General features: G+C 70.7%; 74 protein-coding genes (2 of these 74 cut by a window edge). 32 read left to right on the forward strand and 42 right to left on the reverse strand.

The genetic code is table 11. The features are described 5' to 3' along the window. The 4 genes in view from G401_RS0121495 to G401_RS0121510 are tightly spaced (at most 13 nt apart) and all read left to right on the forward strand, a layout consistent with a single transcriptional unit that may run on beyond the window. Window positions 1–619, forward strand: partial view of a hypothetical protein gene (locus G401_RS0121495; RefSeq protein WP_027344126.1) — the 3' portion only. It extends 599 nt beyond the left edge of the window; 619 of the gene's 1,218 nt are visible here — the last part of the coding sequence; the start codon falls outside the window, past its left edge; its stop codon occupies window positions 617–619. Then, on the forward strand, window positions 616–3,015 hold the full coding sequence (locus tag G401_RS0121500) for a GTPase-associated protein 1-related protein (protein ID WP_027344127.1): 2,400 nt from the start codon (window positions 616–618) through the stop codon (window positions 3,013–3,015). The genes G401_RS0121495 and G401_RS0121500 overlap by 4 nt, the downstream gene beginning before the upstream one ends. A 13-nt stretch (window positions 3,016–3,028) precedes the next feature. Beyond that, window positions 3,029–4,531: a TRAFAC clade GTPase domain-containing protein gene (locus G401_RS0121505; RefSeq protein WP_027344128.1), complete on the forward strand. Its 1,503-nt coding sequence runs from the start codon at window positions 3,029–3,031 to the stop codon at window positions 4,529–4,531. Next, window positions 4,521–4,709 (forward strand): hypothetical protein, encoded by a 189-nt coding sequence (locus G401_RS0121510; protein ID WP_027344129.1) that lies wholly within the window; start codon window positions 4,521–4,523, stop codon window positions 4,707–4,709. The genes G401_RS0121505 and G401_RS0121510 overlap by 11 nt, the downstream gene beginning before the upstream one ends. Window positions 4,710–4,715: 6 nt before the next feature. Here the strand turns inward: G401_RS0121510 and G401_RS0121515 are convergent, their stop codons facing one another. The 5 genes from G401_RS0121515 to G401_RS47355 all read right to left on the reverse strand — a co-directional run bounded on the left by G401_RS0121515 (window position 4,716) and on the right by G401_RS47355 (window position 16,500). Next, the gene (locus G401_RS0121515) at window positions 4,716–9,209 is read right to left on the reverse strand and encodes an SAV_2336 N-terminal domain-related protein (protein WP_027344130.1); all 4,494 of its coding nucleotides are present in this window, start codon (window positions 9,207–9,209) and stop codon (window positions 4,716–4,718) included. After that, complete coding sequence (locus tag G401_RS0121520; protein WP_027344131.1) at window positions 9,199–10,197, reverse strand: AAA family ATPase; 999 nt, start codon at window positions 10,195–10,197, stop codon at window positions 9,199–9,201. Before G401_RS0121520 ends, G401_RS0121515 begins: the two co-directional genes overlap by 11 nt. Then, a complete protein-coding gene (locus G401_RS0121525) occupies window positions 10,187–12,022 on the reverse strand; it encodes a VMAP-C domain-containing protein (RefSeq protein ID WP_027344132.1) in 1,836 nt (611 codons plus the stop codon). The genes G401_RS0121520 and G401_RS0121525 overlap by 11 nt, the downstream gene beginning before the upstream one ends. A gap of 13 nt (window positions 12,023–12,035) precedes the next feature. Further along, window positions 12,036–12,341, reverse strand: a complete 306-nt coding sequence (locus G401_RS0121530) for a CU044_2847 family protein (RefSeq protein WP_211240797.1) — start codon at window positions 12,339–12,341, stop codon at window positions 12,036–12,038. Between the two features lie 313 nt (window positions 12,342–12,654). After that, window positions 12,655–16,500 carry a papain-like cysteine protease family protein gene (locus G401_RS47355; protein ID WP_051366954.1) on the reverse strand — a complete coding sequence of 1,282 codons (3,846 nt, stop codon included), beginning with the start codon at window positions 16,498–16,500 and terminating at the stop codon, window positions 12,655–12,657. Window positions 16,501–16,863: 363 nt separating this feature from the next. Here G401_RS47355 and G401_RS53095 point away from each other — a divergent pair, with 363 nt between their 5' ends. From G401_RS53095 to G401_RS0121550, 3 genes are all read left to right on the forward strand, one after another. After that, complete coding sequence (locus G401_RS53095) at window positions 16,864–19,626, forward strand: LamG-like jellyroll fold domain-containing protein (RefSeq protein ID WP_051366955.1); 2,763 nt, start codon at window positions 16,864–16,866, stop codon at window positions 19,624–19,626. A 186-nt stretch (window positions 19,627–19,812) separates the two neighbouring features. Beyond that, window positions 19,813–20,841 carry a helix-turn-helix transcriptional regulator gene (locus G401_RS53100; protein WP_051366956.1) on the forward strand — a complete coding sequence of 343 codons (1,029 nt, stop codon included), beginning with the start codon at window positions 19,813–19,815 and terminating at the stop codon, window positions 20,839–20,841. After that, complete coding sequence (locus G401_RS0121550) at window positions 20,838–21,332, forward strand: hypothetical protein (RefSeq protein ID WP_157546052.1); 495 nt, start codon at window positions 20,838–20,840, stop codon at window positions 21,330–21,332. The genes G401_RS53100 and G401_RS0121550 overlap by 4 nt, the downstream gene beginning before the upstream one ends. 51 nt (window positions 21,333–21,383) lie before the next feature. Here the strand turns inward: G401_RS0121550 and G401_RS47370 are convergent, their stop codons facing one another. After that, entirely contained in the window at window positions 21,384–22,871 is a 1,488-nt protein-coding gene (locus G401_RS47370) for a DUF4407 domain-containing protein (RefSeq protein WP_051366957.1), read from the reverse strand. Between the two features lie 243 nt (window positions 22,872–23,114). Here G401_RS47370 and G401_RS0121560 point away from each other — a divergent pair, with 243 nt between their 5' ends. Then, window positions 23,115–23,411 (forward strand): hypothetical protein, encoded by a 297-nt coding sequence (locus G401_RS0121560; protein ID WP_157546055.1) that lies wholly within the window; start codon window positions 23,115–23,117, stop codon window positions 23,409–23,411. Between the two features lie 134 nt (window positions 23,412–23,545). Here G401_RS0121560 and G401_RS58370 read toward each other — a convergent pair whose 3' ends face one another. Both G401_RS58370 and G401_RS0121570 read right to left on the reverse strand, forming a co-directional pair. After that, window positions 23,546–24,574 carry an IS701 family transposase gene (locus G401_RS58370; RefSeq protein WP_034592520.1) on the reverse strand — a complete coding sequence of 343 codons (1,029 nt, stop codon included), beginning with the start codon at window positions 24,572–24,574 and terminating at the stop codon, window positions 23,546–23,548. A gap of 242 nt (window positions 24,575–24,816) precedes the next feature. Next, the gene (locus G401_RS0121570; protein WP_157546058.1) at window positions 24,817–29,502 is read right to left on the reverse strand and encodes a ricin-type beta-trefoil lectin domain protein; all 4,686 of its coding nucleotides are present in this window, start codon (window positions 29,500–29,502) and stop codon (window positions 24,817–24,819) included. Window positions 29,503–29,753: 251 nt separating this feature from the next. On the opposite strand from G401_RS0121570, the gene G401_RS0121575 reads away from it, so the two are divergent. The 3 genes from G401_RS0121575 (at window position 29,754) to G401_RS0121585 (ending at window position 34,259) form a co-directional block, all read left to right on the forward strand. Next, complete coding sequence (locus tag G401_RS0121575; RefSeq protein WP_157546060.1) at window positions 29,754–30,170, forward strand: hypothetical protein; 417 nt, start codon at window positions 29,754–29,756, stop codon at window positions 30,168–30,170. 59 nt (window positions 30,171–30,229) lie between these two features. Next, window positions 30,230–31,321 carry a hypothetical protein gene (locus G401_RS0121580; protein ID WP_027344138.1) on the forward strand — a complete coding sequence of 364 codons (1,092 nt, stop codon included), beginning with the start codon at window positions 30,230–30,232 and terminating at the stop codon, window positions 31,319–31,321. A gap of 136 nt (window positions 31,322–31,457) precedes the next feature. Further along, a complete protein-coding gene (locus G401_RS0121585; protein ID WP_027344139.1) occupies window positions 31,458–34,259 on the forward strand; it encodes an AfsR/SARP family transcriptional regulator in 2,802 nt (933 codons plus the stop codon). A gap of 49 nt (window positions 34,260–34,308) precedes the next feature. Here G401_RS0121585 and G401_RS0121590 read toward each other — a convergent pair whose 3' ends face one another. Then, the gene (locus G401_RS0121590) at window positions 34,309–40,857 is read right to left on the reverse strand and encodes an RHS repeat-associated core domain-containing protein (RefSeq protein ID WP_157546063.1); all 6,549 of its coding nucleotides are present in this window, start codon (window positions 40,855–40,857) and stop codon (window positions 34,309–34,311) included. A 569-nt stretch (window positions 40,858–41,426) separates the two neighbouring features. On the opposite strand from G401_RS0121590, the gene G401_RS0121595 reads away from it, so the two are divergent. Beyond that, window positions 41,427–47,399 carry an RHS repeat domain-containing protein gene (locus G401_RS0121595; RefSeq protein ID WP_157546066.1) on the forward strand — a complete coding sequence of 1,991 codons (5,973 nt, stop codon included), beginning with the start codon at window positions 41,427–41,429 and terminating at the stop codon, window positions 47,397–47,399. 115 nt (window positions 47,400–47,514) lie between these two features. On the opposite strand, the gene G401_RS56015 is transcribed toward G401_RS0121595, so the two are convergent. From G401_RS56015 to G401_RS0121660, 13 genes are all read right to left on the reverse strand, one after another. Further along, the gene (locus G401_RS56015; RefSeq protein ID WP_157546069.1) at window positions 47,515–48,576 is read right to left on the reverse strand and encodes an NADase-type glycan-binding domain-containing protein; all 1,062 of its coding nucleotides are present in this window, start codon (window positions 48,574–48,576) and stop codon (window positions 47,515–47,517) included. After that, a complete protein-coding gene (locus tag G401_RS0121605) occupies window positions 48,573–49,130 on the reverse strand; it encodes a phage tail protein (protein WP_027344143.1) in 558 nt (185 codons plus the stop codon). The genes G401_RS56015 and G401_RS0121605 overlap by 4 nt, the downstream gene beginning before the upstream one ends. A 4-nt stretch (window positions 49,131–49,134) precedes the next feature. Next, window positions 49,135–51,090 (reverse strand): putative baseplate assembly protein, encoded by a 1,956-nt coding sequence (locus G401_RS0121610; protein WP_027344144.1) that lies wholly within the window; start codon window positions 51,088–51,090, stop codon window positions 49,135–49,137. A gap of 2 nt (window positions 51,091–51,092) precedes the next feature. Then, window positions 51,093–51,497 carry a GPW/gp25 family protein gene (locus G401_RS0121615; RefSeq protein ID WP_245601803.1) on the reverse strand — a complete coding sequence of 135 codons (405 nt, stop codon included), beginning with the start codon at window positions 51,495–51,497 and terminating at the stop codon, window positions 51,093–51,095. Then, window positions 51,494–51,886, reverse strand: a complete 393-nt coding sequence (locus G401_RS0121620; RefSeq protein ID WP_027344146.1) for a PAAR domain-containing protein — start codon at window positions 51,884–51,886, stop codon at window positions 51,494–51,496. Before G401_RS0121620 ends, G401_RS0121615 begins: the two co-directional genes overlap by 4 nt. Before the next feature lie 10 nt (window positions 51,887–51,896). Then, the gene (locus G401_RS0121625) at window positions 51,897–53,609 is read right to left on the reverse strand and encodes a VgrG-related protein (protein ID WP_027344147.1); all 1,713 of its coding nucleotides are present in this window, start codon (window positions 53,607–53,609) and stop codon (window positions 51,897–51,899) included. A 1-nt stretch (window position 53,610) separates the two neighbouring features. Then, the gene (locus G401_RS0121630) at window positions 53,611–54,318 is read right to left on the reverse strand and encodes a CIS tube protein (RefSeq protein WP_027344148.1); all 708 of its coding nucleotides are present in this window, start codon (window positions 54,316–54,318) and stop codon (window positions 53,611–53,613) included. Further along, a complete protein-coding gene (locus G401_RS47380) occupies window positions 54,315–54,779 on the reverse strand; it encodes a phage tail protein (protein WP_034592523.1) in 465 nt (154 codons plus the stop codon). The genes G401_RS0121630 and G401_RS47380 overlap by 4 nt, the downstream gene beginning before the upstream one ends. Before the next feature lie 56 nt (window positions 54,780–54,835). Beyond that, a complete protein-coding gene (locus tag G401_RS56020) occupies window positions 54,836–56,725 on the reverse strand; it encodes a hypothetical protein (protein WP_157546072.1) in 1,890 nt (629 codons plus the stop codon). Between the two features lie 143 nt (window positions 56,726–56,868). Then, complete coding sequence (locus G401_RS54905; protein ID WP_211240798.1) at window positions 56,869–57,015, reverse strand: DUF6760 family protein; 147 nt, start codon at window positions 57,013–57,015, stop codon at window positions 56,869–56,871. After that, window positions 57,012–57,455, reverse strand: coding sequence for a hypothetical protein (locus G401_RS0121650; RefSeq protein WP_027344150.1), 444 nt, complete (start codon window positions 57,453–57,455; stop codon window positions 57,012–57,014). Before G401_RS0121650 ends, G401_RS54905 begins: the two co-directional genes overlap by 4 nt. Next, window positions 57,455–57,898: a phage tail protein gene (locus G401_RS0121655; protein ID WP_027344151.1), complete on the reverse strand. Its 444-nt coding sequence runs from the start codon at window positions 57,896–57,898 to the stop codon at window positions 57,455–57,457. Before G401_RS0121655 ends, G401_RS0121650 begins: the two co-directional genes overlap by 1 nt. A gap of 33 nt (window positions 57,899–57,931) precedes the next feature. Then, window positions 57,932–59,533 carry a phage tail sheath family protein gene (locus G401_RS0121660; protein ID WP_027344152.1) on the reverse strand — a complete coding sequence of 534 codons (1,602 nt, stop codon included), beginning with the start codon at window positions 59,531–59,533 and terminating at the stop codon, window positions 57,932–57,934. 198 nt (window positions 59,534–59,731) lie between these two features. Between G401_RS0121660 and G401_RS47385 the strand changes: the two genes are divergently transcribed. Together G401_RS47385 and G401_RS0121670 are read left to right on the forward strand one after the other, a co-directional pair. Beyond that, window positions 59,732–60,334 (forward strand): eCIS core domain-containing protein, encoded by a 603-nt coding sequence (locus G401_RS47385; protein WP_211240799.1) that lies wholly within the window; start codon window positions 59,732–59,734, stop codon window positions 60,332–60,334. 10 nt (window positions 60,335–60,344) lie between these two features. Beyond that, entirely contained in the window at window positions 60,345–61,922 is a 1,578-nt protein-coding gene (locus G401_RS0121670; RefSeq protein WP_157546075.1) for a hypothetical protein, read from the forward strand. A 49-nt stretch (window positions 61,923–61,971) separates the two neighbouring features. Here the strand turns inward: G401_RS0121670 and G401_RS0121675 are convergent, their stop codons facing one another. Together G401_RS0121675 and G401_RS47390 are read right to left on the reverse strand one after the other, a co-directional pair. Continuing rightward, entirely contained in the window at window positions 61,972–63,960 is a 1,989-nt protein-coding gene (locus tag G401_RS0121675) for an ATP-binding protein (RefSeq protein ID WP_027344154.1), read from the reverse strand. Next, window positions 63,957–64,523, reverse strand: a complete 567-nt coding sequence (locus G401_RS47390) for a DUF4255 domain-containing protein (protein ID WP_034592526.1) — start codon at window positions 64,521–64,523, stop codon at window positions 63,957–63,959. Before G401_RS47390 ends, G401_RS0121675 begins: the two co-directional genes overlap by 4 nt. Window positions 64,524–64,591: 68 nt before the next feature. On the opposite strand from G401_RS47390, the gene G401_RS0121685 reads away from it, so the two are divergent. Then, window positions 64,592–66,052: a COG1470 family protein gene (locus G401_RS0121685; protein ID WP_027344155.1), complete on the forward strand. Its 1,461-nt coding sequence runs from the start codon at window positions 64,592–64,594 to the stop codon at window positions 66,050–66,052. A gap of 223 nt (window positions 66,053–66,275) precedes the next feature. Here the strand turns inward: G401_RS0121685 and G401_RS0121690 are convergent, their stop codons facing one another. The 7 genes from G401_RS0121690 to G401_RS0121720 all read right to left on the reverse strand — a co-directional run bounded on the left by G401_RS0121690 (window position 66,276) and on the right by G401_RS0121720 (window position 76,868). Beyond that, window positions 66,276–67,436 (reverse strand): ThuA domain-containing protein, encoded by a 1,161-nt coding sequence (locus G401_RS0121690; RefSeq protein ID WP_027344156.1) that lies wholly within the window; start codon window positions 67,434–67,436, stop codon window positions 66,276–66,278. Window positions 67,437–67,562: 126 nt separating this feature from the next. Then, window positions 67,563–70,379: a carbohydrate-binding protein gene (locus G401_RS47395; RefSeq protein ID WP_034592529.1), complete on the reverse strand. Its 2,817-nt coding sequence runs from the start codon at window positions 70,377–70,379 to the stop codon at window positions 67,563–67,565. A gap of 372 nt (window positions 70,380–70,751) precedes the next feature. Beyond that, window positions 70,752–71,759: a sugar phosphate isomerase/epimerase family protein gene (locus tag G401_RS0121700; RefSeq protein WP_027344157.1), complete on the reverse strand. Its 1,008-nt coding sequence runs from the start codon at window positions 71,757–71,759 to the stop codon at window positions 70,752–70,754. 181 nt (window positions 71,760–71,940) lie between these two features. Then, complete coding sequence (locus G401_RS0121705; protein WP_027344158.1) at window positions 71,941–73,155, reverse strand: Gfo/Idh/MocA family protein; 1,215 nt, start codon at window positions 73,153–73,155, stop codon at window positions 71,941–71,943. Between the two features lie 15 nt (window positions 73,156–73,170). Next, window positions 73,171–74,229 carry a substrate-binding domain-containing protein gene (locus tag G401_RS0121710; protein ID WP_034592531.1) on the reverse strand — a complete coding sequence of 353 codons (1,059 nt, stop codon included), beginning with the start codon at window positions 74,227–74,229 and terminating at the stop codon, window positions 73,171–73,173. Between the two features lie 93 nt (window positions 74,230–74,322). Beyond that, window positions 74,323–75,339, reverse strand: coding sequence for an ABC transporter permease (locus G401_RS0121715; protein ID WP_027344160.1), 1,017 nt, complete (start codon window positions 75,337–75,339; stop codon window positions 74,323–74,325). Further along, window positions 75,336–76,868: a sugar ABC transporter ATP-binding protein gene (locus G401_RS0121720; RefSeq protein ID WP_051366960.1), complete on the reverse strand. Its 1,533-nt coding sequence runs from the start codon at window positions 76,866–76,868 to the stop codon at window positions 75,336–75,338. The genes G401_RS0121715 and G401_RS0121720 overlap by 4 nt, the downstream gene beginning before the upstream one ends. A gap of 189 nt (window positions 76,869–77,057) precedes the next feature. On the opposite strand from G401_RS0121720, the gene G401_RS0121725 reads away from it, so the two are divergent. Beyond that, window positions 77,058–78,257 carry an ROK family transcriptional regulator gene (locus G401_RS0121725; RefSeq protein WP_027344162.1) on the forward strand — a complete coding sequence of 400 codons (1,200 nt, stop codon included), beginning with the start codon at window positions 77,058–77,060 and terminating at the stop codon, window positions 78,255–78,257. 45 nt (window positions 78,258–78,302) lie between these two features. Then, complete coding sequence (locus G401_RS0121730; RefSeq protein ID WP_027344163.1) at window positions 78,303–78,968, forward strand: ThuA domain-containing protein; 666 nt, start codon at window positions 78,303–78,305, stop codon at window positions 78,966–78,968. Between the two features lie 46 nt (window positions 78,969–79,014). Here the strand turns inward: G401_RS0121730 and G401_RS0121735 are convergent, their stop codons facing one another. Further along, on the reverse strand, window positions 79,015–79,902 hold the full coding sequence (locus G401_RS0121735) for a LysR family transcriptional regulator (RefSeq protein WP_027344164.1): 888 nt from the start codon (window positions 79,900–79,902) through the stop codon (window positions 79,015–79,017). Between the two features lie 205 nt (window positions 79,903–80,107). On the opposite strand from G401_RS0121735, the gene G401_RS53105 reads away from it, so the two are divergent. Further along, a complete protein-coding gene (locus G401_RS53105) occupies window positions 80,108–80,992 on the forward strand; it encodes a GNAT family N-acetyltransferase (RefSeq protein WP_169734229.1) in 885 nt (294 codons plus the stop codon). After that, window positions 80,989–83,262: a S9 family peptidase gene (locus tag G401_RS0121745; protein WP_027344166.1), complete on the forward strand. Its 2,274-nt coding sequence runs from the start codon at window positions 80,989–80,991 to the stop codon at window positions 83,260–83,262. Before G401_RS53105 ends, G401_RS0121745 begins: the two co-directional genes overlap by 4 nt. Before the next feature lie 96 nt (window positions 83,263–83,358). On the opposite strand, the gene G401_RS0121750 is transcribed toward G401_RS0121745, so the two are convergent. After that, window positions 83,359–83,793, reverse strand: coding sequence for a VOC family protein (locus G401_RS0121750; RefSeq protein ID WP_027344167.1), 435 nt, complete (start codon window positions 83,791–83,793; stop codon window positions 83,359–83,361). Between the two features lie 126 nt (window positions 83,794–83,919). Next, the gene (locus G401_RS0121755; RefSeq protein WP_027344168.1) at window positions 83,920–84,324 is read right to left on the reverse strand and encodes a VOC family protein; all 405 of its coding nucleotides are present in this window, start codon (window positions 84,322–84,324) and stop codon (window positions 83,920–83,922) included. Window positions 84,325–84,387: 63 nt separating this feature from the next. Between G401_RS0121755 and G401_RS47405 the strand changes: the two genes are divergently transcribed. Next, window positions 84,388–85,353 carry a helix-turn-helix transcriptional regulator gene (locus G401_RS47405; protein ID WP_034592535.1) on the forward strand — a complete coding sequence of 322 codons (966 nt, stop codon included), beginning with the start codon at window positions 84,388–84,390 and terminating at the stop codon, window positions 85,351–85,353. Window positions 85,354–85,441: 88 nt separating this feature from the next. On the opposite strand, the gene G401_RS0121765 is transcribed toward G401_RS47405, so the two are convergent. Further along, window positions 85,442–86,257 (reverse strand): enoyl-CoA hydratase/isomerase family protein, encoded by an 816-nt coding sequence (locus tag G401_RS0121765; RefSeq protein ID WP_027344169.1) that lies wholly within the window; start codon window positions 86,255–86,257, stop codon window positions 85,442–85,444. Window positions 86,258–86,352: 95 nt separating this feature from the next. Between G401_RS0121765 and G401_RS0121770 the strand changes: the two genes are divergently transcribed. Next, a complete protein-coding gene (locus tag G401_RS0121770) occupies window positions 86,353–86,919 on the forward strand; it encodes a TetR/AcrR family transcriptional regulator (RefSeq protein WP_211240800.1) in 567 nt (188 codons plus the stop codon). Between the two features lie 114 nt (window positions 86,920–87,033). On the opposite strand, the gene G401_RS0121775 is transcribed toward G401_RS0121770, so the two are convergent. The 3 genes from G401_RS0121775 to G401_RS47420 form a co-directional block, all read right to left on the reverse strand. Beyond that, window positions 87,034–88,287 (reverse strand): EAL domain-containing protein, encoded by a 1,254-nt coding sequence (locus tag G401_RS0121775; RefSeq protein WP_084557452.1) that lies wholly within the window; start codon window positions 88,285–88,287, stop codon window positions 87,034–87,036. 265 nt (window positions 88,288–88,552) lie between these two features. Next, complete coding sequence (locus tag G401_RS53110; RefSeq protein ID WP_051366962.1) at window positions 88,553–90,574, reverse strand: CBM35 domain-containing protein; 2,022 nt, start codon at window positions 90,572–90,574, stop codon at window positions 88,553–88,555. Between the two features lie 206 nt (window positions 90,575–90,780). After that, the gene (locus G401_RS47420; RefSeq protein ID WP_051366963.1) at window positions 90,781–93,906 is read right to left on the reverse strand and encodes a glycosyl hydrolase family 95 catalytic domain-containing protein; all 3,126 of its coding nucleotides are present in this window, start codon (window positions 93,904–93,906) and stop codon (window positions 90,781–90,783) included. A 215-nt stretch (window positions 93,907–94,121) separates the two neighbouring features. Here G401_RS47420 and G401_RS47425 point away from each other — a divergent pair, with 215 nt between their 5' ends. The 6 genes from G401_RS47425 (at window position 94,122) to G401_RS0121815 (ending at window position 102,051) form a co-directional block, all read left to right on the forward strand. Continuing rightward, window positions 94,122–95,504 (forward strand): BNR-4 repeat-containing protein, encoded by a 1,383-nt coding sequence (locus G401_RS47425; RefSeq protein WP_084557453.1) that lies wholly within the window; start codon window positions 94,122–94,124, stop codon window positions 95,502–95,504. Between the two features lie 186 nt (window positions 95,505–95,690). Continuing rightward, window positions 95,691–96,416: a cellulose binding domain-containing protein gene (locus tag G401_RS0121795; RefSeq protein ID WP_157546078.1), complete on the forward strand. Its 726-nt coding sequence runs from the start codon at window positions 95,691–95,693 to the stop codon at window positions 96,414–96,416. Between the two features lie 146 nt (window positions 96,417–96,562). Then, entirely contained in the window at window positions 96,563–98,041 is a 1,479-nt protein-coding gene (locus tag G401_RS47430) for a sialidase family protein (protein WP_051366964.1), read from the forward strand. Window positions 98,042–98,064: 23 nt separating this feature from the next. After that, window positions 98,065–98,313 (forward strand): hypothetical protein, encoded by a 249-nt coding sequence (locus tag G401_RS57150; RefSeq protein ID WP_157546081.1) that lies wholly within the window; start codon window positions 98,065–98,067, stop codon window positions 98,311–98,313. A gap of 101 nt (window positions 98,314–98,414) precedes the next feature. Continuing rightward, the gene (locus G401_RS0121810; RefSeq protein WP_027344173.1) at window positions 98,415–100,991 is read left to right on the forward strand and encodes a hypothetical protein; all 2,577 of its coding nucleotides are present in this window, start codon (window positions 98,415–98,417) and stop codon (window positions 100,989–100,991) included. A 67-nt stretch (window positions 100,992–101,058) separates the two neighbouring features. Next, on the forward strand, window positions 101,059–102,051 hold the full coding sequence (locus tag G401_RS0121815) for a hypothetical protein (protein ID WP_027344174.1): 993 nt from the start codon (window positions 101,059–101,061) through the stop codon (window positions 102,049–102,051). 57 nt (window positions 102,052–102,108) lie between these two features. Here G401_RS0121815 and G401_RS0121820 read toward each other — a convergent pair whose 3' ends face one another. Next, a complete protein-coding gene (locus tag G401_RS0121820; protein ID WP_027344175.1) occupies window positions 102,109–102,585 on the reverse strand; it encodes a hypothetical protein in 477 nt (158 codons plus the stop codon). Window positions 102,586–102,849: 264 nt separating this feature from the next. Here G401_RS0121820 and G401_RS0121825 point away from each other — a divergent pair, with 264 nt between their 5' ends. After that, window positions 102,850–105,360 carry a hypothetical protein gene (locus G401_RS0121825; protein WP_027344176.1) on the forward strand — a complete coding sequence of 837 codons (2,511 nt, stop codon included), beginning with the start codon at window positions 102,850–102,852 and terminating at the stop codon, window positions 105,358–105,360. A gap of 99 nt (window positions 105,361–105,459) precedes the next feature. Here the strand turns inward: G401_RS0121825 and G401_RS0121830 are convergent, their stop codons facing one another. The 3 genes from G401_RS0121830 to G401_RS0121840 form a co-directional block, all read right to left on the reverse strand. After that, entirely contained in the window at window positions 105,460–106,857 is a 1,398-nt protein-coding gene (locus G401_RS0121830; protein ID WP_027344177.1) for an alpha,alpha-trehalose-phosphate synthase (UDP-forming), read from the reverse strand. Window positions 106,858–107,215: 358 nt separating this feature from the next. Further along, window positions 107,216–107,938 carry an SDR family NAD(P)-dependent oxidoreductase gene (locus G401_RS0121835; RefSeq protein ID WP_027344178.1) on the reverse strand — a complete coding sequence of 241 codons (723 nt, stop codon included), beginning with the start codon at window positions 107,936–107,938 and terminating at the stop codon, window positions 107,216–107,218. Window positions 107,939–108,169: 231 nt separating this feature from the next. After that, complete coding sequence (locus G401_RS0121840) at window positions 108,170–111,091, reverse strand: M4 family metallopeptidase (RefSeq protein ID WP_157546084.1); 2,922 nt, start codon at window positions 111,089–111,091, stop codon at window positions 108,170–108,172. A gap of 278 nt (window positions 111,092–111,369) precedes the next feature. Here G401_RS0121840 and G401_RS0121845 point away from each other — a divergent pair, with 278 nt between their 5' ends. From G401_RS0121845 to G401_RS53115, 4 genes are all read left to right on the forward strand, one after another. Further along, on the forward strand, window positions 111,370–112,428 hold the full coding sequence (locus G401_RS0121845) for a helix-turn-helix transcriptional regulator (protein WP_051366966.1): 1,059 nt from the start codon (window positions 111,370–111,372) through the stop codon (window positions 112,426–112,428). Between the two features lie 391 nt (window positions 112,429–112,819). Continuing rightward, window positions 112,820–113,323 (forward strand): hypothetical protein, encoded by a 504-nt coding sequence (locus G401_RS0121850; RefSeq protein ID WP_157546087.1) that lies wholly within the window; start codon window positions 112,820–112,822, stop codon window positions 113,321–113,323. Window positions 113,324–113,653: 330 nt separating this feature from the next. Continuing rightward, a complete protein-coding gene (locus G401_RS0121855) occupies window positions 113,654–114,190 on the forward strand; it encodes an RICIN domain-containing protein (protein ID WP_027344182.1) in 537 nt (178 codons plus the stop codon). A 314-nt stretch (window positions 114,191–114,504) separates the two neighbouring features. Next, window positions 114,505–115,343, forward strand: partial view of a hypothetical protein gene (locus G401_RS53115; protein ID WP_157546090.1) — the 5' portion only. Its footprint extends 85 nt past the window's final position; only the first 839 of its 924 coding nucleotides appear in the window; it begins with the start codon at window positions 114,505–114,507; its stop codon lies off the right edge, out of view.

The following is a 115,343-nucleotide window of genomic DNA, read 5'->3' on the forward strand; positions in this document are numbered from 1 at the left end:
GGTCTTCGAGACGACCTTCCTGTCGTTCTACGACACGGCCGGCGAGGACCTGCTCACGCTGCAGAGCGTGCACGACCAGACCTATATCGGCTCGGCCGACGCCCTGATCCTGCTGATCGATCCGTTCACCCTGCCCAAGGCCCGGGACTTCATCTCGCTGCCGGACGAGGCCATCACCACGGAGGACTCGACCGACGACATCATCGGGCTGGTCACCGAGTCACTGCGGTCCAGCCATGGCAGCCGGACCGAGGGGCGCATCTCCATCCCGATCGCCGTCACCTTCACCAAGATGGACGCGGTGCTGGAGAGCCTTCCCGAGGACCACTTCCTGCGCCGTACGCCGCCGCAGGACGGACACTACGACGAGTCGTTCGGCCTGGAGACCCACGAGCAGATCCGTTCGCTGCTGCAGAAGTGGGGCGGCGAGAAGATCGACAACCACTTCGACAAGAACTACAAGACCTACCGGTACTTCGGTGTATCGGCGCTCGGCGCTAAGCCCGACTACACCCAGTCCAAGGTCAACCAGTCGGGTGTCCAGCCCTTCCGGGTGGAGGAACCGCTGATCTGGCTGCTCAGCAGGTTCAACGTGGTGAAGCGGCGGCCGCGGGCATGACCGGCCGCCTGGAGATGCTGATCTTCACCGACTGCCGCGCCGGCGAAGGCCTCGAAGGCGGCGCCGGCCTGCAGTTCCAGGCCCGGTCCCCGGCCGCGGACGAGCAGGCCATGGCGGTCGTCCGGGCCGACCTGCTCTACCAGCCGTCCGACGAGTTCATGCGGACCCGCCGGGCGGTCGCGGACTTCCCGCCATCGTTCGCGTACGTCTGCGACACGATCATGGCCGCCTCCGCCGGGGTCTACCTGGGCAAGGAGGCCAGCGGTCACCGCCAGGGCAACCAGCTGACCCATTGCGTCTTCAGCCCCGACGCTGCGGCGTACGCGAAGGTGCGCCCCGCCCAGCTGTTCGGCGCGAGGTTCTGGCGCGACCGGCCGGCCGACGGAACCGCCCTGCCGCCGCTGGAAGCGGGTTGGGTCCCCGGCCCGCTGACCGCCGAACTCGTACAGCAGGAGGTGCGGGCACTCCCCGGCGGCGAGGCCATGCTGCAGGCGCTGCTGACCGCCGTCGAAGCGGTCCTGCGCGAGCCGTCCAGCGCCCGCCGGGTCCTGCTGCTCGCCCGTGACCTGCGCGACGTGATGGTCTGGCTGGCCGCCGCCACCCTGCTGCTGCCGCAGGAGGTCGCGCTCACCGCGGGCTTCCGCGCCTTCGTGGCCAACCCGACCGTGATCCGCCAGCCGATCATGGCCGTGCACGCCGACGACAACCCGTCCGGCGTCACGGTGGACAACGATCTCGGCTACCACGTGTTCGACGTGGACACCGGACGGCATTCGCAGCCGGCCCCCTCGCCGTACGCGCAGACCTGGGCCCGGCTGTTCCTCACCGAGGACGCGTACGACGTCGTGGACGCGGTCGAATTGGCCGCGGTGTCCGGGCTCGGCTGGCAGGACGCCGCCCGGCTCGCGATGACGGTGGTGTCGCGGCGCCCGCCGGCACCGGCCGACGTTCCCCTGGTGGTGCAATGGCTGCGGACCGGCCCGCCGGACCTCATCGCGCTGCACGGGCCGCGACTCGCCCGCGGTCTGCGGGACGACAGCGGCACCTGGCCGCCCGCCGTGCTCGCGGAGCTCGACGATCTGGCCCGGCGCGGCGTCGTCGAGGTCGACGCGCCGGCCGTCCGGCTGGCGCTGCTGGCGGACGAGGTACGCCGGGCGGTCGCCGAGAACCGGGTCGACGCGACGGTACTGGCTCCGATCGGCCGCGCCTGGACCGCGGAGCATCAGCGGACCGTGGTCGCCACGCTCACGTCGGCCGCCGCCACCGCCTCCCCCCGGCAGTTCGAAGCGTTGCAGCGACTCGCCCGCCGGTTCGGAGTGGCGCCGCGGGTGGGCGAGATCACCGGGGCGATGGAGGCGTTCGCCCGCGACTGGATCGCGAACACGCACGCCGGATACCTGCCGGATCAGTGGCCGAACCGCGCGGCGATCGAGGAGCGCGTACGCGTACAGCTCGAACGGTCGGATCCTCTCGCCCACACGACGTTCCTGTGCGAGTGGTGGTGGCTGCTGCTCGACACGGATCTGAGCCCTTCCCTGCGGCAGGCCACGACACGAGCGGTCCTCGGCACGGGCGATCGCCTGTCGACGATCCAGCGGTTCATCCGGGCGGCGAAGAGCCGCCCGCAGGCGGTGTCGTCGCTGGCCCACCTCACCCGCGAGATCTGGGCCGGACAGCCGCTGACCCTCGGCGACGCCGTCCTGCTGACCGGTCCCCAGGGGCTGCCGCGCAACCTCCCGCTGCCGCCGGAGATGTTCGACGAGCTGGCCCACCGGCTGATGTTCGCCACCGAGCTGTCCGCCGACGATCTGAACATCGGCTACCGCTTCGCCGATCACGGCACGTGGCGGCCGAGTCAGGCGGTCATGCGGCTGTTCGACGAGGAGGCCAGGCTGCAGCTGGTCCTCACCGAGATCGAGAGCAACCAGCCCACCGAGGCGGTCATCAGCCAGACCGTCGCGGGCGTCGGCGACAGGGTCCTGCGCGCGCACATGAGCCGCGTCCTGCGGACCATGCTCTTCGCCCCGGCGGTGATCAGCACCACGACATTGCTGAAGGCCAAACCGTCCCTGGTCGTTCCGCTCATCGCCGACCTTGCTCCCCGGGTGGGCGGGGACACCGCGTCGCCCAACCGGATCGCGTTGGCGTTCGTCCTGTCGGCCCACAATCTGAGCGCCGAGGTCGGCCGGGCCGTCAGCGACGACGCCCGCCTGGTGCTCGCCAACGGGGTCAGAGTCTGGTTGCGCGCCGACAAGGCCATCCACGCGCAGCACGTCAACGCGGCCACCGATCAGATCTCGTTCTTCGGTCCACCTTGGACAGACACATGGCGGCGGACGGTCCGGGCGGAGCGCCCGCGCGGGCGAGGACTGCGCGGGCTCGGCGGATGGAGGTGATCCGTTGCCGGTCATGTTGATCATCCTCATCGCGATCGGCTTCGTCGTCGCCGTCGTCGCGGTCGTCTTCGCCGCCGTACGGCTCTACATCCCGTGGACACCCGCGCTGCTGGCGATGGGCGTCGCGTGCGGCTTCCTGCTCGCGGTCTGGCACGCGGTGCGGGTGCTCTCCGGCCTCGGCGGCGGCGACACGATCCGGCCGGACCGGCTCTACCTGCCGCCCGGCCGTGGCCGCGTACGCGACTTCGCGTGGCCCCACTACCTGGCCGGGCAGGTCATGCTGGACGGAACCGCCGTCGTCGACCGCACCATGGGAGACGTCCGGCTGCTGTGGCGGCTGCTGCTGAAGACCGCGCCCCGCAGGTTGACCAGGTGGTTCGACGAGGGCGCCGGCCGCATCACCGCGCAGGTGGCCGGGCTCCTGCTGGGCCTGCTCGTGGCGGCGGCGCTGGCCGGCGCGACCGTCGGCGCGGCGCTGGGGGCGACGTTCGTCCTCCTCGCGATGGGGGCCGTCGCCCTCGCCGGCTGGGCCGGGGGCATCCTGGTGGCGATCCCGCTCAACTGGCGCGACGTCCTGGTCCGCCGGGTTCGCCATGCGTCCGCGTTCTGCCCCGCCTGCCACTACTCGACCGACGTCCCGGCGTTCCGCTGCCCCGGGCCGGTTCATGTTCCGGCCGGGGCCGCGCTGCATCGGGATCTGCGCGCCGGATCCTCGGGGCTGTTCCGGCGTACCTGCGGCTGCGGCGCTCACCTGCCGACGACGCATCTGCGGGCCGCGGCGGTCCTCGACGCGGTGTGCCCGCTGTGCGAGACCCCGCTCGGCCGGGACGCGGGCATGCGGACGAGCGTACGCGTGGTGGTGGCCGGTGCGGCCGGCGCGGGCAAGAGCCGCTGGGCGGCAGACGCCTCCCGTGACGGTGGACAGTCCGTCCTGGACGGTCCGTGCCCGTTGATCCGGCTGGCGGGACGGCACCGGCACGGACCCGCGGACATCCTGCTGATCGACCCGCCCGGTGACGCCGTCACCGATCCGCGCCGCCACGACGAGGTACGGGCACTGCACGCGGCGCACGCCGTGGTGTTCGTCATCGACCCGTTCACCCTGCCGAAGATCGCCCGGACCCTCGCCGGCCCGCAGCGGGCGCAGGTCGACCCGGCACTGGGCGAAGGGCCGGCCCGCGACGGCTACGACGCGATCGTCCAGCTGCTCGACAGCCAGGCGGTCCCGCTGAGCCGGCTGCCGATGGCCGTGGTCGTGTCCAAAGCGGACCTGCTGCGCCGCCATCCGGTCGGGCGTACGCTCGGCGCGGACAGCGCGGGTATCCGGGACTGGCTCAGCGACGCGGGCCTCGCCCATCTGATCCTGGCCGCCGACCGGGAGTTCGGTCCCGTGCGCTACTTCGCCCCCGAGCCCGGTACGCAAGCCGACGGCGCCCTGCCGTGGCTGCTGTCCGAGTTCTCCGTGAGCCTCGCGCCCCGGTCCGCCCGTCCGCAGGAGGCGACCCGTGTCCGCTGAACGCGTACCGCCCGGCTATGTCAACGCCCGGATCGTGCTGCTCGTCCTGGTGATCGGGCTGACCGCGCTGCTGGTCGCGTTCCTCTCGACGAAGGGCCTGTTCTCCGCCGTCTGGCAGGGCCTGACCCATCTGCAGGACTGGTCCGCGCGGACGTGGGGAAGGATGTGGCCCGGATGAGCGGGCTCAGTAGAGGCGCACGGCGCTCGTGAGGCCGGCCAGCCGCGCCTGAACCCGCTCCAGCCGGTCGGCCGGTCCGGCCTCGCCCGGCGACGCGGCCGCCTCCTCCTGATAGAGGCGTACGGCCTCGGTCAGCGACCCGATCGCCGCGTCGTCGGCGCCCAGGGCCACCTGGAGCTCGGCCCGGTGCGCGAGCGTGAGGGCGAGGGCGGCCCGGTGGGTGCCGGGCGATCGGCGCGCGAGCGGCCGGTACAGCGTCGTCGCCGCCTCCAGCATGGCGAGCCCCTCGGCCTGGTCCCCGAGCGCGTCACAGACGACCGCCTGGAGGTAGCGGGTGGCGGCGAGCCCGGACAGAGCCGCCTCGTCCTGACCGACCGCGAGACTCTCCAGAATCTGCGCCGCGTTGACCAGGACGGCCAGGGCCCGCCGGTGGTCGGCGTTCGCCGTCAGCATGTACGCCTGCCGGACCAGCGCCTCGGCGAACCGTCCCCGATCGGCCGGCCGGCCGCTGCCGGCCAGCGCGCGGCGGATCGCGGCCGCCTCCCCCGCCGCGTTGACGGCAGCGGACAGGCCGCCCAGGTCGGCGAGGAGCAACGACTGACCCGCCAGCGCTTCGGCGAGCCCGGCATCGAAGCCGCTGCTCCGCTTCGACAGGAAACGCAACCTCGCGACGCCGTCGGCCAGCGCCTGGGCCGCCGCCTCGGTCCGGCCCTCGGACCGGTGCACCGCCGACAGCAACGACCAGCCGGCCGCGACCGCGGCCAGATAGTCGTCGGCGTCGCCGGTCCGCGCCGCGCCGGCGATGCCGAGTGCCTCGGTGAGCGGCTCGGCCGCGTCCGAACGTCCGCCGGCGTACCGCATCCGGCCGAGGCGCAGCAGGGCGAGGCACAGCGCCGCGGGCGGGACCCGGGCCGCGTCCGCCAGCCGGCGCGTCAAGGTGACCTGGTTGCCTGCGGTCGCCAGCGCGTCCGCCGGCCGCCCCGCCGCGAGCAGATCGGCGAAGCCGCCCAGGACCACCGCGAACGCCGGTTCCAGGTGGGGATGGGCGAGCGCTGCGCGACGCAGTCCGGAGACGAGCTCGACAAGCTCGGTCCCGGCCGTCCCCGCGATCAGCTCCACCGGATCGGCGAGGCTGTCGACGATCGCCGCCAGCACCGTCGTGGGGCTGGCCGCCCGACGCACCGTCGCGCGTACCTCGGCCAGCAGCGGATCCGCCAACGCGCCACCGCCGGCCACCGCCGTGAGGAACTCCGGGATCAACGCCACCCTCGTGGCCACCGTCCGCCAGGCGATCACCACCGCGTCCGGATGGCCCATGGCCTCGGCCACGACGGCGTACGCGTTCCTGCGCTGAACGTCGCCGGCCCGGTCCAGCGTCGCCCCGAAGAACGCGGGCCGGTTGGCCAGCACCCGCGCGAACAGGGCCGCGACGAGTTCGGGCGGTTCGATCGTGCTCCAGTACGCCGCGCCCCGCCCCGGCATGAGACCGCGCAGCCAGCCGAGGATCGTGTGCGGCGTCGGCCCGTGCGGCGCCACCACCCGCACCAGCGCGTCGGCTTCCCCGTGGCCCGCCGCGCCGTAGACGGCCGCCGCGGTCACGCACTCCTCAAGCTCGCGGGACGAGGCGAACGGGATCTGCGCGTACGCCGCCGCGCGCGTCCAGCGGTGCCGCTCGTCGGCGACCATCGCGGCCACGACCGACGCCTGGAAGTCCGCTCCCGCACCGGCGGGCTCGGTCGCCAGCAGCGCCGTCAACGCGAGTGTCTGCGCCGCCAGGGGGGTACGCCGGGCCGCGCCCGCGGCGAACGTCTCCGCCGGGATCTGCCGCTCGTCGACGTTCACGCCGATCGCCGTCAGGGCCGCGCCGAGGTCGCTCACGGCGACGCGGAACTCCGCCGTCCGGTCCGCCCCGGCCGCGGGCACCCCGACGGGATGGGAGGGCACCAGCCGGTCGGTGACGTCCACCTGCCACTCACCGGACTCTCGGGCGACCATCAGCAGGCGTACGCGACGGTTCGCCGCCGCCGCCGCGGCGATGTCGGTCCGCAGGTCGGCGTCGTCGACGACGAGGACCAGATCCTCGGTCAGACCCGACATGATCCCCGGGGAGGGCGCGGCGGTGGCGAACCCCGCGAGCAGGTCGCGCTCCCGCAGTCGCCGCACCAACTCGTACGCCAGCCGGGTCTTGCCGACACCGCTGGGCCCCGTGAGCAGCCGGATCGGCTCCTTTCCGGACAGTGCCCAGTCGAGAAGGGCGGACAGCTCCGGGCGGTCGGCGAAGCGTACCGCGGCGGCGCCGGGGTGCAGCAGCTCGAAGACGCCGGGCGCGGCGACCGCGCCGCTCTCGACGAACGGCAGGTCGACCGGGTCGGCACCCCGGTCGATGCCGGCCGCGGCGAGCGCCTGCGCGACGGCGGACTCGGCGAGGACGTCGCTCGACGGGACGATCCGCAGCTGCTCGCCGGGGCCGTCCAGAACCAGGCCCAGCAGGCGGTCGCCGGCCAGCACCGGCGACCCGGCGGGCACCGAGACCGCGGCCGGCGCGTCGGCGACGTACGCGCCGCCCCGCCGCCGGACGTGCAGCGGCATGTCGACCAGCCGGCCGTCCCCGCCGGGCGACCGGACCACGGCCGCGAACTCGACGGACTCCCGGGCCAGCAGACCCCAGCGGGCCGGTACGACGGCGTACGGCCACGCGGGCTCGGTCAGCTCCAGCAGCAGCACCGAACCCGCGCGAGCCACCTGGCGCGCAGGGAAGACGCGGTCGTCCACCTGGACGAGGTGATCGTCCTCCGTCGCGGCCACGGTGATCGCATGCCGGCCACCGACGAGGTAGCCCAGCCGGCCGCCGACGCGTACCGTGCGATCGGCCGGTGGGACGGCGGCCGCGGCAGGGACCGGATCAGGGCTGGAGAGCTCCGTCGGCGCGACCGTGCCCGGCTTGCCGGCCGGTGGCTCGCGCAGTCGCCGCAGACGTTCGCGGCCGGTAGCCGACAGCGCGCCCCGGGGCAGTTCGGCCATCGGCCGGCCACCCGCGGTCAGGGAGAGGTCGCCGGGGCCGCCGACCAGCACGGAGAACCGGCGGGCGGAGCGCGCCGTGTCGGCCATCATCTCGTCCGACACCGCCCGCGGCATCACCTCCAGTACGCGATCGGTCTCCGAACGGGTCAGCATGTCGGCGAGCAGTGCCGCGGCGCCCTCGATGAACTCGAACCGCCCCCCTTCGGCGTCGACGGCCGTCAGCAGCCCGCTCACCAGGAACTCCGCCAGCTGCGCCGGGCGGGCCGGGCGGAACATCGCACTGTGGATGTAGCGGATCATCGGCAGGATCGGCTCGCTCAGCGCCACGTACGCGCCCAGCCGGACCGCCTCCGCCGACGCTGTGGACCGGAACTGCCGGACGGCCCGCCGAGCGTCCGGCGCCTGCCGCTCGACCACCGCCTGCTCCTCGAAGGGGCCCGGTTCCATGAAGGCGACCGTCCCCGTGGCCGGCGGCCCGCCCGCGACCAGGCGCGACCATCGCCGCAGCCACGCGGCATTCAGCTCGACGACCGGCACGGGCCGGCCCGGCAGCGGTTCGAGACCGCCGTAAGGCCGGAACCTCAGCTCGACGTTGGGCGCCCCGATCCGGGGCGACGACAGGCGGCCGGCCAGCGTCGGCGCGGCCGTATGCGACCACATGCGCTCAGGCAGCGGCTGCACGACAGTCACCGGGCCGGCCCCGGCCCAGGCGTGCAGCATCGCCGGTGCCGCGCCACTGGCCCAGTGCGGCGCGATGCAGTCGCTCAGGACGAACACCGCGGTCCGGCCGGTCGGATCGACGAGCCGCGCGGGGGCGTGGTCGCGGCCGTCGTGTCCGCGCAGCACCGCGTGACCCCGGTCGTCGCCGATCAACGTGAAGTCCTGGTAGCGGCGGAAGATCCCCGACTGGCGGGCGACCGTGGCGAACTCCGCGGCCTGCGTACGCCAGATCGCCATCGAGTCGCTCTGGTCGACGATGAACACCGCGCTGAACCGCCGCTCGGTACGCGCCCGGCGGACCGGTAGCCACGCGGCGGCGGTCCGGGCGGATTCGGCGATCAACCGCGCGGTCGCCGCCTCGTCGATCTCGGTCGACGGCCCGCGCCGGAACCCGATCCGCAGCGGCCGCAGCGCGCGCTGGACACCCCGCCGGTCGGCCAGCGCGAACGGCTCCGGCAGCGGGACGCGCACCGCCTGCGGGCCGCTGGGCGACTGGAGGCGTTCGGCGTACACCGGGATCCGTTCCGGGGCCGGGGGTTCCTCCGGGGTGGGCGGCGCGGGACGGTCCTGCCGGGCCGGCGGCTCATCCGGGGGAGGCTGCGGAGCGGGAGCGTCCGTCGCCGGGGTCGGGGCGGGACGCGCCGGGCTGGGGCGCCCGGGCTCCAGGCGGGTGGCCAGCCACAGCAGTTCGGCCAGCTCGAGGGGCGAGGCTTCCCGCCCGAGCTCGGCCAGGATCTGGCGCAGCGACTCAACCGCCATAGGCGGATTTCAGGTTGTAGAGGCGCTGCGCGAGCTCCAGGCGCGACTGCTCGTCCAGGCCCACGTTGCCGGTCAGGAAGATGGCGTTGAGCAGCTGATCGGTGGCCAGCTCATGGGAGGAGCGGGCCGCCAGGAACTCGCGGATCAGCTCGCCGCTCTGGTCGGCGAGCCCGACGAGGTGCGCGTCGACGATCGCCCGCAGCTTGTCGACGTCGGGCTGCTGGATGGCGATCTGGATGCAGCGCCGCTTGAAGGCCGGCGGGAACTCGCGCTCGTCGTTGCTGGTCATCACGACGATCGGGAAATCGCGGCACTGGACGACGCCGCCGGCGACGCGCACGCGCTGCGCGCTCTCGGCGATCATCACCTCGGCGCCGCCGTCCTCACCGGGCTGCCGCAGCAGCTCGGGGATGTCGAAGGTGCCGTCCTCCAGGACGTTGAGCAGATCGTTCGGCAGATCCAGGTCGCTCTTGTCGATCTCGTCGATGAGCAGGACGTGCGGTCGTATGCGGGGCAGCAGCGCGGTGCCCAGCGGCCCGAGCCGGATGTAGTGGCCGACGTCCTCGGAGCCGCCACCACCGCCCTGCTGGGCGTCGTGCAGGCGGGCCAGGGGATCGTACTGGTAGAGGCCGTCCTGTTTGGTCGAGCGGCTGGAGATGTTCCACCGCAACACCTTCCCCAGACCCAGCTCGTACGCGATCGCGAACGCCAGCGTCGACTTGCCGGTGCCGGGCGCGCCGGTGACCAGCATCGGCCGCCGCAGCAGCAGGGCGGCGTTGACGCGCTCCACGACGTCCGTGTCGGGCCGGTACCGCCGGCCAATCTCCTCGTCCTTCGCCGGGGCCGCCACGAGCGGGGCGACGGCGGGCGCCTCCCGGCCGAAGGTACGCCACGACGGCGGGTCGATCAGCCCGTCGATTCCGTCGTGCGGAACCCCGGTTCCCCGATAGATCCACCAGGCGGGCGGCTGCCGGATGTCATCGGCCATGGCCTGTCCCTCTTCTCGGCAAGCTCCAGCGGAACCGCTCCGCGGTCCGCTCCTCCCACAGCAGCGAGACGCCGGCCGCGAACGCCATGTCCGGATCCTGCGCCGCCGCGGCCCGCAGCTCCCGCAGCGCCTCCGGAAGGTACGGGCTGGCGGCCATCTCCTCGCCGAGCCTGTCGCGCAGGCGAGCGCCGAGGCACTCGTTCCCGGAGATGCATCGCGGGCAGGACTCCCGCCGCCACAAGATCACGGGTACGCCGGCCGACACCGCGTCGGCCACCGGCTCCCGGGCCGCCGCCGGTCCGCTGAGCCCCAGTCCGCGGGCGACCCGCCGCTTCGAGGCCAGCCAGCCGACGTGCTCCTTGTGCGTACGCGGCTCGGCAGGGCACAGCAGCCACTCCAGGACGGCCAGCACCTCCTCGCGGGGCCGCGGTGCCGTCCGGATCACCTGCTGGTCCTCGTCGTCCCACTCGGGCTGGGGCGATCCGCCGCGCTCGAACCGGGCGAGCCCGCGGACCACGACCGCGCTGACCACGCCCAGTTCCGCCTCGCCTTCGCCGAACGGATTGGCGACTCCCCACGTCTCGACCGGGTCAGCCAGATCGTCCGGCGGGAGGACGAACTCCACGGTCACCGCCCCGCCGGCGTCCGGCAGGTAGCTGTCGATCGCCACATCGAGCTGCTGCTGGACGGTCTCGCGGAGGTCTGCGACGCGGACGTCCTCGTCGAAGACGACGGGATGGCCCTCCTCGGTCCGGTCCGTCTCGACCCACACCGTCACCCGGTTCCACCGCTCGGTGCTGGTGGCGTCCGGTCCCGACACCGGTTTGCTCCGGACCACGATCCACGCGCGTTCGGACTCCGCGGGTTCCTCATACGCCGGGGCCACCGGAACGGCCGCGGGCGTCGCACGGGCGTGGCGCTCGATCCAGCCGTCGAGATCGGGACGCAGGTCGTTCTCCTGATCGCCGATGTGGCGCAGCAGGGTCGACATGTACAGGTTGATCTTTTCCGGGTCCCCCAGCGGCTGGGTCGCGAGCCATTCCACGACCTCCATCGGCTGGTCCAGCATCCGCGGATCTGATAGCTCGGGGAGTCCGTGCACGCGGGACTTCAGCCAGGGGACGAGGTTGCCGCCGCGTACCCGCGTCGCCCGAAGGAGCAGGCCGCGCAGTTCGGCGTACGCGGTGGCGTCGTACTGGCCGAGCCGGAGCCGGTGACCGAGCGGAGCCCAGTCGCTCATCAGGACCTCGGTCGGCAGCATCCGGCCCAGGGCACCGTTGCCCAAGGGCATGGCCTGGGTCACCATCCCGATAACCTGCGCGGTCCGCACGTCATAGACGCCGGCTCCCGAGAAGCCCGATTCGAGGTGCACCAGTTCGGCCTCCCGCGAGCTGAGCAGCTGGACGCCGTTCGCGCGGGGGGCGGGGGAAAGGGTCAGCTCGGCGGGGACGCCGCTGTCGGCGTAGGGCGGATAGCCGAACGCGACGTACCTCGCCGTCGGTTCGATAGTCGGCCACGACAACGGGGCGAACCTGGCGGGTCGGCGGGACGTCGGCCGGCCGAGCCGGATGACCGCCACGTCGCCCCGGCTGTCGTCCTCCCCCTCCCGCCACGACCCCACGAACAGAACGGTCGCCCCGGGCTCGTCCTCGCCGCCCTTCAGGCGTACCTGGATCGGCGTGCCGAGCAGATCCGCCTCGTCCTCGCTGTCGAGCAGCCTCGTCACCACGTGAGCGCAGGTCAGGATGTGCTGACGATCGACCAGGATCCCGGCACCCACTTGCTCGCCGATGATCGCGTGCCATTCGTGGTTGTTGTCGTTCACGGCAGCGCGTCCCTCACCGGTCCCGCGGCGCCCACGTCAGCCGGACGACCAGGTGCCCCTCGGCCTGCGTACGCGCGATCACCACGCCGGCCTCGGCGTTGAAGCGCACGCCGAACTCCACCTCGATCCCGTCGGGTTTGAGGGTGCCGGAGTTCAGGACGTTCAGGGTCTTCTCGGCGGCGCTACGGATCTGCGTCAGCGCGTCCTCGAAGGTCTCCTTCGCCTCAATGACCAGCTTCGTCCGGCTGACGGGCTGGAACCCCTCGTCACGCTCGTCGACCTCGACCACGACGTCACCGTCAGCGGAGGAAAACTTCATCAGCCTCGACGACGGCATGCGGCACCTCTCAGCCAGATCCCCCCGGATACGTCCGCCTACTATCGATCAGTGTCGTCACGGCATGCTATCGGTCATCCGACCGATGAGCCGAGACGGCATCGCATGTGGACGACTGTCCGCATGCGACTGTCGAAAGGCTGACGCATTCGCCCGGGTCAGGTCCACCGGCGGAGCGACGCGGTGCCGAGCGGACCGTCCAAGGCAGTGGGCGAAACCTTCGAACCTCCACGCCGACCGCCGCCCCGGGAAGCCCCGCGTGTAGCGACGGTCGGCGTTGATGACGTGGAACGACTCAACGGGAGTGATAAATCGCGACTTTGAAGAACCATTCAAGGAGGAAGTCAGCCATCGCCATCCGGTATGAAGTGCCCTGAGCCGGATCGCGGATCATGACGAGCCCGGCGTCGTCCACGCCGTCGACGATGACGTAGTGGCCCAGCTTGGACGATGACCCCATTCGGGCGATCCACGGCCCGAAGAGTTCCGAGAGCGCGTCCACCAATTGTTCGTCCGTCAGGCCGGTGGCCTCCGGAACCCCAGCCACCCAGTCCGGGCCGAGAATCGCCTGGACCCTTTCCGGAGTCTTGGCGTTTTCCCCGTACTTGGCGATGAGGTCCGCCTGCTTCAGCCGGCCGTTGGTGATCATCTCAATGCAGGCCGCCCAGCAGCTCTCCTCACCCGTCTGCAGGGTGGCGCCGCCCGCTTGCTCATCGATGATGACGTATCTATTGCCGCCGATGGCTCCGCCCGGCCACTCGACGATCCGCCAACCCGCGCAGTCCGCGCAGGACTTCCATAGTTCGCTCAGGTCAGCGAGCACCGCGTCGTCGGCGAACGCGCCGACCCACGTGTCCTCCAGCAGACTGGAAACCTTCAAACCGCCGACGGTCAGGGCGGCGCCGGCGCCGAAACCGCCGAGCAGGAAGGTCAGCCCGCCGGTCTCCAGGAAGAGCATGAGGGATCCCGGAACGACGAACTCCCCCACGATCAGGCCGATCGCCGAGCAGAGGCCCGATACGGCGCAGCCGACGCCGGCGGCAGCCACGTTGGCGGTCGCCAGCACCGTCGCCAGCTCCACGACGGCGGCCATGGTGATGTCGTTGAGCAGGCTGTTCTCGAACGTGGGACTGAAGCTCAGGTTCAGGCAGTGGCGGTAGACCGGGGTGTCCGGCGGGTACATGAGCGCGCACATCTCGGCGTTGGCGGCCACTTGCAGGAGCTTCTGGTCGGCATGCTCATCGGCCTGGCTCATGCAGGTGGCGAAGTCCGCGCTGCCGGCCGGGAAGGTGCCTTCGCAGTACTGGCGGTTGAGTTCGGCCTGCTCGTTCAGGATGTCCCGGGTGGCGGTGTTGGCCGCCTGGTTGTAGGCGAGCGCCGCGGCCTGCGCGTCCTGGCCGGCCGCCCGGGCGGAGTCGGCCGCCTTCCGGGCGGAGCCGAATGCCGTGTCCGCCGAGGTGAACGCCTGCTTCGCCGAGTCCACCGCCCAGACTGCCGACCGGTTGGCCGCCTTCGCCGCGTCCTGGGCGGTGGCGGCGGCGTTGCGGGCGGCGAGCGCCGAGGCGACCGCCGCGTCCGCCGATGCCGCGGCCTGGTTCGCCGACTGGTTCGCCTGCTGCGCGTACTGTGCGGCCTGGGTCGCCGACTGCTGGGCCTGCTGCGCGTATCCGGCGGCGTCGGCGGCGGCTCCCCGTGCGGTCGCGGCTGTGGCCTGAGCTTCGTACGCGGCCTGCGTCGCCTTGGACGCGGCGTACCAGGACCGGGTCAGGAGGGCCGAGACCTCCGCGACGTGGGCGGCGTTGTCTTGATCTCGTTGGGCCGCCGAGTACCGGTCGACGGTCAGGAACCGGTGCACGTAGCCGCTCGGACCGTCCAGCGCGGCCTGCGCGGCGGCCTTCACCTCCGGGCCGCTGTCGGCGGCGGCCAGGATCTGGTTGACCTTCACCCGCTCGTCCACGGCCAGCCCGGTGAGCCGGGTGTGGTCGAGGAACTCGCGGTAGGCCGTCTCGTTTCCGGCGTCCAGCGCGATCTGGGCGCGGGCGACGACGGTGGTGTATCCGGCTGCCGCGGCGTCGGCCATCGCCTGGTTGACCTTCACCCGGTCCTCGGTCGCCCGCGCCGGGTAGTCGGGGTTGTGCAGGAAGGCGGCCACATCCGCGTCGGTTCCGGCGAGGGCCGCCGCGGCCGCGGTCCGCATGGCCGGCGTGCCGTCGGCGGCCAGCACGTTCAGCGTGGCGCGGTCATCCTGTCCGGCGGCGAACCCGACCGTGGTACGCGCGAAGTTGAGCACGAGGTCGTCGTCCGCGCTCAACGCGTTCAGCGCCGCGGCGCGCGTCCACTGTCCATTGCCGACTGCAAGCGCGAGGGCGGCCTTGCGGCCGGCCGCGACCGCAGCGGAGCGCGGCGTGGCCGGGTCGGCCGCTACGGCGAGAAGCTGGTTGGTGGCAGCGCCGCGCTGGGCGGACTGTTCGGCGGTCCACAGGACCTCGCCGGTCTGGGCCTGCTCGGTGGCGGCGGCGTCCAGCGCGGCCTGGTCGGTCTGCTCCGCGCTGATCGCCAGCCGGTCGGCGTCCGCCTGGCGGGCAGCGTCGAAGACCGCCTGGGCCTGGTTCGCCGCGGTGACCGAGGCCTGGGCCGCGAGGGTGGCGGCGTTCGCGTGCTGCGTGGCCGCTGCGGCGGCGTCGGCCGCGTGCCCGGCCGCGTCGGCGGCGGCGTCGGCCGCCTGCGCCGCCGCGTCGGCGTCGGCCGCGGACTTGCGGGCCGCGTCCCGGGCCAGGAATGCGGCGATGGTGGCCGCGACGGCGAAGTCCGACGCCTTCGCGGCCGCGCGGGCGGCGCGCTCGGCGTTGGCCCGGGCCTTGTTCGCGGCGGCGATGGCCGCGGTGGCGTCGACGCCGGCGTCGACGGCCGCGTTGAGCGCGTCGATCGCCGCCTGGTACGCGGTGAGAGCCTTGCTGGACGCGTCGGTGGCCGCGGTGGCGGCGTTCTTGGCCTCGGTGGCCGCCTTGCCCGCCTGGTCGGCCGCGTCACCCGCCTTGCGCGCTCCGGCGGCGGCGTCGCGTGCCGTCTGTGCGGCCTGCCGTGCGGCGGCCGCGCTCCCGGCGTCCCCTGCGGCCTTCGCGGCGGCGTCGTATGCCGTCGCGGCGGCCTGCCCGGCCTTCACGGCGGCGGCCGCCGCCTGGTTGGCCGCGCGGGCCGCCCGCTGGGCCGCGTCGATCGCGGCGTTCGACGCCTCCAGCGCCTCCCTGGCCGCCGCGGCGGCCTTCTCCGCTGCGGCGGCGGCCGCCTTGGCCGCGGCGGCGGCTCTGACGGCGTTGCCCTGCGCGCTCTGCGCGGCGGCGCGGGCCGCTTCGGCCTGCTGCTGGGCGACCGCTGCGGCCTCGACGGCCCGGGCGGACGCCTCCTTCGCGTCGGCGGTCTTCTCGACGGCGTCCGCCGAGGCCGCCTCGGCGACGGCCGCGAGCTGCGCCACCGTCGCCGTCTCCTGGTCCCGGGTCGCCTGCAGGGGCCACTGCACGTCGAGGAAGTCGGTGAAGGCCTGGTCGGTGTCGGCGTCCAACGCGGCCTGCGCCGCCTGGCGTACGCCGGGGCCGCCGCTCGCGTACACCTGGTTGACCTGGAGCCGCAGGTCGATGTGGAGCGGCGCGTCGATGCCGCCGTGCAGGAACTGGGTGTACGCCTGATCGGTCCCGGCGTCCAGCACGGCCTGGGCCGCCGCGCGTACGTTGGGGCCGCCCGCGTAGAGGATCTCGTCGACCTTGACGCGACGGTCGGCGGTGGCGGACTTCTGCCGGCCGCCGGCCAGGAACGCGTCGATCGCCGCCGCGTCGCCGGCCAGTGCCCGCTCGCCGGCCCGGCGTACGCTCGGACCGCTCAGTGCGATCATGTCCTCGACGGCCGACCGCTTGTCGGAGACCTTGGCGAGATCCCAGCCGCCGTGGACGAACGCCTGGATGTCGGCGTCGGTGCCGACCAGCGCCGCGGCTGCCGCGGCCCGGACCGCGGGGCCGCCCTCCCGCCACGCCCACACGGCCGCGAGGCGGTCGCGTTGCGGGTCGGGCACGGGGTCCTGCGCGTTCGCCACCCGCGCTCCGCCGAGCCCGATCGCCAACGCCAGGGTCGTGAAACCCGCCACGATCATGCGTGGTGTCGTCCCGCGCCGGCGGCCACCGGCTGCCGGACCGCGCGCTTCCCCGCCGCTCCCGGCGAACCATTTCTTGACTGTGGACAGTCCACAACGGCGCATCGCCGCACCCCTCTCCCATGGTCGCGACCCCCGGCGACGATCCGACGGCGCATCGGCCCCGGGAGTCGAACAGCTTCACCGGTCGCGCACAACGCGTTCGCACATCCGCGGGACGTCGGTCAGGAGGAATTGCCGAAACAGGCTGCCGATTCGCGCAGCGGCGCGGCCATCCCGTTGACGTACGCGCCCGGCGGGGCTTCGCTTGCCGCGCCGCCGCTGTCATCGGCGGTCCACAAGAGACCTTCGGGGAGTGAGTTCATGCGTCTCAAACGCGTGGCCGGTGCGGCCACGTCCCTGGCGATCGCCGCCGCACTCGTCGGCGGGGGCGCGACGCCGGCGGTGGCGGTGGGCGTCGCGCCGCCGTCCCTGGTCGACGACGGCGTCTACCCCTATCCGGATGCCGCCGCCATCCAGGCCGCGCAGCACGTCGAACTGATCTCGGGGGACGGCCACATCCTGCTCGCCGACTGCGCCACGCCCGCGGTCGACGGCGTCAGCGTGGTCGAGGTCCACAGCCTGGACCAGACGGTCGGTTCGGAAGGCGTCGGCCGGATCTGCTTCCGGGTGACCGCCACGTCGGGCGTACTCAACATGCTGATCAACGATGTCTACGAGATCCGCGGCGACGGACGGCGTACGGGTGCCGGGCATCAGATGACGGCCACGGTCCACGAGGACACCGGCGAGGACGCCACGGTCGACCTCGTCCCGGACGCGAGCAACCAGGTCGGCGTGGGCCGGGGCGAGGCCTCGCCGCATGCCGACCTGGTGCAGTTGCGCGCGGGTACGGGTCCGGCCCCGGTGACGGGATCCCAGGCGGCGGTCGGGAAGCTGGCTTCGGACGACCGTACCTGCACCGCCACCCTCGTCGATCCGCGCTGGGTGCTCACCGCGGCGGCCTGCTTCGCGGCGGACCCGCTGGCACCGCAGCTGACCGACGGCGCGGCCCCGGCCGGATACCGCCTCGTCCTTCCCGGGCACGCCGCGGTCGGCGTCGACTGGCTGGTCGCGCGTCCGGGCCGCGACGTGACGCTGGCCCGCCTCATCACCCCGGTCCCCGACGTCACCCCGGTGCCCCTGGCGACGACCGCCGCCACGACCGGCAGCGCGCTGCCCGGCTACGGCTACGGGCGTACGACGACCATCGTGACCGACCAGCAGCAGAGCCTCGCGGTCACGTTCACCGGCACCGCTCCGGAGACGCTGACCGCCACCGCCGCGTCGCCGGTGTGCAGCGGAACGGCCGGCGCACCGGTGGTCCAGGGCGGCGCCGTCGTGGCCGTTCTCAGTCAGGGCGGCCAGGCGGGCTGCCTCGGCGTGTCCGGTTCGGACGCGGGCGTCGTCGCCGCGCGTACCGACGGGTTGAAGACCTGGGCCGCCGACGTCATGGCGACCACCTCACCGCACACCTGGACGCTGGCCGACATGCCCAGCGGCGGGACCGGCGGCCAGGTCGGCACCGTCGCCGACACGGTCTTCAACGGTGACGCGCCGGCGCCGCTCACCGGCAACAGCGGCACCACGTGGGCGGCCGACGACACCTACAGCCCGGCGGTGACGTTCAACGGCACCAGCGGAACCATGGTGTCCACCGGCACGGTCGTGGACACCACCGCCGACTTCACCCTCAGCGTCTGGGCGAGGCCGACGGCCGCCGGCGGCGTGCTGCTCTCGGAGGACGGCGGGCAGGCGGCCGCGTTCAAGCTCTACACCGACGCGGCCACGATGTCCTGGCGGTTCGCGATGAGCGACACCAACGGCATCCTCACCGGCTGGGCGACCGCCAGCGCCCCGAACAACAGCGTCCAGCTGAACCAGTGGACGCACGTCACCATCGCCTTCGACGCGAAGTCCGGCCTCATGATGCTCGACGTCAACGGCACCAACGTGGCCACCTACGGCCGCTCCGCACGGTGGAAGGCCCTCAACTCGCTGCGCCTCGGCGCGGTCAGAGGTACCGGCCGTCCCGGCACGGTGGGCAGCTTCTTCACCGGCAAGCTGGCCTTCCTCCAGCTGTGGAACACGGTGAACAGCGCCTACCGGACGTCCCGCGCCGCGGGTTCGGCGGTGTACGACGACCGTGCCCACCAGACCAAGGCGTACTTCAACTCCGGGGGAACGCTCAAGGAGGTCCGGTTCGACGGCACGACCTGGCAGGCCGCCCAGTCGCTGAGCTCGACCGCCGTACAGGGCGTCCCGACCGCGGTGCAGAATCCGGTCACCAGGAACGTCGAGGTCTACTACGCCAACAACGGCAACCTCTGGCAGCAGGTGTTCAACGGCACCTCCTGGACCGCCACGGACTTCGGCATCGCGGCGAGCGGTCAGCCGGCCGTCCAGATCAACCCGGGCAACAACAACGTGGAGGTCTACGTCAATTCCGGCGGCACGCTCAAGGAACGCCACTGGAACGCCACCGCCGGATGGTCGGCCGTCACGAGTCTGGGCGCCGCCATCAGCAACAGCCCGGCCGTGGTCTACAACGGTTTCAACCACTTCACCGAGGTCTACTTCAACTCCGCCGGGAAGCTGGCCGAGAAGTACTACAGCGGCACCGCCTGGTCGACCCTGATCGACCTCGGCACCGCGATGACCGGCCAGCCGACCGCGGTCTACAACCCCAACCTCCAGAACCTGCAGGTCTACCTCAACTCCGGCGGCACGCTCACGGAACGCTACTGGAACCCGGCCTCCAGCTGGTCGGGCACCGCCGGCAACAGCCTCGGCGTCGCCCTCACCGGCAGTCCCACGGCCGTCTACAACCCGATCAACGGCAACATCCAGCTGTACGCGAATTCGGCCGGAGCGTTGAAGGAGAAGTACTGGTCGAACGACGGCGTGTGGACCGGCCCGGGCGACCTGGGCGCTCCGATCACCAACAGCCCGGCGGCCGGCTACGACACCGGTACGCAGGCGATCGAGGTCTACCTCAACTCCGGCGGCAGCCTGAAGCTGAAGGCCTGGACGGCGACCGGCGGCTGGGCCGGACTGGTGACCCTCGGCACGCCGATCTCGAACTAGCGGCCTGATCCGACGACGAACCCGTACACGGCCGCTGTGCGTACGGCAGCGGCCGTGCACGGGTTCGCAGTGGCCGTGAGCGGGACTCTTGCGTGATTCAGCAATGCGAAAGTCACGATTCGATAAACCGACGCCGGGCTTCGCCAGTCAACATGGTCTCCTGTGCCCGACACGGGAGGACAACGTATGGGCACCACCGCCACGAAACTCCAGATCGGACGGCCCATTCCACAACTGTCACGCTACGGGCTCACCGTCGACGCCGACTTGGTGTACCGGACGCTGGCGACCTTCGGCCGGGCCACCGTCCGCCAGCTCAGCAAGGATCTCGGAATGCCGGCGGCGCGTGTGCTGTCGGCCCTGGAGTCCTTGGGGGATCTGGGAGCCGCCTGCGAGGAGAGCTCGAACGACCGCGGCAGCCACTGGGCCGCGTCGCCGCCGGACCGGGTGATCGGCCTGCTGAGCGAGCGGCGGCTGCTCCGGCTGCGGGCCCGCACCCCGGCCCCGGTCCCCTTCGAGCCACCGCGCGAGCTGGGACCCGGCCTGCGCCACCTACCCAACCGGCCCGCGGTACGCGAACGCCTGATCACGCTCGTGGGCGCGACCCGGTCGGAGTTCTTCGGCATGCACCCGGAGACCCAGTTCTCCGCCACGGCCGTCTCCGCCGCCGCGCGTACCGACCAGGCACTGCTCAGCCGCAAACTGCAACTGCGGTCGCTCGGCGTCCAGAATCTCCCCACGGCCGAGCAACCGCTGGATCCCGTTGCCAGCAACAGCTATCGCAACGCGGCCGAACTTCCGATGAAGTTGCTCGTCTTCGACCGGCGCATCGCCCTGTTCCCGGTCGACCCGTCCGACTACGACCGCGGCTACCTCGAGGTCGCCCAGCGACCGATCGTCGAGTCGCTGGTCCAACTCTTCCGGCGGCACTGGACCGCCGCCCACGATCCGGAGGCCGACATGCCCGCCATCTCCCTCACCCCACGGGAGCAGGCCCTCATCGCACTCCTGGTGGCCGGGCACACCGACGCCTCCGCCGCCCGCGAGCTGCACATCAGCGTCCGTACCGTCACCGCCGTGATGCGCTCGCTCATGGACCGGGTCCAGGTCGACAACCGCTTCCAACTGGGCGTGGCACTCGGCGCCCTCCAGGTCGTGACACCGCCGTCCCGACACCGGCCAGACTCGTCCCCCCAGGAAGGAAACCTCCGGTGACAAGGCGAACCTTCACCGCTCTCCTCGTGATCGCCCTGCTGGCGGCGATCCCGCAGCCCGCCCGTGCGGGCGGCAATCCAGCGCTGCTCAAATGGTACGGATGCGGGACCGGCGGCTTCACCTCGGTCGCGGTCACCGGCCCCGACGCCGCACGCCTTGACTGGGTCATCCAACCCTGCACCGCCGGCGACACCCTGTGGGGCTTCATCACCTACCACGGCGGCCTCCTGGCCTACGCCACCGCCGCCCGGGCGCCCTACCCGCCGGCTCCGGGCGCCGAGGGCGGCACCCTGCAGTTCACCACGGCCGACAAGGCCATCTGCCTGGCCGGCGGCTCCCAGGATCGCATCGACTGCCGCGAGGTCGGCTGGGACGTCCACGGGCATCTGGTATTGACCCCGCTTCCCGTGGACACGCCCTGGCTGGCCGCGACTCCACTGTGGACCTCAACCGACTCGTATCCCGATCCGTACTGTCTGACCTGCGTATAGACGGCGTGCCGCTCGCCGCTCAGGCACGCCGGGCGGCGAGCGGCACGCGGCTCAGTAGCGGCTGCGCACGCCGCCGCCGAGGAGGTCGGCGGCGGCCTCCAGCCGGTCGTGCAGCTCAGCCTTGTGTTCCAGGACCTCCAGGTCGATCTCGGCGCGCCGCTTGCGGAACACGGCGGCCCGCTCGTCCATCTCATGGGCCAGATCGTCCTCGAACGTACGCTCGGCGTAGGCGAGGCGGATGCCGACGAGCCGGTCGTACGTCGTCGAGCCGCCGACGAACTTCACCAGGATCGGCATGCAGTCGACCAGGATGAAGAACAGGCGTACCGCCCAGATGCCCAGGCCCAGCGTCAGGTTGGTGGCGGCCAGGGCGTGCAGCGCGCCGAGCCGCTCGAGCAGGCCGATGCGGCCCTGGTGGCTGCGCGCGTCGGCGACCCGCGCGACGATGAGCTTGTCGCGCTCCACTTCGAACGCCGCCTGGTTCTGCTGTGCCGTCGCCTCCAGCGCCGTGATCTGCGTACGCATGGCGGTCAGCCGGGCGTTGTTCGGGCCGAGCTGGTGTGTGCGGGCGTAGGTGTCGGCTTCGCCGCGCAGCCGATGGCAGTTCGGCCCCTCGCCGACCCGGCCGGTCAGCCCGGCGCCGGTGGTCCCGTTGCACTCCCGGCGGGCCAGCTCGTTGAGGTCGGCGAGCTTCTTGCTGTCGGCGTCCACGGTGGCCTGCAGCTTGTCCGCATCGGACCGCATCGAAGCGAGCTGCTTGAGCGTCGCGGCCGGCGTCGTCGGGAACGACAGGACGTCCGTCGACGTGCATCCCTGCGGCGGCTTCGCGTCCGCCGTGGTCGGGGCCGGGTTGCAGTTCTTCAGCCGCCCGGCCAGATCCGCCAGCGCCTGCGTACGCTCATCCTGGATGTACTTCTCCACGGCCGTCTGGAAGACCCGCAGCACCAGCGGTTCGGCGATGATGATGCCGAACAGGACGGCCATCGCCACCCGCATCATGAGCACCGGTACGCGCTTGCGCAGATCACCGGTGAGCCGGCCGGACACCAGCCACCGGTCGACGCTGAGAATGAAGAAGAACCAGACCAGCACGGCCAGGATCGCCCAGTAGCTGGTGACGCCGAGGGCCTGGGTGATGGCGAACCACATCGAGAACGCCGCGATGGTCGCCGTGCCGAGGACGACGCCGCCGAGCGAGGTGTACCAGGCCTTCTCCTGCGGCACGTAGGCCATCAGCCGCTCGTCCACGCCGGCCAGGACCCGCAGCCGCCGCCCCAGCCCCAGCGTCGGCAACCCGCGCCGTTCCTTCTCCGCCGCCGGTACGCGTACGGGCAGCGGATCCGGCTCGCCGACCGGTTCGTGGGGGTCCTGGACGAGGGGCTGATCCGCAGCGGGATCGTCAGTCTGGGGACCGGCGGAAGCCGCTGGGTCGGAGCGGGTGGGATCAGGGGCCAACGGCACCGTGTCGGGTTCGGTCCGATGCGGCTCGGCCCCGTGCTCCGACCGGTGTTCGGGCTGACCATCGTGCGGCTGCGCCATCGCTCCCCCATCCGGGCCGGGTCGCCGGACGGCAGACCTGCCCTTGCGGGAAGACGCCCGGCAGGCCGGGTTGGGTTGCCGTGAACCGCACCTGGTTTGCCGGCGGCAGGGCGTCACGATCATCCACATCCAGCTCACGCCAGTTGGCGCGGCATCCGACCACTATGGACCCCCATGAGCGCGCTAGCGCCGCAACCATGAAGACTTCCCGAACGCTCTCTCAGCAAGTCCTGTCTTCCCAGCTTGGAAGGCATCCTTTCAGCCCTGACGCACGTGGACACGTCCTACTCGTTCAAGTTCAGCGGCGAAATTGAATTCGCCTGGCACGCGACGGCTCAAACCATAGAATTCTCCCCCGATGAGAATTCTCGGGCGTCGGTCGAAGTGAGCGACATCGTCGACGGCTCTGAGGTGGCGAGCCGAACCGTCGGTCTGGACGTGTACGAACCTGCGGAGTACGACTGCGACTCAGGAGTGCTGAGCATCGCCCATTTTGACGGGCTGAAGCCCATATCGCTGCCGATGCCTTCGCGTCCATAGATGGGAGAAGTGCCGCCGGCCCCTCATCGACCCTTTTACCTCCTCTCGTGAACGCGTACACCGGTCGACAGCGCCGGTTCGGAGCCGCATTCCCATCGAAGAGGTCACCGCGACAGCGGTTTGCGTGCCCGACCTCAACCTCTCCCACCCGCCACCAGGTACGCCTGCGCCGCCATGGCCAGGGTGACATGCCGGTACCAGGCCTGGTACTGGCGTACCTCGTAACGGGTCAGGCCGATCTGTTCGGTGGCCGGGCGCAGTGCCTCCCGGACCGCTCGGGGCGTGTCGGCGACTTCGGCCAGCCGGAGCGGTTCGGTCCCGCCGGGGCAGTAGCAGACGTGGAACTCCGGCCGGCCCGGCCGGTCCTCCGGCGTGCGGGCCAGCAGCCAGTGCATCCAGCCCGGTTCCGCGGCGGGCCGGCGGGCCACGGCCGACCAGCGTCCGCCGCCGAGGCTGCCGAGGACGAACGCCGCGGCCGAGTCGGTGTTCGGCGGCAGGTGGGGGTGCGCGGCGGCGAAGGCGTACCGGACTCGTCGCGCCCGCAACCATTGGCGCAGAGCGGGATCCTGGCCGGCGTCCCCGTCTCCGGCCACCCAGCCGAACGGTACGCCGGCCGCCATGGTCCGCTCGATCATCGTCTGCGTCAGGGTCGTCAGGCCGGTGTAGGCCACGGCGTCGGGTACCCCGGCCGCCGCCCGGCGCTGCGGGTCCTCGATCCACGCGGCCGGCAGGTACAGGTCGCGGTCGACGAGGGTCGCCCCGCCCCCCGCCGCGTACGCGAGAAAGATGCTGAGCTGGCAGCTTTCGAAACGCTCGGTGACCGGGTTGTACTGGCGGTGGACACCGACGGACTGCGAGCCGCGCTTGGTGATGCCGACCTGGTCCACGGTGAGGACGGCGTCGGTCCGGCCGAGCGTCTCGACGGCGTAGCCGCGCAGGTCGTCGCGGACGGCATCGGCGTCCCAGCGGGCGGTGGTGAGCAGTTTGTTGAGCCGGTTGGGCAGGGCTGCGGCGGCGGTGGCTCCGGCTGGAATGCGGCCTTCGAGCAGCCACCGGACGTAGGTTGCGGCGTTGCGGCGCGGTTCGACCCGACCGAATCTGCTGGCGAAGCGCGCCAGGAGATCGTCAAGGGCACCGGCCGGACGGTCGGCGACGGCAGTGATCGCGAGTCCCCCTTCTCAGCGAAGCTATCCGGCACGCTAGGCACGCCGCCTTTCAGCGCGCGCCCAACGGCCTTTCACCGGCCTTTCACACGCCCGCGTGAATCGGACACGGGCCGTGATTCCGGCTATGGAAAGTCCGGCCGGGGGGCACGGCGGCACACCCCGGCCGGACATGAGCGGCTGATCGGATCAGCGCAGAGCGATCACCCCCGCGCTCCTCTCCGGTAGGCGGGTCCGGCGATTCAGGACACGACGACCCCCGCGGTGGCCGCCGACTTGTTGCCGGCCGTGTCGGTGACCGTCACGCGTACCAGGAAGGTGCCTCCGCCGGTGTAGGTGTGACCGGCCGAGCTGCCCGACTGGGGGCCGACGACCGTGCCGTCGCCGAAGTCGAACGTGTAGGTGGAGATGGGCGTGCCGGCCGGCCGGGAGCCGGCCGCGCTGGCGGTCACCGCCAGTGGCGCGGTGCCCGACGACGGCGTCACGGTCAGCGCCGCGCTGGCCGCCGTCCCGTTGGTGGGCACCAGTTGCAGGGTGTCCACGCCGAGGTTGTACCGGTTGCCGGTCGACGCCGCGTTCGTGCCGGTCGCCTTGAAGGCGAAGGTGTGCGTGCCGACGCCCAGGTAGATCGAGCCGAAGTTGTACGGAGTCGCCCGGACCGCGGTGTAGTAGCCGTCGAAGGTGTTCGGCAGGGTTGTGCTGTCGACCGTGAGGGTCACCCGCCCGTAGTCGACGGCCGAGGTCATCATCGGATTCACCTTGTAGTAGCCGGCATTGGCCACGTAGTAGCTCAAGGTGAGCGACGAGTTGACGGCCGAGTTGACCAGCATGGCCTGGGCGCCGTTGCTCCAGCTGACGTTGCAGCAGTTGGTCTGCTTGAGGTATGAGCCGCCGCTGGTGGCGTACCAGACGGACTCGGCTTCGGTCTGCTGGACCTGGTTCGGCCCGGTGGGCAGGCTGAACCGCTGCGGGGCACCGTCCCAGCACTGCCACAGCTGGAACTGCATCCCGTTGACGACGCTGTAGCCGGTGTCGTCCAGGCACAGTCCGGAGGCCGGGTTGTAGAGCTGGAACCGGCCGGGCGACGACGGCGAGGGCACCATCCGCCAGTTCTGGTACGCCGTGCGGCCGGACGAGCAGCCGTAGACGCTGATCTTCGCACCCAGGATCAGCGAGCCGCCGGTGTCCAGGCACTTGCCGGCGGCGCCGAGGACCTGGACGGTGCCGTCGGGGGCGAACCTCCACTGCTGCGGGCCGGTGCCGTTGCAGTCGTAGACGTCGACGACACTGCCGTCGGCGGTGTTGCCGTAGAAGTCGTCCAGGCACAACCGGCGGGTGCTGTCGTTGCCGTCGCCCTGGTCCACGACCAGCTGACCGGCCAGGCCGGCCGTCGGTGCGGCGCTCTGCACGGTCGGCGCGGCGCTCAGCGTCGCCCACTGCAGCGCGGAGGCGTTGTTGACCTTCTGCGCGTACAGCGCGTTGGAAGTGCTGGATCCGGTCCCGAACGGGCTGAGGACGACCCCCAGCTGACCTTGCTGATCCATCGTCCACAGATCGGGGCCGCCGTCGGCGTTCAGGTCGCCGGCGGAGTTGATCCACTTGTAGGTCCGGAACTCGCCGGCCTGACCCAGCTGGGTCTTCCTGCTCAGATCGCCGAGGCCCGCGCCCACCGTGGTCGCCGTGGACAGGTTCGTGAACTGCCACAGGGTGCCGTCCGCGTCCCGGGCCCACAGGTCGGGCATGCCGCCCGATCCGCCGGCGTGCCCGGCCGCGTTGCCGGGGACCAGCAGCGTCGTGGTGTCCCACCGCCAGTCGACGGTGGAGGTGGACAGCAGGACCGGGTTGGTGAGGCGGCCGACGGCGGCCGGGCTGAACAGCCACATCCGCGACGGGCCGCCCGCCGGGTCCTTCTCGACGGTGATCAGATAGGTCTTGCAGGCGGTGGTGGGAGCGCTGATGTCGCACCCGCCGAGGACCGGTCCGATCGCAGCGATCTGCACCACGTTGTTCCAGGTGGTCTGGTCGTACCCGGTGCAGTAGGCGTTCGCCGCGGACGGGGCGCAGTTCGGCCGCGTGATCAGGGCCTGAGCGGCCTGGGTGAAGGCGTCGGTCAGCGCGCCCGCGCCCGGCTGCTGCGCGTTGTAGTAGTAGTACAGATGGCCGTCGCCGTTGGCGTCCTTGCCCCAGGCGAACAGGTCGTCGGTGGTCTGGCCCCGTACGGCTCCCCGATGGGTGTACAGCGACGTCGCCCACGAGGTGCCGTTGGGCGCCGACGCGGCGGGCGCAGCGCGGCGCACGTTGGCGGCGGCCGGGGTCGGGTCGAGGTTGGTCGGGTAGGTGACCAGGTTGCCGGAGCCGTCCACCGCCATCACGTCCGGTACGCCGTCGCCGGTGACGTCACCGAAGTTGACCTTCTGGTACGCCGCGGCCATGAAGAAGTCGAAGCGGGCGTACTTGGAGACGTTGCCGGCGGCGTCCACGGCGGACACGAACAGGTGGTTCATGCCCTGGTGGGTGCTGTCGGCGGGGATCGTGACGTCGGCGGCCGCGCTCGTGCCGGTCGCGGCGACGGAGCCGCACGCGTCCGCCGGCGAGGTGGTCGGGCAGTGGCCCGCTCCCTCGTTGGTGGAGTCGGTGTTGATCGCGTAGTCGAATCGCACGATCGGGGTGACGGCAGTCGACGCGACGCCGATCCTGCCGACGGTGCCGACGGTCGGGTAGGAGGCCAGGTGCTGGCCCGCGGCCGGGAAGTCCGAGTGGGTGAACGTCGCCTGCTGCGGCGCCGTCATGGAGGCGATGAAGTAGCACGGGGTGCTGTAGGGGTCCTCGGAGCCCCGGGTGTTGATGGCCTGGGTGAGGGCGGCGTCCAGTTCGGCGCCGTAGGGGTTCTTGTACTGGCCGTTGTACTGAAGGGTGTAGTTGACGTCGTCGTTCGCCGTCGCCCACAGCTCGTACTTGTGCCCGTCCTTGAGCTGCAGGGCGTTGCCGTAGGGCGCGCCGTTGCCGTCGGCCGTGGACACGGTCGCGGACAGGTCCGCGCGGGCCACCGACGAGCCGACGGCGGCGATGCCGGAGGTGAACTGCGTGCCGCCGGAGAAGTCGGTGAGGTCGTTGAGCCCCATCCAGCTCTGCACCCAGCGGCTGGGGTCCAGCTCGTTGATCGCCGCGGTCACCGGGATGGCCGCCGTCTGCATCGGCAGGTAGCCGGCGTGCGCCTCGTCGGTGCCGCACGGGTTGACCTGCGCGCCGTGATTGCCGACGATGCCGTTGCCGACGGTGATCCCGCCCAGGGTGGGCTCGGCGACATAGGTGATCGCCACGTAGGAGTTGCCGCCGGTGGAGTCCGAGTTCTGCACGTTGAAGCCGGCGTAGTTGCCGCTGCTCGGGCCCTCGTTGGTGGCGCGCAGGCCCAGGGTGTAGCTGGAACCGCCCCAGTTGTAGACGTCGCGTACCTGCTGGGTGATGTCGATGGTCGACACGTCCGACAGGCATGCCGCCGACCGCCCGATCGGATTGCTCCACGAACGCCCGTCGGAGGTGGACCCGCTCGTGGGCCAGAGGTTGGTGTTGCTGCCGCCGTTCTGATTGCTCCAGTTGGAGTTGCTGTTGAACGGGTTGGCCCGCCACACGTCGGTGTTGACGCAGTTGCCGTTGACCGTCTGCCGGTGCAGGCTCAGGTTGGCCGCCACCACGTACAGCGCCTCGGTGGTCCCGGCGGTGTGGCCGAGCCGCGGCAGCTGGGTCGCGTCGAAGCTCATCAGCGAGCGGAACAGGGTCCCGCCGCTGTTGCCGACCCGCACGACCCGCGTGTCGTAGCCGGCCCACGGCGACCACGACCCGTGGTAGACGGTGGTGCCGTTGGACTCCATCTCGATCCAGTCCTGGGCGACGCCGGTCCACTGCGGATCGACGACGATCGGGAACACCGACGACTTGGCGGTGAGCAGCGCCCGATCCGGCAGCACCGCGACGCCGTGCCCGTCGACCTTGACCGCCATCCGGGCGGACCGCGGCCGGGGCGCGACGGCGGAGCGGTCCGCCCCGGTCGACGTGCCGGACGAGTCCCACATCATCGGCGTGGTGCCGGCGAAGACGCGCCGACCGGACGCGTCCAGGGCCTGCACGCCGCCGTCCGTGCCGGTCGACACGGTCAGCCCCGTCGCTTTGACGCCCAGGGCGAGGCTGGCGAGCGCCGGGTTCGCCGCGGCCCGCGCGTCGTGGATCACGAACAGGTTGCGCAGGCCCGACGGCTCGGCGACCAGTTGCAGGTCCACGCCCGGGTAGACGTCGGCATAGGTGGCGGTGGCGCCGTCGAGGGCCGGGGCGGGCAGGGCCGTGGGCCAGGTGAAGGTCAGCTGCCTACCGTGGCCGTCGTCCTCGGTGGCCAGCGGGCCGGCGCCGCCGCCGGAGAAGCTCACGGCCACCGCGGTGGCCTGCGGGCGTACCCGGCCGTCGGCCCCCGCGGCCAGGGTCGTGTCGATCGGCACCCAGCGGTCGCCCTTGCGGGCACGCTGGGGCTGGACGTCCTGCCGGGCGGTGAACGTGCCGTCCGGGTTGGCCACCAGGGTCACGTAGGGCGTCGTCGCCTCGGCCACCGGCACCGGCTTGTGCGTGTCGCGGGCCGCGCCGAGGGCCTTGCCCATGGCCGCCTGCAACGGGTCCGCGGCCGGACCCGGCAGCGTCTTCGTGCCGAACGGCCAGCTCTCGGTCTTGGGGTGGGCCATCAGGTCCGCCGACGGCGACGCCGCGCCGCTGTGCGCCGGCGTCGCCTTGGCATCGACCGGTACCGGCGTCGCGCTCCTCGGCGACGGGCCTTGCGGCGCGGCCAGTGTGGCGTTCGCGGGCGCCAGGGCGACGCCGAGCACGAGCGCGGAGCCGAGCGCCATGCGCAGGGGCGCCCGGCGACGAGCAGTCGATCTGCTCAACACGATTCCTCCTTCAGCTGGGTGGTGCGTCGCACGACGGTAGGCATCGACGCCATCCGCCCCCAAGGGAAGTGCGCCGGGAGCGACTTTCGTGATCGAATAAATTTGCCTTTCTGAATATTTGCGGCTCAAGAGGTACACGCCGGCCCGGATCGCATAACGAAAAGCCACATAGGAGGTCCGTTCTTGGAGATCATTCGATGTCCGGCCGATGCTCCTGCCAACTCCGTCGCCGATGAGAGAGAGGTAAGCGCGTGAGATCCTGGCGAATGCTCCGAGCCGGCGGTGCGCTCGCGATGGTCGTCTGGCTCCTGGCCGCGTTCGGCGCGCCCGCGGCCGCCAGCCCCACCGATCGCATCACCCTGTACGGCCGAGGCGGCTACTCGACCGTCGTCATGCACGTCTTCACGCTCTCCGGACACGACCACACCTGGGGCGAGCTGACCTGGTCGGCCGACTGGGTCTCGGGCTGCGTGTGGGAGGACCAGACCACCGACGCGACCCAGCGCACGTGGAACGGGCCGCTCCGCCGCACCTGCGGCAACGGATCGACGACCCGGCAGGCGACCGACGGCGGGTACGGCTCGCCGCTGTACGACGGCCCGGGCTACTGGGTACGCGTCTGCGGCGACGCCATGGGCGGCGGCATCATCTGCACCGCGTGGAACTGAGCCTCAGCACGGGTTCCAGCGCCGCCGACTGAGGCCCGTACCGCCTCCGGAAGGAACCGATGAAGACATCCGTACGCGTGGCGGCCGTCCTGCTCCTGGCCGCCGGCTCGACGGCGGCGCAGGCGACCCCCGGCCACGCCGTCACCACGACGAAAACGCAGATCCAGTACATCCTCAGCCCGCATCCCGACGACGTCTTCCAGGCCTGGGGCCTCATCCAGGACTCGTCCGCGAACTATCCCGTCTTCATCACCCTCACGAAGGGCGAGTCCACCGGGCACTGCACCGGAACGCGGACCATCGACGGCGTCGCCTACGACCTGACCCAGCCGAGCCAGTGCAAGGCCGCCCGGATGGCGAGCCTCAACGGCTGGCTCGACGACCAGTCCGACGCCGACGCGTACCTCGACGACTACCGGCGGGCCGGCAACGCCGACATGGTCCACTATCAGCTCACCGCCGCCGGTGGCGGGACCGACACCACGGGCGCGCCGACCGTCGCGGGCATGACCGCCTGCAAACCGGTCTATAGTTCCGGCGGCTGCTCCGGCACGAGCTCCAGCCGCAACACTCCGATCCCGGACAACCTCAACCAGTCCGACGGCGCCACGGCGGCGCGGGTCGTCGACTGGTGGGTGGGGCCGACGTCGGCCCGGATCGAATTCGACCTGGGTGACGGGAATCTGACCGACGCCGAGGTCGTCTGGGCGGTCAACCACGTACGCGCGAACCGCGCCGCCCTCCTGCCGCTGTCCGCCGAGTACGGCGTGATCGGCGCCGGCTATCTCGACCTGCAGCACGAGTACCCGGCCTGCTACGAGTACGACCATCACGACCACCGGGCGGTGCAGGAGGCCGTCTACAGCACCGACCTGCTGCCCGTCTCGGGCTACCATCCACAGTGGGGGGTCACCTGCGGCAGCCAGACCACCACCGCCGGGGTCGATCCCGATGCGCTGGCCGTGAACGGCGGCCGGGCCAACAAGATCTCCGACGGGCACTACAGCCAGAACATGACCAGCTCACCGGCGTCCTTCCAGAACCGGTTCGGCTGGCTGTCCGACCCCGGCCCCACCTGGGCGTACGGTGGCGACCCGGCCGGAAATGTTCTGTTCTCGCAGTGGAACTACTTCTGGCGGCGCTTCTCGTGAATCACCGTCCACTGTGACAAAGGCCCGGCGTTGCGCGCCGGGCCTTGCCGTCGCGGCGCGGCTATTCTCCCAACCGCATCGACGACCCTGAGCGTCTAAAGAAGAGCAGGGGTCATGTCACGCGCAGGGAGAACACATGCAGTTCCGGCTTTTCGGCGCCGTCGAGATCCACCACGATCAGGGCACGGTATCCATTCCCCGTGGTCATCAACGCACGCTGCTGGCCGCGCTCCTCCTGCGGGCGGGTTCCACCGTCCCCGTCGGCGAGCTGTGCGACCTGATCTGGGCCTCCGCGCCGCCGGCCGACCCCGGGGCCGCGCTGCACCTGCTCGTTCTGCGTCTGCGCCGCCGGCTTCCCATCGCGACGTCGGCGCGTATCGTCACCCGCTCCCCCGGCTACCTCATAGACCTCGGCGACAACACCGTCGACCTGCTCGACTTCGTACGCCTGGCCGACCAGGCCCGTACCGCCGCGGCCGGGCGGTCCTGGGCGAAGGTCGCCGAGCTCGCGCAGTCCGCATTGGAGATGTGGCAGGGCGAGCCGCTCGGCGACGTCGACTCCGCCGTTCTCCGGCAACAGCATCAGCACCGCCTCGACGGCGTACGCCTGGACCTGCTGGACCTGCACGCCCAGGCGGAGCTGCACCTGGGGCACCACGCGCAGCTGATGGAGCATCTGCGGCAGCTGGTGGGCGATCATCCACTGCGCGAGGCGTTCACCGCATACCTGATGACCGCTTACTATCGCAGCGGACGGCAGGGGGAGGCGCTGGCGGCGTACCGGGAGACGCGCGACGTCCTCGTCGCCGAGCTCGGCGTGGAACCCGGACCCCAGTTGCAGGACCTGCATCGGCGCATCCTCACCGGGGACCCGGGTCTGACCGCGAGCCCGGTGCCGGCCGAACCGCCCCGCGAGGTTCCCCGGCAGCTTCCGGCCGCCATCGCGCATTTCGTCGGCCGTGGCGACGAGATCCATACGCTCACCGAGCTGGCCGGCCGCGCCGGGCGCGGCGGCGCCGTGGTCATCTCGGCGATCGGCGGGCTCGGCGGCATCGGCAAGACGGCGCTGGCGGTCGAGGCGGCCCACCGCATGGCCCCGCTCTTCCCCGACGGCCAGCTGTATGTGAACCTGCGCGGATTCGACCCGTCCAGCCCGCCCCTGGAGGTGACGGCCGTCGTGCGCGGCTTCCTGGAGGCGCTCGACGTGCCGCCCGCCCGCATCCCCGCCGACGTCGACCAGCAGCTGGCGCTCTACCGCAGCCGCCTGGCCGCGACCCGCACCCTGCTCGTGCTGGACAACGCGCGCGACGCGGACCAGGTGCGGCCGCTGCTGCCCGGCGACGGCGGCTGCCTCGTCCTGGTCACCAGCCGCCACCGGCTGCCGAGCCTGGTCGCGCTGGACGGCGCCACGCCGCTGCCACTGGACGCCCTCACGCCGCCCGAAGCCCGAGACCTGCTGGCCCGCCGGCTCGGCGCCGCGCGCCTCGCGGAGCAGCCCGACGCGGTCGCGGACCTGATCGGCCTCTGCGCGGGCATGCCGCTCGCGCTCAACATCATCGCCGCCCACGCCGCCCTGCACCCCGACGTCCCGCTGCGCGCCTGGGCCGATCAGCTGCGCGCCGCCCGCAACCGGCTCGACCCGATGACCTCCGGCGCCGGCCATGCCGACGTGCGTACCGTGCTGTCGTGGTCCTACCGGGCCCTCGACCCCGCGGCCGCCCGAATGTTCCGGCTGCTCGGGCTGCATCCCGGCCCCGGCGTCACCGCATGGGCCGCGGCCAGCATCGCCATGATCCCCGTCGATCACGCGTACGCGCTCATCGGCTCGCTCAGCGACGCCAACCTGCTCGCCCACCAGCAGCCGGGCCGCTTCGGGTTCCACGATCTGCTGCACGCGTACGCGATGGAGCGGACGCGTAGCGAGGAACCCGGCACCGAGCGGCAGGCCGCCGTGCGGCGCATGCTCGACCACTACCTGCACGCGGCGCGCCACGCCGGGCAGCTGCTCTACGGCAGCGACCCGGGCTGGCCGGTCAGCCACCTGCCGGAGCCCGCGCCGGGCACCGCCGTTCCGATTCCGGAGTCCAACCAGGACGCGGTGGACTGGTTCCGGTCCGAATCCCCGACGATGCTCAACGTCCTGGCCCTCGCCCAGCAACACGAGCTCTGGACCGACGTGTGGTGGCTGGCCGCGCTCGTCGGCCGCTATCTGCTACGCGCCGGGCAGTGGGCCGACTGGGCCGCGGTCAGCCAGGCGGCCCTCGACGCGGCCGTCCGCAGCGGCGACCGGGCCGGCCAGGCGCACGCGTACCGCTGGCTCGGGGAGATCCACCGGTCCGAAGGCGTGCACCCGCCGGCGCTCGCCCGGCTGCGGCAGGCGCTGGCGTTGTTCGAGGAGCTCGACGAGCGACTCATGGTCGGAACCACCCAGCTCGACATCGCGCTGACCCACGGCGAACAGCACGAGAACGCCGAAGCGGTCGAGCTGTCCCGGCAGGCGCTGGCGATCTTCGACCAGATCGGCCACCTGCCCGGGCAGGCGCAGGCGTACAACAGCATCGGCTGGTACCTGGCGCTGCTCGGCGACGACGCGGCGGCTCTCGACGCCTGCGAGACCGGTCTGAAGCTGTCCCGGGAGGCCGGCAACCGGCACATCGAGGCGTCTACACTGGACAGTATCGGCTACCTGCTGCGCGGGCGCGGGGACCACGCCGAGGCGCTGGCCCACTACACCGAGTCGCTGGCGATCCGGCGAGCCATCGGGCAGTACTTCCTGCAGGCCCACGAGCTGACCGAGATCGGCGAGACGTATCTGGGCCTCGGCGACACCGCGGCCGCCCGGCGGTCGTGGGAGGAGGCCCTGACCATCCTCGACGACCTGCGGCACCGCGACGCGGCCGGCGTACGCGCCCGGCTGCGGCAGCTTCCACCGGCGTGAACGGCGAGGGGGTGCCTCGTCGGACGAGGCACCCCCGGTTCGTTGCATGTCAGTCCAGCATCTTCATCATCTTCCCGCCGCCCCTGAGGGCCTTCTGCGCCTTCTTGGCCGCCTGGGCCATCCGCCACGCCTGCACCAGGATCGGAATCGTGCCCAGCAGGGAGTCGGCTGTGCCGAGAACGGTCGACACCGTGTGCACCCACGGGGCATGGACGTTCTTGGTCATCGCGGTGAAGATCTTGTTGACCTGGCCGACTTCGCTCTTGAAGCGCTCGAACTTCTCACCCAGCTTGCCCGCGGCGAGATCCTCGCCCTTCTTCTTGGCGGCCGCGATGGCATCCGCCAGTTGTTTCAGGTTGGTCGTGTTGTAATCGGTCGGCACGTGCGCCGGATCGCCCGGCGACTTGGGCTTGTAGCCGCCGGACGCGGGATCGAGGGCGGCCGGGTCGTCGAACTTCTTGCCGAGCTTGGCGACGTCGTCGGCGTCCTTGGCGTACTTGAGCGCCTTGGCCGCCCGGGCGGCGTCCGCCACGCCCGACACGATCTTCCCGCCGGGGACGACGTTCAGGGCCGTCCAGGCGCAGCCCTCCAGGTCGCCGTCGCGTACGCAGTGGACGGCGTCCTCCAGCCCCGACAGCTTGTAGATGAGCGTGAACGGTCCGCCGCAGTCGTCGGTGCACGGCCCGTACTTGTCCGGGTCCTCGGCCGGTGAGGGCGCCGGCGGTACGGGCGTCGGCTGCGGCGGCGGAGCCGTATGCGGACCGTCCGCCGTGGACGTCGGCACGGGCGGCACCACCGGATCGTTGGGATCCAGTCCGCTGGGGTCCGACCGGCTGACCGGATCGTTGGCGGCGTAGGCGTACCCGCCCATCAGCTGCGGATCCGCGGCCTGGAACTCGGGATCCGCGGACAGGAACCGTCCGGTGCCCGCGTCGTAGGTACGCGCGCCGACGGTGGTCAGGCCGGTGGCGACGTCGGTGGGGTCGCCGAGGAACGTGTGGTCGTCCACCCACGTGGCCGCTTTGTTGCCGCGCGGATCGCCGAAGGGCTTGAAGTACCGGCGACCCGTGACATGACCGGTGGCGGCGTCCAGCGTGGTGCCGGCGGTGCCCTGCTCGTTGGTGAGCTCGTAGCTCTCCGCGCCGGTGCTGGACACCACGATGGTCGGCGCGCCCGGGTAGGTGTAGTAGCGCGTGCCCGTCGTGGTGGTCCCGGTCAGGTGCAGCTCCGTGTTGCCCAGGTAGAGCGTCACCGTGCCGGAGGTCGTCCCGGTCGTGTAGTCGCGGCGGATCAGCGTGGCGCCGTTCGCGTCGTAGACGAACGAGGCCGTCTTACCGGTGACGGCGTCGGCGACGCTCGCCAGGCGGCCCTCGGCGTCCCAGCTCAGGGTCTGGTTGGCGGCGGGTGCCGCACCGCTGGCGACCTTGCGGCTGACCGTGTTGCCGGCCGCGTCGTAGCCGAACGTGTCGGTGCCGCTCGCGCCGCCGGTGGCGGTGACGCTGGCCAGCAGGTGCGGCCCGATGCCCGTCCCGGTGTTCACGCTGCCTGCGGCCGGATGGGCCGAGGTACGCGTGACATCCTTCGCGGTGTTGCCGGCCGGATCGTGGTCGACCAGGGTCGACCGGTTGCCGGCCGGTGCGTCGGTCCCCGCGTACGCGTAGGACTGCCAGTACGGAGCCGGTCCGCCGACGTGCCCGGCCGGCGACGTGTTGGCGCACGACCCCAGTCCGCCCGGCTGGGCGGTGGGGGCGTTGAGGTTGGTGGTCGCCGACGGGGTCTGGTCGCCGGTGTCCGACCAGGCACCGGTCAGCCGCAGCGCGTAGTCGTAGGCGTAGCACTGCACGTCGCGGGTGTACGACCCCGGGTTGTAGGAGCCCGAGACCGTGTAGTTCTGCAGGGTGGCCGCCGAGGTGAGCAGGCCCGCGGCGTTGTAGGTGTAGCTGGTGTAGTCCACCGAGTACGTGTTCAGCTGCGCGGGGTTGGCCGCGCTCTGCCCCGCGGTGGCGTCCACGAACGTGTTCGTGACCCGGCCGGTCGCCGCGTCGTAGACGTTCTGGCCGACCACCTGGAACGGGTAGTCGCCGAGGGTGCGCGACTGGATCCGGCCGTACGGGTCGTAGACGGTGTCGACGACGTAGTCCGCGTTGCCGCCGGTCGCCAGCAGCAGCCCGTTGACGTTGTAGGAGTTGTACACCGTCTCGGCGGGCAGGCCCCCGGCCGCGGGCAGGTCCGTGCGGTCCAGCAGGCCCACGGTGGGCGTGTAGTAGTTCGTCGACGTGTAGGTGCCCGCCAGCGCGCCCTCGGTGCCGGGAATGGTGACCGAGGAACCCAGCGGCCGCATGCCGGCGTCGTAGCCGGTCACCGCCGAGACGTACTGGGCGGATCCGGCGTAGCGGGTGGCGGAGGCCGGCAAGCCGTAGGTCGTCTTGCCGTCCGAGCCGGGCGCGGTGTCGTAGGTCCAGCCCGCCACCTGCTTGGCCGGGTCCGGAGTGGACGACCACGGGGCCTTGTACGCCCCGGTCTTGCGGTCCAGCTGGTCGTAACTGTAGGAGACGACCTGGCCGCGGCCGTCGGTGAGCTGCCGCATGCGGCCGGCGTCGTCGAACACCGCGGTGGTCGTGCCGGTGTCGGGGTCCGTCCGGGTGACCGTTCTTCCCAGCAGATCACCGGTGGCCGTGGTCCAGGTGTTGCGGCCCGTGGCGTCCGTGACGGTCTTCGTCGTCCCGGTCGGCGTGTACTGCAGGCCGTAGCCGGTCACGTCGGCGTCGGCCCGGTTGCCCGTCGCCGTCGCGGTGCGGTAGGTCCACAGTTCCGTGGTGCGTCCGCGCACATCGGTGACCGTGCTGGTGGCCACGCCGCCGGTCGGCGCCGTCATGTCCACCCGGTCGGCCCCCGGGTACGCGTACTTGGTGATCATGCCGGGTACCGCCTGGGCCAGGCTGTACTGGGCGATGGTGAGCGTGCGCGACAGCCCGTCGAACGTGGCGGCGGACTGGGACGGCAACGCGTCGCCGTAGTTGACGAAGCTTCCGGACGGGGCCGTCGACCGGTCGTCATGCGCGTTCGCGGTACGCCACGGCCGGCCCAGCGAGTCGAACTCCGCCTGGGCGGAGACCTGGCCCGTCGATCCGTCCAGCGGAGTGGACTGTGTCTGCACCTGGTCGCCGAAGCCGTCCAGGATGGTGTAGGACGCCGCGTAGGTGCCGTTGTCCCGCAACGTCTGCGTCGAGGTGAAGGGGTTCCGCAGCGTCCCGCGGGCCCCCAGCGCCGCGCCGTAGAGCCCGTAGGAGAACACGGCGTTCGGCGTACCCGGGTTGCCCGCCATCGGATGGTCGGGCGCCCATGCCTTGACGATCCGGCCCAGCCCGTCGAAGACCGAGTCGGTACGCCGTCCGTTGGCGTCGCTCGTCCACAGGGTGACTCCCCTGCCCCGGTCGATGGTGACGCTCGACCGCCAGCCCTTCGCGTTGGTGGTCGTCACCTGGCTGGGCAGAAGTCCGCTCGCCGGGCCGTAGTCGGTGGCGGTCGTGTCGGCGTTGGCGTCGGCGGTCCAGCCCGCCCGGCCGTAGCCGTCGTAGCCGCCCGCGGTGGACAGCGTCGTCCACGACGCGTTGAAGGCGGCGGCCGCCTGGTGGCCGGTCACGTCACCGACCGTCATCGAGCCCTGCGGCCGGCCGTCATAGAGGGTCTGGGTCTGCGACACCGTGGTGGTCGCGGTCTCCGACGTGGTGGTGCAGGTACGCCCGGCCGGGACGGTGGACACGATCGTCGTGTACGGGTACGCCGTCCACTGCGCGGTGTCCACATTGGCGGTGTTGCCCGCGTACCCGGTGAAGGTGCACAGCTCCGCGACGGTGCCGTCGCCCTTGTCGTCGGTCAGGATCCGGCGTCCGTTACCGCCGGCTCCGCCCGAGCCGGTGAAGGTCGGCAGCGAGTTGTCATAGGTGTAGTCGGTCTCCGAGCGGCGCGGGCTGCTCGACGTCGACACCTGCTCGTAGCCGATCACCTTCGCGGTCTCGCTGAAGTGGGCCCGCTGGGCCGGCAGCCCCGCGGAGCGCACGTGCGCGGCGGTGACGATGGTGACCGGGTCGACCGGCACGCTGATCACATCGTGGACCGGAGTGCTCGACGTCTCGGTGGCGAAGGTCTGAGCCTCCAGGATGTCGCCGGCCAGGGCGTTGTCGTCGCGGTAGGTGCCGCCGTGCGTGTCGGTGACGTTCACCGCCACGCTCGGGTCCTGGTCCATGCCCCGGAAGTAGCTGGTCAGAGTCTTCGTGTTGTGCCCGGGCGATTCGGTGCCCGAGATCGTCTGCACCTGCCCGAAGCCGCGGAACTGGTCCACCGTGCGGTACTTGGGATCCGCCTGCTCCGAGTCGTTGGTGTGCCACGCCGGCGCGCCGATGTACGTGTACGCGGTGGTCTTGTCCACCGAGTACGCGTACCCGCCCGGCCGGGTCGTGTCGGCCACGCTCACACCGGTCACCACGTACTTGTTGAACCAGTCGAGCGTCATCGAGCCCTGGTAGCTGAAGTACTCGGGATAGCACAGCGTCGCGTTGGCCGTCGTCGCCGGAGGCGCCGTCGTCCCGCAGGACAGGTTCGGCTGCCCGTACGCGATCGACACGTCGCCGCCGAGCTCGTCGGTGATCTCGGCCAGACGGAACCGGTAGAACCGTGAGGCCGGCGCGACGCTGGACACCGCCGCCCGGTTCGGCAGCGCCCCGGTGTAGCCCAGGTGGACCGGCGGGGCGTCCGTGCCGACCGTCGTGCCGTCGCTGTTGGTGACGAAGCCGCGGTGGTCGATCTGCTCCAGTCGCAGCTGCGCCCGGTTACCCGTCGTGGACGCGTCCTGCGGCGGCGGGAAGGCCTGGGTCAGCTGATAGGAGTCGACCGCCAGGTAGCCCGCCGGGGTCCCGGACGGCTGCGCGGTCTTCGGTGTGCCGCCGCTGTTGACCACCGTACGCACACCGGTCAGGCGTACCGTCGCATAGAAGGTCGGCGCGTAGACGGTGCAATTGGTGGAGCCGGCGTCGCAGTGCTGGTCGTAGGGAACGTCGGGGAAGACACTGGCATTGGCCTTCGTGATGCCGGTCGTGGCGATGCCCGTGGCGATCGTGATCGGCGCGGTCGGACAGCCTGAGGCGCCCGCGAGGCAGCGCGGCGCGTGGTCGAACAGCACCATGTCGGCCGGTTTCGCCGAGGCCGCACGGCCGTTCGCGCACCCGGATCCGACGATGTCACAGGTCTGCCAGCCGTAGTCGATCTCGGTGACGAAGCCGGAGCGGGTGAACTCGGTCACCGCCGCGCCATGCTGGTAGAAGTCCTCCTCCCGCGCGTAGCCGTACCGGATGACGTTCCCATGTGGATCGATCACGTAGTCGAGATTCCAGCGCCACGCCCGCCGGCAGCCGGTGGCCGCCTCGGACCCGGTCGGGTCGTTGCAGGTCGTCCCGGAGCCCGTGCCGAAGACCGGTACGGACCATGTCGAGTAGGTCGGCGCGTCCGCGCCGGTGCCGCCGAACGCGGTCGGCAGCCGGTTGGCGCCGTAGAGGTACACCGTCCCGTCGGTGGTGGTCAGCTTCCAGTACGCCTGGTCATTGGTGTTGTTGGAGCCGCCGGCCGTCCCGTGCAGCAGCTGGATCCGGGAGCCGTCGTCCTGCTGGAGCCGCCACTTCGTGGTGTCCGCGTCGTCGCGTACCAGGGCACCGGCCCGGGAGCCGCCGCCCATCGAGGCGTTGACGGTCCCCACGCACAGGTCCCCGGTCGCCGCCCAGGCACTGGGGTTCACCCGCGAGCAGGGTTCGTAGGTCGTCTCGATGAACGCGCCCGCCCCGGTCAGGTCCCAGCCCTCGCCGACGCCGGACGGCTGCGCGTTCGTCACGGTGGTCCGGCCGTCCACCGAGCCCGAGTCGTAGCTCAGCCCCAGCGACGGTGCCACCCCGCCCAGGGCCGGTGGCGTGTCCAGCGGGTACCCGTAGTCGAACGATCCGGTACTGCCCGACGTCGACCAGAAGTCGCTGTCCTTGAGCGGCGTCGCCGTGTAGGACCCGTTGGCGCCGCCGGCGCCCGTCGTCGCGGCCACCACGAACGTCGATGCGGTGCCGGCCGCCAGGCTCGTGGAGGACGGGAAGCGGACGGTCGCCGTCAGCCGCCGGCCGGCCCGGTCGTTCGTGAACGGGATCGGGGTCTGCACCCGGCAGGCCGCCCGCTCCGGCGTCGTCACAGCACATGCGGGCAGCGCGACCAGCCGCAGCCGGTCGGTATAGCCACCGCCGAACGCGCCCGCGAACGATCCGTAGTCCAGCGACATCGCCACCGATCCGGTCGCGGTCGCGTCGTCGGACCGCGCCAGCTCCACCATCACCCCGGCTACACCGGCGGCCAGCGCCCGGTCGTGGGAGGCGACGGCGACCCGGACCCGCGATACGCCACCGGCGCCCGCGGACGGCGCGGTCAGGCGTACCGGGCCCGTGCCCGCGGCCAACGACCGGTCGGCCGCGCCGTCCGACGCCGTCACGCCTGCCCTGGCGGAAGCGCTCAGGTCGATCTGCGCCTCGGAAGGCGCCGGCCACGTCACGGTGGCGGGCGTCTCGGACACCGTCGCTCGGTCGTGCGGCAGTGAGCCCTTCACCGCACCGATCGGCGGCGTGGACACCGGCGGTATCAACACCCGGGGCCGCCAGATCTTCTGCGCGTGCGGCCTGCCGCCCCTGCCAGCAGCCTCTGCCGCCGACGCGGGCACGCCCGGTGGGCTCACGATCATCGGCGCGATCAGCGCCAGGACTAAACCAGCGGTCAGCCACACGCGGCGTGGCTTCCTCGGCCCGGATGACATGCTCGACCTCCCCAATGGTGGAACATCGAGCATTTGCGAAACGCCGATGCGCCGGCAAAAGCCGCCCGCCACAATCGACTTTCGTTATGCGCCCCGGCCGCGTCGCGACCGTCCGGCCAGCGGCGATCCGGCGTACCCGCGCCGGGGAATCGCGCCGGGATAACGAAAGGCCCACCTCGCTCATCCATGTTGCGCGGCGCCTCCACCCATCACCTGGGATGGAGGATCACCGCGCCCGGAGACGTTTCGCCCTTGCCCGAAGCGTCTTCGGGGCGCCGCGTTCGCGGAGTGAGACTGACGCCTTCGTCTGCGTCTCATGAGATGAGGTTGTGGTGGCAGTCAGGCTCAGGCACGCGTTCGCGGCACTGTCGGCGTTGATTCTCCTTCTCACCTTGACCCCCGACACGGCATGGGCGCGTACGCCGCCCCACAAATGGTCGCCGGGTCCGTTACCGGCCACTGCGTCGGTCGCCGGTCACGCCGCGACGCGCGCGACCTCGGGCGCTGTGCGTACGATCGCGAAGTCGTCGATCTCCGTGGCGCCGCTGGCCGCCGCGGCGACGCCGAACGGTTCCTACTCCGCGACGTCCTTGAAGGACTCCGACACGTGGACGGCGGGCGGCAACGCGGGCTCGTTCACCTACACCGTGCCCGTACAGGTACCACCGGCGATCGGGGGCGCCCCACCGAGTGTGGCGCTGGAATACGACTCCGGCAGCGTGGACGGCGAGACCGTCAACGCCAACTCGCAGGCTTCGTGGATCGGCGACGGCTGGTCGTACTCCCCGGGATTCATCGAGCGTTCGTATCAGTCCTGTGCCGACGCCGGTAAGACCACGATCGATCTGTGCTGGAAGCTGGACAACGCGACCCTTTCCGGCGGTGCGCACAGCGGTCCGCTGGTGCACGCCGACGGCAACGGGCCGTGGAGGCTCGCCCACGACGACGGCACGAAGGTCGAGGAGCTGACGCTGGCGCACGGCTTCGCCGGCAACGGCTCCGACACCGGCACGTACTGGCTGCTGACCACGCCGGACGGGACCAGGTACTTCTACGGCGCCGGGCATCTGCCGCAGTCGGTCGGGGGTACCGGAGCGGACACGGCGACCAACTCCGCGTTCACCGAGCCCGTGTACGCCACCGCGTCCGGGCAGCCGTGCTACACCTCGGCGGGATCGTGGTGCCAGCAGGCGTACCGGTGGAATCTGGACTATGTCGTGGATCCGCACGGCAACACGACCGTCTACACCTACCAACAGGAGACCGGCTACTACGCGCGCGGCTACGACGGCACCAACACCGGCACGATCACGCCGTATGTGCGGGCCGGCAACCTGACCGCGATCGCGTACGGCTGGCGAACCGCAGATGTGGCGTCGGGTACCGCGAAGCCGGCCGCCGAGGTCGACTTCGGGATCGTCGAGCGGTGCATGGGCAACCCGGGCGGCTGCGGCTCCGGTGATCTGAACACCTCGAGCGCCGGGTACTGGCGCGACACCCCGTACTACTTGAACTGCCCGTCGTCGGGTACCTGCAAGCAGTACTCGCCGACGTTCTGGTCGACGCGGATGCTGGGGTCGATCACGACCACCGTTTATCACGGCGGCCTGCCGCAGAAGGTCGACTCCTACGCCCTGACGCACTCGTGGCCCGAGCCCGGCGACGGCTACCAGGCCAGCCTGTGGCTGACCTCGGTGCAGCACACCGGGTACGCGCCGGACAACACCTCGCTGGCCGAGCCGCCGATCTCCTTCACCGGTACGCAGCTGGCCAATCGCGTCCCGGGGCGGACGGTCAACGGGCAGACGCTGCCACCGATGATCCACTGGCGAGTGCAGTCGATCACCGGCACGCTCGGCGCGGTGACGACGGTGCAGTACTCCGATCCGGCGTGCTCGCAGTCGGCGCCCACGGTACTGCCGTCGGCGGCCGACGCCAACACGATGCTGTGCTACCCCGTCCACTGGATACCGCCAGGCGGCGCCACGATCACCGACTGGTTCACCAAGTACGTCGTCACCGACGTGACCGTCAGCGACGGCGTCGCGGCCACCGCATCGCCGGCACGTCACACGCACTACGCCTACGGCGGCGATCCGGCGTGGCACGACAACTTCAGCGAGTTCACCAAGACCGCCGACCGTACCTGGGACCAGTGGCGCGGCTACGCGAAGGTGACCGTGACCGCCGGGACCGCACCCGACCCGGTCACGCAGACCCGCATCACGTACCTGCGGGGCATGGACGGTGACCTCACCGCCGCCGGAGGCAGGAAGACGGCCCCCGCCACCGACTCGCAGGGCGGCAGCTACCGCGACGACAACGCGCTGGCCGGGCAGGTCCTGGAGACCGAGACCCTCGACGCCGCCGACGGCACGGTCGTGTCCGACACGATCGACACCCCGTTCGTATCGGCGCCCGTCGCCTCCCACGCCCGCCCGTCGCCGCTGCCCGCGCAGGTCGCCGTGCAGACCGACACCGCCAAGACCGTCGCCCGCGATCTGCTGCCCGGCGGCGGCTGGCGTACGCACGAGGTCGACTACACCTATGATCCGGCGCACGGCAACCGCCGCGTCGCCACCGACGACAAGGGTGACGGCTCGCCGTCCGCACCCGAGACCTGCGCGATCGTCAAGTACGCGTCGTCCACGGTGAACCCGATGCTGATGGCGTACCCGTCGCAGACGACCACGGTCGCCGGCGGCTGCTCGACCACGCCCGGCGCCACCACCACGCTCGCCGACGCGATCACCCTCTACGACGCCGGCACCACCGCGGGGACGCTCGACAATCCCGGGTACGCCGGTGGCGTACCGGTCGGCGACGCGACGGGTCAGCAGGTGCTCGACACCTACACCGGCAGCGCGCCGAACTACGTGACGACAGCTACGGCGACGTTCGACGCCTACGGGCGGACGGTCGGCACGGTCGATCCCAACGCCGATCCGGCGCATCCCGCAATCACGACGACGACCTACACGCCCGCCGCCGGCGCCCTGCCGTTGCAGACGAAGGTCGTCAACCCCAAGGGGTTCGTCACCGTCACGACCAGCGACCCGTTACGGGGCACGCCGACGGACATACTCGACCCCAACGGCCGGGTCACCGACCTGACCTACGATCCGCTGGGCCGCCTGAACCAGGTATGGGCGCCCGGGCGGTCGAAGACCGACTTCCCGCTCAGCCCCAGCACCCGGTACGCCTACTCGATGGGCGGAACGGCCGCGCCCGCGTACACCGAGATGCAGACCCTGCTGGAAAACGGCCAGTACCTCACCACGTACACCATCCTGGACGGGTTCGGTCAGACGCGTCAGGTGCAGACGGACCCGGTCAACGACGGCGGCGGGCGGCTGATCACCGACAGCTACTTCGACTCGCACGGCTGGCCGGCGAAGACACATGCGACGTATTTCAACGACGCCAGCGCGCCGACCGGCACCCTGCAGGTGACCGACGACGACGGTGTACCGGGTTCGTCGACGACGACGTACGACGGGCTCGGACGTCCGACCGCCGTCACGACGTACAGGTTCACGGCGCCGCAGTCGAGCACCGTGACGGCTTATCCGGGCGCCGGTCGCGTGGACGTGACGCCGCCGGCGGGCATCGCGCCGACGTCGACGTACACCGACGTGCGCGGGCACACGACCGCGGTGTGGCGCTACACCGGCGGCCGGATCACCGGTACGCAGGCCGACGCCGACGTGCTGACCTACCACTACGATGCCGCGGGCCGTAAGACAGACATGGCCGACCCGAACGGCGACACGTGGACCTACCAGTACGACCTGCGGGGCCGCACCACCAAGACGCACGACCCGGACGCCGGCGACGCGTACACGGCCTACGACAACGATTCACGGATCACGTCCGTCAAGGACGCCAAGAACGCGTACAACACGTTCACCTACGACATCCTGGGCCGCAAGCTGACGCAGTTCACCGGTTCACCGACGCCCGGCTCCGGTGTCCAGGTCGCTTCGTGGACGTACGACACGGGCATCCCCAACGCCAAGGGGCAGCTGGTCTCCTCGACGGCCTACCACGGCGCCTTCACCTATGTCGAGGCGGTCACGGGATTCACCGCGACGCTCGCCGGCGGCCCTTACACACCGACGGGCTCGAAGATCATCATCCCGGCCGGTGACGGCAACAACGGCGTCGACGGCACCTACGCCCGCTCGCAGACATTCACCCCCAACGTCGGACTACCCTACGCGACAACGGTTCCAGCAGCGGGCGGCTTGCCGTCGGTGGCCATTCAGACGGCGTACACGGCCCGCGACCAGATCGCCTCGGTCGGGACCAGCGCGTCGGCGGTCAGCGACGTCGTGTACGACTCGTGGGGCCGAGTCCGGCGCACAACCCTGGGCACGCAACCCAACCAGGCCTCGGCCACCTATTCCTACGACCCGGGCAGCGGGCGCCTGCTGACCGAGACGCTCGCCGAGGAGTCCACCTCCACCGCGCTCGACACGATCAACACCTACTACAACCCGGCCGGGCAGATCACGGCCGTCGGCGACCTGCGTGACACCGGCGCCACCGATCTGCAGTGCTATGCGTACGACTACGCCGGTCGGCTGCGTACCGCGTGGACGGACACCGGCTCGGTGACCGTCTCCACCGGACCGGACTTCCCGAACACCGGCACCTGTACGCATGCCGAACCCACCGCGGCCACCGCCGGTACGCAGATCGGCGGTCCCGCACCGTACTGGAACACCTACCACTACAAGGCCAACGGCGACCGCGACATCGACCGCACCCACGACGTGACCGGCGCGACGGCCAAGGACGTCGAGCACACCTATCAGTACCCGCCATCGTCGAACCTGCTCGGCAGCGTCAGCACGACGGGACCGTCCGGTGCCGCCTCGACGACCTCGTACGCGTACAACGCCGACGGAACGACGAGACAACGCGGGACGCAGAGCTTCACCTACGACTCCGCCAACCACGTCACCTCAGTGACGACCGGCAGTGCCGTCAGCAGCTACGTGTACGACGCCGACGGCACACTGCTCGTGCAGCACGATCCGGGCGAGACGATCCTGTACCTCGGCGGTCAGGAGGTCCACGTCAACACGGCCACCCAGGCGGTGACCGGGCTGCGGTACATCACAGGACCGGCCGGTGCGCAGTCGATCGAGTCCAGCAATGGCGCGGTCTCGTTCACGCTCGGCGACCCGCACCACACGATGACCCTGACGGTCGACGGGCGTACACAGGCCGTCACCCGGCGGGCGTTCGACCCCTACGGCAACGCGCGAGGAACAACCCGTCCCGCGTACGCCGACGGCACGTGGCCCGACGAGCACGGCTTCCTCGGCAAGCCCGCCGACACCACCAGCGGCCTGACGCTCATCGGCCCGCGCCAGTACGACCCGGCGATGGGGCGGTTCCTGCAACCGGACCCGGTCCTGGAGACGGGCGACCTCGACCAGATCGGCGGCTACACCTACTCGTCGGACGATCCGGTCGGGACCAGCGATCCGACCGGCCTGCGTACCGACGACTGCGACGGCGGCTGCGGATCGGCGATCGCCACCAGCCATCGCCGTGGCCCGTTCCGGCCGCTGAGCGGCGGGTGGAGCAAGGAGTACGGCCAATACGTCACCGACAAGTACGGCTGGGCCCACCTCATGGCCGACGAGGCCATGGGTGACCAGGGTGAGAAGGAGATGTTGGCGTACGCCAACAAGTTCCTGGAGGAAGAGGGCGGCTACTGCTACTTCGGCTTCGACGACTGCACCGGCATTCAGTACGTGGCGCAGGACGAGAAGAACAACAAGTACCTCAACGGCTGGGACGACCACACGGCGGTAGACGTGAAGGGCATCACCGCGGACTTCATCCGCATCGTCTGGATGAACGGTGTGATGGTCAGCGTCAGCACGGCCGAGGTATACAGGCCCGAGGCCAGCGGCAACAAAGACACCGCCAAGTCGAACATCAAGAAGAAGATCAACAATCAGGCTGACTCCCTGTTGGTCTGGGTCACCGACGACAACAACTATCAGAAGGTCAAATCGCAGGCCGCGCGAGATGGCGTACGACTGATCATGCTCCAACCCGACGGCAGCGCCACCCTCGACACCGGCGCGAACCGCGAACGGGGCGAGATACGCGTCCTGCAGGCGATGGCCGAAGCGGAGGAGATCCTGAGCAACGCTCCCAAGCAGCTACCTCCCGCGCCCAGCCCGACTCCGTTGCCGGGCCCGGCGCACAGCGTCTGCGGTGGCGGCGGGGCCGTCGCGGCCGGGCCCTGCCCCAAGTTCGAAGACCTGATCATCCTCTGACGAGCCGCCGGCACGACGGGAGGCGGGCCACCTGGCCCGCCTCCCCTGCTTCAGCTCTGTGCCAGGTACGACCAGCCGTCCCCGAGCTCAAGAAGCACGGGCGATCGGGGTCCTCTCACGGTTGAGCGTAGAGCCGTATCTCGCGCATGGTCACGTCGTCGGCGGCATCGCCGCCCTGCGTGGCCGGGTAGACCGACTTGATCTCGATCTCGACCTGCTTCGCCGGGTCGGCGGCGTCCACCCGGACTTCCTGCGGGTCCGGTGAGTCTTCCAGCTCGTGGTCCACGCAGTCGCCGGCGTCCACAAGAACGCAGATGTCCTTGGGCCGCGGCCTCGCGTCGAATTCGTTGTCCGGGCCGCCGGACACCACCATCATCCGCACGATCCGCGCGCCGTCAGGTGACTTCAGGTTGAGGGTCAGCAGCGGGAACGGGTCCGGGTTGGACTCGGTCGGGTTGGCCGCCCAGTAGCTCTGCTCATCACCGTCGATGAGGAATCGGGCCTCGGCGTCGGGCTGAGAGGTGGACGCCCGTGCGGCGATGTCCTCACGTGGCACCTCCGTGCCCTTCAGCGTCGGCGACGGACTCGGGCTGGCCGACGGCGACGCATCGGCAGCCACTGTGCCCTTGTCGGTGAACACGCGTCCGAGCAGCCCGCCCGCGGCCAGGAGCACGATCGCACCGAGCACAGCCCCCAGGATCCACGGCCAGCGCCGGGGGCCGCGGGGCGCGCTCTGCGCGTACTGGGGTCCGGCTGGTGGCGGTGGAGGCGTGGCACCGCCACCGGTCAGCGGGCGGCCGCAGTGCCGGCAGAATGCCCGGGTCGGATCGTTGCCCCAGCTGCAGGCGGCGCACACCGTTTCTCCTGGCCGCACCGGCGGGACGCCCGTCTCAGCCTGCACCGGCGCGACCGGCGGCAGCCGGCTGGCCGACGGCGGCTGCGGCTGGTACTGGCTGGACCGTGGTGGCGCGGGCGGGGGCGGGGCGGCCTTGAGCCGTTCGAGTGTGTCGTCGGCCGACCGCTCCCGTGAGGGCTGTGCCGACGCGGGCGGCGCCTGCTCCGAGCTCTCCGGTTGCACCGCCGCTCCCTCGAACGCCAGGTAGGCCCCACAGCCGGGGTTGGTGCACCACTGGTCGGCGTCAGTGTTGTGGTGGCCGCACTTGCTACAAATGATCATCGCTGTACCACCGTCGTCGTGTGCGGCAGATGGGCGGGCTTCGCGGCCGCGATCACGGCCTCCACCTCGGACATGTCCACGGTCGCCGGGTCCGGGACCCGGATGCGCACGGCCAGCCGGGGCGTCTGCCGGCCGGGCGGGGCCGCCGCCGGGTCCTGCGACCAGGCCACGCCGCCGGAGTCGGCTACGTCCACTTCCTCGACGGGTACGCCGGCGGCCAGCGCCACCTCGGCGGCGATCGCGGCGGCGGTGCCGACCCGACGCAGGTGGCCGCCGCCGGCGGCGACGGCGGAACGCAACTGGCCGTCGGGGAGGTCCGACCGCGACGCCGGAGCCTCGATCGCGATCCACGAACCGAGCCAGGCGACGAAGTCGCGTGGAGCCAGCAGCGGATCGAGATAGCCGGGCAGGTTGTCCAGCACGCTCAACACCGGAGCGAGCACCTCGTCGCAGGCCCCGGTGATGGCCTGGGTCAGCTCGTCGTCGGCGTACATCGCCGGCAGCTGGACGCCCAGCGGGTACGGGCTGGGCAGGCCTGTGACAGTGCCACGCATCCCGCTACACCTCCACCTTCAGCACGTGCTGGTAGCCGAAGACCAGGGCGTTCGGCGCGACATCGATCCGGCGGGTCGGCTCGCCCCGCCGGCCGGTGACCGCGTCGGCGGGGAACAGCTTGACGTCGTCCACCAGCTCGATCCCCTTGACCTGCTGCAGCACCGCGAAGATCTCCCCGACGTGCACCGAGCGGCCGTACGGCCAGCCGGTGCCGTCCGGCCCGCCGGCGAGCGGATGCAGGTAGCGGTGCAGCGCCGCCAGCGCGGCCTTCTCGACCGGGCCGGCCCGGCGACGATCATGCGCCCGCGCGGTGGCCACCACCGTGACCGCCTGGTAGACCGGCGGCACCACCAGCAGCCGGGTCCCGACGATCCGGCGCGGCTCCAGATAGGACGCGATCGAGGACAGCAGCTCGGGAGACGGGACCAGATCGGCAAACGAGACCGGGGTGTCGGTAGGCACCCGGGGCACCACCAGCAGGCGCAGCGCCGGATCGTCCACCGTCACCGGCAGGCAGGTCACCCGGCCCACCTCCGGCGCGGCCTGCCGGGCCAGCTGCTCGCAGTCGGTGGCGGTGACCGCCCGGTCCCGGGCCCGCAACGCCAGCGGTGCGCGGGCGCGCATCTCGGCGATGGTCTCGCCGTCCACGCCACCCGACGCCGGCTGCCGGTTGTCCACCTCGCCGCGCAGGTACGGCACCGACGACTTCAGCACGGTGACCAGGTGCGCGGCCACGTTGCCGGCCGCCCCGCCCCCGACGCGGTAGCCGCGTACCCGCAGCCGGGCCCCGTTGGGCGGGACCGCGCCGAACTGGCGCATCGTGCCATCGGGCTGGCGGACCGCCGGACCGAACTCGACCTCGCCGGTCAGGTGGTCCAGCCGGAAGACCTGATCGCCGGGCTCGGACGCGGCGAAGTTGTCGATCAGCCGCCACTCCTGCCACGGGTCGTCGGCGTCCACCGGCCCGGCGGGCGAGACCTCCAGCACCGGCTCGGGCTGGTCGGGTACCACCGGCCGGTGCGCCAGCGCGAACCGTTGCCCGGCCACGCCCGACGAGACGCCCAGTTCCTCCATCTCGACGACGGCGGCGTGCACCGCGGTGGCCGTACCGCCGATGGTGTGCGCGGTGATCGACACGATCCGCGGCGAGTCGCTGTACGGCTCCTGGCCCTCGGCGGCCGGGGTGATCCGGCAGCGCAGCCAGCCGGCCAGCGAGCCGGCCAGCAGGGTGCGTACATGGCCGGCCGGCACGTGCAGCAGCACGTCGCCGGCGATGTTGAGCCCGCCGGTGTCGTCGCGCTCCAGCTCGCAGGGCAGCCAGCCGTCCTCGGTCCACGCCTCCCAGCTCAGCGGGGGCCAGCGCGGATCGACGCCGTGGCCCTGGATCTCGCAGTCGATCCGCAGGGCCACCAGGCAGCGCGGCGTCGCCACGGACAGCCCGATCAGCAGGTACTCGTCGGGGGCCGGCGGGCTGGAGAAGCACAGGAACGGCTGGGCGCGTTCGAGCTCGGTGGTGCGGTCGATGGTCTGCCCGGCGGCATCCACGGTGCCGAGCGCCGACAGCTCGCACGGCACGATGTCGATGGGCTCGACGGTGGTGAAGACGACCGGGTCGGAGTCGTGGATGCGACGAGTGGCGGCCTGGGTGCCGGCGGCCACCGTGACGGTCGCCGGGCGGGGCGCGGTCAGCCGGAAGGTGATGTCGACCCGGGCGGCCGTCGGCGGGAAGGGCGCGATCCCCACCAGCTCCAGGAACTTCAGGTAGAGCCGGTCCGGCACCCGGTTGAGCCGGTAGAGCACGATGTCGGTCATCCAGGCGAACAGTTCCAGCAGCGTGACGCCCGGATCGCTGACATTGTGGTCGGTCCACGTCGGGCAGCGCTGCTGCACCAGCCGTTTCGCGTCGTCGACCAGGTCCTGGAAGCTGCGGTCGTCCAGCCGGGGTATGGGCAGCGGCATGGTCAGCTCCCCTCGCCCGGGATGGTGTAGAAGGGGAAGACCAGGTTGCGCGGGTCGCTGCGGCCGTGCGCGGTGTAGCTGATGTCGATCAGGACGGTGCCGGGGTCGTCCGGATCATTGAGCACGGAGACGTCGTGCACGTCGATGCGCGGTTCCCAGCGGGTGAGCGACGAGCGGACCGCGGCCGCCAGCCCGCCTGCCGTCGTCGCGTCGACGCTGTCGAACACCTGGTCGTGGATGCCGCAGCCGAATTCCGGGCGCATGGGACGCTCGCCGTAGGCGGTGCCGAGGATCAGCCGGATCGACTGCTCGAGCTTGCGGTCGCCGCCGGCGAGCAGCACCTGGCCGGCCTGGTCGACGGCGAGCGGGTAGTGCCAGCCACGTCCGATGAAGTCCTGGCTCATCATGCACCGACCAGCACGGTGGCGCCGGTGGCGGCGAGCGTGCCCGGCGTGCCGGCGCACAGCGTGACCGAGCTGGCGGCGGTCGCGATCGGTTTGCCGCCGGCCAGCACCGTCGCCGACCCGCTGACGATCACCCCGCGTTGCGCCGGCGGTGCCATGAACGGGTCGGTGGCGTGCAGGCCGACGTGCGGCGGGGCGTTGTTGCCGGTCGCACCGACCACCAGCACCGGCTTGCCGCCGACCAGCACATTGGACACCGCGCCGGTGACCACCGGAGCCGCGAACGGCATCGGCGGCCCGGGCTGCGGGACGCCGCTGGCCGGATTGGGGATCTGGTGCAGTGGGCAGACGCCCGTGATCTGATCCCCGAGTACCGCAACCGGTGTGCCCATCGCCACCTTCTCAGTTCAACCTGATCATGGAGCCGGTCACCTCGACCGATCCGGAGGCTTCGACCTTGACGGCCGAGCCCTTGAGCCGCAGCTGCCCACCGGCCGAGATGGTGGCGTCGCCGCTGGCCTTCACCGTCACGTCGGCACCGGAGATCTCCACCGCGCCGTCGGCGGTGATCCTGATCCGCCGCTCGGTGCCGTGCAGCGAGATCCGCAGCCGGCCCTCCTCGGCCAGCAGCGCCACCCCGGAGTCGGCCGGGTCGTCCAGGAACACCAGCGCGTGGCCCCGCCGGGAGACGAAACCGCGCCGCCGGACCGCGCCGGTGGTGGCATCGATCAGATCGTCACCCAGCTCGGGCCGGTCGACGCCGTTGTAGAGGCCGCCGAGCACGTAGCCGTGCCGCAGGTCGCCCTGCTCGAAGGCGACCAGTACCTCGTCGTCGACCTCGGGCAGCACCACCATGCCTCGTTTGCTGCCGGCTCCCGCCGACACCACCCGCAGCCAGTCGGAGGCGTAGTTCTCGGCCAGCCATGGAAACGTCACCTTGACCCGGCCCAGCTTGTCGGGATCGGCGACGTCGGTGACCGTGCCGGGCACCACACCGCCGCCACCGACCCCGCCGGCCATCCCGTTGGTCAGGGCGAGCAGCGAGCGGTCCTGCCGGCCGCTGGCGTTGAAGCCGACCGTGTAGCCGTCCGTGCCGTCGTAGCGATGCCTGCTGCGGGTCAGCGTGTACCGGCCGTCGAACGGCGCGCCGGCCAGGCCGACGCTGACCGCCGTCCCGGCCCTCAGCCGGGGGTTGCCCCGGGACACACCGGACAGCTCGGTGCACGCCCCGGCCACCTGGTCGGCGCCGGCCTTCGCGACGGTCTCCACCTCGGTCTGCGTACGCAAGGGCGGGTCGGTCAGCACCAGGCGGTGCCCGCCGAATTTCCCGGCGATCTCCCGGGGATCGGCGCCGTTGCTGGCGGCCGTGGTCACCGCCGGTGCCACCGCGACCAGCGGCCGCTTGGACCCCGGGTCCCAGCCTCGCACCTCGACCTCGGAGACCTGCTCCGCCGCCGAGATCCGGGCGTGGATACGCAGCAGCTCGTCGCCGAGCCGCAGCTGGAGGGGCCCGGTGGAGTCCAGGGTTCCCGGCTCGGGCCCCTGCGAAGCACGCGTCGGCTTGCGGAAGTTCAACCTGTCCTCGGTGACGCTCAGCTCGAAGCCGACCTCGCGAGCCAGGCGCTGCAGGAGCTGCCAGTCGGTGGTGTTGTCCTGCGCCACCCGCTGGTGGATCGGCCTGGTGGCGTCGATGGCGCCTTCCTTCAAGCCGGCTCTGCGGGCCACCACCCGGGCCACATCGGCATAGCTGACGTCTGCGTGCGTCTCGCAGCGCCGGCCGATGAACAGCCGGTGCGACAGGTCGTAACCGGACGCCACGGTCCGGGTGCCGGCCGCGTCGCTGTCCATCGCGACGGCGGTGATCTCGCCGACGAGCAGCGACACCGGTGCTGCCTCCCCGGACGGCTGGACGCTGACCTTCACCTTCGCCCCGAACGTCAGCTTGCCGGCGGCCAGCGCCTGCCGGCTGGGGTCGACGAAGACCAGCTCGAAGCTGTCCGGCACGAACAGGTTGTCCTCGACGACGACACTGGTCAGCGCGCCGGCGACGGCCGGGGCCAGCGGATCGCCGTCGACCTCGATCAGGAACTGTTGCGAGCTGTGCTGCTGCACCATCTCAGGCCGCCGGGAGCAGGAGCCGGGTGCCGGGCGTCAGCCGCAGCGGATCGTCGATGTCGTTGGCCTCCGCCACGTCACGCCAGCGGGTCGCGTCACCGTACGCGGCATAGGAGATCGAGGCGAGGCTGTCGCCGGCGATCACCGTGTGCGCGTGGGTGGAGCGCGCGCTGCCGGAGGTGGGGTTCTGCGGTTTGGGCGGCGTGCCGTGCTTGGCGGGGACCGGGATCTCTTCGAGGGTCAGCTGGCAGACCGCCCGCAGCGGGGTGCCGTCCGGCATGAACAGGGTGTACTTCGCGTTCACCGACTTGACGAAGGCTACGAAGCTGACGATCTTGCCCCAGCCGAAGAGCACGAACGGCGGCAGCGGCTTCTTGCCTTTCGCCAGGGTGGACGGCAGCGGGACCACGCACTTCAGCAGGGTCTCGACCGCCTCGTGCACCTGCACCTTGAGATCCGGGTCGGTGGCATCCAGGAACATCTCCACCGAGATCGATCTCGGGCCCGCCCCGGTGAACTCCGGCATCGCCGCCGACGCGGCGTTCTTATTGGACTTGCGGCTCCACTCGGCGTTCTTGGTGACGGTGTACTCCTTGGGATTGAACATGAACTGCAGCTCGGAAACGGTGCCGACCGAGATCGATCCACCCGGCCCGTCCTTGACCGTGGGCTCCAGGAACTTGAGGTAGGCCTTGGCCATGCCGGTCATTTCGCCGCCCCCTGCTGCAGGAAGCCGTGGTGCGCCAGCTCCAGCGTCTCGGTCGCGACCTTGTTGCTGTCCACTGACATCGACGGACCGGTCCAGCGGACCGGAACGACTCCGACCAGGCTCCACGAGCACACCGGCTTGCCGTCGGCGGTCCGGGCGACGATGGTGGCCGAGGTCCGCTGCACCGTGCCGTTCAGGCTGGCGAACCAGGCGGCGATCTTGGCCGAGTTCTCGTCGACGGCCCGGGTCAGCTTGACGTTGGTGTACTTCATCCGCCCGGTCAGCTGGTGGACGAATCCGTTGTTGCCGCCCTCTTCGTGCTGCTCGATCACCACTTCGCAGCCGATCCCGTCGCAGCCGGTGAAGGCGCCCAGGTTGTGCGAGCCGACCTCCACGCTGAAGCAGACCGCTACCGCCGGATCCGGCTGGGGTGGCGGGTTCTCGGACGGCGACTTGACCATCTGCGGTCTCCCTTCGTTGTCGGTGGTCAATGCCGGTCGTTGTCGGGTTCAGCCGGTCAGTGCAGCCCGGTCGCCAGGCCGGCCCGTTCTCGGTCGCGGCGCAGTTCGTCGCCCAGCCGATCGCGGATCCGGTCGTAGAGCTGCCCGGCCAGCTCGTCGAGGCCGCCGGCCGTCATCGCCGGTCCACCGCCGCCGGCCGGCGGGGTCGAGGCGCCCCCGCTTGACGCCGGGTCCGCCGGAGCTGCCGGGGCGCGGGCCACCATCGGTGGCTGTCCCGTGGCGCGCTGCACGACCGGCACTTCCTCGTCGTACGGGTCGGCCCACCGGAACCGCACGCCGTCGCCGTCCCGTTCGGCCACCCCGGCCGCCAGCGCGGCAGCACCCGGGTCGGCTGTATCAGCGGCGCCGCGTCCGCCGTCGGCTGCGCTCGGTCCCGGCCACCGCTGCACCGAGGCAGCCGCCGCGCCACCCTCGTTGAAGTCCGGCCACAAGCCGACGCCGCCGTCAGTTCCGGCGCCGTTGTCATGCCTGGCTGCGCTGTCATGCCCGTTGTGGTTGTCGCGCAAGGAGATGACGTCGTGCCCGGCACCGGCCGGCTTCGACGACGAGTCAGCACTCGGCCGGCCGGCCGAACCGACCAGCCGAGTCTGGATGGGACGGGCCCCCAGCAACGCCATCGGCGCGGCCGGCACCGGCCGTGCCGCACCGGCGGCCGTCGCCAGGGCGCCGATGTCGAGACCGGTCGGGCTGCCCGGCAACCGGACGTTCGGGCCAGCCGCGCGCGGCCGATCGCGAGGCGACTCGGATGAGGTCGCTCGACCGGTGCCGGACGCCGCGCGATGCTGCCCTGCTCCTGCCGAGTCACGCTGCAGGTGGACGTCTGCCGAAGGATGATGCTGCCGGCCGCCCGTCGACGACCCCGGCTCGGCCCCGCTATCGGTCCACACTGGTCGGTCGGCGGGCATCTCGACCGGTAGCGGTTCGATCCGACCAGGTCCCGCCCACCCAACAGCCGGCGATCCGACTTCGCCAACAGCGTCATCGAGGGCTGCCGTGCCGTCCGCCCCGACTCCGCCTGTCGAGCCGACAGCAAGCGTCCGGCCGACCGCCGATCCGTTCTCCGGCAAGGCTGCTGCCGCTAAGGTGCCGCGCTCGGTGGCCGAGTTGGGCACGCCACGGGTGACGACGCTGTCCCGCGCTGTGGACGCGGGCCCGGCGGAGTCCGATGGGGCCGAAGTGGTCTCCAGTCCGAAGCCCAATCCCATCCGGGCCGACGCCGCGGTCGAGCTGAGCGGACCGATCACCTCGGTCGACTTGTCGGTCTGTACCGAGACGGCCGGGTCCCACGCAGCCTCGTCCTGCGGTCCACCGGCCCCCGCGTTCGGTCCGGCGCTCCGGCTACCGCTCAGTCCAGCGCTCGGGCTGGTGCTCGGGCCGGTTCCGTCCGGCGCTGTCGGGACACCCGGATCCGTCGTCAACTGCCGCTGCAACGCGGAGCCGTCGCGCGGTGGGCCGAGCCGAGGCGTGCGTACCGACGGACGGCCGGTCGCCGACGGTGTCTCGGTGAGCAGGTGCGCTGCCACCCCGCCCGACGTCACGTCAAGCGGGGCGGCAGCCCGCAGTGACTGCGCAGACGGTAGATCCGGACTCGCGTCCGTGGGCCCCAGCAGCGCTGTCGGCGAAGCGTCGGGCCGCGCCGGCCAGGTCTGTCCTGTCGGCCGTACGGGCACCGGTGGCAGCGGCCGTGCGGCCACGATCTCGTCCGCCGGCTCGGTAGCCGAGCCGTCCACGGACAGCAGGCCGGTCGTGAGCGTACGCGGATCGCCGACGTTGTGACCCAACTCGGCCCCGACCGTGATCGACTGCCGGGTGACCAGCGTGTCGGCGAACCGCTGCGCCTGCATGACCGGCCGCAGCAGCCCTGCCGCCGGGACCAATGGTGCCACCTGGGACCAGGCGGCCGCTGCTGCGCCGGACGGTCCGGCAGGTTCACCGGACGATCCGGTTGGCGAGGGCTCGGCGCTGGAAGGGGCGGCGGCTTGTGAGTCCGCCGGCGACGGGCGACGGAGCCGGTTCAGCCATCCCACGGCTACCTCCCCCGGTCCCAGTCGCCGATGATCGACACGAGCCGGGTCCGGTCGGCGTGTTCCAGGTCGAGGATGACGTCCAACGACCAGCCGAAGCGGCACGCCACCGTCGCGGTCTCCTGCCAGAGCTGCTCGGGCGCGTGCCTCACGATTCCCCCAGGCGCCCGCCTGCGGTGTCTGCCGTGAAGTGGCGCCCACAGCCGGGACAAGCGACCTCGACATGGGTGTGCCCCTCGGCGTTCACCCGCCGGTAGAGGTCTTGCAGGAAGGCGAGGTCGGCGGCGAACAGGTTCTCCATCACGCCGGCGTGCACCTCGCGGACCCGGCCGAGCCGGGTCACCACCCGGGCCAGCAGCACGATGGACAGGTAGCCGGGGTTCTCCCGAACCCGGTCGTCGCGCAGCGGGACCAGTTCGTCCCGAGCCGTCGCCAGCCGCATCACCCCGTCGCGGTGCACGTCGCCGTCCGGGTCCACGTAGCCCATCGGCAGGGTGAAGGCGAACTGGGTGATCAGGCGGTCCTCGCGTACCGGAGCGGCCTCCGGTGCCGGTGCGGCGGGCGCCGAGACCGCCCCGAGCACCCGGCGCATCAGGCGACCTCGATGCGCTCGTAGGTGACCGAGAGTTTTTCGGTGAGCAGCGACGTGTCGCCGGCCTTCAGCGAACCGATCTCCAGGCTCTTCGGCCAGGCGTTGACCAACCGGTAGCGCTTGATCTCGGCGCCCTCGAAGTCGTAGATGATGATCGACCCGCCCTTGCGGGCGTCCTTCATCTTTCCGAACTGGCTGGACTTGATCCAGTTGGAGAAGTTCTGGTCGGCGGTGAGTCCCCGGGTCAGCGTGACCTCGCCCGGCTTGGGCCGGCCTGGCAGCCGCTTGACCTCGAACTTGCCGTCGGCGGTGTTCTGCTTGAGATCGATGACGTCCTGCTCGATCTTGAGGCCGCTCACCTCGGTGATCGATTTGATGGTGATGCCGTCGAACTCCAGGCCGAACGAGTGGCCTACGGCGCTGTCACCTTCCGGAATGGGCATGCACAGTTCCTTACTGCCGGCTGAACAGACTCACTACTCGCTGACCAGGCTGGCGCCGCCGGAGAACTGAGCCAGCCGGAAGACGACGAACTCGGCGGGCTTCACCGGCGCGACGCCGATCTCGCAGATGACCTGACCGGCGTCGATGGACTCGGCGATGTTGGTCTCCTCGTCGCACTTGACGTAGAAGGCCTCGTCCGGCGTCAACCCGAACAGCGAGCCGCGCCGCCATTCGTTGATCAGAAACGCGCTGATGGTGCGGCGGAGCTTCGCCCACAGCGCGACGTCGTTGGGTTCGAAGACCGCCCACTGCGTCCCGGCGAGGATGCTCTCCTCCAGGTAGTTGAACAGCCGGCGCACGTTCAGGTAGCGCCAGGCCGGGTCGCCGGACAGCGTCCTGGCCCCCCAGATCCGGATGCCCCTGCCGGGAAAGGCCCGGATGCAGTTGATCCCGACCGGGTTGAGCAGGTCCTGCTCGGCTGAGGTGAGCTGCAGTTCCGGCGCCAGCGCGCCGCGGACGACCTCGTTCGCCGGAGCCTTGTGCACGCCGCGGCTGTCGTCGCTGCGACCCCAGACGCCGGCCACATGCCCGCTGGGCGGCACCATGATCGGCTTGCCGCGCGCGGGGTCCATCACCTTGATCCACGGCCAGTACAGCGCCGCCTGCTTGGAGTCGTAGTTGGCCTGGTCGACGCGCCAATTCTTAATCTGCTGAGCGTTGAGGCCGGGCGGCGGGTCGATGATCGCGACCCGGTCACCCATCAGCTCGCAATGGGCGATCATGGCCTGCTGTACGGCGAGCACGCCCTCCAGGTCGATGATCCCCTGCTGGTACGAGGCCAGCAGGTCCGGGACGGCGAGGATGGTGACCTCCTCGACGGCCTCCAGTCCGGCGAACCCGGTGCGGTCGGCGGAGTCGCCGACGTAATCGGCGGGGCGCAACGTCATCGCGGCCGTGGTCGCCGGCCGCTCGACCGGCGCCGGGGTCGCGGGCGCGCCGCCGCTGAGGGTGACCGTGCCCGCTTCCGGCCTGCCGACCGTCGCCGTGGTCGGCTCGTCCACGGCGATCAGCTTGGACTGCTGGTTGATCACCGTGACGATGTTCGTCCGGCCCGGCTTGGTGGACACGGTGAACTGCTCGCGCTGCTGCCCACGGCGTACGACGACCTTGAACTCGTCTTTGGACGGCTTGTCCGTCCCGCTGTCGTCGGCGCTGTCGTCGGCGGGCGACGGCTCGACCTCGATCTCGATGCCGTCACCGGCCGGGCCGGCTTTGAGCGCGCGGACCGGATACGACCCGAGCAGGCCGGTGGCCACCGCCGACTCGGCCGGGGCGGTGACCGCCGAACCGGCGGCGGCGTCGCCGTCTTCGCCGGCCCCTACCCGTACCACGTAACAGCTGCCGCCGCCGTTGGCGAAGTACCCGTAGACGGCATGAGCCAGATAGGACCCTTCGACGAACTCGCCGAAGGCAGTGGTGAACTGCGTCCAGTTGGTGACCAGGGTGGGCGTGTGGGCGGGGCCGCGAGCGGCCAGTCCGACGAACGCCGCCACAGCGGTGCCGACTCCCTCGATGGGCCGCGAACCCGCCTCCACCTCCTCGACGTACACGCCGGGTGACAGGTAGGGCGCCATCCTCTTCCTCCCTGGGCAGCTTGCGGTGATCTCCGGAAGCCTTGGACCTTTTCGCAGCGTACTGGATAAAAGGTACAATTCTGGGAAACTCGGCATGAGGAGCCTGTCATGCATATCCGCGATGAAGACCTCAGGCGCCACCCGGCCACGAAAAGCCAAACGCCCACCAGATCGGACCTCTCGCAGGTGCAGCGGCGGATGCTGGACCTGCAACGCGCTGCCGGCAATGCCGCGGTGGCGGCGGCATTCGACGAGCAGACGGCAGACGGCCAGCCCCTGGAGCAGCAACGCTCCCCGGTGCTCGACGTGGTCGGCCGGGGCGGCGGATCGCCGCTGCCGCAACCGGTCCGCGCCGACATGGAGTCCCGCTTCGGCGCGGACTTCTCCGGCGTTCGGGTGCACACCGGCGAGCAGGCCGCCAGCAGCGCCGCCAGCCTGCAGGCCCGCGCGTACACAGTGGGCGACGAGATCGTCCTGGGCGCCGGCTCCGCCGACCACACCGGCCAGGACGGCCGGCACACACTGGCGCACGAGCTGACCCACGTGCTCCAGCAGCGCGCGGGCGCCGTCGACGGCACGGCGACCGGCGACGGCATCCAGGTCTCCGACCCGTCCGACCGGTTCGAACAAGCCGCCGAGGCGAACGCGACCTCGGTGCTCGCCGGGCCGCCCGCACCGGCTCCGACCGGCGTCGCCCAACGCCAGGTGGCGCCCGACGAGGAGGAAGCGCCTGTACAGTCGATGGCCGTGCAGCGTACGGACACAGCGGAAGAACCGCCGTACGAGGCGCCGGCCGACTAAAATTCGAGTTGTGACCCGCCAGGTCAAGACGGCACGAGATGACGTGGCGCGCGGCAGCCAACGCCCCACGACGCTGACGTCCCGGCGGAATGCCGGCGCGGGGTCGCGGGCTGGGCCGTTCACCAGCGCCCCACTCGACCAGGGCGGATTGCTCGCCACCCAGCGTCTCGCCGGCAATCGGGCGGCGGTGTGGCAGGTGCAGCAGGCGCCGAACACCTCCGAGCCGATGTCACGGCAGCCCGTCCCGCTCGTCCCGTGGACCGGCGATCCGGTGTCCATGGCGAACGCGCTCCGCAACCTGCTGCTCAACCAGGAACTCGACAGGATCGCCGATTCGCTGGGCATGCTCTGGATACGCGGAATCGTCGACACTCTGCGCATGCTCAAGCTCGACGCCGGCGCGTACGCCGCCATCGTCGCCTCGGCCCGGTTCAAAGGCAACAACCGGCTGATGGCCGCCCGCGACGTGGTCGAGGGCCGGCCGCCCGCGACCGCCGGGCTCTTCAACGACCAGGCCGTCGAGCTGCGCGCCATGAGCGACGTGCCGAACTGGCCGAACATCATCGGCCCGTACGTCAGACACAGCCCGCAGTTGCCCAACTCCGACCTGGCCAGCGATCCGTCCGACGACCCGGTGCTGACCAGCCCGGCCTACCGGGCCGCGCTCTTCGACGCCATCCGCCGCAACCGGATGATGACCGGGCAGTACCTGCTCAACACGGTCAAACCTCGGCCCGCCGACCGGGTGCCGGGTGGCTACAAGTACGTCGGCCCGTCGCACAAGGGCGACTCACCCAGCGAGCTCAACGTGCCGGACCCGAAGCAGGAAGAGGTCAACAAGGCACTGTGGAAGGAGCTCGGCGTCGGCGAGGGCACCCAGGCGTCCATCAACACCTGGGACACCGCCAAGTTCAGCTTCGGGCCCGGTTTCGCCGCCGTCGGCATGCTCCGCCAGGTGATGGACAATCTCACCAAAGCCGGCTCGGAGGTCCTTGTGCCGCTGCGCAACGCGGGCCTGATCTTCGAGAGGGGCACCTGGTTCGTCGTCGACACCGAGGCGCAGGTCGTGCGATCCGGCAACCAGGCGCTGGAGCTGCTGTCCAAGGACGTCGGACTCATCCAGACCTTCCTCGACACCGCCGGTGACGCCAATATGCGCAAGCAGTGGATGGACGCCGAATGGAAGGCGATGCAGGGCGCCAGCGGCGCGGCCGCGGTCCCACCGGAGGTGGTGGAGAAGTGGCCGGTGGAGTTGATCGTCTTCGTCGCGCACTGCGTGCACTGGGGCGGACTGACCTGGAAGGACTGGAAGAGCACCACCCCGCCAAGCCTGTTCCACGTCGTCCGGACCCAGGCCAGGCACGTCGACCGCAGAGCGGACGACCCGCGCATCCTCACCCATCTCAGCGCCGCCACCTTCCTCGGGTTCAGCAACAGGCTGCTCGAACGGACCCTCAAGGCGCAGGGCAGACGGATGGGAATCGAGGCGAACCTCCCCGACGGCTGGAGCACCGGCTTCGCCGGCGCGGTCGCGCTGCCCACCAAGACGTCGACGCCGGTGTTCCACGTGATCGAGGCCGACGAGTAGGCGGTGCGAGGTCGGCGCCGACAGGCTCGGTCGTCGACCCGGCACGTGGTCACGCCGACCAGGCACCGAACCAGCTGCCGAACTCCGCCGGCAGCGCCAGCCGGCCGAGTTTGCGGTACTCCCGATGCACCGCGACGACCAGGTCTGACATCGTCACCGGCCGGCCCTTCTCCGCCGCCAGGTACGCCGCGGTGACCGCGATCGAGCGGATGTTGCCGCCCGACAGCTCGAACGAGCCGGCGAAGTAGTCCAGGTCCAGGTCGGCGGCGCGGGGCAGGTCGGCGGGCAGGCAGGCACGCCACAGCCGTAGCCGGGCGGCCTCGTCGGGCTTCGGGAAGTCGACCACCACGTCGAGCCGGCGCAGGAACGCCTCGTCGAGGTTGGCGCGCAGGTTGGTGGTGAGGATGGCGACCCCGTCGAAGGATTCCATCCGCTGCAGCAGAAACGCGGTCTCCACATTGGCGTACCGGTCGTGCGCGTCGGATACGTCGCTGCGCTTGCCGAACAGCGCGTCGGCCTCGTCGAAGAGCAGCACGGCGTTGCAGTTCTCCGCCTGATCGAAGATCCGGCTGAGGTTCTTCTCGGTCTCGCCGACGTACTTGTCAACCACGGTCGACAGGTCGACGACGTAGAGGTCGAGCCCGAGCTCCGCGGCGACGACCTCGGCGGACATCGTCTTGCCGGTCCCGGAGTCGCCTGCGAAGAGAGCAGTCACACCGGTCCCCCGGCCGCCGCCGGGCCGCATCCTCCAGGCGCCCAGCACGGTGTCCCGGTGACGGACCCGGGCGGTCAGCTCGTGCAGCAGGCTGAGCGCCGGATCGGGTAGCACCAGGTCGGCCCAGCCGACCGCCGGCGTGATCCGGCGCGCCAGCCGTTCCAGGCCGGCGGCGTTGCGGGCGCGGGCGGCGGCGCGGAGCAGCGCGACGGTCACCGTCCCGCCGTCCAGCGCGGCGGCCTGGCGCGCGGCGGCGGCGGACTGGGCGATCTGTTCGGGCGAGAACCGGTACGGCGCGGTGAGGATCGGCAACTCCGCGCCGAGGGTGTGCCGATCGCCCAGCTCGCGCTGCCATAGCGCGACGCGGTCCGGGCCGGTCGGTGCCGGCACGTCGACGAGCTGCGGGATGCGGGCCGACCACTGCGGCTCCCAGCCGGCGGTCCCGGTGAGCAGTACCTCGCCTTCGAGGTCGGCGAACGGGCGGACCCCGGCGCCGGCCGGGTCCCGCTCGGTGAGCGCCTCCGCCGGCCCGGCGATCAGCGCGACGCCGCGCAGCCGAGCCTCCCGGCCGGCCACCCGGGCCAGCTCGTCGAGGTCGTCGACGGCCCCGGCCGGCAGGCGTGCCAGGTCCAGGACGATCGCGCCCGGCCGGGCGGCGACCGCAGCCGCCAGCGCGCAGCCGGGCGCCCTGTCCCGGAGGTAGACCAGACCACCACCGGCGGCGATGAACGGCGTGTCGAGCGCCGGTCGTGGCCGGGACAGCACGGGCAGCAGCAGCGGATCCGGGCTGTCGTCGCCGAGGAGGTGCTGGCACACCCTGTCCGGCACCCGCAGGCCGCGGCTGAGAAATGGGCGGTCGGCGTCCTCGACGACCAGCAGCCCGGCGACGCACAGCGGTCCGGCCGGACCGGCCTGCCGCCGGGCCGCGGCGGACATGGTGGACAGCCCGGCGAGCTCCAGCGCCAGCCGCACGGTGGCCCGTCGGCGGGTGACGTCGTCGTTGAGGTACCCGTACAGCCGCTCGAATCGGGGATCAAGGTCCGGGGCAAGCGCGATCAGCAGCAGGGTGAGGTCGGTCTCGGTGAGCCCGAACGCGGCCGCGAGCCGGCCGGGCGGGCTGTCGTCGGTCGGCCCGACCGGACCGGCCGGCCGGACCGCGCCAATCGGGTCGACCGGTCCCCGCAGCGCGACGTCGACGTGCTCGTCGGACAGGTACAGCCCGCGAAAGGCGTCGTCCGGCTGCGGATCACCGGCGCGCCGGGCCGCCACCGCCAGCGTGACGGCCGCCTCCACGGCGGCGAGCCGGTTCTGCAAGGTGGTCACGGGTTGATCCGAACGACGACCTCTTGCACCGGTGGGCCTGCGGGGAAGCGGATCCCCGGCTGGACCGGGGCGACGATCCGCACGTCCAGCGAAGGGTGCAGTTCACCGCCGAGCGCGGACCATACGTCGGCGAAGGAGCGGTCCTCGGGCGGTGGGAGCGCGACGGTGATCGGCACCGACAGAGCCGCCTCGGCCAGGCTGCCGGTGAGCAGGTCGACCGGGATGGCGTCATGCGAGAGCAGACAGGACAGGGCCGCCGACAGCAGCCGGTGCTCGTCCTCCGGCCGGGTCGTCCAAGCGGAGAGCAGGTAGGACAGCACGAAGTAGCGCGGCAGGACATGCTGGGACACCACCCGGCCGGACTTGTCGTACTCGCCGACGCGGCCCTGGGCCCGGCGGCGCAGATCCTCGCGAATGTCGTAGAGGTAGACGTTGAGAGTGGGCGCGTTGCGGCGCGAGGACCATTCCCTGGTCGGGGCGTCGAGCACGATCTCGATAGCGTCGTCCATCATCGCTTCCCGCCGCAGCAGGGCGGTCAACGCCTCGTCCACTTCAAAGATCACCGCTTCAGGATTCCACCTGAAGCGGTGATCCACGGCAATTCGGGGCGCTATCTCCTAAAGTGACTGACATGGGCGCATCCGCGAGCTTGGAGAACAATGCACTGTCGGCGGCGTGCGGCGAGTCGGTCGCCACCACGCTGACCGTGCGAAACACCGGCACCGTCGTGGATCAGTTCCGGATCTCGGTCCTCGGCGATCCGGGCGAGTGGTGCCAGGTGGACCCTCCGATGATCTCGCTGCTCCCCGGCCACGAGGGCACCGTCTCGTTGCGGTTCTCGCCGCCGCGCGACCCGGCCACGCCTTTCGGGCAACTGCCTTTCGGGGTACGGGTCGAGCCTCAGGAGGACGTCGCCGGGCTGACCGTCGAGGAGGGCGTGCTGACCGTCACGCCCTACGCCGAATTGCAGGTCGACCTGGTGCCGAACACCTCCAAGGGCTGGCGGCGGGCCAAGCACCAGCTGACCGTGGCCAACCGGGGCAACGCTCAGGTGGCGGTGCACTGCGTGGCCACCGATCCCAACGGCGCGCTGGACGTCACGATCGACCCGGTCGGCCAATCCATCGGCCCGGGCGTCGCGGCGCAGGCCAGCGTCCGAGTCAGGCCAAGGCACACGCTGTGGCGCGGCGCCGCGCAGACCTTGCCTTTCACCGTCGGCGTCCAGGTCGGCGTCGCACCGGGACAGACCGCCCCGGCTCCGGTCAACGTGAACGCCAATCTACTGCAGAACGCGATCTTCCCGCCCTGGCTTCCCCGTACGCTGGCCACCATCGCGGCGCTGGTGATCGGGGCGGCGGTCGCCTGGCACGTGGTCCTGCGCCCAACGGTGCAGAACGCCGCCAGCAACGCGGTGGCGGCGCCGCTGGCGCAGACCGACGAGAACATGCGCCGGGTCGCAGACAAGGTCGGGGTGGACATCGTGCCGCTGGACGGCTCTTCGGCGTCCCCCGACCGGTCGCCCCAGGCCGGTGAGGGCGGCGGCGACGCGGCGCTGGGCCTGCCGTTGACCACCCGGCTGAGCATCACCACCGAGCCGGACGGTCAGCAGGTCACAGGGGCCTCCGTCCCGCTGGCGGCGGATCGGGCGCTGACCGTCCCCCGGATACTGGTGCAGAACCCGTACAAGGCGACCGGCCTCCTGGTGATCGGCACCGGTGAGGCGACGGACACGGGCCGGATGACGGGGCAGATCCCGGTCGCGGACCGGCTGGTGGTGATCGCGCTGGGCGAGGACCAGGCCACCCCGACGCAGCCGTTGGTCTTCGATCCGCCGCTGGTGCTGCCGACCGGACGCACCCTCGCGATGACCGTCCAATGTGTCACTGCGGGCACCAGCCCCGGTGGCGGCACCCGGGCCACCTGCGAGATCGCGGCGCTGGTCGGCGGCTACACCCGCAAGGCGACCGAGCCGACCGGCAGCCCCAGCCCCCGGTCGGCCGTCCCGCCGTCACCCGACGACCTCACGCCGACCCAGACCGGCGAGCCCGGCTCAGTGGACGAAAGCGACTCCCCGAGCCCTGAACAGACCTGACGGGCAGGGGCGCCGGCGCGATCACGGCTGATCGGGACGGGCCGTTGGTCGACGACCGAGACGACGATCTGGCCCCGTGGGCGCCCTTACCGCGGCCAGCCTGGAGATGATCGACTTGGCGAGCGCCTGCGGGGCGGCCGTGTGAGGGTCGGCCCGGCATCCGCCCGTCTGACGGATGCCGGGTCGACCTCGGTCACGCCCGCAGCGGGCGCTCCTGTCGCGGTCAGCTGGTGACGAGGTCGAACTGCTCCCACGGGCCGATCGCGGTACGGTTGGCGATCAGCGCGGCAGCACCGGCGTTCTCGGCGACCACGTACCTGCCGTTGGCTTGAGCGCGGAAGCTGACCGTGCCGTTGGAGTTGTGGACGAGACCGAAGGTCTCCCACGATCCGATCGCGGCCCGGTTGGCGATGAGCGACGCCGCTCCGGCGTTCTCCGCGCACACGTACTGGTTGTTGGCGCGGGCCTTGAGGGCCACATTGCCGTTGCCCAGGTCGACGAGGTCGAACTTCTGCGCGGTGCCGACGCTGGTCGCATCGGCGATCAGAGCGGAACTGCCGGCGGTCACGTAGCGGTTGTTGGCACGTGACCGCAGACTGGTCGCCGGGTTCGGGTTGGTGACGGGGCTGCAATCGGCGGCCACTGCCCCTGCGGCAATCTGGATTCCGCCGAGCAGCATCTTGGTGAAGTTGGGGTCGGTATAGGAGGCTTCGGTGTGCCCGAGGCCGGTGTACCACGATCGGCCGCCGCCGTAGGTGCGGCACCAGGTGATCGGGTGGTCGCCGCCCATGTTGCCGCCGGTGTACGTGCTCTCGTCGAGGTTCATCAGTACGCGGACCTTGGAGCGGGGGTTGGTGCGGTAGTTGTACAGCTCGTCAGTGCGTACCCAGTTCGTCGGCAGGTGTGCCGTCGAGGCGTTGGTCGGCGGCTCGACCCGGACCGTCACCTGCTGGATGGCGGGGTGGCTGTCGAAGTACGCGCCGACGAGTTCGCCGTAGAAGGGCCAGTCGTACTCGGTGTCGGCCGCGGAGTGGATCCCGACGTAGCCGCCGCCGGAGCCGATGTAGCTCTGGAACGCGGTCTGCTGGGCGTCGTTGAGGACGTCACCGGTGGTCATGAGCCAGATGACGGCCTGGTACTGGGCGAGGTTCGCGGTCGCGAACTGGCCCGCGTCCTCGGTGGCGGTGACGGCGAATCCGTTGGCGGCGCCCAGTTGCTGGATCGCGGCGATGCCGTTGGGGATCGAGGTGTGTCGGAATCCGGCGGTCTTGGAGAAGACGAGAACCTTCGTCAGTGGTGCGGCCGACGCAGGTGCCGTCGGGGCCAGGATGGTCGCTGCGGCGGCCAGGAAGCTGACGGCCAGGGCGATCAGACGTCTACGCATGTGCTCACTCCTTGGGACGGTGAGGCGGGCGACGCGGGACTGCCGCGATGTCTTCCTCGGATCGGGTTGGTACGCGCCGATGGGCCGGGCTGATGCGCTGCGCCGTCAGCCCGGCAGGGAACGGTCCTACTGTGCGATCAGGTCGAACTTCTCCCATGGACCGATCGCGGTGCGGTTGGCGATCAGCGCCGCGGCTCCGGCGTTCTCGGCGGTGACGTACATGCCGTTGGCCTGAGCCCGGAAGCTGACGGTGCCGTCGGAGTTGTTGATGCGGGCGAAGGTCTCCCACGATCCGACGGCGGCCCGGTTGGCGATCAGCGCGGCCGCGCCGGCGTTCTCGGCGCACACGTACTGGCTGTTGATGCGCGCCCGCAGAGCGACGTTGCCGCCGCCGAGGTCGACGAGGTCGAACTGCTGGGCGGTGCCGACGGTGGTGGCGTTGGCGATCAGCGCCGCGGATCCTGCGGTTACGTAGTTGTTGTTGGCCCGCGACCGCAGGGCGACACCTCCGGTGGGCGTCGACGATGTGTTGAAGGTGAACGAGTCCAGGTCGAACAGGTATCCCGCTCCGCCGGTGAACCGCAGGTACAGCGCGGTCGAGCCGCTGGGGGCGTTGCTCAGGTTCGCCGTGACGCTGGTGAACGTGTCCCAGGAGCCGGTGCTGGCGACCGCGGCAGTGCCCAGCAGCGTCCCGGTCGGCGACCCGGCACGGACCTCGATCGTGCCTCCGGCACCGGCCGACGACACGCGGGCGGTGAGCTGGGTCGCGTCGCTGAGCCGGAACGGCGTGAACGAAATCCAGTCGGTGTTGTCGATGAAGCCGACGGTGGATCCGCCTTCGGCCGTGCTGTGGCCCGCGATCTGGATACCCGACATGGCCGAGAAGTGCTCGGCCTGACGGTGCTTGGGCTGCAGGGTGCGGCTGCTCTTCGAGGTCAGACCGCCGTTGTCGGTGTAGGACGCGTCGAAGATGCCGTAGAGGTTGGCGGCCGCGTCGTGTTCGCCGTCGACGGGGACGGTGATGCTGCCGCTGCAGCCGGTCTTGCTGGTGATCTGGTGGGCGTGGCTGTCGTGGCCGAGGGAGTAGGTGACGGTGACCCGGCTGCAGTCGACGGTGCCGTCTTCCGGGTCGCTGGCCGTGACGGTGAACGGGATGGTGTCGCCGAAGCTGAACAGTTGCCCGTCGGCAGGAGTTTGCAGGGTCACGGTCGGTGCGGTGTTGCCGACGGTGACGACCAGGCTCGCGGTCCCCGACAGCCCTTGCGGATCGGTGACCTTCAGCGTCGGGGTGAAGGTCCCGTTGGCGGTGTAGGTCTTCGTCGGGTTGGCGGCCGTCGAGGTGGTGCCGTCGCCGAAGGTCCACAGGTAGGTCAGCGCACCACCCTCGGGGTCGTTGCTGCCCGCGGAGGAGAACGTGACGGCCAGCGGAGCTTGACCCGAGGTCTTGTTGGCCGCGGCGACCGCGACAGGGCTGCGGTTTCCGCCGCCGATGTACTCGATGCGGTAGAGGGCCGCATCATTGGCGCCGGTTCCGTAGTCCAGGACGTACAGCGCCCCGTCGGGCCCGAACGCCATGTCCATGACCTGCGTACCCGTCCACGGGAAGGCGGAGATCTCACCGTTGGTGCCGTCGGAGTTGACGGCGATGGCCTTGATCCAACGCCGTCCGTACTCACCGGCGAAGTAACGCCCGTCCAGCGACTGGGGGAACTTGACCGGCGAGTTGAGAGCGGCGTTGTAGTGGTAGACCGGGCCGCCCATCGGCGATTCCGAGCCGCCCGCGCCGAACTCCGGCGGGGTTCCGGCGTCGCCGCCGTAGCGGATCCAGGACGGCTTGGCCGCCGGCAGGGTCGTCTGGCCGGTGTTGCGGAACGAGTTGTTCGCCGGACCGGCGGCGCAGTTGTACTTCGGGCCAGTGCTGTTGGCGTTGAAGTCCCACTCGTTGTAGGTCTCGGTGCTGGTGTTGGTCCCGGTGCAGTAGGGCCAGCCGTAGAAGCCGGGGCCGGTGATCCGGTCGAATTCGACCTGGCCGTTGGGTCCGCGGTTCGGGTCGGTAGTGCCCGCGTCCGGCCCGTAGTCGCCGAGATAGACGATGCCGGTGGGCTTGTCGACGCTCATCCGGAACGGGTTGCGGAAGCCCATGGCGTAGATTTCGGCCCGGGTGTTGGCGGTGCCGGGGGCGAACATGTTGCCGGCGGGAATGGTGTAGGTGCCGTCGGCCTGGGGCCGGATGCGCAGCAGCTTGCCGCGCAGGTCGTTGGTGTTGGCCGCCGAGCGCTGGGCGTCGTACTGCGGGTTGCGGTTGGTACGCTCGTCCAAGGGGCTGTAACCGTTGGACTCGAACGGGTTGGTGTCGTCGCCGGTGGTCAGGTAGAGGTTGCCCGACGCGTCGAAGTCGAGGTCGCCGCCGACGTGGCAGCACATTCCCCGGTCGTTGTCGACGGTCAGCACGACCTTCTCGCTGCCGGTGTTGATCGTGTCGTCGCTGTTGAGGGTGAAGCGGGACAGGTTGAGGTGTCCCTTCCAGGCGTTGAAGTCGGCGGTGGTGCCGGTCGCCGGGGCGTCGCCGCCGGGGGTGTTCAGCGGCGGGGAGTAGTACAGCCAGATGAAGCGGTTGGTGGCGAACCCGGGGTCGACGGCGACGCCCTGCAGGCCTTCCTCGTCATGGGTGTACACCGGGATGTTGCCGATGACACGGGTGTTGCCGTTGACGTCGGTCAGCCGGACCGTGCCGTTGCGGGCGGTGTGGACGACCGACCGGTTGGGCAGCACGGCCAGCGACATCGGCTCGCCCAGTTCGGCGGTTCCGACAGCGAGTTGGACCTGCTGGTAGTCCGCGGCGGGGATGGGGGCGGCTGCCGCCGGTTCGGCGGTGCCCGCGAGGGCGACCACCGATCCCGACAACCCCAGCAGCACGCCGGCGATGATGCGTTGGAGGTTCATGTGGGTGATGTCCTTCCAGGCAGCGGAGACGGGCAGCCTGCATCACCCGGGTGCGAGGGACGGCGCTCGGCGATGCGGAATGCCATGCATCCGCGATGTGGGAGTCTGCTCACCAGCCGAATCGCCGAATAGCGGTCAGTGAGGGCCGTGCGGGACGAGCTTCCTGGATCGTGCTGTTGGTCCGTTGCGTTGGCTGAACCCGCTCGAGATGCCGGGGCTTCCAGTCCGTAGCTACATTTACCTATCCTCACATTCCCATACATAGATGATTATTCCGAGAATCCTGCCGGTGCTAGCGGCAGGAAGACGGGGATGGTGCGGCGACCGGTCACCACCGCGGGCGAGGCCCGGCGGCCGTCGCCGCGCGGGCGGTCACTCCTTGGTACTGAAGGCGGCGTCGAAGGACGCCGTCGGCGGGTCGAACGCGAGACGGCGTACGAAGGCGAGCGCCTCGGGCGCGCCGAGGAGCCGGTCCATGCCGGCGTCCTCCCACTCGACCGAGATCGGCCCGGTGTAGCCGATCGCGTTGAGCGCCCGGAAGGAGTCCTCCCAGGGAACGTCGCCGTGGCCGGTGGAGATGAAGTCCCAGCCGCGTCGCAGGTCGGCCCAGGGAAGGTGGGACGACAACCGGCCGCGGCGGCCGTCGCCGGTACGCACCTTGGCGTCTTTGCAGTCGACGTGGTAGATCCGATCGGCGAATTCGAGGATGAAGTTGACGGGGTCGAGGTCCTGCCAGACGAAGTGCGACGGGTCCCAGTTGAGGCCGAAGGCCGGACGGTGGCCGATCGCGTCGAGGGCCCGGCGGGTGGTCCAGTAGTCGTAGGCGATCTCGCTGGGGTGGACCTCGTGCGCGAAGCGGACGCCGACCTCGTCGAAGACGTCGAGGATGGGGTTCCAGCGGTCGGCGAAGTCCTGGTACCCGGCGTCGATCATCGAGGCCGGCACGGGCGGGAACATGGCCAGGGTGTGCCAGATCGAGGAGCCGGTGAACCCGATGACGGTCTGTACGCCGAGCCGCGCAGCCGCCCGGGCGGTGTCCTTCATCTCCTGGGCGGCGGCCTGGCGGACCGCTTCGGGGTCGCCGGTCCCCCAGATCCGGGCGGGCAGGATGCCTTGGTGGCGCTCGTCGATCGGATGGTCGCAGACGGCCTGGCCGACAAGATGGTTGGAGATCGCCCAGACCCGCAGGCCGTACTTGTCCAATGTGGCCTTCTTGGCGTCGATGTAGGCCGGGTCCGCCAGCGCCTTGTCTACCTCGAAGTGGTCGCCCCAGCAGGCGATCTCCACACCGTCGTAGCCCCAGGACGCGGCCAGCCGGCAGACCTCCTCGAACGGCAGGTCCGCCCACTGGCCGGTGAACAGGGTGATGGGTCGAGCCATGACACTTCCTTTGCTGTCGTGTGCGGGCGTGATCGGCCGTGGGATCGTGGGCTGGGCAGGCAGGAGGGGTCGGCGTCCGCTCCCGCCCGCCCAGCGGATGTGAACCGGGGCGACGGTGCGCACCGTCGACCGACTCACGTTCTCCCCGTTGCGTGGATGCCGTCGAGGCCGGCCGGAAGCGTTACGGCCGGGACTCCGCGAACACACCCGCGGGAGTGGACACCGGAACCCAGGTGCCGTCGTCAGCGCTGCGCTGCACGGCATCGAGCACCAGCTGCACCTGGTACGCCTCATCGAACGAGGGGCTGGGCTGGGCCTTGTGTGCGATGGCCTCGACCAGGTCGCGTACCTGATGGGTGAAGCTGTGCTCGTAGCCGATGATGTGGCCGGGCGGCCACCACGCCGACATGTAGGGATGCTCGGGCTCGGTGACGAGGATGCGGGTGAACCCCTGCCCCGCCGAGGGCAGCGTCGTGTCGTAGAACTCGAGCTCGTTGAGGCGCTCGAGGTCGAACACCAGCGAGCCGGCCGAGCCGTTGATCTCGATGCGCAGCCCGTTCTTGCGCCCGGTGGCGAACCGGGTCGCCTCATAGGTGGCGACGGCGCCACCGGACAGCCGGGCCAGGAACAGGGCGGCGTCGTCGACGGTCACCGGGCCGGTCGCGGCCTGCGTACCGCCGTCGCTGGTGGCGGCCAGGCCGCTCGATTGCGCGGGCAACGGCCGCTGCCGGATGAACGTCTCGGTCAGCGCGCTGACCCGGGTGATGTGCTGCCCGGTGACGTACTGGGTGAGGTCGACGATGTGCGCGCCGATGTCGCCCAGTGCACCGGATCCGGCGTGTTCGCGTTGCAGCCGCCACACCAGCGGGAACTGGGGGTCGGTGATCCAGTCCTGCAGGTACACCGCGCGTATGTGCCGGATCTGGCCGAGCTTGCCGTCGCTGACGAGCCGGCGCATCAGCGCAGCCGCCGGGACGCGCCGGTAGTTGTAGCCGCACATCGCGACCACCCCCCGTTCACCGGCGCGGGCGGCCGCCTCGACCATGGCCTCGGCTTCGGCGACGCTGTTGGCCAGCGGCTTCTCGCACAGCACGTGCTTTCCGGCCGCCAGCGCGGCGACCGCGATCTCGGCGTGCGAGTCGCCCGGCGTACAGATGTCGATCAGGTCGATGTCGGGTCGCTCGACGAGATCGCGCCAGTCGGTGACCGCTTCGTCCCACCCGAGCCGGTCGGCCGCCGCCGACACCTTCTGCGGGTCGCGACCGCAGATCGCCGCCATGCGTACCTGAAGAGGCAGGTCGAAGACCCGGTTCGCCGTACGCCACGCCTGGGAGTGGGCGGCGCCCATGAACGCGTAGCCGACCATGCCGACCCGCAGTACGTCCGTGCCGGACATGAGCGGTTTCCTTTCTCAGGAGCGGAAGCCCAGGGGCATGTACTGGTCCACGTTGTCCTTCGTGATGGTCTCCGACTGCAGGATGATCAGCTTGGGTACCTGCAGTTCGGCGAGTTCGCTCATCTTGCGGCCCTGGGCGATGAGGCGGGCCAGGTTGATGGCCGAGGACGCCATGGTGGGGCTGTAGGTGACGGTGGCCTCCAGCGGTGTGTCGCCGGCCTTGATGTGCTGCATCGCGTCCAGCGATCCGGCACCGCCGACCATGAAGAACTCCTTGCGGCCGGCCTGCTGCATGGCCTGCAGGACGCCGACACCCTGGTCGTCGTCGTGGTTCCAGACCGCGTCGATGTGCGGGTTGCCCGACAGCAGGTTGGCGGTGACCTCCTGCCCGGAGGCCACGGTGAACCTGGCCGCGATCCGCGGGCCGACCTTGAGCCCGTACAGCGCGAGCGCGTCGCGGAAGCCCTTGGACCGGTCCTGGGTCAGCTGGAGCTCGTCGATGCCGGGGATCTCGGCGATGACCGGGTTCGTCTTGCCCTTGAGCTTCTGGCCGATGTAGTGCCCGGCGGCCACGCCCATGCCGTAGTTGTCGCCCTTGATCAGCAGCCGGTACGCCAGCGGGTCGCTGAACTCCCGGTCGAGGTTGACCACCGGGATGCCGGCGTCCATGGCCTTGCGGCCGGTGGAGGTCATCTGCGCGCCGTCATGGGGCAGCATGACGATGACGTCGGGCTTCTGGGAGATCAGCGATTCGACGGCCGGGCGCTGCTCGGTGACGTCCTTGCCGGCGGCTACCGGGACGAAGGTGACCTCGCTGTACTTGCCGGCCTGGGCGGTGGCGTTGGCGGTGATCGCGGCGATCCAGCCGTGGTCGGCCGCCGGCGCCGAGAAGCCGATCTTGACGGCCTTGCCGGGCGCGGTGTTGTCACCCTGGCTGTTGTTGACGGTCTGGCTGCCGCTGCCCGAGTCGCCCTTCTTCTCGTTGCTGGTGCAGGCGGCCAGCAGCGCGCCGCCGCCGACCGCGGATCCGATGGCCAGGAGCCGCCGGCGGGACAGGGCATCTGATACAGACATGGGATCTCCCGAATGTAAGATGTGTTCTCCTCCGCGTTCGTCCGCAGTGGACGAACGCGCTTCGTTGCGGGGCCTGGTTTTCGCGTCTCCGGGCTAGCCGGAGGTACGCCGTCGCAGTGAGCTCACGCGGAACTGCTGGATCAGGACGGCGGCCACGATGATGGCCCCCTTGACGATGAGCTGGTACTCCTGCTCGAGGTTGTTGACGATGAACAGGTTGGTGATGCCCTTGAAGATGACGACGCCCAGCAGCGAGCCGACGATGGTCCCCCGGCCGCCGCTGAGGGCGGTACCGCCGATGATCGCCGCGGCGATGGCGTCGAGCTCGTAGAGGTCGCCGTGGTCGGCCGCGCCGGCACTGGACAGGGAGACCACGATGATGGCGGCGATGCCGCAGCACAGGCCCGACAGTGCGTAGAGCAGGACGAGGTGACGGCGGATGTTGATGCCGGCCAGCCGGGCCGCTTCGGGATTGCCGCCGATGGCGAAGGTACGCCGTCCGAAGGTGGTCCGGTTGAGCAGGATCCAGCCGAGTACGCCGACGGCGAGCATGATCAGGACGAGGGCCGGGATGCCGAGGATCTTGTTGAAGGAGAGCTGGTTGATGAACTGGTTGGCGACGTCGACGCGCTGAGTGAGCTTCCCGGAGATCATCTGCGCCAGGCCGCGGGCGGCGACGAGCATGGCGAGGGTGGCGATGAACGGCACGAGTCGCCCGTAGGCGATGAGTACGCCGTTGAGCGAGCCCGCGATGACGCCCACGACGACCGCGGTGAAGATCATGCCGAGGGAGCCGAACTGCTGGGTGGCCACCGTGGTGCACCAGACGCTGGTGAGGGCGACCAGCGCGCCGACCGACAGGTCGATGCCGCCGCCGATCATCACGAAGGTCATGCCGACGGTGATGACTCCGATGGCCGACGCCTGCGTGAGGATCAGCAGTTCGTTGCGCCACAACCAGTCCAGGTCCAGGAACAGGTCGGGCCGGGTGATCGCGCCGACGGCGAGGATCGCGATCAGCACCCCCACCAGTCCGAGGTTTCGCTTGACCGGCTCACTCCACTCCCGGCGGCCGGCCGGGATCGGTGTGGCCTTCTCCAGAACCGTCATACCGCGTTCTCCGTCTCCAGCAACGATCCCGCCATCACCATGTCCAGCACGGTGTGCTCGTCTAAAGTGGATGCCTCGGCCTCGTGGATGAGGCGGCCCTCCCGCATGACCAGAACCCGGTCGGCCAGTCCCAGCACCTCGGGTACCTCGCTGGAGACCAGCAGGATGCCGACCCCGTCGGCGACCAGCCGCCGGATGACCTCGTACAGTTCGGCGCGGGCGCCCACGTCCACGCCGCGGGTGGGTTCGTCGAGCAGCAGCAGCCGGGTGCCGCCCAGCAGCCACCGCCCCACCACCACCTTCTGCTGGTTTCCGCCCGACAGCGTCCGGACGGGGCGCTCGACTCCCGGTGGGCGTACCTGCAACTCGTCGGCGATGCGTACGGCTGCGGTGCGCTCTCGGCCGTGGGAGGTGAAACCGGCGCTGGCGAAGCGGCCGAACGTCGCCAGGGTGATGTTGCGATAGACCGGATCGTCGAGGACCAGCGCCTGGCTCTTGCGTTCCTCCGGGGCCATTCCGAGCCCCTGGCGGACCGCGGCACGCACGTCCCCGGGACGCAGCTCCTGCCCGGCGACGCGTACCGTGCCGGCTCCGGCGCGCCGGGCCCCGTAGATCGTCTCCAGCAACTCCGACCGCCCGGAGCCGACCAGGCCCGCGATGCCCACGATCTCTCCCGCGTGGACTTTCAGCGAGACGTCGTGGAACTCGCCGGCCAGGCTCAGCCCTTCCACCGCCAGCAGCTCGGCCCCCGGGCTGTGGTCCGGGCGGGGCGGGAAGACGTACTCGATCGTGCGGCCGGTCATCTTCGACACCAGTTCCCGGGTCGGGGTGCCCTTGGCGTCCAGGTTCGCCGCCGACGTCCGGCCGTCCTTGAGGACGGTCACCCGGTCGCCGATGTCGCGGATCTCCTCCAGCCGGTGGGAGATGTAGATGACGGCGATGCCCTGCGCGGTCAGTTCCCGGATCACCCGGAACAGGTTGGCCACCTCGTCATGGGCCAGGACCGCACTGGGCTCGTCCATGATCAGCAGCCGGGCGTCCATCGACAACGCGCGCGCCATGCTCACGATCTGCTTGGCCGCCGAGGGCAGCTTGGCCACCTCACGGTCGACCGGTATCTCCCCGTGTCCCAGGCGGGTCAGCACGCCGCGGGCCGCCTCGCGCATCCGGCCGCGGTGGACGAACCCCAGGCCGGCCGGTTCGCGGCCGAGGAACACGTTGTCGGCCACGCTCAAGCCCTCGACGAGGTCGAGTTCCTGGTAGATGGTGGCGATCCCGGCCCGCATCGCGGCCTGGGGACGGGCGAAGGACACCTCTTCGCCGAGCCACATGATGCGGCCGGCGTCCGGCCGGTGCGCCCCCGACAGCACCTTGATCAGCGTCGACTTGCCCGCGCCGTTCTGCCCGAGCAGGCAGTGCACCTCACCGGCCCGCACCTCGAGGTCCACGCCGTCCAGCGCCCGCACACCGGGGAAGTCCTTGACGATCCCCTGCAGCTCCAGGACCACCTCGGCGGCGGTCCCACGCATCGAGACTTGAACGTCCTTCACATGGATGAAGGTAGACTGGACTTCTGTCGACGGTCAAGCAAAACTTTGCAGATTGGCGACGATCGTGTTACGAGCTCGGCACATAAGGTTGCAACTATGATCGCTAGCCGCCCAGAAGTCGGCTCGGGTACCGGTATGTTCCGGAAACCTTTGTGGTTCACTGGTCCAATGGAGGAGCTGTTGAAGTTCGCGCCCCGGCCGACCGGCGCCGGCGAGATGTTCCAGCTGCTCCGGGACGGGCAACCGCGGACCCGCGCCGACCTCGCCGCCATCACCGGGCAGGCCCGCTCCACCATCGCCGCCCGGCTGGACCTGCTCGTGTCCGCCGGACTCATCGGACCGGCGGGCGAGGCCAACTCGACCGGCGGCCGCCCCCCGGCGACCTTCGCCTTCCGGCCCAACGCCAAGATCGTCCTAGCCGTCGAGGTCGGCGTGGCGTACGCCCACGTCGCCGTCACCGACCTCGCCGCGACGATCCTCGCCGAAACCGAGGAGCCGCTGGCGATCACCGACGGGCCGCAGATCGTGCTGTCGCTGATCGCCGAGAGCGCCAAGAAGCTGATCGCCCTCGCCGGCCGCTCGCTGGACGAGCTGGCGAGTGTGGGCGTGGGCCTGCCCGGGCCGGTCGACTACCTGACCGGGCGGCCGATCAGCCCGCCCATCATGGCCGCCTGGGACGACGCCGACGTGCCCGGCATCCTGCAGCGCCTGCTCGGGCCGCCCGTGCTGGTCGACAAGGACGTCAACCTGATGGCGCTGGGCGAACATCGCCGGGCCTGGCCGGACACCGCCGACATGATCTTCGTCAACGTGGCGAACAACATCGGCTCCGGCATCATCTCCGACGGCGAACTACGCCGCGGAGCGCAGGGAGCCGCCGGCGACATCGGCCATATCCCGGTACCCAACGCCGCCGGGCTGCTCTGCCGGTGCGGCAACGTCGGCTGCCTGGAGGCCATCGCCAGCGGCAATGCCATCGCCGCTTCGCTGCAGGCGCGCGGCCTGGACACAGCCGACATCGGCGACGTCGTCGCCCTCGTACGCTCCGGCGACGTCGCCGCCAGCCAAGCCGTCCGCCAGGCCGGCCGAGAGATCGGCACCGTCGTCGCGTCGTGCGTCAGCATCCTCAATCCGGCCCTCATTGTCATCGGAGGGGTGGTCGCCACCGCCAGCGAGCACCTGATCGCGGGCATCCGGGAGTCGGTCTACCAGAGCTCCCTTCCCCGCGCGACCGAACATCTGCGGATCGCCACCTCCCGCAACACGTCGCAGGTCGGTATTCTCGGCGCCAGCGTGATGGCGGCCGAACATGTGCTCTCACCACGCGCGATCGACGCGCTCATCCCCATGCCGGCCGATGGGCGCTAAGGTCGTCGCCAAGCCCTGTCGGCAACGCGCGTGAGAGGAGATCCGATGTCTCTGCGGATTCGTCGAGCCTTGGTCGTCCGTGGCGGCTGGGAGGGCCACATTCCCGTCGAGGCCACGGACATGTTCATCCCGTACCTCAAGGAGGCCGGGTTCGACGTCACCGTGGAAGACTCGCTGGAGTCCTACGCCGACACCGAATTCATGGCCGGCATCGACCTGATCGTCCAGTGCTGGACCATGGGCGAGATCCTCCCCGACGAGATGCGCGGCCTGCGCGAGGCGGTCGCCGCCGGCACCGGATTCGCCGGCTGGCACGGCGGCATCGTGGACTCGTTCCGCATGGCGACCGACTATCTCCAGATGGTGGGCGGGCAGTTCGCCGCGCACCCCGGTGACCTTCGCCCGCACACCGTGGAAGTCGTGCCCGAGAAGGCGGACCATCCCATCGTCGCCGGCGTCGGCACGATCCCGCTGAACTCCGAGCAGTACTGGATGCTCACCGACGCCAACAGCGAGGTACTGGCCACCACGACCATCCACCCCACCGACGGCGATCCCTGGACCGAGCCGATCGTCTCGCCTGCCGTGTGGACCCGCCCCTGGGGGCAGGGCAAGGTGTTCGTCTGCACGCCCGGCCACCAACTGGCCGACCTCGCCACCCCGGCCATCCGCACGATCATCAACCGCGGAATGGTCTGGGCCGCCCGCTGATCCTTGCGGCACGAGAGGCGTACGCCGAGATCCGGCGATGACCTGCCTAGGCCGGGGCGAGCGCGTCCGTCGCGGCCTGGACGAAGAGGCGGATCAGCTGCGTCTCCCCCGCGGTACGCCAGACCGGCGCGTACTGCAGGACCGGGCCGCCGCTGATCGGCAGGAAGGTGACGTCCGAGCGCCGGCGCGATCCGGCGACGTACCCGCCGATCGGTGAGATGGCCTGACCGGAACTGACCGCCACCAGGGCCTCTTCCAGCGTGGCGATGGCGGGCCCGCGCCGGATGGGACGGCCTGACGGGGTGGTGAACGGGGTGTGCGCGGCCCAGACGTAGTTCGGGATGGGGCCGTCCAGGTCCACGACGAGGTGATCGCCGAGCACCTCCACGTCCACCTCGCCCTGACCGGCCAGCGGATGATCCGGGGCGACGCAGAGGACCAGCGGCTCGCTGTAGAGCGTCGGCCCGACCGTCAGATCCGGCTCCCGGATCGGCAGCCACAGCAGGCCCACGTCGACCCGCCCGGAGCGGATCGGGCCGATCGGATCGGCCGGCAGGAGCTCGCGTACGCGGATGTCGCACTGGGGATACCGCTGGCGGAACAGCTCGAGGACCTTCGCGATCTCTTGGTGGTGGGTGTCGAACGTGCCGACCGACAGGGTGCCGACCTGGCCCCGGGCGGCCGCCGTGGCCTCGTCGAGGGCGGCCATGATCTCGGTGTAGCCCACGTCGAGTCGGCGGCGCAGGCGTACGCCGAGCGGTGTCAACCGGACGCTGCGGCTCGTACGCTCGAACAGCGCGCCGCCGATCCGGCGCTCCTGCAGCTTGATGGACTGGCTGACGCGGGCCTGGGAGACGTGCAGCCGTTCTGCCGTGCGCCCGAAATGGAGCTCCTCGGCGAGGGTCAGGAAGATCTCGATGTCGCGCAGCTCCACCGCCTATGTCCCTCCTCGGCCGGCCTGCCTGGGCAATCCCGAAGTTTATGGCGGCATCCGGGTACCGTCGCGTCAACGTGACCTTGCCCACCGCGACACGGAGGGAAACCGCGCCGCGGCGGGGCGGCACCGATAACAGCTGCCTTATGCGGCGATGCGAACCTGCGCGTTGTTCCGTGCCGCCGGCGCGGCGATCGTGGAACGCATGAGTGAGCTGCGCATCGACATCCGGGTCACGGGCGACGAGCGGGGGGCGACCCGCTGGGCCGCCGTGGAGCCGCGGGGTTCCCCGGTCGGGACCGCGCTCCTGCTGCCTCCGGCTCCGTCGCCGGAGGCAGGCCCGTCGCCGGCGGCGGCTTCGCCAACAGAGCCGGCGGCGGCTTCGCCAACAGAGCCGGCGGCGGAGCTCAACCTGTACGTGCGGCCGGTGGCGCGGCGGCGTGGCGTCGGGTCGCGGCTGCTGGCCGCCGTCCGTGCGCAGGCCGGCGAGCGGCGGCTGGTGGTGGACGTGATCGCCGGAACGGCCGGCGACGCGTTCTGCCGCCGGCACGGTCTACGCCTCCTGCGCTCGGGTCGGCGGGAACGGCTCCTCTACGGCGATGTCCACCTCGCGTGGCTGGGCGAGCTGGTGGACGCCGAGCACCCCGCGTACCGGCTGGCCCGCTGGACCGGCGAGGTCTCGCCCGCCTTCCGGGTCGGCGACCTGCTGCGGACGCCGAGCGGGCCCGGCAACGCGATCCTGGTCGCCGCCACCGCGAGCGGCACGTCCCCCGACGACGGCGCCGAGGTGGCGGCGTACGCGCTGGCGGTCGTCGGCGACCAGGCCCAGCCGGACGCCCACCAGTACGGGCCGGTGGTGTCGCGCGGACATGACGAGCAGGACCTGGGCCGGTGGACCAGCGCGGCCCTCGTGCAGTACCTGCGCGAGGTTCAGCCCGCCATCGAACGGATCGAGACCGTCACCGCCGGCCATGACCGCCGCCTGCCCGCCCTGCGCCACCTCGGCTTCCAGCCCGTGCGGCACGTACACCGCTACGAGATCCCCTATGGACATTCGACATCGACCCCGCGAAAGGACTTTGCGGAATGAGCACCACCGAGAACTACCGAATCGCCGAGAAGTTGCTGCGCCGGCCGCTGCGGCCGGGCGAGCTCACCGTCGGCGACAAGGTCCGGCCACAGTGGATGGACGGCGGCCGCCGCTTCTGGTACGCCGTCCGGGACGGTGACGCCACCCGGTTCCTCGTCGTCGACCCCGCGGCCGGCAGCCGCGTACCGGCCTTCGACCATCGTCGGCTCGCGGCCGCGCTCGCCTCCGCGTCCGGGCAGCCCGTCGACGCCGAAGCCCTGCCGTTCCGGACCATCGTCCTCGGCGCCGGCACCGTCGAGTTCTTCGCACTCGGCGAGTACTGGCGCTGCCGGCTCGGCGACTACGCCTGCGAGCGGGCGGAGTTCACCCCGCCGGCGAATCCGCTGGCCGTACCCTCACCCGACGGGAAACTCGCCGTCTCCCAGCGCGGCGACGACCTGTGGGCCCACTCCCCCGGCGACGGCCGGGAATGGGCGCTGACGACCGACGGCGCGCCCGGCCACGCGTACGGGCCGGGGCCGGAAAGCCCCGGCAACGGCACGCTGCTGCGCAAGTTCGGCCTGCCGCACCTGCCGCCCGCGGTGGCGTGGTCACCCGACTCGGCCAAGGTGCTCACCCACCGCATCGACGAACGCGATGTCCGCGTGACCCACCTGGTCGAGGCGCGCCCGGCCGACGGCGGCCCGCCGCGGACACACACCCAGCGGTACGCGTACGCCGGCGATCCGGAGATGCCCCGGGCCGAACTGGTGGTACTGGACGTCGCCGCGGGGACGCTCGTGCGGGCGCGTACCGAGCCGCTGCTCGCCCCGATGCTGTCACCGGTCATGGGCAGATCGGCGTGGTGGGCCGCCGACGGCCGCGCGGTCTACTTCCTGCGGCAGCCGCGCGACCGGCGCACGCTCAGCCTGCACCGGCTGGACCCGGAGTCCGGCGAGGTGACCACGGTCCTCAGCGAGACCGGCCCGACCCGGGTCGAGCCGAACCAGTGGATGTACGAACCGCCGATCGTCCGCGTACTGGCCGGCGAGGTGCTGTGGTACTCCCAGCGGGACGGCTGGGGCCACCTCTACCGGTACGACCTGGCCTCCGGCGACCTGCTCGGCCAGGTCACCGCCGGCACGTGGGCGGTACGCCAGATCCTGCACGTCGACGAGACGGCCCGCGTCGTGTACTTCATCGCGTCCGGGTTGGTCGAAGCCGACCCGTACCGCCGCACGGTATGCCGGATCGGCCTGGACGGCAGCGGATTCGCCGTGCTCACCGACGACGACCTGGACCATGTCGTCACGCTGGCCGAAAACCTGGAGTACTTCATCGACTCCGCGTCCACAGTCGACACCCCGCCGGTCACCACCGTGCGCGACTGGAACGGCAGCGTTCTCGTGGAACTGGAGCGCAGCGACATCGACCGCCTGACCGCCACCGGCTGGACACCGCCGCAACGGTTCCAGGTCAAGGCGGCCGACGGGGTGACCGACATCTACGGTGTCCTGCACCTGCCCCGCGGATTCGACCCGGCCCGGCGCTACCCGGTGGTGGACACCATCTACCCGGGCCCGCAGGTGAACCGGGTCGACCCCGGCTTCGATCCCGGCGGCATGGGCATCGACGCCGATCCCCTGGCCGCGCTCGGTTTCGTCGTGGTCGCCGTCGACGGGCGCGGTACGCCGGGCCGGGACAAGGCGTTCCACGACGCCTCCTACGGGCGGCTCGCCGACGCGGGCGGCCTCGACGACCACGTCGCCGCGCTGCGACAGCTGGCCGAGACCCGGCCGTGGATGGACCTCGACCGGGTAGGCGCCCTCGGCCACTCCGGCGGCGGGTACGCCACCGTACGCGCGCTGCTGGACCACCCCGGGACGTACAAGGTCGGGGTGGCGATGTCCGGGCCGCACGAGCCGCACTATTTCAACCTCGACTTCACCGAGGCGTATGACGGTGCGGACAACCCCCAGGCCTGGACGCGATCGTCCAACGTCGCGATCGCCGACCGGCTGACCGGCAGGCTCCTGCTCATCCACGGCGAACTGGACGACCGGGTCCACCCCGACCACACGCTGCGGCTGGCCGACCGGCTCGTCGTCGCGGGGAAGGATTTCGAGCTGCTCATCGTCCCGGGCGCCGAGCACATGTTCCTCGACTGCCTCGCGTACGTCCGCAAGCGGTGCTGGGACTTCCTGGTACGCGAGCTGCTGGGCGAGCAGCCGCCGGCCTACCAGCCCGTGCCCGTCTCCTTGGAGGAGGTGGCAGGCCAGCTGTTCGTCTGAGGCACGGTATGCCTCGATGCCGGTGTGCTCAGCTTGGGCCGAGCACACCGGCGAACCCGGGGGCTTCGGCTCACCGCCATGTCCACATAGGATGGATCAGTCGAGGCAGAATTCGTTTCCCTCGACGTCTTCCATCACGATGCACGACTCGTTCTCCTCATCGGCGAGCAGGACACGCTGGCACACCGCGCCCAGCGCGACCAGCCGCGCACATTCGGCCTCCAGCGTCGCCAGCCGCTCGGCCCCCACGAGCCCGGTGCCGACCCGCACGTCGACATGCACCCGGTTCTTGACGACCTTGCCCTCGGGTACGCGCTGGAAGTACAGGCGCGGTCCGACGCCCTCCGGATCCATGCAGGCGAACGACGATCCACGCCGCTCCTCCGGCTGCGTACGGTCGTAGTCGGCCCAGGAGGCGAATCCGTCCGGCGGCGGCGGTACGACATAGCCCAGCACCTCGCACCAGAAACGGGCGACCCGCTCCGGATCCGCGCAGTCGAACGTGACCTGAATCTTCCTTACCGACGCCATGACCTCACCCTATCGGCGCGTTCTCCGGCCGATTCCACCAGGTCAGACGGCAGAAGGCCGCTGCGGCTTCGTCGGTGGATCCCGGCAGGTCCAGCGGGAACGGCCGGCGGTCACGGGCAGCCGGGATCAGGCGTACTTGGCTTTGGCCTGCTCGGTCCTCGGCGTGAACAGGTTGACGAGGGTGCCGTCCGGGTCGCGTACCAGCAGGGATCGATTGCCCCACGGCATGTCCTTGGGTTCGCTGACGAATTCCGGGCGCCCGGCTGCCGTCTGCAGGCGGTCGTACTCGGCGTCGACGTCGTCGACGAGGAACTCGATCAGGACCCTGCCGCTGTTGTGCGGGGCGATCGTCAATCCGGGTCCGAAGACGGCAACGGTTCGGATGCTGCCGATGGCGAGCGTGAGCGACGGTGTCGCGATCTCGGCGAAGTCGGGCGACGCCCAGCGCGCCGAGGCACCGGTGAGGAACTCGTAGAAGCCGGCCAGCCGGGCGACGTCGTGGGTGATGATGCGCAGCGATGTGAACCTCATGCGCTCGACGCTAGAGACAATACTGGTCAGATTCCGCCCGGTATTGATGGAACAATTCTGAAGGTGACCCGACCGACTGCGCGCGTCCTGGCCCTCCTGGAGATCCTTCAGGGCGGTGGCACCCGCACCGTCGCCGATCTCGCCGAGCGCCTCGGCGTCGACGAGCGAACGCTGCGGCGGTACGTCTCGCATCTGATCGACCTGGAGATCCCCGTCGAATCGGTGCGCGGCCGTTACGGCGGCTACCGCCTCGCTGCGGGCTTTCGTATGCCGCCCCTGATGCTGGCCGAGGAGGAGGCGTTGGCGTTGGTCCTCGGGTCGATGGGCGCCCCGGTTCCTCAACCGGCCGCCGAGAACGCGATCGCGAAGATCCTGCGAGTCCTACCCCAACGGCTGGCAGCCCGCCTCGACCTGCTGCTGGCGACAGCCGATTCAACCGCCACCGCCCGCCCGGCGGCGTACGCGCAGCCCGGCGTGCTGCTCGGACTGACCGACGCCGCGAGCCGGCATCGCGTCGTCGACATCGGCTATGTCGACCGCCGCGGCCACGTCAGCGTGCGTACGGTGCATCCGTACGGTGTCGTCTCCCACAATGGACGGTGGTACCTCGCCGCGGCCGACCCCGGCGCCGAAGGGGTCCGCAGCTTCCGCCTCGACCGCATCGCACAGATGACGGTGCGAGAGGCCGGATTCGACCCGCCCGAAGGCTTCGACCCGGCGGCACACGTCCTTGCGAGCATCGCCGGTACGCCCTGGCGGTACGAGGTCGTCGTCCGCATCCGCGGCGACGTCACACGGATCGGCTCGCGGGTGCCGCGGGTGGCGGTCATCGAGCCGCTGGCCGAGGGCTGGGTCCGTATGCGCCTGCGGGCTGAACGCCTGGACTGGGTGCCGGGACTGCTCGCCGGGATCGGCTTGCCTTTCGTCGTCGAGACGCCCGACGCGCTCCGTCACGAGGTCCGAGCGCTCGCCGGCCGGCTCCTCGATGGGGCGCGTGCGCCGGAGGCCGCCGACCCGGAGCTGCGATGAAGCACGCGAGCGGTCGAGCAGGCCGCGCCGATCTCCCGATCCGGCCTTCCGGGGATGCCGACCGGCGCCGGCATCCCCGGAGAATCTCCTAGCCGAGCATCCGATCGGCGTGGATGCCGAACATCTCGTGGGCGACGCCGAAGCCGAGATCGTCGACCAGCCGCTGCTTCCACGGCCGTTGCACGATGGCGTGGGTGAGACGGCGGGCCGCCCGCGGGCGCTGCATGATGCTCTCGGCGATCTCCCACGCGCGCGGCACCAGCCGCTCGGCAGTGAGCACCTCGTTGACCAGCCCGAGCGACAGCGCCTCACGGGCGCCGATCGGCTCGCCGGTGTAGAGGTGGTACGCCGCCCGCTTGGTCCCGATCAGTTCCTGCAACGTCAGCTGCTGGCCGTCGCCCGGCGCCACGCCGGTGATCAGGTGCGGGTCGATGATCGTGGCGGTCTCGGAGGCGAGGGTGATGTCGCACAGCAACGCGAACTCGGTGTGCGCGACGCTCGGGCCGTTGATCGCGGCGATCGTCGGGATGTCGATGCCGAAGACGAAGTTCTCCAGCACCTTCACCGCGTCGTAGTACGTGTGCTCGTACGCGAAGTCCTGCGGGCGCTTCTCGCGCATGAAGTCGCCGGTCGGTGCCGTCAGCCACTGGTCACCGGTGCCGGTCAGGATCAGGACTTCGTTGTCGGGATCGTTGCCGATCTCCTGCCAGGCCTGCGCCCACGCGTTGTGCATCGGGAAGCCGAACTGCGCGGGACCGCCCTGAGTGTGCATGCGCAGCTCGATGATGCCGTCGCGGCGGCGCATGGCGAAATAGTCGGCGTACTTCTCGGCGTACTCGTCGAATTGGGGCCTGGCGACGAATCCGCCGGAGCGGGCGTGCCATTGATCGAGTTCCGCGGGCATGGGCCGCACCTTCCTTGGATGAAACGGAGCAGTGCTCCGAATATATCGAGCAGTGCTCCGTTTAGCAACGGCCGGTCATGGTGGACCATGGTGGGGTGACCAATCCGATGCGCAGCGACGCGCGGCGCAACTATGACCAGCTGCTCGACGCGGCCCGCGAGATCTTCGCCGCGCAGGGCACCGACGCCTCGCTGCGCGAGGTCGCGCGGCACGCCGGAGTCGGCATCGGCACGCTCTACCGGCACTTCCCCACCCGCGAGGCCTTGCTGGAGGCCCTGCTCGGCGAGAACTTCGAGGCCCTGCGCGCCGACGCGGTGCAGCGGCTCGCCGCGCCCGACCCGGGTGCCGAGCTGACCGCGTGGCTGCGCGCCTTCGGGACGGCTTCGGCACAGTACGCGGGGCTGCCCGCCTCGGTGATGGAGGCGTTGCACGATCCGCAGTCGCCGCTGCACGCGTCGTGCAAGGGCCTGCGCGTGGCGGCCGACGATCTGCTCCAGCGCGCGCAGGAGGCCGGCCGCGTACGCGCCGATCTCACCGCGGGCGAGCTGATGGCCGCGGCGAACGCGATGGCGTGGGTGGCGCGCCAGACGCCCGGAACGACCGACCGCTACCTGACGCTGCTGCTGGAAGGGGTACTGACCGGCGCCACAGCCCGGCGATGAGCCCAGCCGGGCATCGTCGGACCGGCCTCGACCGGCCGTGCGCGCTCAGCCGGCAAGCGGATCACCGCACGCTAGAAGTCGCGCGCATGTACGACCTGACGGACTCGGTGCCCCTCAGCCGCTGCCAGGCTGTGGTCCCAGCCTCCGCAGCAGGCAGCGGGCGGCGCACATGATCCGTTGGCGGTCGTGGATCACGCCGAAGTAGAACTCGGACCGGGTCGGGTCCGCCTGTCGCGCCAGCACCGCGACGGCCGTGCTCGGGCTGACCGCGATGACCGCGTACTCGCCGTCCAGCGCGGGGTCGTGTTCCCACGAGCCTCGCACGCCGGGCGCCGGCACGGGCGGTATGCCCGCGCCGATCAGGCCGGTGATCACCTGGCGGCGCGCTGTCTGCCCCAGGACGCGCAGATGGCTCTTGGCCAGCATCTCGGGGCCGGGGACGAGCATGACCAGGAGCGCGGGAGCCACGAGATGCAGGCCATGGCGGAAGACCTCGCCGGCCAGAGAGCGCACCAGGTCACGGGGCGCGCGGCTGATCTGTTGCCGGCCCAGCGCCTCATATGGCGAGCGCACATCCGCCAGCCCCAGGTCGGCCATGAGCGACAAGTGCACGTCGTGCGCTTCGACGGGGGCCGGATCGTCGGTCGGCTTCCCGTAGAGCCACCCCTGCGCCAACGGAGCCCCCAAGGCACGGACCACCTCGTGGTGCCTCGTGGTCTCGACGCCTTCGGCGAGCATGGTGGCGCCCGTACGCTCGGCCTCCTCGTACGCGAAGTGGACGACCTTCATCGCCTCCCGGCTCGGCGTATTCTGCGTCACCTTCAAGTCGAGCTTGATGACGTCCGGCCGGATCACGGGGAGCATGGCCATCGCCTTGACGTTCGCACCGACGTCGTCCAAGGCCAGGCCGGCTACGCCCAACCGCTGCCGGTCGATGCCTTCGAACAGCGTACGCGGATCGTGGTCGAGGGACCGTTCGGTGACCTCCAGGATGATGCGGAACCTGCCGAAGGCCTCCGCGATATCCGGCCACAGATCGGGCGGACACTGTGAAGCCATCGCCAGTGGCTCGATGTTGAGGAACAACAAGTCACCGAGTGCCAGCCGGCTCGCGAGGGCGGCGCGGCTCGCCGAGGCGCGCGCGACCCAGTCGAACTCGGCCACGCGGTTCTGCCGGTAAGCCTCCTCGATCAGCGCCTCGGGAGACTCCAAGATGGAACCGGCCGGGCCGCGGATCAAACCTTCGTACCCGGCCACCGCCCTGGACTCGACGCTCACGATCGGCTGGAACAACGTTCGCAGCAAGCGGTCTTTCACCACCCGCTCAAACTCGTTTTCCACTACCGCCACGCGACGCGAACGAGCCATTGCCGACCCCCCGCCATTCAGCCTACTGGGGTAACCGGTAAGGCGTCGGCCGTTGACCGACGCCGCCTGCGCCGCGCCCGGAGAAACGGCCGCCGGCGGTCCCTCCGAGCCCGTTCGGCAACGAGCGCGTGGAGATCATCTGCCGCGACCGCGCCAGCGGCTACGCCGGAGGCGCCGCTGCCGGAGGCGCCGCTCGCGGCGATACGGCGCCGGACGCGCGACGGCCCGCCCGGCGACTGCCGGACGGGCCGCGGAACGGGTGCGGTCAGCCGATCTCGATGAAGTCGATGTTGGCCGGACCGGTGGCCGTCGTGCCGGTGATGCGTACGGTGTGGGCGCCGGCGGTGAGCGAGATCGTGAGGTTCACGTCCGCCCACGTGTCCCAGTCGGTGGTCACGGCGAACGCCTGACTCGCCGCGACCACCGTCCCGTCGACCGTGATGCTCGCCGGACGGTTGGCCGTGGTTCCGTTGGAGTAACGGATCCGCAGACCGGCCGGGCCGGCCGCCGCGGCGTCGACCGCGAACTGCACATAGGAGCCGGCCACGTTGTCGCAGTTGACGTAGCCGGTCCCGCTGAACCCGGTGTGCGTCGTCTCCAGCACGCCTTGCGAGATCGTCGCGTTCTCGGCCTCGTAGCGGGTCACCGGCGGCGGGGCCGTCACCGGTGTCACGTCGGCGTAGTCCACGTTGGGGCCGCCGCTCGCGGTCGTCGCGGTCAGCCGGACGGTGTTGGATCCGGCCGCGAGAGGCACGGTGAACGACTTCGTCGCCCACGTGTCCCAGGTCGCCGTCGCGGGGAACGCCGCCCCTGCGGCGACGACCGTCCCGTTGACCGCCACGTCCATCGGCCGGTTGACCGTGGTCCCGTTGGCGTACGCCAGAACGAACGTCGCATTACCCGCGCTCGCAGCCGTCACCGCGAACTCCACGAAGGACCCGGTGACGTTGGTGTAGTCGACGAAGCCGCTCCCGCTGTATCCGGTGTGGTTCGTGGCCACCGCCCCCTGCGAGACGGTCGCGTTCTCCGCCTCGTAGCGCACTGTCCCACCGCCGCCCGACGAACCGATCGTCAACGCGTACGCCGCGGAATGGGACAGCGACCCGGACGAGCCGGTGACCGACAGCGGATAGGTGCCCGCCGCAGCCGACGCTGCGACGGTGACGGTGAGTGTCGCGGAGCCGCCGGCCGTGACGGAAGCGGGGCTGACACTCGCGGTGACGCCGGCCGGGGCGCCCGTGACCGCGAGGGCCACCGGCAGGGCCGAGCCCGCGGTGACCGCCGTCGTCACGGTGGCCGTGAGCGTCCCGCCGCCGGTGACGCCGCCCGCGGCCGGGCTCGTCGCGACCGAGAAGTCGTCGGTCGCCGCGGCCGTGAAGTTCCATTGGGCGGCGGTGCCGCTGCAACTGCCCGCGAGCACGCTCGTGCCGGACGCGCGGAAGCACTTGCCCCCGGTCTGGATGTCGGAGATCGTCAGGTTGGGATTGACCGACCACTGCTGGTTGGGCCCGCCGGTGCAGGTGGTCATCTTGATCGTGCCGCTGACGTTGTCGGCGCACAGGTTGTTGATCACCAGGAACGCGCCGTGGAACTGGAAGGTCTGCGCGGCGGAACCGGTGCAGGCGGCCAGTTTCAGGGCGACCCCGGAGGTGGAGCTGTTGCCCGGGTCCTCCAGGCAGGTGCCGGTGGACGCGTTCTTGTACCGCCCGACCGTCACGTTGGGCTGCGCGCCGCCGTAGCAGGCGCCGGTGCCGGTGTTGAACAGCGGCGTGTTGTCGACCGTCTCGTTGTTCGGCGGGTCGACGATCACGGGTTCCAGGACCGGTGTGCCGTCGGCGTTGTAGTGCGTCAGAGCATCCTCGCAGTCGATCGCGTCGAACGCGCTGCCGCCCTGGCCGCCCAGCCACAGGTCGATGTGGCGCAGGTTCGGCCCGCCGTTCGGGCCCTGGCCGCTCCAGTCGGCGCTGCACTCCTCGCAGCCGTCTTCCATGATGAAGTACTTCTTCACCCGCGGGACATAGACGATCTTACCGGCCGGAAGCTCCGCCGTGGACGTGGCGAAGGTGATCGGATCGGCGTAGGTGCCCTTGCCGCCGGCCGTGCTGTGGATCTTCGGGTACGCGATGTCGCCACCTGGCGGGGTGTTGTCGTACCAGCCGTAGAACGTGATGAAGGTCTGCTGCGTCGTCGCCGCGTACGCCGGGGCGCCGACGGTGAGCCCGGCGAACGCCGAGGCCAGGGCGAGACACGCAGCCATCACGGTCGCGCCGAACGCGCGCCTGTTCATGGTGCCCTCCAATGTGGGGGGAAGGGACGGGAAGAGCGCTCGGTAGCAGGTTCCGTCCCGGCCGCTCCGGAGTCAATAGTTGTCAGTCAACTTGTCTAACTATTGGGACGGCGCGCGAGTCCCGACCCCGGGCGGTCTCGCCGTCGAGCCGCCCGAGGTGCCTGTCACAGCCGGATCAGGTGGAACGCAGGTGATCCGGGCGGCCGCTACGGCAGGCCCCACGCCGTACCCGGCCGGGAGATCGCGACCGGGGCGATCGCCGGGGTGCCGGTGTCGGCCGCGGGGCGTACGAGGACCTGACGGCCGCGGGGCAGATCGATCTGGATCACCCCGTCGCCGAGGTCGCTCCAGGCGGCCGTCGTGCCGTCGTCGAGCGTCACCGACAGGGCCGCCGAGACACTCGTGACGTCCAGGCGGTCGAGGTTCGGTCCGCCGTTGGCCGTGGTGGACTCCAGGCGTACCGTGTTGGCTCCGGCGAGGAACGCGGCCGGGACCGCGGCCACGGCCCAGGTGTCCCACGAGCCGGTCGCCGGGAACGACTGGGACGCGCGGACGACGGCGCCGTTGACGGTGATCGACATGGGACGGTCGACGGCCGTGCCGTTGGCGTAGCGGATCGCGAGGGTCACGGGCCCGGCGGCGGCCGCGGGGATGGACCACTGGACGGCGGCGCCGCTCACGTTGTCGCCGTTGACGAACCCGGTGCCGGTGTAGCCGGTGTGGTTGGACTCGACCACGCCGAGGGTGACGGCGGCGGCCTCGGCCTGGTACTGCACGACCGCCGGCTGCGCCTCGATCTCCAGGTAGTCGAGGTTCGGCCCGCCGTTGACGGTGGTCGCGGCCAGGCGGACGGTGTTGGACCCGGCCGCGAGCGTCGCCGTGAGGGTCAGCGTCGCCCAGCCCTCCCAGGTTCCGGTGGACGGGAATGACTGCGCCGCGACGAGAACCGTGCCGTTGACCGAGATCGACATCGGCCGGTCGACCGTGGTCCCGTTGGCGTAGCGGATGCGCAGTGTGTGCGGGCCGGCCGCGACAGCGGTCACGCTCCACTGCACCGAGGCGCCGACCGCGTTGTCCCCGTTGACGAAGCCCGTCCCGCTGAACCCCGGATGGTTGAACTCGACGACACCTTGGGTGATCGTGGCGTTCTCGGCCTCGTGGCGTACCGCGGTGGAGATGCCGTGGCGCAGGCGCAACGGTTCACCGGCGAGGCTGCGTACCGCGACCCAACGGGTGGTTCCCGCCGAACGCACGGCGCTCACCAGGAAGGCGCCCTGGGTGCGGAAGTCCTTGAGCGTCACGTCCGCCCAGGCCGAGGGGACGGCCGGGAAGACGCGTACGGTGTCGCCCCAACTCGTGCAGAGCAGGTCGAACAACGCCTGCGAGAAGGACAGCGGAGTCTCGACCACCGGGCCGGACTCGGTGTACATCGTGTTGGCCCGGATCGGGTAGGACACCGAGGTGTCGAAGAACGTGTTCAAATAGGACAATGCCGTGTCGCCGCGGCCCATCTGCCCGTAGAACGAGGCCGCGCCGGTGTAGCTGTAGCCGCGATGCGCGCCGGTCAGCCCGATCCAATGGTCGACCGACGTCTGGATGAGACCCCGGTTGGCCGGCTGCTCCCAGTTGACGAGGTAGAGCGGGTAGACCATCAGCATGTGCGAGTAGTGCCGGTGCGACATCGCGAACGGCACGCCGGCGCCGATCATGAACCCGTTCGCGTCGGTCGGGTAGGCCGTCAGCTTGTTCAGCACGTTCTGCCACGTCCCCAGCAACGGGTCCGCGATGGCGAGCCGGTTCGCCGCGTCGATCAGGGTCTGGCAGCCCCAGCGCAGCAACGCCAGGTCGTAGTTGCAGTCCGGCGCGTCCACACCGTACTCGGGCGAGAACGTCTGCGGCAGGTGCATCTTCCCCGCGCTGTCCGTGGTCAGGAAGTGCAGGTAGTAGTTGACCGCCCGGCGCAGGATGGGGAAGATCTTGTCGCGCAGCAGCGTGTCGTCCATCGCATGCCGATAACTCAGCCACGCGTTGTGCAGGGCCCAGGTCAGGTCGCCCACCTCGGTGGTCCCGCTGCCGCCCGGTGTGGGCACCGCGCGGTTGGCGAACATGTCCGAGCTGCGTCCCACCCCGGAAGAATCCGACCTGTACGCGCTGGGCACGTTGTCGATGAGCTGCTGGCGGTTGTCGAAGAGCGTACTGGTGACGGCATCGAGTTCGAGGTGGTTGGACCCGTTGATGAGCCAGTACTCGAGCTGGACGTTGAGGTTCCACCAGACGCCCGGCCACGGCGTAGCCTCCAGCCAGGGTCCCGTCGTCGCCATGACCGGACCGCCGGCGCGCGTACCGCAGGCGGCCTTGTAGAGCTGGATCCAGTGGAACGCCTGCATCCGCTGATCCGGGATCGACACGAAGCTCTTGCGGTAGAAGGCATGCCACCAGGCCCGCTGCGTCGCCTGGTGCGTGGCGAGGGTCTGCCCGGCCGCCGTCTGCACGCGACTCAGCGAGGTCGCCTCCGCGGTCATCGCCGGATAGCTGTGGGCCACGCTGAGCACGAACAGTGAACCCACTTTCTGGTACGCCGTCACCGTCTCCCCGCCCGACAGCAGAGTCTGAACCACCTGGGTGACGGCGCCGACGGTCTTCGTCGTGGGGGCGGGATTGGCCGTGTAACCGGCGGGGGGCGTCTCCGACGCCGCCCGGGGGCTCACCGCCGCCTCCGCGTGGAACGTCCAGCGCACCTGCTCGCCGCCGGTGGCCGTCGCCGAGATGACGAGCACCTGATCGTGGATGAGCGCGGTGAACGTCAGCGTCCCCGAGGAGGTCGTGATCGTCCCGGTCACCTCGGCGTCCCACAACGACAGCCGCCAGTCGACCGCCGAGATCGTCCCCACGGGTTCGAGGGTCAGGTGCCCGACGGGCAGCCGGGCCAACCCGAAGAGGCTGCCGAACTCGGGCCGGTGATCCTGGACCTCGGCGTGCTGGACGGTGAAACGCACTTGGTTCTTGCCCGGCTCCTGGTAGACGAGGGTGCCGAGCCGGCCGTCGCCGAGGAACGGGCCTTCGTGCCACTGCGTCGGCAGGTGCTTCCAGATCAGATCCTGGGCACGCAGGAAGTCCGACCACTGGGTGTCCGTGGTCATGCGATCGTCGATCGTCCACTGTGCTGCGTTCAGGGCCGCCGCCGCCGGCGCCAGGTCGGGGCCGCGATGGGCCGGACCGCCCGTGTTCACGGCATTTCCCGCGCCTGGCGGGAGGGCGATAGCCGCCGACCCGCCCAGCGCGGCCCCGAGAACCGACCGCCGCCGTACGCCGCCCCGCTCGAAGATCTCCATCGTTGCCTCGCTCAATCATCCGATGTTTCGATTGATAGGCAGCCTAACTATCGAATCGCGTGGACGAAAGAGGTAAATTTCGATGAGCTGAACTCCGCGTCCACCACACCGCTCGCGTGGCCGCATCGGCTACTCCGCAAGCTCTCACGATCTTGGCCGTGTCCACATATATGAATGCTTGACTGTCTACTGACATGCATTCAAGATGTTGGCTTATGAACAGCGTGCGAATCGCCCTGGCCGCCGCCGTCGCCCTGACCCTCACCGGCGCCGCCGTCGACGTCGCCGGTCGGGCAGCAGCCGCCAAACCCGTCCCTCAGGAGCCCGGTGTGTGGACCGTCATGACCCCCGCCACCGGCGTGGCAGCGCGTACCGACCGGCGTCCCGTCGCGGGCGCGGTCTTCGACCCGGCCGCCGACACCACGTTCATCACGTGGGGCGGCCGGTTCGAGGACAACTACGCGCAGGCGTACGACCATCACACAGGTGCCTGGTCGGCGCCGGTCAAGGTCGGCGACGGCGACAACGACTCCCACAACTACCCGACGATCGTGCAGGCCCACGACGGGCACCTGCTCGTGTTCCGCGGACTGCACAACCGCGAGCTCCTCGTGGCCCGCTCGCCCCAGCCGCACTCGCTCGCAGGCGTTTGGACGACGCAGGTCATCGCCGCCGGCGACGGCGCGACCTACCCGATGCCGTTCGTCACGGCCGACGGCACCATCTTCGTCTTCATCCGCGAGACCACGCGCGACCTCGACCACGTGACACCGACCGACACCCGGCCGATGAAGTACGTGCGCTCGACCGACAACGGACTGACCTGGCAGAACACCTTCGACCTGACCGGCGGCAAGTACGCGATCGCGCCGACCGGCCGCCCGGACAACATGAACGAGATCTACATCGGACAGCTGCGGCTGGAACCGGCGACCGCCGGGCGCCCCGAGCGCGTACACATCGTCTACACCCTCGCCGGCGGCGGGCCCGAAGGCCACCTGCACGACCGCTACCACCGCAACATCTACTACACGTCCTTCACACCCGGCGACCTCCACTTCCACTCGGCCGCCGGCGACGACCTGGGCACGAGCATCGACGACCCCGAGCAGGAGAGTCTGCTCCAGGTCGCGCAGACCGACCTGCAAACCGTCAATCCGCGTACGCCCGACTACATCTCCCTCGTCGGCGACACGCGTACCGGCCGGCCGTTCGTCGTCTGGATGGAGATCGACACCGACGGCCTACTGCACGACCACACCGCATCGTGGACAGGCGACGGCTGGCTGGCGCAGGAGTTCGCCACGAATGTCCGCGTACGCGAAATGGAGCCGGCCGGGCCGCAAACCTGGCGCGTGTACGCCACACCCGACACCGGAATCGCCACGTACCTCCTCCGCGCGGGCACTCCGAACGCGCACGATTTCTGGCGTCCCGAAACGACGATCGACATCCCCCGCGCGGTGCAACGGATCGAACTCGTCGGCGGGTACCGGGATCCCGTGCGCATCCTGGCCACCGGCGCCGCCAGTGGACGGGACGTCGACACAACGTTCGACGGCGATATCTACGTCGCCGGAGCACCTACCTGTCGCTGAGGGGGCCGCCACCGGACCGCCAGGCGCTCGACCGGTACAGTGGCAGCGACGATTTTGAATGGAATCGGCCCGCCGGCGCGGCCTCTGCTCGGCTTCGCCGATACCCGTCCGGGCGAAGCCGATCCCATTCCCCGAGCTGTTCACCCTGAACGGCCCGGCCCCGCGACCCGAGTTGTGGAGAGCGACATGAGGTTTGGTCGAGTTGCCCTGGCGGTAGCCGGCGCATTGATCGTCCTGGCGGTCGGCGTACCCGCGCCGGCCGACGCGACGAGCGCGACCCCGAGCGCCAGCCCCAGCCCCACGTGCCTGCGACCCCCGGCGAGCGGATCGGTCCTGGAGGCAGGCCCGACGCACCTGACCTTCGCGGTTTCGGCGAACGGCGGCTGCGGGTACGCGCCTGTCACGGTTTCGGTGTACCGCAGCTTCGAGGACGCCAGTGCCCATCTGTCAGCCATCAGTTCCACCGCCGCCACCGTCGAGGCCGCCCAGGCGCTGACCGTGGCCGGCCTGAAGCCGGGCACGCCCTACTGGTACCGCTTCTCGGGCGGCGGCTCCACCTTCGAATCGTTGATCATGGGGCCGGCGTTCACCGCCGCCGCACCGCGGGACTGCACGGCGACCTACGTGCTCGACGGCGCCTGGGACACCGGCTTCGTGGCCCGCGTGATCGTGCACAACAATCTGACCACGCCGATCCACGGTTGGCAGGTGGCCTGGGACTGGCCGGGCCAGCAGGTGATGCACGAGTACTGGAACGGCACCCCCACGTCCAGACTTGGCACCGTGACAGTGACGAGCGCCGACTGGAACAGCACACTCCAGCCGGCTGGGGAGGCGTCCTTCGGCTACGTCGGGGCCGGGCCGGCGCCGGCCACACTGACCGTCAGCTGTGTGGTGACGCCGACGGCCTGACAGGGAGCGGGGATTCCGACACGCTGTAGTACGAAGATCGCCTGACCTGCATTGATCCATGAATGCTTATATTGACGTACAGCGTTTCAGGGCGGAACATCGGTGACAATGTTCCGCCCCCCGCTGTGTGTAGGAGTGGATCTCCCGTGCGCATTTCCCGGTACGCCGTCGCGGTCACCCCCGCGATCCTCGTCCTCTGGTTCACCCAGACGCCCGCAGCAGCGAACGTCTCGCTGATCCAGATCAGTTCGGACACCTTCACGAACACCACGAGTCAGCACGCCACCCAAGTGGAGCCGGACACGTACGCGTTCGGCTCGACGATCGTCATGGCGGCGCAGACCGGCCGGTTCACCGACGGCGGCGCCTCCGACGTCGCGTTCTCCACGTCGACCGACAACGGCGCGACCTGGAGCAGCGGCAACCTGCCGGGCATCACGAAGTTCTCCGGCGGCGGACCCTACGACCGCGTGAGCGACGCGGCGGTCGCCTACGACGCGGCGCACAACGTGTGGATGATATCGACGCTGCCCCTGGGAGAGTCCGGTGGCGTCCACGGTGCCGCCATCGCGACGAGCCGGTCCACCGACGGCGGCCACACGTGGGGCAACCCCGTGATCACGGCGACCGGCGCCGACCTGGACAAGAACTGGATCGCCTGTGACAACACGGCCTCCAGCCCGTTCTACGGCCACTGCTACACCGAGTGGGACGACCACGGCAATGGCAACCGCATCAAGATGAGCACGTCGACCGACGGCGGCCTGACCTGGGACGCGGCCCTGAACACGTCCGGCAGCGCCACGGGCATCGGCGGCCAGCCCGTCGTGCAGCCCAACGGCACGGTCGTCGTGCCGATGGCCTCGGCGACCGAGACGTCGATCCGGGCCTTCCGCTCGACCAACGGCGGCGCGAGCTGGGGCGCTCCCGTGACGATCGCCTCCGTCGGCGCGCACACCGTCCCAGGTGGACTGCGCAGCGGCCCGCTCCCGTCGGCCGAGGTCGACGGGGCCGGCAAGGTCTACGTCGTCTGGCAGGACTCACGTTTCCGCAGCGGCAGCGCCCGCGACGACATCGTGATGAGCACGTCGACCGACGGCGCCACGTGGACGACGGTGGTACGCGTACCGATCGACGCGACCACGAGCACGGTGGACCACTTCATCCCCGGCATCGCCGTGGACCGCGCCACCTCCGGCAGCTCCGCCCACATAGGACTCACGTACTACTTCTACCCGAACTCCAGTTGCACGGCGAGCACCTGCCAGTTGGACGTCGGCTTCATCTCCTCGACCAACGGCGGCTCCACGTGGAGCGCGGCCACGCAACTGGCCGGGCCGTTCACCCTTGCCTGGCTGGCCAGCACGACTCAGGGCCGGATGGTCGGCGACTACATCTCCACGTCCTTCGACGCCAACGGCCTCGCGCACGGCTGCTTCGCCACGGCCACCGCGAACTCAGGCACCACCTTCCACGAAGCGATCTCCACGCCGTCGGCCGGGCTCGCCGCCGCCGCGGGCACGGCCGCCACGCAGGCGTACTTCCTGCCGCAACCGGTGGACTCCGTCCTCGGCGACGTCGCCGACCAGGTGGCGATCGCCCTCGGCGTGGAGCCCATCGGCTGACCGTCGACGTCTTTGGGCCGACCGTGTCGACGCTGGACGCCGAGGCGGTCGGGGTGGTGCACCGCCGGCACGGGCCGTGCACCACCCCGATCGATCACTGCACGAACCGGATGTCCGGCACCCGGCTGGTCACCGTGGCGGCGATGAACCGGGCCCGGGTCTCATACGGTGCGTCGTCGGCGAACACCAACGGCGCGGACGGGGCGTACACGGTGGGGAGGGAGCGGGAACGCCATGTCCCCGAAGGCCGCGATCGGCCGTCCTGTCCATAGCGGAGGCCGGTTTCCGGCCGTGAGTGCGCTGTTTGGCGCTGAGCGTACCGTTGTCCCGGGCGGTCCGGCCCGCGGCTGCGTCTACAAGCTACGGTCGAGCCATGACCGATGCGGTGCCGTGGGATCGGCTCGTACTCGTCGCCACCTCCGCGTGGCTGCTGCCCGACGCGCCCGGGGACGGCCTCGGGCCGGCTCTGGACACCACCGTGGACCTGGACGACGGGCGGCGGCGCTGCCCGGCCTGCCTGACCCCGGCCGAGCGGGAAGCCGCCCGCAAGCGCGGACCGGCACCGTCCACAACCGACGCCGGTACGCCGTCCGCCCGCGCGGTCCACCGCCACGAAGCCCTGTTGCGGGCCATCGTCCGCGACGGCCGGCCCGGCGCCGCCTTCCTCAGCGCACCGGCCGAGCCGCAGTCCCGCTTCGCCCTCGAGGCGCGCCGCGATCCCCTGCCCCACCGCGCGTACGCCCGGGGCCTGGCTGCCGAGCCGGTGCTCGACGACCTCCTCGACCGGCTGGAGTGCCACCTCGTGCTGCCCGCCGACAACTGGGTGCACGCCGAGCCCTTCGTCCTGCGGCACCGCCTGATCATGGACCGGCCCCGGTTCGAGGTGGTCACCGGTTTCCGGCCGGAGACCGACGACGAGCTGGCGTACTACGTGACGCTGGACTTCCGGCTCGTGCGGGTCGCCGACCGTTCGCAGCGCTGGCACCTCGCCATCGTCGTCTGGAGCGAGCTGCCGTTCGGCTCCGAGCACCGTCCCGGCCTCGGCGACGGGCTGGACTGGCGGCTGCGCGAACCCCGCGGGGGCTCCCCGCTGACCCGGCCGGTCGAGCACTACCGGCGGCTGTTTCAGCAGGTGGCCCGGCGTACCGAGGGGTGGCTGCAGGAGCAGCACTACGAGCACAGTCATCTGCAGATCTCGGGCCGCCGCTACATGCAGCCGGACTTCTGGGTGGCCGTGCCGACCAGGCTTCTGCCCGCCGCCGACGACCTCGCCCAGCCGCGCCCGGAGATCCGCGAACTCGCCGCGGCGGCGCTGCGCGTCGACTCGATCGCCGACGACGGCGTCTCCACGTCCGTGATCAACGGCGACTACCTCGTGGTACGCGGCACCGCCAACGGCCGGGACGGCGACCGGGCCGCGTTCCGGCCGACTCGCGTACCCATGTATCTGATCGTCGTCGGAGACGCGCGGCGGTGGCTGCCGACCCGGACCGACCGGCACGTGGACGAGCGCTACCAGCCGGTGGCCGAGAACGGCGTGTGCCTGGAGCACGCCCGCTGCCTGCGGTACGAGATCGCCGCCCGGCAGGAGTTCTGCCTGCGCGACCTCATCGACGCGCTGACCGACATGGAGGCGCACGCCGCCTTCACCCTGCACGACGTTCACCGTGACATGCAGGTCTGGGACAACCATCTGTCCATCTACGAGACCACCGCGGCAGCCGGCGGCCGGCTGTGGGACGCGCTCGCCACCCATCTGCCCGTACGCCGATGGCGCCGGCTCGGCCGCGTCCACCGCGCGGTCGAACTGATGCACCAGACACTCCTGCAGGGCATCGCCGACCTCAACGACCTGACGACGCTCAGCCGGGACTGCGCCGCCCGGGTCGACCGGGCCCGCAACACACTGCGGGAACGCTTCGACGACGGGCTGCGCCAGCGCCGCCACGACCCGGCCGAGGGCGACGATCTACGGCTGGCCATCAGCGGCACGGGCATCTTCGCCCAGCTGGCCGAGAACGCCCAGGACCTCGTCCAGCACGCCGAGCGGGTGTCCGAGCGCTACCAGGACCTCATCGACGCGATCAAGGACGCCTTCGACGAACGGCGCGTACGCGAGGGCGACAGCATCCAGAAGGCGACCAGCCTGCTGGCGCTGAGCCTGTCGCTGGGCACGATCACCGGCATCGTGGCGATCGTGGAGCCGCAGGTGAACGGTACGCAGAGCGCATGGCTGCGGGCCGTGGTCTGGGCGTCGACGGCGATCGTGACCCTCGGTGTGCTCGCCGCCCTGGCCTCGGTCACGCGCCACGGTCTCCTCGGCGGGCCCGGCTACCGGCTCCGCTACAACGGGCGCAAACCGTTGTGGCGCAGGCGAACCGCGGGACTGTGGCGGTTCATGCAGGACTCGTCCACCGAGGCGCTCGAGGCCCACCTGCGCCAGCGGCACGGCGACGATCCGGCCTTCTGGCAACGGCTGGACGACCGGCTGAGCGGCGACCTCGCCGCGATCTGGGACGCCGGCAGCCGCGACCGGTGGTGGCTGCCCGGCCCACGCCGGACGGCGGCGCACATCCTGGCCGCGGCGCAGCGCTCCGCCGACCCGGCCACCGACATCGCTCTGCTGTCCCGGCAGGCCGACGCCTGGGGCATCGTCGCCCTGATCTTCACCGAGCGCGCCATGCGCCTCTACCGCTACCCGCTGCCCAAGCTGAGCCTCCTCTACCGGTGCGTCTCGCGGCTGCCCGGCTCCTACCTCCGCCACGAGCATCTGCCCGCGACCCCCGCCAACATCGTGGCCGAAGCCGAGCTCGACCTGATCCTCGGCCGCCGCTCCGCGCGCGGCGCGAACACCGGCCCGAACGGCGACCTCGACCACCGCCTCGTCGAGGAACAGCCGCCCACGGCGACGGCGGCGCTGGCGGCGATCAACCGCCACCTCAACCACTGAGCGTCCCCACAACCGACTCGACGTGACCGGAGAAGCGTGTCGTACCGGGTGCCTATGATGCTGTGGCATGACGCGTACGACGCCGCCGCGACCGCTGGACCTCACCGCGCTCTTCCCGGAGCTGGCCGCGTACGCGACGACGTCCACCCGGCTGCATCCGCGGCCCGGCACACCCGCGGTCGGCGACAGCTCGGTCGGCGGGCCGCTCCTGTGGCCGGCGGACGAACCCTGGCCCATGTGCGAGGACGGCGACACCCACTACGTCGACGAGTTACTGCCCCCGTCTTCCGTACGCCGAGCGCGAACCGTCTACGCGGCGGCGACCGCACGGGCCGCAGCGACCGGACAGCCGTACGAGCTGACCGACGCGGAGCGGGCGGAGCTGCCCGACGACTCCGCACCGGAAAGCCTTGTGGAGCAGCCCATCCCTTTCGTTGCCGTGGCGCAGCTGTACAGGCGGGACATCCCCGACTTCGCCGGCCCGCAGGACGCGGATCTGCTCCAGATCCTGTGGTGCCCGCTCGACCATCCGGACACCGGCTACAACCCGAGCGTCACGGCGTACTGGCGCCGTAGCTCCGAGGTGGGCCGCCTTCTCGACCAGGCACCGGAGCCGCCTGTCGTCAACGAGAACTACCTCCCCACACCCTGCGTCCTGCATCCCGAGCAGGTACGCGAGCACCCGTACCCGGGCCTGCTCCCCGACGACCTCCAGGCCCGGATCGCCGCCTGGGAACGCGAACACGGCAACGGCCAAGGACCCAGCTACCACTACGACCTCTCGCTGGCACCCGGCTGGAAGGTCGGTGGCTTCGCGAACTGGTCGCTCACCGACCCGTACCCGATGAACTGCGCTGAGTGCGGCGCGACCATGACGCTGCTGTTCACCGCGGACTCCGGCGAATGGCAGGGCGGCGACGCCGGCACCTGGCGACCGGTCGAGGAGACCGGCGACACGTCGGTCGGCCCGACCGACATCGTGATCGGCCGCGGCTACGCCCTGTACGTCTTCCGCTGCCCGGTCTCGTTCCAGCACCCGGTCGCCACCACGATGCAGTAGCCCTCTACAGGCGGCCGATGACGCGTTCGATGCCGGCGCGCTGCGAGGCGATCACGGTCAATGCTGAGGCGGAGTCTGCCAACCGGGCGGCGGTGAAGTCGGCTGGGCCGGCGGGGGTGCGTACGCGCCGTAGACGGGCGGCTGTCCCGGCGCCGGGATCGCCGGGCCCTGCGGTTGCCAGGCAGGCACGCCATGCGCGGCTGCGGGTGTTTTCGGAGAGCCCAGTCCGCCGACGCGGGGCAGGACGAGAGCCAGGAGCAGGAAGACGAATCCGAGGTCGAAGATGGCCTGGGCGGCAGCCCAGAGGTACTCGTTGGTCGAGTCGACGGCGTCGAACGCCTGCAGCGTCCAATACAGCATCGGCAGCCCCAAGAAGGCAAGGCCGAGGACGGCCGACGCCGTCGCCAGTATGCCGTTGCGGCGGACCCGCAGCAGGACTGCGACGAAACCGAGCAGTAGCAACACGAGGAAGAAGCTGTCGTCGATCTTACTGAAGGTGCTGTAGAACTCGGCATCCGCGGCGGCAAGCGTCATGCCTGCAACCTAACCGATCCAGGGGAACGCCGGTACCGTCGTCCGGAGCGTGGTGTGGAACGGCAAAAGGTCCGACGCCAGCGGCCGGGCTCCTGGCGGGGTCTGGGAAACCGCACCGGCACGTCACGCTGCGTACGCCGGAGGACGCCGACCGGCCGGAACTGCTGGACCTGCTCAGGGCCCGGATGAAGTTCACGAGAACGTAACCGCCGGCGTGATCATGGGCATTGTCCGCAGTGGACGATGATGCGATCATGACGCCTCATGGCATTGCGTACACGCACCACCCTCGCCGCCGCGGGCGCCGTGCTGTCGGCGGCAGGACTCCTGGGAGCGGGCTGGCTCGCCGCACCCGCGCGGGCGGCCGCGACCACGACGATCACCGTGGATTTCACCAGCCCGATCGCGGCGTCCCCGGCCAAGAATTTCGGAGTCACCTTCTCGACCTTCGGCGTCGACGGCGGCCCGACCGCGACCCATCCCGCCGACATCGCGGCGCTGACCGATCTCGCGCCCGGGGCCATCCGCGTCCATTTGAAGCCCGACGCGAACGGGAACATCGTCACCGGCGCGGCCGACGGCGACACCAGCATCTCCGGTGACGCCTGGCTGGACACCATCGAGCAGATCGGCGCCGAGCCGATCGTGATCGTCAACCTCGACCAGGCCGACGCGCTGGCCGTGCTGAACTACCTCAACTCCACCGGGCACACCGTTCGCCGGTACATCCTTGGCAACGAGTTCGATCCCAACAGCAAGTCCGACGTCTCCGCCGCCGACTACGTCACCAGGTTCAAGCAGATCGCGGCGGCGATGCGGGCGGTCACACCGGGGCTGGAGATCGGCGGTCCCGCGCCCGCGTACTTCGACGACGGCCGGCTGCACGACATCGTCACGGGCATCGTCACCAACGCCACCGGTACGCAGCGCGCGAGTTTCATCGACTATCACGCGTACGGGTCGGGCGCGGGCGTCAACGCGACGATCGCGCAGTCCACCCAGTACGCCGCCCAGATCGCGCAGCTCCGGACGTGGATCAACGATCCGTCGGTGGGCATCCAGGTCGGCGAGTTCAACATGAACTGGGGCGACGAGTCGCAGAACAACACGCACTTCGCGAGCGTCTGGGTGGCCAACGCGCTCGGCACGATCATCTCGTCCGGGGCCCGGGGGCTGATCTACTCCGACAAGAACAACGCGATGGGCCTGATCGGGCCGAACGGCACTCCGAAGGCGAGCTACATCGGGATGTCGATGTTCACCGGGCAACCCGGCGGGCCCCGGCACTTCGGCAGTCAGGTCGTCCGCTCGTCCACCAGTGACGCCGCCGTTTTCGCGTACGCCTCCCGCGACGAGGACAACATCGTGGTGGTCAACACCGGTGGGGCGACGACCGCGCAGTTGGCCCTGACCGGGGTGACGACCGGCAGTGCCGACGTCTGGCAGAGCGCGGGCGACATCGCCGCCGTTCATCCTGCCGTCAAGACCGGCACGATCGCCATCAGCTCCGGCACCGCTACCACCACCCTGCCCGCGATGTCGATCACGACGTTCGTGGTGAGCGGAACCGGCACGGGCGGCGGGAGCGGACCGGTGACGTTGCCCGGCTTCTCCGACGCGAAGTGGCACAAGCAGGGCACCGCCACGACGACTGCCACGACCGCGACGTTGACGGCGGCGGCCCAGACGTTCTCCGCGGGCTCGGTCTACTACGCCGATCCCGTCGCGTCGAACGGCCTCGGCGCGGCGTTCGACGCGACGATCGGCGGCGGCACCGGCGGCGACGGCATGACCTTGGCGTTGCTCGATCCCGCGTCGACCGGCCGCGTGGGCGGCATCGGCGCCGGCCTCGGTTACAGCGGCCTCACCGGCGTCGCGGTCACCCTCGACACCTTCGACAATGCCACGAACTCCGCCGGAAACCTGGTCGGCATCGCCACCGGCGCGACCGGCTCCACCTTCACCTACCTCGCCTCCACCACGTCGGTTCCGGCGTTGCGGTCGACGCATCACTACGAAGTGGACGTGGCGAACGGCGCGATGACCGTCCGGATCGACGGCGTGGTCAGGCTCACCAGCGCGGTCGCGCTGACCGGCCAGGTGATCGTCGCGTTCACCGCGGGCACCGGCGGCAGCGCCGACACGCACCAGGTCGGCAACGTCCTCGTCACGTCCGGTACGCCGGTGCCGGGCTTCGCCGACCCGGGCTGGTCGCTCTACGGAACCGCCGTCAAGGACGCGACCTCGGCCACGCTCACCGCGGCCGGCCAGCAGTTCGCCGCCGGTTCGATCGTCTACGGCACCGCCAAGCCGTCCGAGGGCCTGGTCGCGGGCTTCGACGCGTACCTGGGCGGCGGGACCGGGGGCGACGGCATGACGGTGGTCCTGCTTGACCCGGCCTCCACCGCGCGGGTCGGCGCGGCAGGCGGCGGCCTCGGCTACGGGGGTCTCACCGGCGTCGCGATCACCTTCGACACCCACCAGAACGGTTCCGACCCCGCCGGCAATTTCGTCGGAGTCGCGACCGCGGGCGCGGGCGCGGGCGACGCCATCAGCTACGCGGCGACGGCGACGGCGATCGCGAACCTCCGCGCCGCGACGCATCGCTTCGTGGTACGGGTAAAGGGGGGCCACGTGCTGGTGACGATGGATGGGGCGCCGATCCTCGACGCGACGGTCATCCTGCCCGGCAGTGTCCTCATCGGATTCACCGGCGGCGCCGGCGGCGATACCGACACGCACCGGATCTCGGGGCTGGTCTTGAAGGCCGGCTGACCGTCTCAGCACCCGCCCGCGCCACCGGAGTCCACGGCGGTGCGGGCGCATCGTCCTGACAGGCGAGTCCGTCGGCCGACGCCCCGTCCCGGGACGAGGTCATCTTCCGGCGCAGGCCGCATCCAGCGCGGTCAGGTACGAGCGCGCCCAGGCCTGGATGTCGTGCTCGCGTATGTGAGCGCGCATGGCTGCCAGTTGCGGGCTCGGTTCGGCGGGATCGGCCTTCAGGACCTCGAGGATGGTGTCCTTGAGCCCCTCGACGTCGTACGGATTGACCAGGTAGGCCTGCGTCAGCTCCGCGGCGGCTCCGGCGAACTCGCTGAGCAGCAGCGCGCCGCAGCCGTCGACGCGGGCGGCGACGTACTCCTTGGCGACCAGGTTCATTCCGTCGCGCAGCGGGGTGACCGCCATGACGTCGGCGGCGCGGTAGAGCGCGGCCAGTTCGGTGCGGTCGAAGATCCGGCTCAGGTAGTGCACGGCGGCGACGCCGAGCCGGCCGAAGTCGCCGTTGATCCGTCCCACCTCGCGTTCGACCCGGTCGCGCAGCAGCCGGTACTGCTCGACGCGTTCCCGGCTCGGGACGGCGACCTGCACCAGCACCGTGTCGGGGGCCTTGAGCCGGCCGTCGGCCAGCAGTTCCCGGTATGCCTTCAGCCGGTGCTCGATGCCTTTGGTGTAGTCGAGCCGGTCGACGCTGAGGATGACCCGCCGCGGGTCGCCGAGGTCGGCGCGCAGCTGGGCGGCCTTCTGCACCACCTCGTCGCGGCTGGCCAGCGCCTCCATCTCGGCGGTGTCGATCGACACCGGGAACGCCCCGCTGGCCGTGATACGCCCGTCGACGCGTACGCCGCGCTCGTCGATGTCCGCGCCGAGCACCTTGGCGGCCAGCTGGTGGAAGTTGTGCACGGCCTGGATGCGCTGGAATCCGACCAGGTCGGCGCCGAGCATGCCGCGCAGCAGCTCGGCGCGGCGCGGCAGCTGCATGAACAGTTCCGGCGGCGGGAACGGCACGTGCAGGAAGAAGCCGATGCGCAGGTCGGGCCGCTGGGCACGCAGCATCGCGGGCACGAGTTGCAGGTGGTAGTCCTGCACCCAGACGACGGCGCCGTGGGCGGCGACGCGCGCGGTGTGGTCCGCGTAGCGCTGGTTGACCCGCTGGTAGGCCTCCCACCAGCGGCGGTGGTGCACGGCAGGTTCGACGGCGTCGTGGTAGAGCGGCCACAAGGTCGAGTTGGCGAACCCCTCGTAGTGGTCGCGGACGTCCTCGTCGCTGAGCTCCACCGGGACGAGGCGCACGCCGTCGACGTCGGGCAGCGGCGGAGTGGGTCCGGGTTTGCCGGCCCAGCCGAGCCAGGTGGCCGGCTTGTTGATCAGCACGGGATGCAGGGCTTCGTTCAAGCCGCCGGGGCTGCGGCGCCATTCGAAGACCCCCTCGGAGGCGGCGGCGTCGTTGATGGGCAGACGGCTGGCGACCACGACTAGCGAGGCGTCCCTCATCGGGGGCCCCCTTTCCGGGCTTTCGCAGACATGAAAACGGTTCGTGCCGGTGTGCGGCATTGATCGGCTCACGCGAACTTGTACCAACTCGAAGTTACGCGGCGGTTACGGAACGCACTTGCGTGGTTCGTGCCAGTTTCCATAGTGGAGTCCGTCGCAGCCGGTGTCATCGGTTCATGGGCCGTGCATCATGGCGATGTCGTAGCGGGTGACGGCTCCACCTCGCCGGTCGTCCGGGCCTGATGTCAGGGTTGCGGTGACGAACGTGGCTACGTCGGCGAAGCGGGAGATACCCAGCCACACCTGGCACACCCTGTCGCCGGCCTTCCGGGCGGCACCTGTCCGCAGTAGCGGTGCACTACCAGGGCACCGGGCCGTCGGCGTTGAAGAAGCCGCCTGTGGGGCCGTCGTCGCCCAGTGTCGCGTACCGCACTACGATCGCGGCGGCCTCGGCGGCGGTCCGCGTGGCCCCGGGTGACATGTCCGTCAGCGTATAACCGGGATCGACGGCGTTCACCTTGATGCCCGTCGGTCGCAGCTCTGTCGCGAACTGAACGGTCAGCGCGTTGACGGCGGTCTTCGACGCCGGATAGGCCGCGGCGTTCCACTCATCCGGCCAATCGGAACTGGTCAGCGCCAACGACGCCGACCCCGACGAAACATTGACGATCCGGCTGCCGCCCGCCGCCCGCAGCAAGGGAAGCATCATGGTCGTGACGGTGAACACCCCGATCACGTTGGTCTCGAACGTACGCCGGAACGCGTCCACGGCCAGCCGGCTGGGCCTGGCATCGTCCACCGCGATCGCCGCATTGTTGACCAGTGCGTGCAGCCGCCCATGCCGGCGGTCGACCTCCTCGGCTGCTGCGCGTACGGACGCCTGATCAGTGACGTTCAGCTCGACACATTCGGCCGCGATCCCGGCCCGGGCCAGTCGCCCCACGGCCGCCTCACCCAGGCTGCGATCCCGCGCGGCGAGGATGGGCACGTATCCCAGCCGGCCCAGCTGCCCGGCGACCTCGAACCCGATGCCTCGATTCGCGCCGGTCACCAGAGCGACCCGGCCACTGTTACCCAGCACCCCGTGATCGTAAGGCCGGAGCCGACCGCATCCCGCAGCACACAGACCACTCGCCACACAGACGAAGACCACCCCGACCAGATGGATGCACCCGCGGCTCATCGCCTTGCCTGTCGCCGATGCTGAAGGGCTGAACGGCTGGGAAACCGCGTAGTCAGAGCGCGACGCATGCTGCCCACAGAGGCCGGCCCGGAGGCTTGCACCACCGGACCGGCCTCTTCGGCTCATGGCTCAGGAGCAGTTGGCCTTGCGGGACCCGCTCCCGACCACGAGGTCGTTGAGCGAGGTGCGCGAGTCGATCCAGACGACGGTACGACCCGTGACCGCGGCGGGCAGGAGTTCGGCACCCGGGGCGCACGAAACCCGGCCGAGCCGTACGCCCGCCAGCGTGAACTGCTGGAGCTTGGGGAGCATCTTGTCGGAGATCCCGCCGTAATAGTCAGCCGACGTAGGGTCCTCCATGATCGTCAGCGTGGTGTCCGATGCCGTCACCATTTCCGCCCGTACGCCGTGACCCGTGCCCTCGGGGATCAGGGAACCCGTGGCCCCGTCGAAGCCGAGGTGCCCGATCGTGTTCTCCTCGACCGCCCAGTTCGCGTCCACCACCCAGTAGGCGCCGGTCGCGGTGATGGTCGGTACGCCTTCCCACTCGGCTTCCGGCGCCTGCCAGCCGTAGCTGGTCTGCCCGGTCGCCAGATCGAACATGTCGACGCCGAGCGACCAGCTCTCCGCCGTCCACTGTTCGTCGATGTAGGCGATGTGGCCATTCTTGACGACGGGCGCCATGACCATCCCGGTGCCGAGGGGTGCAGCGATCGTCTGCGGGGTCGTGGCGTTGCCGCGCAGGTAGTACACGACCGGCAAGTAGTTCGGTCCCGGCTCCGACCAGGCGACCACGTCGCCGTCCGCGCTGAGTCCCGATACCTGCTGACTCGTCGTCCACAGCACCTGGGAAGGGCCGCCCGCGACCCGGGCCGACATGATCTGAGTCTGCCCGGGCAGGTAGGTGCCGTCGTCGGCCCACGAGTCCGGAGTGATCTGGAGCCAGACCACCTTCGTCCCGTCCGTCCAGGGGCTGGCCGCGATGCGGCCGTCAGCCGGGGAAACCTGGCGGGGCGTACCCTTGCCGTCGGTACGGCCGACCCACACGGACAGCGGGGCGGAGCCGTCGGCGTTCGACCGCGTGGCGGCCCACCAGCCACCGGCGGCGCTCGGGGTGATGCCGTAGCCATAGTTGATCTGCGTCGAGGGCACGTTGCCGAGCAGCACCGTGGCGTCGCTGCCGAGCACGGTCTTCTCCCAGCGGTCGGTGATCCCGTGTGCCGCGAACGCATCCTTGACTGCTTTGAGCCGGGATCCGTTCACGCCGAGGTCCTTCGCCGCGGCGACGACGCTGTCGGCCGCGCCGGAGAAGTCGGTCAGCGGCGTCCAGAAGTCGGACAGCGCGTGGTAGACGATGTGGTCAGCGAGAGTGCCGCCGAGCTTCTCGCGAATGTCCCACAGGGCGCCCGAGAAGATCGTCGAGTTGAGGTGCACGCCGCCCGCGTCATACGCGTACTCCGCGGGCATCGACAGGAAGCTTGCCGTCGTGCGACCGTCGTTGAGGTCGCGGAACGCGCAGTCCTTGGGGGCCCGCGTGCGGCACAGGTCGCCGCCGATGAGACCCGCGTTCGGGTCGGCCATCTGGGTGTGGGAGACGGTGACGTCGATCGCGTTGCCGAAGTAGTCGGCCACCGCCTCGTTGAGCGCTCCGGACTGTCCGAGGTAGACGAGGTCGGCCGTGTGCTGGACCACGCCGTGGGTCATCTCGTGCCCTACGACGTCGAGGTCGGCCGCCAGCGGCATGTACTCGGCATCGCCCGTGCCGTAGACCATCTTCTCGTTCACGCTGTCCCAGAAGGCATTGACGAACGGGCTGCCGTAGTACGTCACCCCGACGATCGATCGGATCGCCATCCCCTTGCCGTCGAGGCTGGTGCGCCCCAACTGGGCCGCGTACCAGTTGTAGACCTGGGCGGCGTCCCAGTGGGCGTCGACCGCGCCGACGTCGGTGAGCGTGCCGCCCGCCTTGGTGGTGGGTGACGCGAACTCGGTGAGGCCGTCCGGCCAGACGCCGGAGACGTTCTCCGAGTAGAGCCCGCCGGCGTCCCAGGTGGAGATGACGCCACCGCCCTGGGCGGCCTGGCTCGCGTGGTCCTCGAACGCGTAGCCGCCGTCCGCGGTCTGTGTCAGATGCAACGGCACCGTCGCGCCGTGCAGGGTCGTACCGGAACCGAGCACGTCGCCCTGGACCGACGTCGCCGTGGGCGATCCGGCCGTCCGCGAGCTGCCTGCTCCCGGCGTGGCCACGGTCGCCTGCGCGCTGGACGCCCGTTCGCCGGGCGCGGCGAAGGTCTCGATGCCGCTGTACGCGAGCAGGGGCGACCCGGTCCGTACGTCGAGGTACACCTCCTGCATCACCGGCGCACCGGTGGCCGGGTCGGACCCGTGTACCGTGACGTGCCGAGTGAGCACCCCGGATCCGGTCGGCAGGACAACGAGCCCGTGATCGACGCCGGTCAGCGTCGCGGCACGGTGGCCGGGAGCGTCGGCGATCACGCGCGGAGCCGGGCCGGCGAGCGAACGCTGGACAGCGGTCACGGCGCGCTGTACCGCGGTCGCCGCCGGCAGACCGCGCGGGGTCGTGTCGACGGTGAGTTCGCTGAAGTAGGAACCGGAGGTGCCCGCGACAGTGCGAGACGCGCCGTGCTTCGCGAGCCGGACGACATACTGCGCCCCGAACACCGGCACGCCGTGGTAGCGCTGGTCGAGCCGCACGGTTGTCGTCCCGTCCGGGGCCACGTTCACCGAGTTCGTGGCAAGGTCGCGCGTCGGGTCCGCAATCGCGTACTGGTCACGGTGCGCGGCGAGGTAGGAATGTGCGGCCTGATCGGCCGGGATCGAGGCGTCCACCGGTACAGCCAGGCCGTCCACGAGCGACGGGGTCTGCGTCGGCGTCGTGGCGGCCGATGCGACCGGCACGGCAGCCTCGGACGCCGCGGCCTCCGGCGCGCCGGAGGCCCGCGCGGCGGGGGCGAATCCCGCGACGGCCAGCACGGTCGCGATCGCGAACGCGCCGGAACGATGTCCCCAGGGGGTCGTCCGCCGAGGCACGGGTCGCGCTCCGCCGTCAGGTGGGGTGGGTCGGAGTGGTGACATGGGGGCCCTTCCATCGCCCGACGCGCGTCGGGGTTTGTCATCGACTGGATGCTCCGCGCGTCGTGGCTTCCGGAGCATGGGGACAGTCTCGGCAGGGAGAGCAGGCGCTACCAGACATCCCGCGATTCGACAGTGGGAAGCTGCGCACATTCGCACTGCGATAGGCTTCACGAACCCTGGTAGCCGATGGCGTCTGGCGGGACCCCCGCTGCTTGCTCCACGGGAGGCACCTCGTGTTGTCCAATACACCCGACGAGGCGCCGCCACCCGGTGTCGATCCGGTCGCGATCCAGGTGCTGCGTGTGCTCGCGGAACGCCGGTACGCGGACGTACACGCACTGGCAGACGAGCTCGACCTGCCGGAGTCCAGGTTGCGCACCGCGCTCAGCGACCTCGAACGCGACCAGCTGGCCGTGCGTACCGGCACGGACGGGTGGGCCGCGATGCCCATGAGGACCGGCCTCGGGACACTGCTCGACCGCCGTCGCGCGGAGCTTGCCTCATGGGAGCAGTACGCACGCGAACTGCAGGAGACCTGGTCGGCCTCCCGGCAGGGTCACGCCGACGGCCAGGTCGAACTACTGAGCACGCCCGAGCAGGTTGGCGCGGTCTACGCGCAACTCCTCGAAGCCAGCACTCTCGAGGTGCTCCACCTGGCCAAGCCCCCGTACGTCGGCTCGCCCGAGCGTCCCGCGGGCAGCGCGGCCGACACGAGCGTGCTGCAGCCGAGCCTGTCGCTGCGTAGCGTGTACGACAGCGCCGGCTTCACCGACCCGGTGTCGCTGCACACGGCGTTCCAAGGACGGCGCACGCACGACGGGCGGTTCCGGCTGCTCGACGGGGTGCCCTTCAAGCTCGCGCTCTTCGACCGGAAGACCGCGCTGGTCCCCGCAGACCCGGACGACCCCGAGGCGGCCTCGCTCATCGTGCACGCTCCTGCCCTCGTGCTGGCGCTCGCCGAGCTCTTCGAGAGCTTGTGGGCGCGGGCCGTGCCCGTCGAGCTCGCGATCGCGCAGCCGCGCACGACGCCCAAAGAGCCGGACGCCGCCTCCGACGACCTCATGGCGGACCCGGGCCGGGCCCTCACCGACGCACGGACCCGAGACATCCTCGACCTCATGGCCGCCGGACTGATCGACGACGCGATCGCCCGGGCCCTGGGCGTGAGCCGCAGAACTGTCCAAAAGCACATCAGCGACCTCGCAGACGCACTCGGCGCGCGCACCCGGTTCCAGATCGCTCTGCTCGCTGCAGACAAAGGGTTGCTTGGCCGGCAACGGTACGTGCCGTAGACACGCGGCCGCGTTGTGAATGGGCAGGCAGCGGTTCAGCTTGCGCCGGCAACAGGAGCCACGAGTTGTAGATCTTGAAAATGAGAGGGCCTTCTGGCGGCAGGTGCACCGTAGGGTCGCAAGCTCGGGTGTCCTTCATACCCACCGCCTGTACTGCCTGACCTCGGCACTCTTCCGTCGGGCAGCGGATTGGGAAGCGCTGCGCCGGCATGGGTCGAGAGTCAATGCCCTTCGGAGTACCCCCGACCTATGGCGGAGAATTCAGCCAGGTCGGCGCAGTCGATCAGGCCGAAGACTTCGAGGAGAGTGCACCTGGCTGACGCGCCAAGTGACCGGACTGTCGTTCCCTGGTGGTCAAGCTGCCAGACCGTTGGAACGCGAAGGGGATCTCATGCGGCGCCGTCAGATATGGCTCCTTGTCGGCTTGATGGCAACAACGGTACTCGGCGCATGCGGTAGCGAGGATGACGGAGGATCCGGCACCGGAGGCCTCGCCGTACCCGGCATCCTCCGAACCGCGAAGGTCGTGTCGATCAGCCAAAGCGCCGGAACGGCGCGCTGGCGGCAGGATGCCGCGAACGGTATCGGCGGGGCCACCTGGTCGTTCGGGAGCGATGGCAGCTTCCGTTTCCAGATGCCGTCACCGAGCGGCGGGTACGATCTGCGAGGCACCTATCGCCGGTCGGCGAGTGTCCTCACGTTCCGGGCAAGCGACTCCTTCGTGACGAGCGGCAGCGACTCCCGAACCGACTTCTCCGGTTCGCTCGACATCGCCTCCGGCCGGGTGCAGTTCTCCTTCACCGCCGGCGATGTCAGCGCCGTCGTCGTGAACAACGGGTCGTACGGCGACTCGCAACTCTGGTCGTTCACCGGCCAGGCTCGTCTGGCGGGCTGATTCGCCGAATCCGCTCTGCCGCCTGGTCAACGACGTCGATTCCGAGGTCGACGTATTCGACGGCGGTGATGTCGCTCCGGGCGTACGCGGTGGTTCGTGCACTGTGGACAGTGACGCCGGTGGAGCCGACAGTCAGTCGGAGCGAAGTTCGCGGAATCCAGCAAGACGACACAGTTGCGTGATCCAGCAATCTGACGGTAACGATTCGATCACCGCAGATCTGCCGTGCAGTCGACATGGTCTCCTGTGCCCGACACGGGAGGAACCCCTATGGCTACGAACACTTCGGAGCTTCCGATTAGCCACCAAATCCCCACCCATGGAGGACGCATGTCCATCTCCTCGGCAAGACGCCGAACCGCCACGCTCGTCGCGGGCCTGCTTCTCGGGTCCGCAGCCGTGGTCGTCGTAGCCACCCCGGCCCTGGCCGACTTCGTCACGTGGCCGACAACCGCCACCAACTTCGGCATCAAGAATCCCAACTCCGGCCGCTGCCTGGGGATCGACTCCGGCGGCCTGGCCGGCATCTGGGACTGCACGACGAATCTCGACCAGACCTGGCACATCGGGACTTCGTCGGGCACCGGATACAACCAGATCGTCAACGGCCTCGGCCAGTGCCTCGCCGTCAACGGCGGCTCCACGGCCGACGGCGCCCGGATCCTGGGCTACACGTGCACGGGCTCGGCCGATCAGTACTGGAAGAACAACCGCTACACGAACGGCGGTCAGCAGATCTTCACGTTTGTGAACATGAAGTCCGGCAAGGGCATCGGTACCAGCGCCGGGCACACCAACAACGGCGCGCCCGCGATCCAGTGGCCGGACACCGGCCACCCGGACCAGACGTGGCAGACGATTCCGTGACGGAGCCGGTCCGGGCGGACGACGAAATGACCCACCGGCTTCCGCCCGGGCACACCCGACGACCTCGCCCTCTCCCCACACCAGCGGTGACGCCGGCGCCGTGACCACCCGCCATCACGCATAGCGATCCCGGAGGTCTTCGTGCCGCCACAGCCAAGAGTCCATCGTGGATGGTCGTGCCGGTGTGGCGCTGATCGGCTTGCCGGCGTTGTAGCCGGGCTGTCGCCCATCCTTCCGACGCGAACGCCGGGTCTCATGGGCGAGGGGCGGCGCGGCGACTCCCACAGGCCGTAGGATGCGGCGTGCTTCCGATCTTGAGACGACTGCGACAGCTGCCCGACACGCGTACCGAGGCGCTCCACCCTGAGTGCATGGCCTGGCTCACCGCGGTACGCGCCGGCGACGGCGATGCCGCCCGCACCGCGTACGCGAAGCTTGACGCCGACGCCGATCCGGGCACCGCCGTACTGCTGGCCGGCGAGCTGTCCACGGCGGAATCCGTCGCCCACGCGTGCCTGGACGCCGACCCGGCCGACGCCGTCGGGCGTACGCTGCTCGGTTCCCGGCTCATCGTCCGCGCCTGGCAAGCCCGAGGCGGCGCCGTCGCCGCGCACACGCCGCAGGATCGGCTCGACACCTTCCGCGAACTGATCGACCTCGCCGAGACCGAACTGGCGACGGCCACCGGCGACCACCCCGACGACGCGGCAGCCTGGACCCTGCGCGTGATCACCTGTCGCGCGCTGCGCTTCGGCACCGCCGAGGCACGCCGCCGCCACGGGCTGGCCGTCGCACGGCGGCCGCATCTGCTGTCGGCCCACCGGGAACTGCTGCAGCAGCTGGCCCCGAAGTGGGGCGGCAGCCTCGACGAGATGCACGCCTTCGCCGCCGAGGCCGCGTACGCCGCACCGGCCGGGCACTCCGCGGCCGGCCTGGTGGCGTTGGCGTACCTCGAACACGTCGGGCACACCGGCGACGTGAACGTCGTGCGCACCGACGCCGCCGTCGGCGTACTGACGGAGGCCGCCGAACGGCTGCTGAGCGCGGACACCCGGACATCCGGCTGGGTCTGGGCGCACAGCGCGTTCGCCGCCGCTTTCGGCCTGGCCCTGCAGGGCCGCCTCGCCCGGCCGCACCTCGACGTCCTCGAAGA

It is taken from the genome of Hamadaea tsunoensis DSM 44101 (genome assembly GCF_000428945.1).
Classification (GTDB): domain Bacteria; phylum Actinomycetota; class Actinomycetes; order Mycobacteriales; family Micromonosporaceae; genus Hamadaea; species Hamadaea tsunoensis.

Bases quoted from the DNA above. Each gene is read 5' to 3' on its own strand.
- G401_RS0121500 (WP_027344127.1), top strand. From the start codon at position 616: ATGACCGGCCGCCTGGAGATGCTGATCTTCACCGACTGCCGCGCCGGC.
- G401_RS0121505 (WP_027344128.1), top strand. From the start codon at position 3,029: ATGTTGATCATCCTCATCGCGATCGGCTTCGTCGTCGCCGTCGTCGCG.
- G401_RS0121515 (WP_027344130.1), bottom strand. From the start codon at position 9,209: ATGGCGGTTGAGTCGCTGCGCCAGATCCTGGCCGAGCTCGGGCGGGAA.
- G401_RS0121520 (WP_027344131.1), bottom strand. From the start codon at position 10,197: ATGGCCGATGACATCCGGCAGCCGCCCGCCTGGTGGATCTATCGGGGA.
- G401_RS0121530 (WP_211240797.1), bottom strand. From the start codon at position 12,341: ATGAAGTTTTCCTCCGCTGACGGTGACGTCGTGGTCGAGGTCGACGAG.
- G401_RS47355 (WP_051366954.1), bottom strand. From the start codon at position 16,500: ATGATCGTGGCGGGTTTCACGACCCTGGCGTTGGCGATCGGGCTCGGC.
- G401_RS53095 (WP_051366955.1), top strand. From the start codon at position 16,864: ATGCGTCTCAAACGCGTGGCCGGTGCGGCCACGTCCCTGGCGATCGCC.
- G401_RS53100 (WP_051366956.1), top strand. From the start codon at position 19,813: ATGGGCACCACCGCCACGAAACTCCAGATCGGACGGCCCATTCCACAA.
- G401_RS47370 (WP_051366957.1), bottom strand. From the start codon at position 22,871: ATGGCGCAGCCGCACGATGGTCAGCCCGAACACCGGTCGGAGCACGGG.
- G401_RS0121580 (WP_027344138.1), top strand. From the start codon at position 30,230: ATGAAGACATCCGTACGCGTGGCGGCCGTCCTGCTCCTGGCCGCCGGC.
- G401_RS0121585 (WP_027344139.1), top strand. From the start codon at position 31,458: ATGCAGTTCCGGCTTTTCGGCGCCGTCGAGATCCACCACGATCAGGGC.
- G401_RS56015 (WP_157546069.1), bottom strand. From the start codon at position 48,576: ATGATCATTTGTAGCAAGTGCGGCCACCACAACACTGACGCCGACCAG.
- G401_RS0121605 (WP_027344143.1), bottom strand. From the start codon at position 49,130: ATGCGTGGCACTGTCACAGGCCTGCCCAGCCCGTACCCGCTGGGCGTC.
- G401_RS0121610 (WP_027344144.1), bottom strand. From the start codon at position 51,090: ATGCCGCTGCCCATACCCCGGCTGGACGACCGCAGCTTCCAGGACCTG.
- G401_RS0121615 (WP_245601803.1), bottom strand. From the start codon at position 51,497: ATGATGAGCCAGGACTTCATCGGACGTGGCTGGCACTACCCGCTCGCC.
- G401_RS0121620 (WP_027344146.1), bottom strand. From the start codon at position 51,886: ATGGGCACACCGGTTGCGGTACTCGGGGATCAGATCACGGGCGTCTGC.
- G401_RS0121625 (WP_027344147.1), bottom strand. From the start codon at position 53,609: ATGGTGCAGCAGCACAGCTCGCAACAGTTCCTGATCGAGGTCGACGGC.
- G401_RS0121630 (WP_027344148.1), bottom strand. From the start codon at position 54,318: ATGACCGGCATGGCCAAGGCCTACCTCAAGTTCCTGGAGCCCACGGTC.
- G401_RS47380 (WP_034592523.1), bottom strand. From the start codon at position 54,779: ATGGTCAAGTCGCCGTCCGAGAACCCGCCACCCCAGCCGGATCCGGCG.
- G401_RS0121650 (WP_027344150.1), bottom strand. From the start codon at position 57,455: ATGCGCCGGGTGCTCGGGGCGGTCTCGGCGCCCGCCGCACCGGCACCG.
- G401_RS0121655 (WP_027344151.1), bottom strand. From the start codon at position 57,898: ATGCCCATTCCGGAAGGTGACAGCGCCGTAGGCCACTCGTTCGGCCTG.
- G401_RS0121660 (WP_027344152.1), bottom strand. From the start codon at position 59,533: ATGGCGCCCTACCTGTCACCCGGCGTGTACGTCGAGGAGGTGGAGGCG.
- G401_RS47385 (WP_211240799.1), top strand. From the start codon at position 59,732: ATGCTGGACCTGCAACGCGCTGCCGGCAATGCCGCGGTGGCGGCGGCA.
- G401_RS0121685 (WP_027344155.1), top strand. From the start codon at position 64,592: ATGGGCGCATCCGCGAGCTTGGAGAACAATGCACTGTCGGCGGCGTGC.
- G401_RS0121690 (WP_027344156.1), bottom strand. From the start codon at position 67,436: ATGCGTAGACGTCTGATCGCCCTGGCCGTCAGCTTCCTGGCCGCCGCA.
- G401_RS47395 (WP_034592529.1), bottom strand. From the start codon at position 70,379: ATGAACCTCCAACGCATCATCGCCGGCGTGCTGCTGGGGTTGTCGGGA.
- G401_RS0121700 (WP_027344157.1), bottom strand. From the start codon at position 71,759: ATGGCTCGACCCATCACCCTGTTCACCGGCCAGTGGGCGGACCTGCCG.
- G401_RS0121705 (WP_027344158.1), bottom strand. From the start codon at position 73,155: ATGTCCGGCACGGACGTACTGCGGGTCGGCATGGTCGGCTACGCGTTC.
- G401_RS0121710 (WP_034592531.1), bottom strand. From the start codon at position 74,229: ATGTCTGTATCAGATGCCCTGTCCCGCCGGCGGCTCCTGGCCATCGGA.
- G401_RS0121715 (WP_027344160.1), bottom strand. From the start codon at position 75,339: ATGACGGTTCTGGAGAAGGCCACACCGATCCCGGCCGGCCGCCGGGAG.
- G401_RS0121720 (WP_051366960.1), bottom strand. From the start codon at position 76,868: ATGCGTGGGACCGCCGCCGAGGTGGTCCTGGAGCTGCAGGGGATCGTC.
- G401_RS0121725 (WP_027344162.1), top strand. From the start codon at position 77,058: ATGGAGGAGCTGTTGAAGTTCGCGCCCCGGCCGACCGGCGCCGGCGAG.
- G401_RS0121730 (WP_027344163.1), top strand. From the start codon at position 78,303: ATGTCTCTGCGGATTCGTCGAGCCTTGGTCGTCCGTGGCGGCTGGGAG.
- G401_RS53105 (WP_169734229.1), top strand. From the start codon at position 80,108: ATGAGTGAGCTGCGCATCGACATCCGGGTCACGGGCGACGAGCGGGGG.
- G401_RS0121745 (WP_027344166.1), top strand. From the start codon at position 80,989: ATGAGCACCACCGAGAACTACCGAATCGCCGAGAAGTTGCTGCGCCGG.
- G401_RS0121750 (WP_027344167.1), bottom strand. From the start codon at position 83,793: ATGGCGTCGGTAAGGAAGATTCAGGTCACGTTCGACTGCGCGGATCCG.
- G401_RS0121755 (WP_027344168.1), bottom strand. From the start codon at position 84,324: ATGAGGTTCACATCGCTGCGCATCATCACCCACGACGTCGCCCGGCTG.
- G401_RS0121765 (WP_027344169.1), bottom strand. From the start codon at position 86,257: ATGCCCGCGGAACTCGATCAATGGCACGCCCGCTCCGGCGGATTCGTC.
- G401_RS0121775 (WP_084557452.1), bottom strand. From the start codon at position 88,287: ATGGCTCGTTCGCGTCGCGTGGCGGTAGTGGAAAACGAGTTTGAGCGG.
- G401_RS53110 (WP_051366962.1), bottom strand. From the start codon at position 90,574: ATGAACAGGCGCGCGTTCGGCGCGACCGTGATGGCTGCGTGTCTCGCC.
- G401_RS47420 (WP_051366963.1), bottom strand. From the start codon at position 93,906: ATGGAGATCTTCGAGCGGGGCGGCGTACGGCGGCGGTCGGTTCTCGGG.
- G401_RS47425 (WP_084557453.1), top strand. From the start codon at position 94,122: ATGAACAGCGTGCGAATCGCCCTGGCCGCCGCCGTCGCCCTGACCCTC.
- G401_RS0121795 (WP_157546078.1), top strand. From the start codon at position 95,691: ATGAGGTTTGGTCGAGTTGCCCTGGCGGTAGCCGGCGCATTGATCGTC.
- G401_RS0121810 (WP_027344173.1), top strand. From the start codon at position 98,415: ATGACCGATGCGGTGCCGTGGGATCGGCTCGTACTCGTCGCCACCTCC.
- G401_RS0121815 (WP_027344174.1), top strand. From the start codon at position 101,059: ATGACGCGTACGACGCCGCCGCGACCGCTGGACCTCACCGCGCTCTTC.
- G401_RS0121820 (WP_027344175.1), bottom strand. From the start codon at position 102,585: ATGACGCTTGCCGCCGCGGATGCCGAGTTCTACAGCACCTTCAGTAAG.
- G401_RS0121825 (WP_027344176.1), top strand. From the start codon at position 102,850: ATGGCATTGCGTACACGCACCACCCTCGCCGCCGCGGGCGCCGTGCTG.
- G401_RS0121830 (WP_027344177.1), bottom strand. From the start codon at position 106,857: ATGAGGGACGCCTCGCTAGTCGTGGTCGCCAGCCGTCTGCCCATCAAC.
- G401_RS0121850 (WP_157546087.1), top strand. From the start codon at position 112,820: ATGCGGCGCCGTCAGATATGGCTCCTTGTCGGCTTGATGGCAACAACG.
- G401_RS0121855 (WP_027344182.1), top strand. From the start codon at position 113,654: ATGTCCATCTCCTCGGCAAGACGCCGAACCGCCACGCTCGTCGCGGGC.